Here is a 99,972-nt window from a genome sequence, read left to right as displayed (position 1 = left end):
TCAGATTTAGAATTAGTTTTATATACAAAAACTGCGATAGGAGACGGAACTCAAGCAAACAACCCTTGGTTGCAAGAGATGCCGGATCCAATTACCAGAATGACTTGGGATAATTATTTAACCATGTCACCAAAAGATGCAGCGAGATTAGGAATCGACAACGATCTTAATGGTAGAATGCAATTGGATGGTTCTATAGTAAATGTTACTGTAAACGGAGTTACTGTTAAAGATGTTCCAGTTTATATCCAACCGGGTCAAGCTGAAGGAGCAGTAGGATTAGCTTTAGGTTATGGTAAGAAGAATTCAGGTAAAGTGGCCGAAAGTGGTGTTAATGCTTATCCTTTATTTGATGGTTCTAACTTAACTCTTTCCAACGTAAAAATTGACAAAACCTCTGGTTCACACGAGTTTGCAGGAATGCAGCTTCAAAATACCTTAATGGGTCGTTATGAGATCGCAAGAGAAGTAACTTTGGATACTTTCTTAAATGTAAAATTCGACGATGAGAAATTAGGGTGGAACAAACCATTGGAATATCACACCATCGGAGGTGCTTTACCAGCTGGCAAAATTGACCTTTGGGATGCATTTGATGATGTTGATGGACCTCACTTTAATCTATCAGTTGACTTGAACTCTTGTACAGGATGTGGTGCTTGTATCATCGCTTGTCAAGCGGAAAACAACGTGCCGGTAGTTGGTAAAGATGAAGTTAGAATGTCAAGAGATATGTTCTGGTTAAGAATTGACCGCTACTACACAACAGACATTCCTGCTGATATTGATTTGAATAAAGATGGTATGCTTTCACAAGAAGAGGCCGTTACAGCAGATCTTAATGTACCTGGAATGTATGGTCATTTCTTAGACAAGGAAAGTGGAATACTCAATCACCCAGCGAAAAATCCAGATGTGATTTTCCAACCGGTAATGTGTCAGCACTGTAACCATGCACCATGTGAAACTGTTTGTCCTGTGGCAGCAACTTCTCACGGTAAGCAAGGTCAAAATCAAATGGCTTATAACAGATGTATTGGTACAAGATACTGTGCGAATAACTGTCCTTATAAAGTTCGTCGTTTCAACTGGTTCACTTACAACCTTAATGATAAATTCGACTTTAATCAAAATAATGATCTAGGAAGAATGGTTCTTAACCCAGATGTGGTGGTGAGGACTAGAGGGGTAATGGAAAAATGTTCAATGTGTATTCAAATGACACAGAATGTTATTTTGGAAGCCAAGAAAGAAGGTCGCGTAGTAAGAGACGGTGAGTTCTCTACAGCTTGTGTGGATGCTTGTGCAACCGGAGCGATGAAATTTGGTGATATGAACGATAAGAGTTCTGAAGTAAGAGCACTTTTCAGCTCCAACAGAAGATATACTTTGCTTGAAGAAATTGGTACTAAACCCAACGTATTCTATCATACCAAAGTGAGAAACAGAAAAAATAATTTTTAAATAATAAATAGGTAAAAAATGTCAGGACACTACGAAGCTCCGATAAGGGAACCTTTAATTATTGGTCATAAGACTTATCATGATATAACAGAAGATATCGCCAGACCTGTAGAAGAACGTGCAGGAAAACTATGGTGGGTTTCTTTCTGGATTGCATTGGCTTTATTCATTTATGGATTCGGCTGTATTGCTTACACCATTGGGACCGGAATCGGTGCGTGGGGACTTAACAGGACCAATAACTGGGGATGGGATATTACCAACTTCGTTTGGTGGGTAGGTATCGGTCACGCTGGTACGCTTATTTCCGCAGTATTATTATTATTTAGACAAAGATGGAGAATGTCTGTAAACCGTTCTGCCGAGGCGATGACCATTTTCGCGGTAGTTCAGGCAGCTATTTTCCCAGTAATTCACATGGGTAGAGTTTGGGTAGGATATTGGGTATTCCCTTTGCCTAACCAGTTCGGTTCTCTTTGGACCAACTTTAACTCACCTCTTCTTTGGGATGTATTTGCAATTTCTACATATTTCTCCGTATCCACAGTATTCTGGTTTATGGGATTAATTCCGGATTTTGCAATGATCAGAGACCGTGCAAAAACACCTTGGACCAAAAGGATCTATACCTTCCTTTCATTCGGTTGGGGTGGAAAAGCAAAACACTGGCAACGTTTCGAAGAATTATCTTTGGTGTTAGCAGGTTTGGCAACTCCATTAGTATTCTCGGTACACACCACGGTATCTTTTGACTTTGCTACGTCGGTAATTAAAGGATGGCACTCGACTATTTATCCACCATATTTCGTTGCAGGAGCAGTATTCTCTGGATTTGCAATGGTACAGACACTTTTGTTAGTAGCGAGAAAAGTGGCGCATTTAGAAGATTACATTACCATGTATCATATCGAAATTATGAACATCGTAATTATCGTAACTGGTGGTATGGTGACAGTGGCTTATGCAACTGAATACTTTATCGCTTGGTACTCTGGTTCAAGATATGAAGACTTTACATACTTATCTCCAGGTGCAGCAACCGGACCTTACTGGTGGGCATTTTGGGCCTTGATTATTTGTAACTTAGTAGTTCCAGCATTATTCTGGTTCAAGAAGGTGAGAACAAATATTATGGCAACCTTTATTATTGCTTTGATCATTAATATTGGAATGTGGTTCGAAAGGTTTGATATTATCGTTATTAATATCGCGAGAGATTACTTGCCAAGTTCTTGGACGATGTTTAAACCATCAATTATTGATGTAGGAGTATTTTTAGGAACGATTGGGTTCTTTGGAGTCCTGTTCTTATTATACGCAAGAACATTCCCTGTAATTGCACAAGCGGAATTAAAGACTATCTTGAAAATTTCAGGTGAAACTTATAAAGCAAAAGAAGAAGAAGATGAGCACCACTAAAATAATATACGGTATCTATGCCGACGACGATGAGTTGTTAGATGGCGTAAAAGCGTTCAATGATAAAGGAATTGCGATAAACGAAGTTTATACTCCATTTCCTGTTCATGGTCTTGACACTGCTTTAGGTTTAAGAAAAACAAGACTTTCCGACGCTGCTTTCCTTTATGCAGTCTATGGATTGACAGTTGGGATTTTGGTAACTTGGTATACAATGAATCATGACTGGCCAATGAATATTGGTGGGAAACCGGCATTTAGTTGGGGAACCAACATGCCAGCGTTTGTTGTTCCAATGTTTGAGTTAATGGTTTTTTGTGCGGCTCACTTGATGTCACTTACTTTCTTATTTAGAAATAAAATGTATCCTGGTTGTCCTCCTCAGAATCCTGACCCGAGAACAACTGATGATAAATTTATGATGGAATTTGTTACAGATAATGTAGATGCAGTAAAACAAATTCTGATTGATACCGGAGTTGAAGAAATAACTGTAAAAGATGCTTAAAATGACAAAGAATATATTTAAAATTACAGCGATTTTAGGTTGTGCAGTGATTACTTTAGGTTCTTGTAGCAAAGGAAATCCACCTTTGGTATATTTTCCAGATATGTATTTCCCTGTTGCTTATGACCCTTTGATGAAAGCGCAAGATGCTTATTCAAAACACGGTAATGAAATTCCTGCGTTTGTAAAAAACAATGGCGCGACTGGTTTAGGTCCAGTTGACGGTACGGTTGCACAAAATCCAGAAGGACTTGCAGATCCTGCAGCTAATAAAGCAATGGTTCCTTTAGAATATAATGCGGGTTATGATGAATCAAAGTTAATTACCGCTTCACCTTTAGACGCTGCAAATCAAGCTAAAGATCTTACAAGAGGTAAATTGTTATATGATCAAACGTGTGCGGCCTGTCACGGTACAGCTGGCGATGGTCAAGGACCAATTGTAGTAAGCGGTGCTTATGCAGGAGTTCCTAAATATACAGACCGTGAAATTACTATCGGTTCAGTGCACTATGTATTGACCCATGGTAGAAACTCAATGGGATCTTATGCCGGACAGTTAACACCGGGTGATCGATGGAGAGTTTCATTGTATATTATGAGTGAGTTTAAAGGAGGGCTTTCTGCTGCTCCAGCTGTGGTTGCAGCAAATGCAACACCTGTTGCAGGGATGGCAGAACCAGCAGCAACTAGTACGAGTCCTAAAAAATAAAAAAGAGTAAAAAAAATGTATAGTTTTTCACCTAAATTAAGATTATATTCAATCGTATTCGTCGTTCTGGGATTAGTTCTTTTTGGAGCTGGTTACTTTATGAATCTTGGAGTAGATGATACCCAGATTGAACATATGATGGAACAAGTTCATGCTGGCGGAAATACTGCTCCCTTAAATTCTAGCGAAATAGTAGGTCCACAAGATCATGCTGCGCATTTAGAGCATGCGAAAATGCAGTTTAAAAACCAGCCCTTAGCAGCAGTGCATACCGTTGCAGTGTGGCTTTTTGCTTTAAGTTGTTGTGCCTTGTTTTTCTACGCTATTCAAAATGCATCACACGCAGGATGGTCAATTATCATTCTGAGAGTGATAGAAGCGGTTGCGTCCTTTATCCCATTTGCTGGAGCAGTGGTTATCATTATTATGATAATGAATGTCACCCACATGGGTCATCTTTTCCACTGGATGGATGGAACTTTAACAGATCCGAAAAGTGAACACTTCGATCCCATTTTATTCGAAAAGAAAACATTCTTAAATATTCCTTTTTATGTATTTAGAACACTTTTCTATGTAGTTGGTGCTTCATTCTTCGTTTGGAAATTGAAGTCACTTTCTAAGAAAGTTGATGAAACTCGGAGCAGATCTGTGTATGCAAAATATTACACCTGGAATATTCTTTATATCGTATTCTTCGGTTTCTGTTCAGCAGCTTGGGCATGGGACTGGTTGATGTCTATTGATCCACACTGGTATTCTACCATGTATATCTGGTATGCTATGGTAAGTGCTTGGGCTAGTGCAGTAGCTGTTATTTTATTAGTAAGTGTTTATTTAAAGAAAAGAGGATTTCTTCCTCAATTCAATGATAATCACTTGCATGATTTAGGAGTTTACCTATTTGCATTAAGTATGCTTTGGACTTATACATGGTTTGCACAGTTCATGTTATACTGGTATGCGAACATCCCCGAAGAAGTAAATTATTTCTACGGAAGATTTGAATATTATTCTTGGGCATTCTGGTCAATATTATTATTGAATTTTGCAATTCCTTTATCAGTAATGGTAAGTTCAAGTATCAAGAGAAATTATACCGTAATGGCAACGATGGCAGTGATTGTTATCTGTGGTCAGTGGTTAGTGTACTACAACATGGTAATGCCAGGAACAGTTGGACCTTATTGGGAAAATATCACAGGATTATTAACCAATCTTGGAGCAGTATTGTTCGGAGTAGGTGCATTCATCTTTGTGGTCTTAACAACTTTGTCTAAACTGAAACTAATTCCAGAAGGAAATCCTTTTGTGAAAGAATCTAAAATTTATGAATATCCGTTCTAATCAATAGAATTTTATTCGAAAATATAATCCCGGCCTTTGTCGGGATTTTTTATTAAATTTGTTAGAAACCATAACTAAAGATGAATCATAATAGTACCAAGTTATTATTGCCAAAACCTGCTCTGTTTAAATTGAGCAGATTTTTTGTGTTTGCACTGTTGATGCTTTTTGTCAGCTGTAAGAAAGAAGCTGTAGATGCGACAAGTACCAGAACATTGCAATCGAGCATTAATGACATGACTTCAAGCTTAAATACCTTACAACAGGTTAAGTTTAATGAAGCGCTTTATATTTTAAAAACTTTTGGGGTCGAGGCCGAAGGTGCAACCAGTGAATTAAAAGCCCTAGGCGTCTTAATTAATGGGATGAAAGTTCCCCAAATTTTTTCTCTGGCAGATCAGGTAGCTCAGGAAAATGGAGTAGAATGGACAAGTACAGGACCACCATCTTTAGGTGAAATGAATATCTTTGGAAATGTTCAGGCAACCGAATTTGATGCTAATGATATACAGGCGAGTGCTCTGAATGTAAATGTGACCAATATTGGGAATAATGAAGTATTAGGAACCCAGGCTTTACAAGTTGTGCCACGGTTAGCAGATTCAAAGGGAGACCCAATTACTTTAGAAGGTGCTGCTTTAGAGACAGTCTTAGAAGTATTTAGTGGCGGTAACCGTATTTATACTTCTAAAAACTTAATGTTGGATAATAAATTCAAAGGATTTGTGGTGAGATTTGCTTCTCTTCCTGCACAAAAAATTATAGATCAGGCTATTGATATTACTGTTTCCGTTAAAACCTCCAAGAAGACTTTTAAAATGTCTAAAATTGGAGTTCCCGTTAATCCTAAAGCTTTATTAATGCCAGTCGGAGATCCTGCCGATAATCCCGCAAATATCGATACTGAATCGCCCGTAATTGCACCGGACGGTACGGTAGTAACTCCAGACGTAAAAGTGCCTACTTCGACCGCCGACCCAAAAACAAGTGTTACAAAATTTTTGAACAGTTTATCTACGCAAAACTTACGCGGCGCGTATGACGTTGCCGATAATCCTAATTGGGGCTCGTACGAAACATTCTCTAATCCAACTTCTGGTTTTGGTGGGGTTAAAAGTATTTCAGTAAAAAATATGACTACGAATAATACCACTGCTAATTCAGCAAGTGTAAATGCGACTTACGACATTACCGATAAAGAAGGAAGAATAACTGCCGTCCAGGTAACTTTTGGATTGAAAAATGTAAATGGCGACTGGAAAATTTCAAGTTATAAAATCAATTAAAAATGAATCAGCAACTTATTCAGGATTTAGAAAATACCATTCAGAATATTCCTGATTTTCCAAAACCAGGAATTCAGTTTAAAGATATTACACCCATATTTCTCAATCCAAAATTGTACGAAGAAGTGATTGCTGATTTAGCGAAGTTTAGTCGAGGGAAAATTGATGCGGTTTGTGGAATAGAAAGTCGGGGTTATCTTTTCGGTATTGCAATCGCCGTGGCTTTAGATGTCCCTTTTATATTAATTAGAAAGAAAGGGAAGCTGCCGCCGCCATTTGTGGGACAACAATATGACTTAGAATATGGCTCTGCTGAAATAGAAATGCGAACCGGGCAATTAAAACCTGGACAGCGAATTTTAATTCACGACGATTTGTTGGCAACCGGCGGAACGACAGAAGCTGCAGCACATCTCGTTCAGAAGCAGGGTGGAATTGTTTCACAGTTTAGTTTCTTGATTGGACTAAAAGATTTAGGTGGAAGAAAAAGGCTGGAAAAATTCGAGGCTGATGTTCATCAAATTCTTACCTATTAGATTAATTTAGAACTATTTAAGAAGATAAAATTTACCAAGAATGTTTTTTTGAGCATAATTTTGTATATCGCTTAAAAACAGTTAAATTTGCACTTCAATTTTTAATAAAATTATGGCAAAATTCAATTCTCGCACCAGTAAAAAGGAAATGGAAGGAAAGGAAACGGTAGAAGTTTTCAAAGACCTGGACAGAGGTGCACTCGATACTGAAAAATTTCTTGAAAAGAACGCTAAGATCTTACTGATTGTTTTCGGTGCTTTAGTAGTGGGTGTTTTGGGATATTTTGCTTTTCAGCAATTTTATGAAGCTCCAAGAAATGAAGAAGCAACTTTAAGTTATCTTGCTGCTCAGAAAAATTTAGCCGACGGAAAAGATGAATTGGCTTTAGGTGGAAAAAGTGCTGCAAATCCTGGATATTTAGGAACTTATAACGAGTATTCTGGAACTAAAGTTGGAAAGCTTTCTGCCTACAACGCCGGACTAATTAAATTTAAAGAAGGGAAATACCAAGAAGCTTATGATCTATTGGATAAATTTTCTTCGGATAATAAAATCCTAATGGCTTTAAAATATGGAGCGATGGCAGACTGTCACGCCAATCTTAATAAAAATGATGATGCCTTATCGCTTTTAGATAAAGCGATCTCAGCTTCAGATGACCCATATACTTCTTACTACTTTACAAGAAAAGCAGGAGTGGCCGCATTGGCTTTGAAGAAAAACGCAGAGGCAAAAAAATATTTCTCTTCAATCGAAGAAAAATATGAAGATTACGATAACGGGATGTCTGAATCGTATATCGAAATGGTGAAATATTACTAATAAAAAAATACTATAATGGCAACTGTAAATCTTTCAGATTATCAACCATTACAAATTGACGATGCCAGTTCTTTTAGAATTGGCATTGTCGTTTCAGAATGGAACGATTTTGTAACCTATAACCTTCGCGATGGTGCTTTAGAAGTGCTTACCAAAGAAGGCGTAAAAGAAGAAAACATTAAAATATTCAAAGTTCCTGGTGCATTTGAATTGAACTATGCTTCGATGCAATTGTGCAAAACAGATTACTTTGATGCTGTAATTGCGATTGGCTGCGTTATTCGTGGCGAAACTCCGCATTTTGATTATGTTTGTTCTGCTGTCGCGCAAGGAATTAAAGACTGTAATGTCTTAACAGATGTTCCTACAATTTTCTGTTTATTAACGGATGATACCAAAGAGCAGTCTATCGCCAGAAGCGGCGGAGTTTTAGGAAACAAAGGTGTTGAAGCAGCAGCCACGGCATTGGAGATGATTCTCTTCAAGCGAGCTTTGTAAAATGATCTGTTCTTATTATTCTTGAATTAAACGGAATCCAAAAGGTCCATAATAAATTGTCATGATGTACAAATCAAAACTAAAACCTTATCTGTATTTGGGGCTTTTTTATGGGTTGGTTTCCCTCATTGTAAGAATAGTTTTTATCTTCCATCCAATAACGACGGTGAAGTTCGGAGTTTTTGAAAGTATAAAAATTATTTTCATTGGTGGCTTGACTGATGTTTTCGTTTTTATTTTGGCGAGCAGCATTTTCATGCTCTATTCTTTATTTCTCTCTGATTCAAAATACAATAAACCTTACGGCTATATTATATTCGGTTTTTTCGTTTTAGCTTTTTTATACACTGCTTTTGTTCCTGGCAATATTTTTAAACAATACGGTGGCTCTTTCCCGGAAGTAGCGATGATCTTTGTTGGATTAAAGACTTTACTGTTCGGTTTGATGCTTTTTCTTCCAACTCAAAGGATCAAGATTCGAAATATTCTTTATTTCATCATACTTTTCCTGTACGTGTTACTGATCATTTTCAATGGAGTTAGCGAGTATTTCTTCTGGAATGAATTTGGAGTGCGCTACAATTTTATCGCCGTTGATTACCTGATTTATACCAATGAAGTCATCGGGAATATTATGGAAAGCTATCCTGTTGTTCCCTTATTCGTGGGTATTTTATCAGTTGCGTTGTTGGTGACCTGGTTTATTTATAAAAAAACGGAAGACGAATTGTTAACACTTCCAAACTTTGTTCAGAAACTGGTTTTGCTCGTTTCGTTTATTGTTTTGTTTGGAATTAGTTTAGTGGTCATTCCACAATTTGATAAAATTAAAACTGAGAATACTTTTGCCAGGGAAATTCAAGCCAATGGCTTTCCTAAATTCTATCATGCTTTTACGCAGAATGAACTCGATTATTTTCAGTTTTATCCAACCGTGAATCAAGAAGTTGCAGAAAGTAATTTTTTAAAACAATTTGATCCGCCCACTTTAAGTAGACCTGTCAATTCTGTTAATCCTGAAATGAAAAAGAATGTGGTATTGATTTCCATAGAAAGTATGTCTGCAGAATTCTTAGAGCATTACGGCAATGATCAAAAAATAACTCCATTTTTAGATAGTTTAGCGGACAAGTCATTAATGTTTACCAATCTTTATGCAACGGGTAACCGCACGGTCCGTGGTTTAGAAGCGCTCACATTGTGTATTCCACCAACCGCTGGAGAAAGTGTAGTTAAACGTGATAATAATAAAAACAAATTTAGTACGGGAAGCGTATTTAAATCTAAAGGATATGACGTGAAATTCCTTTACGGCGGTTACAGTTATTTCGATAACATGGAAGAATTTTATAAAAGCAACGGTTATGGAATTGTAGACAGGAATAATTTTACACCTGAGGAAATTTCCTTTGCTAATGTTTGGGGTGTTGCTGATGAAGATATGGCGAAAAAAGCCATCCAAGTCATGAATGCCGAAGCCAAATCAGGGAAGCGATTCTTCCATCAATGGATGACTGTTTCGAACCACAGACCATTCACCTATCCAGAAGGAAGAATTGATATTCTCGGAACAGCAAAATCCCGTGAAGGTGGCGTAAAATATACCGATTATTCTATCCGAAAGTTTTTTGAAATGGCAAAAAAACAAAGTTGGTATAAAAACACGGTCTTTGTAATTGTTGCTGATCACTGTGCTTCAAGCGCTGGAAAAACAGAACTTCCGATGGATAAGTACCGTATTCCCGGAATGATTTTCTCTGAAGGTTTTATTGAACCTCAAAAATTTAATCAAACCATGTCGCAGATTGACGTAATGCCTACTTTGTTCGGTTTGCTTAATTTTAAGTACCAGTCGAAGTTTTTAGGACAGGATATTTTCAGTCAAAATTTTCAACCTAAAGCTTATATCGCAACGTATCAGGATTTAGGTTTAATAAAGAATAATTATCTGACCATTATCTCACCGACTAAAAAAGTAAAACAATATTCTTTAAGCTTACAAAAATCAAAGAATCCAGAAGATTTTAAAATTTTCTATGATGAAAGACCGGTGAAGAATTTACAGCAAAATTTAGTTGATGACTGTATTTCAGCGTATCAAAGTGTTTCATTTTGGTTGAAAGAAAATAAACTGAATAAATAATTTTTTTTGTATTTTTAACAAAAGATTTAAATATGAAATGGACAAACGATAGAAGCGGAAATGTAGATGACAGACGAGGGTCTGGCGGCGGTGGCGGTGGAATGCTTGTAGGCGGAGGTTTAGGAACTTTAATTATTGCAGCCATCATATTCTTCTTAGGAGGCGATCCGTCAGCAATTCTTTCATCAGGAATGGGCAGTGCTCCTCAAACAGAACAACGTGATCTGAATGCAAACGAGTTGAAGGTTCGTGAATTTGTCGAAATGATTACCGCAGAAAATGAACAGACCTGGACGAAAGTGTTCCGTGAGAACGGAATGGATTATAGACCCGCAAAAGTAGTAATGTTTGAAGCGGTTACTCAATCTGGTTGTGGAACTGCGCAGGCAGCAATGGGACCTTTTTATTGTCCAGCTGATGAAACGATTTATATGGATATGAGTTTCTTCAAAGAATTAGAACAGCGTTTTGGAGCTCAGGTAACTGAGTTTTCTATAGCTTATGTAATGGCTCACGAAATGGGACATCACGTACAGACAATGCTAGGAACGACCCAAAAAGTAGATCAATTAAGAAGCAGTGGAAGATACTCAGAAGCAGATATGAATCGCGTTTCTGTTGCAACCGAACTGCAAGCCGACTTTTATGCCGGGCTTTGGGCGAAGCAAACCGATAATAGAGAGAAATTCTTGGAACCAGGCGATATTGAATCTGCTATTTCTGCAGCCGAAGCAGTGGGTGATGACAATATTCAGAAACGTTCACAAGGTTATGTGAACCAAGAGGGTTTTACACATGGTAGTTCTGCACAGAGAAAAGAATGGTTTATGAAAGGATATAACACTGGAGACATGAGACAGGGCGACACTTTTGATGCTTTGTTAAAGTAAGGTATAGACCTTTAGAATCTTTTATTTTCCAAAAGATATTTTAAAAAACGCAATCCCGAAATTTTCGGGATTTTTTTTACAATAAAAAACCGAAGCGTAATAAATATGCTTCGGTTTTCTTAAATATATGAATGTGATTGAATGTGTCTAATTAATTCTGATTTACAGAATCTTCAACAGAAGTTTTAGCTTGGTTTACTTTATCTTGAACTTGTGAAGATAGATCACTCGCTTTAGATTTTAAATCAGTTCCCCATTTGTTGAAATTATCTTTTGCGTTATTAACAGTGTCTTTTACTGCTTGTTTGTCTTCATCAGATGAATTTTTGTATTTCCACCAAGCGATTGCTCCAAGTCCTAATAGTGCTAATAAGCCATTTTTTTTAGTGCCCATAATAGTATGTTTTTAATTTTTATTAAATAATTTGATACGTACTACTATGTAAATTCTGTGCCAAAGATAATTTGTTGAAGTATAAAATTTTGTTAAATAAGTACGTCACCATAAAAAACAAATCCGTCCCGAAAAAGCTCGAGACGGATTGTAATTTCTTTATTTAAAAGAGAAATGTTTTTTATCCTAAGTAAGGATATTTATAATCTTTTGGAGATACAAAAGTTTCTTTGATACTTCGTACAGAAACCCATCTTAGGAGGTTCATTTTAGAACCAGCTTTATCATTGGTTCCCGAAGCTCTCGCTCCACCGAAAGGTTGTTGACCTACAACAGCACCAGTTGGTTTATCATTGATGTAGAAGTTTCCGGCTGCATTTTCTAAAGCTTTGTACGCTTCATCGATCGCATAACGGTCTTGAGAGAAAATCGCACCTGTTAAAGAATAAGGAGAAGTTTCATCAACTAATTTCAAAGTTTCAGTCCAGTCTTTATCTTCGTATACATATACAGAAAGAATTGGTCCGAAGATTTCCTCACACACTGATTCATATCTTGGATTAGAAGCTTCGATAACAGTTGGTTCAACAAACCAACCTTTTGAGTCATCACATTTTCCACCGATAATTACTTTTGCATCGCTTGATTTTTCAGCTCTCTCGATATAACCTTTACATTTTTCGAAAGAGTTTTTATCAATTACCGCATTTACGAAATTAGAAGGATCTTCTGGACTTCCCATTTTAATGGTTTTCATCTGAGCTTCCATCACTTTTTTCACGTCAGCCCAAAGAGATTGAGGAACATAAGCTCTTGAAGCGGCAGAACATTTCTGACCTTGGTATTCAAAAGCACCACGAACCATGGCAGTTGCTACAGCATCTACATTGGCAGAAGGATGAACCATGATGAAATCTTTTCCACCAGTTTCTCCTACAATTCTTGGGTACGTTTTATAGTTATGAATATTGTCTCCAATTGCTTTCCACATATTTTGGAAAACGGTGGTAGAACCTGTAAAGTGAAGTCCTGCAAAGTCTGGGTGAGCAAATACTTTGTCAGCAGTTTCTTTTCCGCCTGTGAAAATCATATTGATTACTCCGGCTGGTAAGCCAGCTTCGATAAGCGCGTCCATAATAACGGTTGCTGAATAAACCTGCTTGTCAGATGGTTTCCAAACAACCACATTTCCCATCATTGCCATACATGTTGGCAAGTTTCCGGCAATTGCGGTAAAGTTAAATGGAGTAACTGCGAAACAGAAACCTTCTAAAGGTCTGTATTCTGATCTGTTCCAAATTCCACTATCTGAAACTGGTTGCTCGCTGTACATTTCAGTCATGAATTCTACGTTGAAACGTAAGAAATCGATGAATTCACAAGCAGCATCTATTTCTGCCTGATGAACATTTTTACTTTGAGCAATCATGGTCGCTGCGTTCAAACGATTTCTATAAGGACCAGCAAGTAGATCAGCGGCTTTCAAGAAGATTGCTGCACGATGTTCCCAACCTAAATTATTCCATTTTTCTCTGGCTGCTAAAGCAGAATTAATCGCGTCGTCCACGTGACTCATGTCTCCTTTATAATAGAAACCTAAATCATGTTGGTGATCTTGCGGAGAGTTAATCACTACTTTTTCAGAAGTTTTGATTTCTTTTCCGTTAATAACCATTGGGATTTCAACTTTCTCTTTCCACATTTTTTTATACGTTGCGATCAGGGATTTTACCTCCTCTGAACCCGGCTCATAAGTTCTAACCGGCTCGTTTATTGCGAAAGGAACCTGTGAAATTGCTTTTGACATATTTTTAATTTTTATTGATTTTTAGATTGTTACAAAGTTAAGGGAATTCGTCTGATCTTCCAAAAATAGAGCGGGTAGAAATTTATTGCTTTACCAACATCTTGTCGCAAACCATCTTGCTTAGGGTAATCGTGTTTTTGTCGTCTTTTAGGATGATCATCGACTGGTCGTATTTCTCGATTTCTAAAATTTCTAATTTCTTACCTAATTCCAGCTTTTTACTGTTCAGATAACTTAAGAATTCATCATCAGATACGGTGACAGAACTGAAAATTACTTTGACGCCAACTTTACAGCTGCTCAATTTTTGTAAATCCTGAGCGTGAATATTTCCATCCTTATCTGGAATAGGCTCTCCGTGAGGATCAAATTTTGGATGTCTTAAAATTTCATCCATCTTATCAAAAAACATTTCAGAATGAACATGTTCTAATTGTTCCGCAATTTCATGAACGTTTTCCCAGCCGAAATTCATTTTCTCGACCAAAAACATTTCAGTCAGCCGGTGTTTGCGAACAATTAAGGCGGCTTCTTTGTTTCCTTCTTTGGTAACTATTAAAGGTTTATAGCTCTCATAGATCACCCAGTTTTTCTGTGCAAACTTTTTCATCATATTGTTTACACTCGGCATTTTGACATTCAAAAATTTACTTAGTTCGTTTACGGTTACCGTATTGTCTTCATTTCTTAGATGGAAGATCGCTTTTAAATAGTTTTCTTCAGTAAGTGAAATCATAAGTTAGATTGTTGATTTTACAAATCTAACAAAATAAAAGCGTGTAATAAATTACACGCTTACATTTAAATAAAAATACATGAAGAAAATTGACCTCTATTTTAAAATTCTGCTTAATGACAAGTACTTTAAAACAGTGATGCTAAAAATGGTTATTAGTTTTTGATTTGGTTAATTTGATGAAACAAAGATGTGTCAAAAAAAATGGAGTTCAAAGGTATTTTCACCCAAATCATGTGGTTATATTCACCCATTTTTTTAAATTTATACCATGAGATATTCCTTTAAGAATGATTACGCAGAAGGAGCGCATCCTCGAATTTTAGAAACGTTAATTCAATCCAACCTCATTCAGCAAAATGGGTACGGTTTGGATGACTATTCCGAAAGTGCAGCCGAAATTATCAAACAAAAAATAAATAATCCTAACGCGAAAGTTTTTTTTGTTTCAGGAGGAACGCAAGCTAATCTCATCGTTATTTCTGCTTTTCTACGACCACATGAAAGCGTCGTTTCTGCAGCAACTGGACATATTTTCACCAATGAAAGCGGCGCGATTGAAGCAACTGGTCATAAAGTTCATGCTATTGAAAGCTCCAATGGAAAAATCAATTCTGAGGATATTCAGAAAATTCTGGATGTTCACCAAAATAAACCACATCAGGTGAAACAAAAAATGGTTTATATTTCTAATTCTACAGAAGTTGGAACCATTTACTCTAAAAAAGAATTGACGGATTTATACCAATTCTGTCAGGAGAAAGATCTGTATTTATTCGTTGATGGAGCACGGTTAGGCCATGCCTTAACTGCCGAAACCAACGATCTGACTTTAGAAGATTTTGGGAAATATACCGACGCCTTTTATTTAGGAGGAACGAAAAACGGAGCCTTAATTGGAGAAGCAATTATCATTAATAATGAAAGTTTGCAGGAAGAATTCGGATTTCATCTAAAACAAAAAGGCGCTATGCTTGCCAAAGGACGTTTGCTAGGAATTCAGTTTCAAGAATTGATGAAAGACGATTTGTATTTTGATCTGGCGAGACATGCGAATCAGCAGGCAATGAAAATAAAAAAAGCCTTTCAGGAAATTGGGTGTGAATTTCTATGTGAAACTTTTACCAATCAGATATTTCCAATATTAAATCCAGACCAAATTGAAAGACTTTCTATTAACTTTGATTTTTACGTTTGGAAGAAATTAAGCGAAGAAAAGTCTGCCGTGCGTTTAATTACTTCCTGGGCAACTTCTAATGAAATGATAGAAAAATTCATCAACGAAATAAAAAATTTAAAATGAAAAAATCAGTTTTCTTCCTGAGCGTATTGCTCTCCGTCGTCGTGAATGCACAGAAGCAGGAAAAGGATCCTGAGATTTCGGATTATGTGAAATTAGTGAGTAAAGATTCTTTGAAAGCGAATGTCGAAAAACTAGTCAGTTTTGGAACCCGACATACCATGAGTTCCACCACCGATAAAGACAAAGGAATAGGAGCAGCAAGAAGTTGGGTGTTATCCAAATTCAGAAATTATGCGAAAAATACAGACGGACGAATGGAAGTCTTTTTACAAAATGAAGATTTACAACCTGATGGAAAACGGATTAACAAAGTAACCAATCTTGGGAATGCCATCGGTTTATTAAAGGGAACAGATCCTTTAGATAAACGAATCATTATTATTTCCGGGCATTTGGATTCCCGAGTTTCAGATGTATTGAATTCCACCGATTATGCGCCGGGAGCGAATGATGACGGAAGCGGAGTAGCAGCAGTAATTGAATCGGCAAGAGTTTTAAGCAAATCAAAATTCCCGATGACTATTTTATTCGTGGCTGTAAGTGGCGAAGAACAAGGTTTATTAGGAGCAAAAATGCTTTCAGATAAAGCAAAGGCAGAAAATTGGGAAATTGAAGCCGTCCTTAATAATGATATGATCGGCAACAACAGTTTAGATGCACCTAAAAATGATGGTACTCCAAAACTACGAGTTTTCAGCGAAGGATTGTCTGCCTTTGAAACCGATAAGTCTGCAGCTAAAATAAGAAGTCTTGGTTTAGAAAATGATGGTAACGCACGACAATTGGCTAGATATGTAAAAGAAATAGGCGAGATGTACGTGAAGAATATCGATATCAAACTGATTTATAGAAACGACCGTTTTCTACGTGGAGGCGATCACACCCCATTTGTGAATAGTGGATTCACTGCAGTTCGCTTAACGGATTATTACGAAAACTACGATCATCAACATCAAGATATTCGGACTGAAAATAATAAAGAATTTGGCGATCTAATTAAGTTCATGGATTTTGATTATTTGAAAACCAATACTGCCGTGAATGTTGCAGTTTTAGCAAGTATAGCCAAGTCAACTCCACAACCCATAAATGTTTTAATGGATGTGAAAGAACTTTCAAATTCTACCAAGCTTCATTGGGAAAATCCTAAGACAGGAAAAGTAAAAGGTTACAATGTTCTTTACCGGGAAACAGATCAATCGGCCTGGACGCATAAAATTTTCACTACTGAAACTTTGTACACCGTCCCGCTTTCTAAAGATAATTTTATTTTTGGAGTACAAAGTATTTCTGCAACTGGCAATGAAAGTTTACCCGTAATTCCGAAAGTATCCCGATAAAAAAATCCGTCTCGTTATGTTTACGAGACGGATTTTATATTTCAACTAAAAATTTAGTTATTCTAAATCTTCAAATTTATCTACAATCTTTTGCGAAACTCCAGTTTTACTGAAACCTCCATCGTGAAAAAGATTCTGCATGGTTACCTTTCTGGTTAAATCAGAGAACATGCTTACACAGTAGTTGGCACAATCCAAAGCATCAGCATTTCCAAGTGGCGACATGCTATCTGCGAAGTTGAAGAATCCGCTAATTCCTTTTACACCAGCCCCAGCTTTAGTCATTACCGGAGATTGAGAAATGGTATTGACACGTACTTTTCTGTCGCCCCAATAATATCCGAAACTTCTTGCGATACTTTCAAGATAAGATTTGTTGTCTGCCATATCACCGTAATTTGGGAATACACGTTGAGCAGCAATATAAGTTAAGGCCAAAATTGAACCCCATTCATTCATGATGTCTCTGTCCCAAGCTGCCTTCATTACTTTATGAAAAGAAACCGAAGAAACATCCCAGCCTTTTTCTAAGAAATCGTAATTAAGATCAGTATAAGACTTACCTTTTCTAATGTTCACAGACATTCCAATAGAATGAAGAATGAAATCGATCTTGCCATATTTTTCTTCAGCATGAGCAAAAAGTTTGTCCAAATCTTCAACAGAGGTTGCGTCTGCAGGAATAACATCTGAACCGGTCTTTTTTGCCAGTTCATCAATTTCGCCCATTCTCATTGCGATAGGAGCATTAGAAAGAATAAATTCTGCGCCTTCTTCATGACATCGTTCTGCAACTTTCCAAGCAATCGACTGATCATTCAGAGCGCCGAATATAATTCCTTTTTTACCTTTTAGTAATCCGTGTGACATAATCTTAATTTTAGACAAATTTAAAAAATTTTTATTGTTTATTGCATAAAAAAAGAGCCGTACAAAATACGACTCTCTTTCTTATATATAGGAGTGCTTAGTTAGTTGCTTTCCTAACTTCAGCTTTTGCATCTTCGGACCAGTCTTTGGTTTTTTCCCATGCGTCAGAGGCAGCATCTTTGGTGTCTTCCCAAGCATCAGATACATTATCTTTTGCTCTTTCCATCCAGCCGTCTGCTGTTGGTTCTGTGTTTTTGTCTCTTTGCTCGCGGATATAATCTTTCGCTCTATCAGCATAATCGTTCACAGTCCATTTAGTTTCATTAACTGCGTCTTCTGCTTTGTTATAATCTTGTCTGTCCATAATGATAATTTTTAATGTTAATATTTAGTGATTGAAAAAATTTAATTTGATATTATATGAGGTTGCAAGTTCCGTTCCTAAAATCCGTAACACTATGTTAAACATATTATAAAGTTTTCTTAAAATAAAAACGAATTCTTATGAATAAAGTAAGTTTTTGTAATGATTATTCTATTTTTGGGCTAAACTTTTACAAATGGAAATTATAAGGTGCGGCTGGAGCGAAAAAGATGATCTCTACAGAAAATATCATGATGAAGAATGGGGGAAGCCAGTTGATGATGATGAAACGATTTTTGAGTTTCTGGTTTTAGAAAGTTTTCAAGCTGGACTTTCCTGGTATACGATTTTAAAGAAGCGAGAAAATTTCGCCGAAGCTTTTGATCAATTTAATTATAAAAAAATCGCAAACTATTCTGAAGGTAAGGTTGAAGAGTTAATGAATAACGCTGGAATTATAAGAAACAGGTTAAAGATTTTAGCCACTATTAATAACGCCGAAAGATTTCAGGAAGTACAAAAAGAATTCGGTAGTTTTTCAAAATATATTTGGAATTTCGTTGATGGAAAGCCAATTGTCAATCACCCAAAAACTTTAAGCGACGTCCCTGCAACGACTGAAATTTCAGATTCTTTATCAAAAGATTTAAAGAAAAGAGGATTCAAATTTCTGGGATCAACCGTCATGTATGCGTACATGCAAGCGACTGGAATGGTTGATGATCACTTGGTGGATTGTCATTGTAAATAAAAAGTGCGGCTAAAATTTAGCCGCATTAATATAATTTTTTTCTGAATGAATTATTTGATAATCCGATCCAAAACCCACTCGATCATATTTCTTTCAGAAGCAGCGTGATCCGCAGAAAATTCGCCTCTTCTTCTGTTGGCAATCACTGAATTTACCGTAATCGCTTTATGTCCTAACAATTTAGAAAGACCATAAATCGCCGAAGTTTCCATCTCGAAATTTGTCACGCCTAAATCATTTAGTGTTTCCAAAAACTGGTCATCAAGCGCTTTCAAACGAAGCTGACGTCCTTGCGGCGCGTAAAAACCAGGGAATGTTGCCGTATTACCGTGGTATTTTGCATCCTTATAATATTCGCCCATTTCTTTAGACCAATCAGAAAAATACAACATCGGTTTAATTTTCTCGTACGGGAATTTCGCCATGAAGTTTCGGGAGAATTCATTTTCAAACTCATAATCCTGATAGAAATGCAGCAAACCATCCAAACCAACCACGTTTTCAGTCACCAACATATTGTCAACTTCTACATCCGGATTTACACTTCCGCAAGTTCCCATTCTGAATAATTCCAAAGCAGTATGGTCAGTTTTAAACTCCTTATTTTTCAAATCGATATTCACCAAAGCATCCAACTCGTTCATCACGATATCAATGTTTTCAGTTCCAATTCCAGTGGACATTACGGTGATTCTTTCGCCACGTAAAGTTCCGGTATGCGTGTAAAATTCTCTTTTGTTTTTTTTAACTTCAATTTTGTCAAAGTATTTAGAAACCTTTGGAACACGGTCAGGATCACCAACCAACATAATTTTTCCTGCAATATCTTCTGGCAATAAGTTCAGGTGATACACACTTCCGTCGTCATTAAGCACCAATTCTGATGCAGCTAATTTATTAAGCATAGTCTATTTTTTATTTTTTAAATTTTTATTTGGGCAGACATTTCCGCCTTCCACTCCCGCTTTTTTCACTCCACTTCGTTCCGTTAAAAAGAGCTCCGTTCAAGTCGGGCTGCAGATTCGGGTGTGCAAATTTTATCGTATTAACCAAGTCGATTATCTTTCAGCTTTCAGCGAAGCGGTTCATCATCTATTAGTCTAATTTTATCCTCCAACTCTCTTTGTCTTATAACCCATCTCTTTTAGGATCACCATGATCTTATCACGGTTATCACCTTGAATAATGATAATTCCATCTTTTTCTGATCCACCAATTCCTAAAGTTGTTTTAATCTTTTTGGAAATTTTTTTAAGCTCCTCATCGTTTCCTTCAAAACCTTCCACCAAAGTAACAGGTTTCCCGTGTCTGCCTTTTTTTTCAAATTTACAGACGAGCGGTTCTATCTGCACGAATTTTTCTACCGGCATTTCAAAATCCTGCTCTTCGTGCTCAGGGAACATATTTTTAAGTTGATCTCTTAAATCCATCTACCAAAATTAATGAATTTTAATTGTAATCCGATAACAGCTGCAACTTTTCGGCATAAAGCAATTTTTCACTATTCTCATAAACATTAAATAATATTATGAATATCATAAAAAAGTCTTAAAGTTTAGATTTGGTTCGTTTAGTTCAGAACTAAGATGTAGTTTTGCAAGTTAATTGTTAAGTCCACCAATGAAAATCGATAAAGAAATTTTTCGCGAAATGGTTAAATTTTATGGAGAAGCCTTCCATTTACCGCCCCTAGCTGCGAAAATTTATTCCTATTTAATATTTGATTTTGATCGGGAAGGGGTTTCCTTTGATGAGTTTGTAGAGATTTTCTGCGCAAGTAAAAGTTCAGTTTCTTCAAATCTCAACTTACTTTTAAATCTCAATATTATCAACGACTTTAATAAGATCGACGAAAGAAAACGGTTTTTTGTGATCAACGAAAAGCATATGAGAATACGATTCGAAGAAATTATTGAAAAAATGGAACGCGAATTATCTATTTTACATCAACTCAAGGACTTTCGACAAACAGATGATGAAGAGATATTGCGAAAGTTTGGTGTTTATACCAGTCTTTTTGATAAAAATATTTTACATATAAAAGAAACGCTCGATCAACTTTAAATAAAAATATTCCAACTTCATTCTAATCTTCTTTAATGAAGATCAACTATAAAATTAAATTCATGAAAAATAAAATTATCCTCCTTGCATTTTCTGCCTTGTCGGTTTTGTCCTGCAAAAAAGAAGACGGCAGACCACCTCAAGGTCCAAAAGTAGTTTCAACGGTTGCCATTGAAGCTAGAAACGTTATCGGCTACTCCACTTTTCCAGCGAGTATTGAAGGGCGTGTGAATAACGATGTTCGTGCTAAAATGCAAGGGTATATCACCCAGGTTTTGGTAGATGAAGGCCAGTATGTGAGCAAAGGTCAGCCGCTTTTCCGCTTAGAAACCAATTCTTTAAATCAGTCGGCCAATGCAGCAAAAGCTGGAGTTGGTGCAGCCCGTTCTAATGTTTCAGCCTCTGAAGCAAGTGTGAAAGCAGCACAAGCAGCTGTAAATGCTGCTCAGGTTGAAGTAAATAAACTTCGTCCTTTAGTAGAGAAAAATATTATCAGCAATGTTCAATTGCAAACGGCTCAGGCAAACCTTGCAAGAGCGCAGGCACAAGTTGCACAAGCGCAAGCAGGCAAACAACAAGCGAGCGCGGGCGTCGCACAGGCCCAAGCTAATTTTCAGGGAGTTCAGGCAAACATCGATTACTCTGTTATTCGTGCGCCAATTTCTGGTGTGATTGGAAAAATTAATTTCCGAACGGGTAGTTTAGTGGGTCCTGGAGATCCAATGCCAATCTCAACTGTTTCAGATACAAGTGAGTTGTACGCGTATTTTTCTATGAATGAAAAAGAATATCTAGATTTTCTAAAGAATTCAGCAGGAGCAACCGTTCCAGAAAAAATAAAAAATATGCCCGCTATTGAATTAGTATTGGCAAACGGCGATGTTTATGAAGAGAAAGGTTATGTGAAAGCAGTAACCGGCCAAATCGATGCAGCAACTGGCAGTATTCAGTTTAGAGTTTCTTTCCCCAATCCGAAAAAATTACTCAGTAACGGAAATAGTGGATCGGTTAGAATTCCTATTGCTTATGATAATGCCTTGGTAGTTCCAGAAAGCGCTACGATCGAACAGCAAGGTTTGGTATATGTCTATAAAGTAAAACAGGATACGGCGAAAAGTGCTGTAATTAAAGTAATTGATCGTGTGAACAATATGGTAATTATTAAAGAAGGTGCTGCTAAAGGAGAAGTCGTTGTCGTGGAGGGAGTTGGAACTTTGAAAACTGGAACACCAGTGAAGCCGCAACCGAAAAAGTTTGACGATATCATTAATGCCATAAAACCACTTTTCTAAAAGATGATTAAAAAGTTTATAAACAGACCGGTTCTGTCCACAGTAATTTCCATCATGATTGTGATATTGGGAATTTTGGGACTAATCTCTTTGCCGGTCACACAGTACCCAGATATTGCCCCGCCAACGGTGCGTATCTCTGCCAACTATACCGGAGCCAATGCGCAAACGGTCATGAACAGTGTAATTATTCCAATTGAAGAGCAAGTGAATGGAGTAGAAGGAATGGATTATATTTCCTCTTCCGCTGGAAACAATGGTTCTGCTTCAATTACAATTTTCTTCAAACAGGGAATTGATCCGGATATCGCTGCGGTGAACGTTCAGAATCAGGTTCAGCGTGCAATTCCACTTCTTCCTTCAGAGGTTACAAGATCTGGAGTTCAGGTTAACAAGCAGCAAACGAGTGCCTTGATGTTCCTTTCTTTCTATACTTCCAATCCCAATTTAGATGAGGTTTGGTTGCAGAATTACATGAACATTAATATCATCCCAGAATTAAAACGGGTAAATGGTGTGGGTGATGCTCAAGTATTTGGTGGGAAAAATTACTCGATGAGAATTTGGGTTGATCCTGCGAAAATGGCGGCTTACGGTTTAGAACCTTCCGAAGTTTCTGCCGCAATTAATGAACAGTCCAGAGAAGCAGCTGCGGGTGCTTTGGGTGAAAACAGTGGAAGTTCTTTTCAATACATTATTACCTACAAGGGAAAATACAATGAAGTTGATGAGTTTGAAAATATTATTTTGCGCGCGCTTGGTAATGGAGAATATCTCCGTTTAAAAGATGTTGCTGAAATTAAACTGGATTCTCAATCTTACGCGGGAATTGGTGAAAGTAATGGAAACCGCTCGATCTCGATGGGGATTTTCCAGACTCCTGGATCAAATGCGCAAGAGATTATTACCAATATTAAAACTTTATTGAAGGAAACCGAAAAAACCTTACCAGAAGGAATTGGGTATAATATTAACTTTGATACCAATGAGTTTTTAGATGCCTCCATTTCTAAAGTAGTGGTCACTTTATTAGAAGCTTTCGTTTTGGTATTCCTAGTAGTATTTATATTCCTTCAGGATTTTAGATCAACCTTGATTCCTGCGATTGCAGTTCCGGTTTCGATTATTGGAACCTTCTTCTTTCTGAATCTATTCGGGTATTCAATTAACTTGTTGACCCTCTTTGCTTTGGTTCTTGCCATTGGTATTGTGGTCGATGATGCAATTGTTGTGGTAGAAGCCGTTCACGCGAAAATGGAAGGTGGCATCAGCGATGCCAAGAAAGCGACCGTAGAAGCGATGGACGAAATTACAGGCGCAATTATCTCGATTACTTTGGTAATGGCGGCCGTATTTATTCCCGTGACGTTCTTAACCGGACCAACTGGAGTTTTCTATCAGCAGTTTGGAATTACCTTAATTATTGCGATTTTAATTTCGGCCGTAAATGCCTTGACTTTGAGTCCTGTTCTTTGTGCGATGTTTTTAAAACCGCCGGCGCATCATTCCAAGGAATATGCGAGTATGAATGTGCTGCAAAAATTCTTCTTTAAATTCAATACTGGATTTAATGCCGGAACTAAAAAATATGGTCAGTCATTTAATTTTATTTTAAGAAACAAATGGGTGAGCTTATTAGTGATTTTTGCCGCCGGAGCAGTTACTTTTTGGTGGGCAAGTTCTACCATGCCGACTGGATTTATCCCGAAAGAAGACCGTGGAATTTTGTTTACAGATATTCAACTTCCGCCCGGAGCGTCCTTAGAAAGAACCTACAATGTTCTGTCTGACCTTCAGAAAGAAGCGCGAAAGATTCCCGGCGTTCAAAACGTAACGTACACAGCGAGTCGTGGATTTATGTCAGGTTCTGGATCCAATGTTGGTCAAGCCTTTATCAAATTAAAGCCTTTTGATGAACGTGGAAAAGCAGATGGACAAAGCATCGATGAAATCACCGGACGATTATTCGGAATTACTGGTAAATATCCGGATGCCAAAATTATTTTCTTCTCGCCACCAAGTGTGCCTGGGTTTGGATCAAGTGATGGATTCTCCAGTGTCTTATTGGATAAATCAGGTGGTGATATTTCAGAACTCAATAAAGTGACCCAAAGTTTTGTGGGGGCTTTGATGCAGCGACCAGAAATTCAGTTTGCTTCAACTTCTTTCAATACCAATTATCCACAGTTTGAAATGGTAGTTGATGTACCTCGTGCGAAAGAAAGTGGCGTCTCATTAAATAATATTTTGAGCACCATGCAGGGGTATATTGGAGGGATTTATTCTTCCGACTTTACCAAATATGGAAAACAATTTCGGGTAATGATTCAGGCTTTACCATCGGATAGAACCTCTCCAGAAAGTTTAAATTCAATCTTTGTAAAAACAGCTTCAGGAGCCATGGCGCCGATCTCACAGTTCGTGAGCTTAGAAAAAAGTTTTGGGCCGCAATCCTTAGAACGATATAATTTATTTACCTCAGTGGGAATTAATGGATCCAGTAATCCAGGATATTCTACAGGTGATGCTATTAAGGCGATTCAGGAAGTTGCTGCCGAAAATTTACCAGCCAACTACGATGTTGAATTTACAGGTTTAACGAAGGAAGAAATGAAAGCAGGTTCCCAAACCTACGTGGTTTTCTTATTAAGTTTCCTTTTCATTTACTTCATTTTGGCCGCGCAATATGAAAGTTATTTGTTGCCATTCTCTGTAATCCTTTCTCTTCCTTTAGGAGTGATCGGAGCATTTTTTGGTCAAAGGATTTTCGGATTAGAAAACAATATTTATTTCCAGATTGCGATCATTATGTTGATTGGATTACTGGCCAAGAATGCAATTTTGATTGTGGAGTTTGCCGTACAAAGGCGACATCATGGTGAATCAATTGCGATGTCTGCGATCAACGCTGCGAAAGCAAGGCTGCGTCCGATTTTGATGACCTCTTTTGCTTTTATCTTCGGGATGATTCCATTGGTATTTGCAACTGGGATTGGTTCTGTCGGTAACCGTTCGATTGCGACTGGTGCAGCCTCTGGATTGTTAATTGGGACTTTCTTCGGATTGATAGCAATTCCAGTCTTGTTTGTAATTTTCCAATTTCTGCAGGAGAAAGTTGTTCCATTAAAAGAAAAAGATATTAATCTATCTGAATAATTGAAAGTCTAAAACTTTTAAGAAATAGTAAAAAAATGAATAAATACTTCAATATAAAAATACTTTCAGTTCTTTTTTCTGCTTTCGTTCTTACTTCATGTATGACGCGGGAAAAGTACGGAAGACCAAGTGAGGCCATTAATGAAAATCTTTTCCGCACCGACTTGTTACCGAAAGATTCCATGAGTATGGCAACCGTTTCATGGAGAGATATTTTCACCGATCCAGTTTTACAAAAACATATTGCGAAAGCGTTAGAAAATAATTTAGATGTAAGAGTGGCCTTGCAGAACATCAGTGCCGCTGATTCTTATTTAAAGCAAAGTAAAGCAGCTTATTTACCAACCCTTTCTGCGGGTCCGAATTATACCTTTCAAACACAGTCTTTGAATACCCAATCTGGACAGTTAGCAGGAGAAAGAAAATACGGAAATCAATTTGATGTTTCGGCAAATGTTGGCTGGGAAGTTGATATTTGGGGAAAATTGAAAGCACAACAAAAAGCAGAATTAGCCAATTATTTAGGAACTGTTTCCGCCCATCAAGCGGTGAAAAGCGATTTGGTTGCGGCAGTTGCTTCAGCTTATTATCAGCTTTTAACTTTTGATGATCAGAAAAAAATCATCAACGAAACTATCGCCTTAAGAAATAAAAATCTTGAAACGACTCAAGCTTTAAAAGATGCAGGAACGGTTACAGAAGTTGCAGTTCAACAAAGTCAGGCGCTCGTTTTTAATGCAGAATCAATGTTGATCAGTATTGATGTTCAGATCGCTCTGCTCGAAAACACCATCAGCCTTTTGATGGCAGAACCTTCACACGCCATAGAGCGTACAACGATTGATGCTCAGAAAATGCCGGTAAGTTTAGCGCTGGGTTATCCAGCGAATCTGTTGGAAAACCGACCTGATGTAAAAGCTGCAGAATATCGTTTGATGAATGCTTTCGAATTGACCAATGCCGCTAAAGCTAATTTTTATCCGACGTTGAGATTGACGGGAAGCACAGGAATATCTTCCGGAGATATTGATCAGTTATTTAGTGCAAGTTCACTTTTCGCGAACGTTGTAGGCGGTTTAACACAACCAATATTAAATAAAAGACAAATTAAAACTCAGTATGAAGTTAGTTTAGCCAACAAAGAAATTGCTTATCTCAATTTTAGAAGATCAGTTTTAACAGCAGGAAGAGAAGTTTCTGATGCTCTAAAAATTTATCAGTCACAAGATGGATTCATTAATCTGAAAAGGAAAGAAATGGATGCTTATAAAAACTCTGTAGAATACTCTCAGGAATTGGTGAACTACGGTTTGGCAAATTATCTGGAAGTGATCAACGCAAGTGTAAATCAACTGAATGCTGAACTGAATATTTCGAATGCTGAATATTCGAAGCTTGATGCAGGGATTGAACTGTACCGCGCACTTGGTGGTGGCTGGAGATAATAAGAAACCAGGTAAAAAGTAAAAAGAGCCAAGGGAAATCAACCAATTTTTCAATTATTATGATTGAGAAATTGGTTTCTTTTTTTTACATTTTTTGATTTTTGATGGAAAACTAGAGGCTACTATTTGTTTACAAAAAGCAATTTTTCTTTTAAATATAATTTAGTCACGTGATAATAACATTGCGTTCTTTGCTTAAAATCGTTGTCTCGTTCTGAAAACGAGTTGAAAAATTTACAATGATTTAAAGAATTCCCACATCACAATTCCACCACAAACAGAAACGTTTAAAGAATGTTTTGTTCCCAACTGCGGAATTTCCAGGAAAGTATCGTAATAAGAAAGCGCTTCATCGCTCAATCCATCCACTTCATTTCCTAAAACTAATGCGTATTTTTCTACTTTATTAATTTGGTAATCAGTGATCACTTTAGAATCGGTGGTTTGTTCGATTCCTACAATTTTAAAGTTTTCCTTTTTTAAATTCTGTAATGCTTCGGCGATATCTTTTTCATAAACCCATTCCACACTTTCTGTCGCGCCCAAAGCAGCTTTGTGAATTTCGCGATGTGGCGGTTGAGGAGTAATTCCACACAAGACTACTTTTTCAATCAAGAAGGCATCTGCGGTTCTGAAGATCGCACCCACATTGTGCATGCTTCGAACATTATCTAAAACCACGACGAGCGGCGTTTTTTGAGTCTCTTTAAACGTTTCGATATCTATTCTTCCTAATTCTTCGAGTTTCAGTTTCTTTGTGGATGACATTTTCGTATTTTTGGCAAAATTAAGGATTTTAGATCTTAATTTTTAAGTTCAATAATTTTTAAAATCAATTCCGTGGCGAAAGAAAAAAAAGAAACTCCTTTAATGACGCAATACAATACCATCAAGGCGAAATATCCTGATGCGCTTTTGCTGTTTCGAGTGGGAGATTTCTACGAAACTTTCGGAACGGACGCCATTAGAACGTCGCAGATTTTAGGAATCGTTCTAACCAAAAGAGCCAACGGTGAAGGTCATATCGAACTCGCAGGATTTCCACATCATTCGGTTGATACTTATTTGCCGAAACTCGTAAGAGCCGGACTGCGTGTTGCAATCTGTGACCAATTGGAAGATCCAAAAGGAGTTAAAGGAATTGTAAAACGCGGCGTGACCGAACTGGTAACTCCCGGCGTAACTTTCAATGAACAGGTTTTAAGCTCCAAGAAAAATAATTTTTTACTTTCGATTCATAAAGTAAAAGAGAAATACGGATTGGCTTTGGTTGATGTTTCCACAGGTGAATTTCTAACTTCAGAAGGAAATCTGGAACAACTACTTCATATCGTGGGAACTTTTGATCCGAGCGAAATTATTTATCAGCGAACGACCGAACTTCCGTTGCAACTGAAAAACCGCAATTCTTTTAAATTAGAAGATTGGGCGTTTCAATACAATTACGGTTACGAAAAATTAACCAATCATTTCAAAACAAATTCTTTAAAAGGTTTTGGGATTGAAGATTTAAAATTGGGAATTACCGCAGCCGGAGCAATTTTCGCTTATTTAGTTGAAGATACACATCACGCACTTTTACAACATATTACCAAAATAAAACTGATTCCGAAAGAGGACTATCTGATGATGGATCATTTTACGTTGCGGAACTTAGAGATCGTTTATTCAAGCAACCAACAGGGGAAATCTTTGCTCGATATTATCGACAAAACCTCTACTCCGATGGGAGGACGATTGTTGAGAAGAAGATTAATTCTTCCTTTAAAATCCGTGAATGAAATCAACAGAAGATTAGATCTCATTGAGTTTTTTAATAAACAGGAAAATCTGAAATATGAGATCTTACAATTATTAAAAACGATTTCTGATCTGGACCGTTTGATGGGGAAACTGGCTTCGGAGAAAATCTCACCGAAAGAACTCGGTTATCTTCGTCAGAGTTTGATTAACATTCGAAATATTAAAGAATTGCTTCATCCACACGATGAGGTTTTGACCTGGTTATCGCCACTGATTAATTTGGATGAACTCATTAAATATCTTACTGATTATTTGAACGAAGAACTTCCGGTCAATATTTCTAAAGGAAATGTGATCAAAACCGGGATTTCAGAAGAGCTCGATCATTTGCGTGGACTTCAAACTAAAGGAAAAGGATTTCTGGACGAAATGTGTGACCGCGAAGTTAAACGAACGGGAATTACCAGTTTGAAGATCAGTTTTAATAATGTTTTCGGTTATTTCATTGAGGTTAGAAATTCTCATAAAGATAAAGTTCCAGAAGACTGGATTCGCAAGCAAACTTTGGTGAACGCTGAAAGATACATCACCGAAGAACTGAAAGAATACGAAGAACAAATTCTGGGCGCCGAAGAAAAGATTTCAAAAATTGAACATTTGCTTTACCGAAAAGTTTGTGAAAATGTGATGATCTACATCGATCAGATTCAGGAGAATTCTAAGATCATTGCAGAATTGGATTGCGGAGTAGGATTGTCTGAACTTGCAGTTTCTGAGTCGTATACCAAACCGGTTTTAAATGCAGGTTTTGAAATTGATTTAAAAGAAGCACGCCATCCCATAATCGAAAATGCTCTGCCGTTAGGTGAAAAGTATATTCCAAATGATTTGTTTCTATCCAAAGATTCGCAGCAGATCATAATGGTTACAGGTCCGAACATGGCGGGTAAATCTGCGATATTAAGACAAACTGCAATTATTTGTTTATTGGCTCAGATAGGAAGTTTTGTGCCGGCGAAACACGCTGAAATCGGCGTTTTGGATAAGATTTTCACGAGAGTTGGAGCGACCGATAATATTTCTTCCGGCGAATCAACGTTTATGGTGGAGATGAATGAAGCCGCAAATATCCTCAATAATATTTCTGAAAGAAGTCTGATCCTTTTAGATGAGATCGGACGTGGAACGTCTACTTATGACGGTGTTTCCATAGCTTGGGCGATTGCAGAATATTTACATCAACATCCGACGCAGGCGAAAACATTATTTGCCACGCATTATCATGAGCTCAATGAAATGACAGTGAATTTTGAAAGAATTAAAAACTTCCACGTTTCTATTCAGGAGCATAAAGGAAGTATTATTTTCCTTCGAAAACTATTATCTGGAGGAAGTGAACACAGTTTCGGAATTCACGTCGCGAAGTTAGCAGGAATGCCTGCAAAAGTGGTAAATCGTGCGAATGAAGTTTTGAAAACTTTAGAAAAAAGCCGTTCACACAGTGGTTCCAAAGATTCAGCAAAAGCGATTACGGACGAAAGTCTGCAACTTTCATTCTTTCAATTGGATGATCCGGTCTTGGAAAATATTCGGGAAGAATTGTTGAAAATAGATATCAATACTTTAACGCCGATTGAAGCGTTGATGAAGTTGAACTCGATTAAGAAAATGATTGGACGATGAGATCTTTAAAATGGAAACAATTATCAACGATCTTCCTATTAAGTGTATTGATATTGGTTATTCATTTCTTCATAATATCTATTGGTAATTTTCCAGGAGGTGAATATGGAATGGCTCCAATTTTATTAATAATCGGTTTGCCTATTTTAGGTCTCGTATGGATAGGCGTGATATTTATTTTAAACTCTTTGAACATTAATTTATCATCTCTCCAAACAGCCCTATTTTATACTTTATCCTACCTGTTTATTGCTTTGTCAAAAACAGTATCTATGGCTAATAGTGGTGATTTTAAATTATTTATCCTACCTGCAATTATTTCCTTTTTGTTATTTTGGGCGAGTAGTTTTTTGATAAAAAGTAAGTAAATAAATAAAATTGAAGTTTATACGCTAACGCCGATTGAAGTTTTGATCAAGTTGAATTCAATAAAGAAAATGATTGAAAAATAGAAAGAACGTAAGAATGAAAGCATTATCCAATTTACCGATTTTTAGATTTAGCTTAAAATATTTCCTGATCAGTGTATTTATTTTCATCGTTGAGGTTTTGATCGCAACCGTTTTCAAAGACTTATTTTTCATTCGTGCCTATTTGGGCGATGTGATTGTAGTAGTATTAATGTACACTTTAATCCTAAGTTTTTTCAAAGTTGAAAGCCGAACAAAACTAATTATCGGACTATTTATTTTTTCTGTGATCGTGGAAGTTTTACAGTATTTTAAGATCGCAGATATCTTAGGTCTAAAACCTGGAAGCATGGCCGCAATAATCGTTGGAAGCAGTTTTAGTTGGATTGATATCCTGTGCTATGGAGTTGGCTGTGTACTGATTTATCTGATAGAAGTGAAAATGCCATTTAATTGCAGACCAGTGTAAGTGGCTGTCTAAATTTCATTCGCACATTTTTCCCTTTTACAATTCCCGGAGTCCACTTGTCTTTAATAGAGTTTACAATTCGAATACCTTCCCGATTTAAGGAGTTATTATTTCCAACAGCTTTCATATCGCTGAGTGTCCCATCTTTTTCCACAATGAATTCGATCACCGATCGCTGGTTGGTTTCTTTGTCGTCGCAGTCGATTATTCCATGATTAAACTTGGCGTAAACCATTTTGGTGAAAACGTCATTTCCGGCAGGAAAAGTTGCAGCGATGGCATCTTGCGGCAATTGGTGGATCTTCTTTTCTGAGGTGGAAGCGGTCTGGCCAAAAGTCACAGCTCCCGATAAAAAGAGGAATAAAAATACTATTTTGTTCATAACACTGGATTTGTAAAAATGATATATAAAGGCGAGTACGAATCTAATTTATTAAAAAACGGCTTTTCTATTCTTTGTTAATTAAGATCGAGATTTAAAGGAATTCTAAATCGATATCGAACGAGCTCGCCATTAATTTTCGCCGGAATCCATTTTGTTTTTATTTTAGAAATGGCGCGTATCGCTTCTTTGTTAAAACTATCATTGGTTCCATTTGCTTTTATATTACTTAGGGAACCATCAAGTTCAATCACGAATGCGAGTTCACAAAATTCTTTTCCTTGACCTTGCACCTTTTTCTCTCTAAAATTATCTGCAATTAATTGGCGGAACTTTGTAGCGCCACCATCGGGAAATTCTGCGATTTGTTCTGTAATAATGTCAGCCTCTTTTATGATTTCTTGTGAAAAAGCAAATCCAGACAGTAGAATCGCGCAAATAAAATATAGTTTTTTCATGGCTTAATATATTGCTTGACTTCATCTAAAATCTTCAAAATAAAATCTAAAGGCAAATCTGCATTTTCATCAATGAGAAGAATTTTGAATTTCTTTCTGCCTTCCGAGATAAGTTCTGGATGATCTAATCGATCGCCATGACAGAAGCTTAAATAATGTTTTTTGTGTTTTTTGCTGTAATAAAAATAACACAGCATTTTCTTTTTGTATTTGATAAAAGGCAACCCAAAACTCAAGGTTTCGGTAATGTGTTCCGGATCACTTTCCAGTATTTTTTTTCGCAGGAATAAAAGTGTACTTCGCTGAGGCTCTTCAATTCTAAAAAAATATTCCTGTATTGGATTCATTACCCGAAATTCTGCAGATCAACTAACCTTCGGTACATTCCTTTTTTCTCGAATAATTCCTGATGAGTTCCCTGTTCTACAATGATTCCACGTTCCATCACTACGATCCAGTCGGCTTTTTGAATGGTTGAAAGTCGGTGTGCAATAACAAGAGAAGTTCGGTTTTCCATCATCTTTTCTAAAGCATCCTGCACAAATCTTTCAGACTCTGTATCTAAAGCTGAGGTGGCCTCATCCAAAATCATGATCGGTGGATTTTTCAGAACGGCTCTTGCAATTGAAACCCTTTGTTTTTGTCCACCTGAAAGTTTATTACCATCGTCGCCGATATTCGTGTAATACTTTTCGGGAAGATGATCGATGAATTCGTGAGCATTGGCGATTTTCGCTGCCGCCATTACTTCTTCTTCGGTCGCTTCAGGTTTCCCCATCAATATATTATTGAAAATAGAATCGTTAAATAAAACAGACTCCTGAGTCACCATTCCTAACAGGTTTCGGTAATCGGTTACCTTTAAATTTTTAATGTTGGAACCGTCAACCAGGATTTCACCTTCTGAGACGTCATAAAAACGAGCCAGTAAATTGGCAATTGTTGTTTTTCCAGACCCAGATTGACCGACCAGCGCTATGGTTTTTCCTTTTGGAATAATGAGGTCAAAATTCTTTAAAATTACATTGTCTTTATCATAAAAGAAACCGATATTTTTAAATTGAATTTGATTTTTTAAGGTGGAAATAGGCGTTGGATTTGCAATTTCATCGATTTTTAAATCATAATCCAAAACTTCTGAGACCCGATCTAAACTCGCCATTCCACCTTGAATAGAGGAAAAAGCATTTGATAATTTTTTTGCTGGATCTAAAATTTGAAAGAACACGCCGATAAAAGCCAAAAACGTTACTGGATCTTTATTGGTTCCGTTGATGATTTCAGTTCCGGCAAACCAGGTGATCATTAGAAGCGTTACCGAACCTAAAAACTCACTCATCGGTGAAGCTAATTCCCGTCGCCGGCTCATGCCAATCGCATATTTTTGCCAGTTATTTGTGGTTTTATTAAATCTATTTGTTAGGATTTTATCCGCATTAAAAATTTTGATCACTTTAGAAGATTTCAATGTTTCATCAACCAGAGAAAATAAATTTCCTAATTCTTCCTGTGCTGCCGTTGCCTGTCTTTTCAAGCTTTTACCAACCCAGGCGATAATAAGTCCCATCACTGGAAAAACCAAAAGTGAAAATAAAGTTAGTTGTGGAGAAAGAATAAATAGCGTAATCAAAGAGGCAATGATCATAAACGGAGCGTTCAGCACATCAACCAAACTTCCCATAATTCCACCTTCTACGGCACCAATATCATTGGAGATTCGCGACATCATATCACCCTTTCGCTGTTCTGTAAAAAATGAAACGGGTAACTTTAAAAATTTGTCATACATCGCAGTTCGCAAATCTTTGGTAATTCCTACGCGGTAATTTACCAACAGATAAGCACCTAAATATCTAAACAGATTCCTTAATAAGAACGCAACTGCAGTAATGCTACAAAGAACTGCTAAAACCTGAATTGCGCCATATTCATTGATGTTAAGCTGTATTTTATAATAAGCCATGTCTTTCAAATATCCAAAATAATCACCGAATTTGCCGCTGTAGACCGGGATGATATTAGTATCGACTTCTTTGTCGAGCTTGAATAAAATCCGCAGAATAGGCAGCATTGTTACAATAGAGAAAATCTGTAATAGGGAATAAAGAAGGTTAAAAAAAATACTTCCTAAAAGATATTTTTGATGAGGTTTGGCGATGGAAAGGATGCGCTTTAATGGTTTCATTAAGTGAAATTAGATGGCGAATTTACGGAATTTTCAATTGTCAATCAGCGGTCATTTATTTTATCAGATGGTAATTGTGACAAGTTTATCAGCAAGCTGTATTTGAAATATTCCTGATCTTAATTTATTGGTCGTTTATTATCAAAACAGAGAGAATTTTGCGGCCAGGTAATTTTGTAGAGATTTAAAAAGTAGCACAGTCGACGGTGTAACTAATTGTTGTGGTCTCTGCGAAAGTTGTTTTATAGGGATAATCTAACTTATGTGATTTCGCATTTATAGTATTAGGATTTTCAACATAAATGAAATTTACTGACACGTCCGTATTAGGTCTCACTAAAAAGTCAAACGTTTTTTCTCCGTTTTGATCAATGAAGCTCCAATTGCTAAAGTTGCTATTGTCCTGTAAATTGGTGACTTCTGTGTATAAAGGAGGAATATTATTATTAGAAACTTTAACGTGAATATTTAACGTAATGGGTTTCCAAATACCATAGTTTTTCTCATTAATTTTACTAGCTTCAACCACATTGTCAAGGTCACCGTTATCAAATCTGTAATTATCATCCGTGGGCATTATTGTGTAGGTATAATACTCCCTACCATTTGCTGGTAGGTAACCAAATTCATAACGGTAATTGCCATTAGAATCTGTGGTGATTTCTGCAACATTCTCTTCTTTCCAACAAGTAGAAAAGCCGCCACAATTTTGCTTCCATTGTCGCTTCAAAATAAGCTTTAAGTTGGGAATTGCAAGGGCTGTTGTAGGGTTTGTTATTTTTCCCATCACCGTAGTTCTAACAGAATCTACTTCGTCATAGCGAGTCTCGCGACAGGACAATAGTGATAAAATTACGAGGAGAAAAAATATTTTTTTCATCCGTATGCATTTTATCAAATATAAAACAAATTTTAATATGCAAAATCATTAAAATCTAATCCAAAAAAAACAGTCCCATAAATGGAACTGTTTCACTCAAAAAAATCGTTGTAAGTCTAACGGAGTCTGTCCACAGATTTTACGAGCCTTTCGTCTTTCCGTATATAAACATTCGCAATCAGCAAACATATTATAGATAGTAACGGGAAAACAGGCTCAATACCCTTCTCAGGAAAATCAATTCCTCCGGATAAAGTGAGTAGCCAATACGCCAATAAACCGAGCAACAAAGCGTTTATCATAAAACTGATCTTGTTCAGTTGAATTTGTCTTTTGCGGTCTTTATAACTTAAGATACTAATAAAGCCAAACAGTACAAGAATCACACACGCCACTGAAATAAAAGGAACGGGTCCGAAAAGGGAAAAATCCTGTCCGGTAACGAACAAAAATACGGCGCCAATAATCGCCAAAAATATCCATACGGTCTGTATTCTCTGCAACATACTATTTGATTCTGCCTACAAAAATACCAATAATTTTTTGCATAATTAAAAAATAAACGTAGATTTGCAGTACAAACGTCCTAAAAGAGAAGAGTCACCTGACTTAACATTCTTACTTACAATTACTTATAAATTACTTTTTTGCGTAACATTTATGTTCAACATTGAAACATTAAGGTCAAAATCCGATTCAGATTTGACTAAAATCACAAGCGATCTTGGCGTTAAAATTGCTAAAAGCAGCAGTGACAACGATAAGATTTTTGCAATTTTGGATTTTCAAGCATCCAATACTAAAGTAGCGAAAGATTACTACAGCGCGACAGAAACTCCTATGAATACAGAAGAAGAAAAAGCTCCGGCACCCAAAAAACCAGCCGCTAAAAAACCAGCTCCCAGAAAGAAAGTAGAAAAACCTGCTGAGGATTCTACTGAAGTTTCAAAAGAGGCTCCTAAAGAGGTTGTTAAAAAAGTTGCTGAGGAAACAAAAGAAGTTCCTGCGAAGACAGAAGCTGAAACTGCACCAAAAAGTTCAGAGCCTGAACAGCCGAAAGCAGTCGCTCAAAATCAACAAAAGAAAAAAAGACAACGCGTTGGTCCGCCAAAATCGGAAGCAGAAAATACCGAAAAAGAAGTTGTTGCGGAAACTGAGATTCAAGCAGAAGCTAAACCTGAACAACCCAGAAATCCCAATCAAAATTCCAATCCTAACCAGTCAGGAAATGCCAAAGGAAATCCCAATCAAAACGGAAATCCAGAGCAAAATGGAAATGGTAACCCTAATCAAAACGGGAATCCAAACCAAAGCGGAAATGCACAGAGACAACCTCAGCACCAGCACAAGAATCAAAACCAGCATAAAAACCCCAATCAAAATAAAAATCAACAAAGCAATGATTCGCAAGATGAGCCTGCTAAAAAAGAATTTAATTTTGATGGATTAGTTACTATAGAAGGCGTTTTGGAAATCCTTCCAGATAATTACGGTTTCTTGCGTTCTTCAGATTTCTCCTATATTTCTTCTCCCGATGATGTTTATGTATCGACGAACCAGATTAGAAATTATGCCTTAAAAACTGGAGATACCGTCAGAGGAATTGTAAGGTTGCCGAAAGAAGGAGAGAAGTATTTCTCTTTAATGAAGCCAACAGAAGTAAACGGAAGAGATCTTGATTTTATTAAAGATAGAGTTGCTTTCGAATTTTTAACTCCACTTTTCCCAGAAGAGAAATTTAATTTAACCGGGAAAAACGCGACACCTTCGACCAGAATTGTAGATTTGTTTACACCTATTGGTAAAGGTCAGCGTGCAATGATTGTTGCGCAACCGAAAACTGGTAAAACGATGTTGTTGAAGGAAATTGCGAATTCAATTTCTGCCAATCATCCGGAAGCATATATGATGATTTTACTCATCGACGAAAGACCGGAAGAGGTAACCGACATGGAGCGAAGTGTAAATGCTGAAGTAATTGCTTCGACCTTTGATGAACCAGCTGAAAAGCATGTAAAAGTGGCTAACCTGGTTTTATCGAAAGCGCAGAGAATGGTAGAGTGTGGACATGATGTTGTCATCTTATTAGATTCAATTACCCGTTTGGCGAGAGCTTATAATACCGTTACTCCAGCTTCAGGTAAGATTTTATCTGGTGGAGTTGACGCCAACGCCTTACATAAACCGAAACGATTTTTTGGTGCTGCCAGAAATATTGAAGGCGGTGGATCACTAACAATTATTGCAACTGCCTTGATTGATACAGGTTCTAAAATGGATGAAGTTATTTTTGAAGAATTCAAAGGAACTGGAAATATGGAACTTCAGTTGGATCGAAAAATTGCCAACAAACGAATTTTCCCTGCTATCGACCTGACTTCATCGAGTACAAGAAGAGATGATCTATTGATGGAAGATACCGTTCAACAAAGAATGTGGATCTTAAGAAAGTATTTGGCAGATATGAATCCTGTAGAAGCCATGGAATTTGTGAACAGAAGCATTAAACAGACTTTAAATAACGAAGAGTTTTTAATGTCAATGAATAAATAATTAAGTATTATATTTCCTTACAGAAGGAATTTTAATTCAATATAAAACCGTTTTTCGAAGCGGTTTTTTTGTTTTCATCAATGTTAAAGATTTGCTAAAGTGAGCTTAGCTTTTTGGAATTGGTCTAAATAATGATTAAATTTGACTCATAACACTTAATAAAAATAAATATTATGTCATTCGAATTACCAAAATTAGGATATGCGTACGACGCACTGGAACCAACTATTGATGCAAAAACAATGGAGATCCATTACACAAAACACCATCAAGGTTACGTAGATAATTTAAATAAAGCAATCGCAGGAACTGATTTAGAAGGAAAATCTATTGAAGAAGTTTGCAAAACAGGAACTGATAAAGCAGCGGTTAGAAATAACGGAGGTGGACATTTTAACCACTCTCTTTTCTGGGAAATTTTAACTCCAGGTGGTAGTAAAGAACCAGTCGGAAATGTAAAAGCAGCGATTGAAACTTATGGTGGATTTGATAAATTCAAAACTGATTTTTCTGAAGCAGCTAAAACAAGATTCGGTTCAGGTTGGGCTTGGTTATGCAAAAAAGCTGATGGATCGGTAGCAGTTTGCTCAAGTCCAAATCAAGATAATCCATTGATGCCAGTTGCAGAATGTCAGGGAACGCCACTTTTAGGATTGGATGTTTGGGAACATGCTTATTACCTGAACTATCAAAACAGAAGACCTGATTACGTAACTGCATTTTTTGATGTAGTGAATTGGGATAAAGTAGAAGAGAAATTCAATAAATAATTGAAAATCTTATATCATAAAAAAAGTTCAGAGAAATCTGAACTTTTTTTTGTTTTAACTTTTATGCATTCTTGTTTTCGTTTATTGAGTTTTTTTGTGACTTCTTCTTAAATTATTCACTTCCGCTCAAGCCATTTAATTTCAAACCGTATTTCCATTTTACAAAGGCGAAAACCTGGTACAATTTATATTCGTATTTCAAACCATAATTAACGTTTGGGTCGTAATCGATAGAAGATTCAATTACGTTTCTGTATCGACCGGAGAAATAATAGGAATTCCATTCGCTCACCAAAAATTGATTTTTGGATTTCAGATAACCTTCAGAATACATACTCATCGGCCTCGCAATAGCATTGATAAAATAAGTGAACTGCGTATCCAGAACTTCTAAATCGTATTCGCCATCATCATTCTTTTGAGCTTGAAGTGGATGGTCTTCTTTTGGTTGATTGGCTATATTGTTTTGGCTGGAGCAGCTTAGAGTTATCAGCAGAATGCTGAAAGCAAAGATTAATTTTTTCATCGTGAACTTTTTAATAACGAATCAAATTTACAGCCAAAAAAACCGTTTCAAAAAACGGTTTTTATTTTATGATTCATTTATTGCACTTCTCGCTGTACCACTACAAAGGCTGGGAAGTGATCACTATAACCACCCGTAAACTGGTCGCCATTCCAGGAACGAAGTGGATAACCTTTCCAACTTCCTTCTCTATTAATCAGGTATGGTGGTGCAAATACTTCAGTTTTATAAACCGAATACTCTTTTCCGACTTTATCAGAAATTAAATTTCCTGATACGATGATTTGGTCAAATAAGTTGGGAGCATCCTGGTAAGCAAGAGAGGCAACCCCTTTTTTAAACAAAGGATACATTAAATTAAGATAAGGAGTTTCTGGGCTCAGATCTTTCGGACTTGCCACAGCTTGTAAAATGTTTTTCAAACTGGTGTTGACTGGATCATCATTAAAATCTCCCATCGCAAATAGTTTTGTAGTAGGATCTTGTAATCTCACACTATCCATTTGTTGTTTTAAGACTTTAGCTGCTGCATTTCTTCTTGGTAATGACCGTGCCTCACCACCGCTTCTCGCTGGCCAGTGATTCATGAAAAAGGCAACTTTTTCGTTATCCAAAAATCCAGTTGCTACAACAATATCACGAGTGTACGCTCTTTTACCGTCGTCATTAAAAATTTTTATTTCTTTCTTCAAAGAATTGCTGGGTGTAAATCTTCTTTTCTGATAAATCAGCGCTACATCGATTCCACGTGCGTCGTACGAGTTGTAATGAATAATTCCATAGTCATACTTCGCAAGAAGTGGATGTTTAATTAAATCCTCAATGACCTGTCTATTTTCAACTTCGATCAATCCAACAATTACCGGTGCTGTTTTGGTATATTGAGCGCCCATTTCTGAAATCACTTTCGCTTGATTGGCAATCTTAATATTGTAGTTTTTGGTGTTCCAGTTTTTAGCACTGTTATAAGTAAAATCATCTGCAAGGATTTGTTTACGAACAACTTTTTTACCTTTTAATAAATCGTCTCTCCATTCGCCACGGTATTCCTCTGTAGTTTCTAAATATTTAAGAGAGTCCAAAGGCACACTTCGGTGAAAAGCTGGATTGCTCACCTCTTTTGTTCCGTCAACATAGTCTGCAGACGCAATGGTGTCCCAAAGATTTTCTACGTTCATGAATCCAATGGTCGCCACTTTTCTAAGTTGACCTTTCTGTTGACCAAAAATAAAACAGAACGCCATTAAGAATACAAAACTTACAATTTTTCTCATTATAATATATAATTACGTTTATAAGGCAAAGTTAGTTTAAATATTATTTTGAAAATACTAAATTTTCTAATCTCCTAATATTTATCATGTATGACGTTGGTAATATGTTAAATTTATCTAAAGTAATATAAATTTGTCTAAATTTGTCCTAATTAAGTTACTGAATTGATTTTTAATTCAAACAGCGAAAAATAAATTATCAACATGATTAAAAAATTATCTTTAATCTCTTTGTTTACCCTGCTTCCAGCATCGTTTTATTTTGCACAAACTACAGTTTATGCTTATTTAAAAGATGCCAACGGAAATCCTGTGGAAAGTGCAGAGATTGATTTAAAAGGATCTGGTAATGAAGTAAAGGCAGACAAGATTGGATACTTCCAGTTTGTCGATCTTAAAACAGGCCATTACCAACTTGTCATTACCAAACCGAATTTCGAAACCAAGGTGATGGAGTTCGATGTGAATGATGAAAAGAGAAAGGATCTTGGCGTTGTTACGCTTTATTCTAGTGTAACAGGAGCAGATCAAGGTCTGGCCATTATCGAAAGTAATGGTGATGAAGAAAACTCGAGTCAGGGAACAACCATCGGTTTACTGCAATCGTCGCAAGATGTTTTCAGTAGAATTGCTGCCTACGATTTGGGTGCTTATTGGTTCCGACCAAGAGGTATTGATGGTAGATCCGGGGAAACCATGATGAATGGTGTTTCTATGGTGAAATCTGATAACGGTAACGTTGACTTTGGTAACTGGGGAGGTTTGAATGAAATCACTAGATATCCAGAAACGTCTGCGAATCATGCTCCATCTGAATATGCATTTGGTGGTGCAAGTTCTGTTATTTATAAAAACACCAATGCCAGCGAATATAGAAAAGGATTCCAGGGTACTTACTCATTAACGAACAGAAATTACAGAAACAGAGCCTCACTGCGTTATACTTCAGGTATGAACAAAAATGGTTGGGCGTTTACTGCAATGGGTGCGAGAAGATGGGCACAGGAAGGTATTCAGGAAGGAACTTTTTATGATGCTTGGGGTGGTTTCTTAGGAATTGAAAAGAAATTCAATGATGCTCACACCGTGACTTTAAATGCGTTCGCGGCACCTTACAGAAGATCTACTTCTAGCCCAAGCACACAAGAGGTTTATGATTACAGAGGAGTACATTATAACTCTTATTGGGGTTGGCAAGATGGTGAGAAAAGAAGTGAAAGAGTAAGATCAGGTTTCCAGCCGATTTTCCAAATTCAGGATTTCTGGAAAATTAATGAGAAATCAAGTCTTCGTACCGCGGTTTCTTACCAGTTTGGAAAAGATAAATCAGCGAGATTAGATTGGCAAAGTGTTCAAAACCCATCGCCTACTTATTACCGATATTTACCAAGTTATTATGATTCTTTAGATCCTAATGCTTCGGTTTCAGTACCAACTAGTGAAACAGCAACCACCGCTCAGCAAGCATATCAAGATGCTTTGGCCGGATGGCAAAATGGTGATCCAGCGTACACTCAAATAAATTGGGATGCGTTGTACAGAAGAAATATGAATCAGCCTGCAGGAACTTATTATGGAGAAACAGGTAAACGTGCTTTGTACTTCCAGGTTGCTGATGTAAGCGATGATAAAATATGGAATGTAGGAACTCATTATGTATATGACATTAATAATACTTCTAAGTTTTTATTAAATGTTTCTTATGAAAATTATAAGTCAGAATTATACCGGGAAGTAAAAGATCTTTTGGGTGCTGATTTTGCATTAAACAGAGATCCATTTGCTGCCACTAACCAACCAGGTAAAAGTGGTTTTTATAACGAAGGCGAAGAGAACGTTGCTAAAAGAGTAGGAGATAAAATTAATTACAACTACAGTTTCTCCAGACAAGAAGTGAAAGTGAACCCAGGTTTGAAATTTGAAACGGGTAAATTTGACGTATTTGTTTCTGGTTTAGCAGGTTATTCTACTTCATTTAGAGAAGGACATTATAATCATTACCTGTACAAAGATTCTTACGGAAAAGGTGGAGATCAAAACTTCTGGAACTTCGGTTTGAAAGGACAGGTGATCTATAAAATGAACGGTAGAAACTTCTTGGTTTACAACGGAGCCTACTTTTCACAAGCACCTTTCTTAGAAGATTTATTTATCAATCCAAGAGTCAACGGATCTACGGCGCCCAATATTGAGAACACTCTTATCAATGCTAATGATTTAAGTTATGTGATCAACAGCCCGTTCTTTAAAATGAGATTGACTGGTTATTTAATCGACACTCAAAATGACACCAATGTTCAGAGGTTCTTTGCAGATGGTATTCAGTTAAGTTCAGCAGGACAAGACGGAACGGTTACTAATGTACAAAGTGCTTTCGTAACGCAGATTATGTCGAACCTTGAGAAAAGAAACATGGGTGGTGAATTAGGGGTTGATGTTAAAATCTTACCAACTTTATCTGTTCAAGGTTTAGCAAGTTATGGTCAGTTTACGTACAGAAATGACCCGAATGTTTATTTCGCTTCTGACGCTGCCGGAACTTTCGGCGATGGTTTAGCTTACCAAGATTTAGGTAAAGCTTATTTGACCGATTCAAAACAAGGTGGAACACCACAACAAGGTTATTCATTAGGATTCAGATATAACTCTACGAAATACTGGTGGTTTGGTGCCAATTGGAATTATCTGGATGACAACTATCTAGATCCATCACCATTATTAAGAACGGAAAGATTTATACAAAATCCGGTAACAGGAACTCCGTATGCAGGTCTTGATGAAAATGAACTAAGAAGAGTATTAGCGCCAACTAAGCTTCCTTCTGCTTATTTCTTGAATGCCAACGTTGGTAAATCTTGGAGACTAGGAGCTTATTATGTATTGCTTACGGCATCAGTTAATAATATTTTAGACAACACTAAATATATTACCGGTGGTTTCGAGCAAACAAGAAGAGTAACATTCCCTGGATATGTGGAGGAAAATTCGAGAGAATTCCCATTATTCGGACCGAAATACTGGTACACTCAAGGAAGATCGTATTTCGTAAACCTTCAAGTTAGATTTTAATTAATAATCAGAATTTTAAAAAACAATAAAATGAATTTCAAACAATATTTTAAAACCGCTTTTGTACTTGCTATTTCAGCACTTACAGTAAGCTCTTGTGTGAATAAAGATGATTGGGATACGCCGCCAATTAATTGCAACAATAAATTTGATGCTCCTAACATTTCCATGGCTGATTTCAAAGCGTTAGCGCCAGCATCAGGTTTCGTTTTGATTACTGAAGATAAAATTTTTGATGGATACATCGTTTCTTCTGATGAGAACGGTAACTTCTACAAAACGATCTCTTTTCAGGATAAACCAGAAAATCCAACTGCAGGTTTGCAAATGGAGGTTGACAGAGCAAGTAACTACGCGGATTTTCCAGTAGGAACTCACATTAGAATTAATGCTAAAGGTTTGCGTTTAGGTTTAGATCGTGGGACGGTAAAAATCGGTTCTGTCGATCCTACTTTTGCGATCGGAAGAATTCCGGGAGTTTTATTCACCAGATATATTTCTGCAGTATGTAATGGAAACTTAATGGATATCGCAACAATGGTTCCGACACCAGTGTCAAGTTTAGCAGCAGCGAAACAAGAAAAGTATATCAACACTTTGGTAACCGTACCGAATGTTCAATTTGGAACTTCAGAAATTACGCCTGTTAACAAAACTTATGTTGATTATTTAGCAGGAGCAGGAGTTGATACAAGCAGAACAATCGAAGATATCTCTGGAAGTTCAGCAGCCTTAAGAAACTCAGGATTCTCAGCTTATGGTTCTACATTATTGCCAACCGGAAGTGGAGATATTACCTTTGTTGTAAGCAGATATAATTCAGATTATCAGATGTTGATCAGAGGATTAAATGACGTGCGCTTTAATAATCCTAGAATGACCATCGAGATCGAAACTTTCGAATCTTTTGCTCAAGGGACTGATAACTTCTTACCGAAATACTACAATACTTCATTGATTGGAAGCAGAAAATGGTTTGTTCAAACTTATAACAACAATAAGTATCTTCAAATTTCAGGTTTGAATATGGGTCTTGTAAAAACTCATTTTGCGATGCCTGTTGATTTCAGCAAAAAAACGAAACTTTCATTCAAAACAAATGCTGGTTATTACAATGGTGAGGTTTTAAAAGTATACTGGTCTTCTAACTATGATCCTGCAAATCCAACTGCAGCTACTTTAAACGATATCACTTCACAGTTTGATATCTCTAAAGGTAAAAGTGGCCCAGCTGGAGCATCTAATTATGAGAACGCTTTCCGCGCAAGTGGTATTGGTTCTTATGCAGGTACAGGAAATGGATTTATTATTTTCGAATATAATTCAAATTCTACTGGCGGTGTAGGTGTTTCTACCGTAATGCAATTAGATGAGGTTAATATCTTCTAAGATTTAATTTCTCATAAATATCAATCCGTCTCTGCAAAGAGGCGGATTTTTTTATTTTAAACTGATGACTTCTTGAATTTTAATGCTCATCTTTCTTGAACTAAAAGTCGCTGATACCATTGATTAATTATTCTGTAATTCCCCGTTTAAATTTTTATAAATTTAAATAAGACAAATTAGTCCGATATTAAAATATTTTATATCTTTGTCTTATCGAAATCAAATAATATGTTATCAAAAACCTGTGAATATGCCTTAAGAGCGATGATCTATATCGCACAGCAGTCTCGCGATGGAAGTATGATCAACATTAAAGAAATAGCCGGGAAAATTAACTCACCCGAAATCTTTATCGGAAAAATTCTGCAAGGACTAAGCAAACAGGGATTTCTACAATCCTCAAAAGGGCGATACGGTGGCTTTTATATTTCCGATGACGAAGCGAAACATTCGCTGGCTGATATCATTACCGCGATAGATGGTAATAAAATGTTTCAAGGTTGTGGACTTGGTTTGGCGTTCTGTTCTGAAACAAATCCTTGCCCGATTCATAACACTTATAAGGAAGCAAGAGATCAATTGCATGAGATTTATGGCAAAACTACTTTAAGCCAATTTAGAACAGAAAACTCGGTGGAGAAATTACAATTAAGAAGAGAATAATTTATTCTTTGAAAATAGATTCAATAAAACAGCACTACTTATTTAACTAAAAAACTTATTAAAAATGGCGACAATAGAAACTTTGGATGTGACCAAATTAGAACCTCGGATGAAACATCCTACTATTTTTAAATATTTTGACGCTTTGCAACCTGGCGAAGAATTCGTTATAGAAAACGACCACGATCCAAAACCATTGTATTATGAACTGATTGGTGAACGCGGAAATATTTTCACGTGGGAATATTTGGAAAAAGGTCCGGAATGGTTTATTGTGAAAATTTGTAAAAATCCTTTAGAAGCGCAAAAAGAGGTTGAAAGATTAAATGTAACAGCGATCGAACCGAAGTTTAAACATCCTACTATTTTTAAATATTTTGATGCTTTACAACCGGGAGAGAGTTTCATTATTGAGAATGACCACGATCCGAAACCATTGTACTACGAATTGATTGCAGAACGGGGCGATATTTTCACCTGGGAATATCTGTTAAAAGGTCCAGAGTTATTTGAAGTTCAAATTGCTAAAAATCCTGCCAATAAAACAGGTGGAGAACTTCCAGGTGCGATCTCTATCAAAGATATTAAGAAGGCTGAAATGTTGAAAGACAAAGGCGTTCAGTTTAATTGCAGTACTGAAAAATATAATTTGGCAGACGATCCAAATGCGGGGAAAGTAGCAAAAACGGCAACCTATGCTGCTGATAAATGGGACCTCGATTTCCTGATCGATTATATTGTGAATACGCATCACCAGTATATCAAAGATCAAGCAGAGAATCTGAATGATTTAGCCATAAAAGTTGCCGAACATCACGGTGACAGTCATGCCGAATTAAACAGACTTTCAACGTTAATGTATCATTTCCTACAGGATTTGCTGGATAATACCGTAAGAGAGGAAGAAGTTTTATTCCCAATAATTAAGCAGATCATAGCGAAGAAAAGAAATGCTGACACAGAGATCACTTATAAAATTGGCTCTCTCGAAGAACCGATTAATCTGCTCAGAAAAGATCACGAGATCGCAGCGGCAGATTTGTCATTCTTCAGAACACTAACCAATGATTATACGCTTCCCGCAGACGCTTGTAGCTCTTATCAATATCTTTTCCAAAAAATAAAAGAATTTGAAACTGATTTAGAAACGCACGTAAAGCTGGAAAATGATATTCTGTTTCCGAAAGCAATTTTTTTGGATGCAGAATTAGCAAAATTGAATTAAAAGAAATAACTGCAGACAATGTGTTTAAATTTGAAATTAGAGGAAAGTCTGCAGTTTTTCTCTTTAAAATATTGATGAAATAAGGACTATGGAAATGATAACGCCCAAAACGAAAATTTCAGAATTGATTAAATACAATTCGAAAAGCGTAGATGCAATTGCTTCTTTGGCAAAACCGCTAGAGAAACTGAAAAATCCGATCTTAAGAAAAATCATGGCTTCCCGGGTTACGATTGGCGAAGCTGCGAAAATGGGCGGAACAACCGTCGAAGAATTCAAACGTGTTCTCCTTCCACTTGGATTTACATTTGAAGAAGAAGTTTCAACTAAGGAAGAGAAGGTTTCAGAAGCGAAACCAACTTGGTTACAAAAAGCAAATAAAGCCGATATTGACTTTTATGATGTTCGACCAATTATTGATAATGGCGCAGATCCTTTGAAGGAAATTCTGGGACGATTCAAAACAACTGAACCGGGGAAAATTCTTTGTATCATTAATAATTTTGTACCGACGCCTTTAATTCATCTTTTGAAACAGGAGAAGGCTGAAGCAACTTTTGTTGAAACGATCAGCGATAAAGAATTCAATACTTATTTTTTGAAAAAAGAAAAAGAAGAGAAACATTCTACCGCAACTGCTGACGAAAAATTACAGATGGATGATGTCGAAAGTTTTACCGCAATTTGCAATCAATTTACGAAAGAACAAACCAAAGAAATAGATGTTCGCGAACTTGAAATGCCGGGACCAATGGAAATGATTCTTTCAGAATTACAGAATCTTCCAGCTGGAAATGCTTTGTACATCAATCACAAAAGAGTTCCGGTTTATTTACTGGAAGAACTGGCAGATAAAAATTACGAAATTCACATCAATAACAGGGAAGAAGGAAATGTAAAAATGCTCATCTTTAAAAAATAAATGGCACAGGTTAATATAGGAAAAGCCCCAGGAAACAGCGCTGTTCTTCCGTTTTATGCAACAGGAGCAGTTATGTTTTTTGTGCTGTGCGTGCTGATGGTTTTTAGCCCAGAATCTTTTACGCGTCATTATTTTACGCCGCATTTGTTGGCCATGGTTCACGTCGCAGCTTTAGGTTGGGGAACGATGATTATTTTCGGGGCGGCGCATCAGTTATTGCCGGTCATTTGCGAACAGGATCTGTACAGCGAAAAAATGGCGTCATTTGTTTGGTACACTTTGACCTTGGGAATGATTTTACTCACTACCAATTTCTGGAATTTAACAGTGGGTTGGTTGATGATTGCTGGCGGTTCATTAATTGTGATTTCAGCAAGTCTTTATTTGTTTAATGTTTTAAAAACGAGTAGGATATGTAAGAAATATTCTATTCAAAAACTCTTTTTAACGAGTTCTGCAGTTTGGCTTTTGTTTACCGTCATTGTTGGTTTATTACTGGCCATTAATTTAAAGTTTCCATTCTTCAAACAAAGTCATTTAGAAATATTAAAACTCCACGCTCACGCTGGCTTTGCAGGTTGGTTTCTACAACTCATTACAGGCGTAAGCACCAAATTAGTTCCCATGTTTTTATTGGGCAAATCGAGTAAAGATTATTTGTTGAAATGGGCTTTTATTTTTCAAAACGTTGGATTGGTTCTTTTCCTCGCAGATGGATATTTTATTGGAGTGAGTTCCAGAGTTTTAATTTACACCGCGATTGTTTTAATCGGGGTTGTATTTTGGTTGCTTTATTTATATGATACTTTCAAAAACCGTTTAAGAAAGAGAATAGAGTTGTTGATGAAGCATGCTTTCCTTTCATTTCTAGCGTTGGTGCTTTCTATCTTGCTTTTACCAGCGGTCTATTTTAGCAGTGGTTATCGCTGGACGATGCTTTACGGAACACTTCTGTTTATGGGTTGGATTACCAGTATTATTTTAGGAAAAACTTTTAAAACGCTTCCTTTCATTATTTGGAATGATCATTATAAAAATCTTTCCGGAAAAGTAAAAGTCCCGTTGCCAAAAGATTTATATAGCGAAAAACTCACGATCTGGCAATTCAGAATTTTCATCGCAGCCTTTTTGGTTTTTGCGCTGGGAATCATTCTTCAACAAGTTATTGTCATCAGAATTGGTGCAATGCTGTGGGTTGTTGTTGCAGTTTTATACAATATCAATGTCTTTAAATTAATGTTTCACAAAAGAAATAAAACATCATGATACTCGATTCTACTGATAAAAATTACGATAAAATAAGTCGTGCTGAAATGGCCCTTTACGAAGTTATAGATCCTGAGTTGATGGTGAACATCGTCGATCTGGGTTTGGTGTATGATGTTGAAATAAAAGAAAAAAACATCATTAAAGTAACAATGACTTTAACGACACCTCATTGTCCTATGGGTGAAGCCATTCAAACTGGAGTCAAAAATTCCTTAGAAAAAGCACTTCCCGGACATGAAGTTGAAATCGATCTGGTTTTTGAACCTGCCTGGAATTACGATATGGTTTCCTCAGAAGGAATGCAGCAGCTCAATAATAGATAATTCTTAGTTTTTATAATTGTTACCGAAATACTTGAGGGTATTTCAAATAAAAATCCGTCTCATCATATATGACGAGACGGATTTTGTTTTTTTTAACGTGTACCAATTAAAAACTGACTTCATTGACTTCTTTTCCTCTTTGAAAGTTCATGGTTTTTTGATTGCCTTTGTAAGCAATATTCACCAGGTTGAACTGTTTCGGAAAAGAACTTAATAAAATCGTATTTTTTATTCTGATCGTACTGATCGCGGAGATTCCATTCGCTTCATAATAAACCCAAACAGACTCACCATTAACCTGGCTGCCAGTAAAAGTTAGTGTTTTTGTGCTTCCATTCACGAATAAATCAAAATTGTTATTGACATATTTTTTAACTTCTGCTTCAAAACCTGCCGTATTAGGATTGATCTTTAAGGCGTCAGAAATATGAGAAGTATTAAGTTTGGTAGTGAATTTTAAGGTCTTACTTGCTTCCAGATAATCCACTTTTGTCATGGAGGAATAGAAATCTGCATTCATAAAACTCATCGAGAGTAATACGGCAAAGATCCAAGTAATATGTAAAAATTTTTTCATTAGAGTGATTTGTATATGGATAGGCTCAAATATGGTGCCAACTAGAAGTTCACGTTGACCTGATATTTATCGTAAAACGCCTTGATATGGGCAACTGCGTCTTCAGCGGTATCTACCACTCGATAAAGACTTAGGTCTTCTTCAGAAATCATTCCTGTTTCGAGAAGAGTGTTTTTAAACCAATCGAGTAGGCCTCCCCAGAATTTTGAACCTACTAACACAATTGGGAATCTTCCGATTTTATTGGTCTGTATTAAAGTAATGGCTTCCATCAACTCATCAAGAGTACCAAAACCTCCTGGCATGACAATAAATCCTTGAGAATATTTTACGAAAATTACTTTTCGAATAAAGAAATAATCAAAATCAATACTCAGACCTTTATCAATATACGGATTGAAATGCTGTTCAAAAGGAAGATCAATATTTAAACCGATTGATTTTCCACCGCCTTTTCGGGCGCCTTTATTTCCGGCTTCCATAATGCCGGGACCGCCCCCAGTGATGACGCCAAAACCAATTTCTGTAATTTTCTCGGCGATGTCTACCGCAAGTTCATATCGCGGGTCTTCAGGTTTCATTCTTGCAGATCCAAAAAGAGAAACGCAAGGACCAATTTTAGCCATTTTTTCGTATCCATCGACAAATTCCGCCATGATCTTAAAAACCATCCAACTGTCTTTGGTAATGGTTTCGTCCCATGTTTTTTCCTTGAAAGAATTCTGTACTCTTTGGTCGATTTCAAAAGGAGTGTCATTCTCCATTTTCGTTGTCCCTTTTCCTCTGTTTATTTTGCTCATTCTTTTATTTAAATATTTTTTCTGCTTCAGTGATTGATTCAGGTCTTCCCACATCAATAATCGTGGCAGAATGTTCGTATCCGCTGATATTTTCGTTACTCATCAAATCCAGATACTCTTCCATTATCGAGAACTTCCCGGTTCTTTTTATTTTGTTGAAAATCTCTGGGTTTACACAATGAATTCCGCTAAACGCCAACGGTTTGAATCCTTTGTTAAATTCGGCGAGTCTTTGTTCACCGGATTCTACATTGAGCCATCCTTTCAAAATCATTTCTGGATTGAAGAGCAGCTTTCTCGAACTCTTTCGGTCGGAGACTGCTAAAGTAGCGAAATCTTTTTTTTCCTGATGGTATTCTACGAAATAATTCAAATCTAAATCGGTTAAAATATCCGCATTCATAATGAGGAAATCTTCACCGTGGTCCAGGAACTTTCTTGCAAAAACCAATCCGCCACCTGTTTCTAAAAGCTCCTCTTTCTCATCTGAAAGTTCAATATTTGAATTAAAATTATTATTCTTTTTCAGAAATTCCGAAATCTGTTGACCAAAATGATGAATATTGATCACGAAATCATTGATCCCAAAACTTTGTAAATATTTGATATTTCTTTCTAACAAAGGAACATCGTTAACCAAAGCCAATGCTTTTGGATGATTATCGGTAAAGGGTTTTAAGCGCGTTCCTTTTCCCGCCGCGAAAATAAGTGCTTTCATAATTATATAAGTGATGGGTAATAAGCAATGAGTAATATTGCTTATTACCCATTATTCATTACTAATGATTAAGTTGAGGTTGCTCGTCGTGAGTTAACGTAACTGTTGTTTGTGGATACTTTTCGCGAATAAAGGTGGCCGTTTTTTCTGCCGCATAAACCGAGCGGTGTTGTCCGCCAGTACAACCAAAATTAATTTGAAGGTGATCGAAATCTCTACCAATATAATTATCGATATTAATAGATACGATATTTTTCACCAACTCCAAAAAATTAGGCATTTCGGTTTTCGTTTCTAAATAATCCTGAACACCGATATCGCAACCGGTTTGAACTTTATATTCTTCAACTCTACCTGGATTTAAAATTCCGCGGCAATCGAAAGCGAACCCGCCACCGTTGCCAGAATTATCATTTGGGATGCCCCCTTTTTTGTAGGAGAAACTGTGTATTTCTATTTTTAAACTCATTGATATATTTTTATTATTAACCATTAAGGTATTAAGAATTATTAAGATTAGTCTGGAAGGGAGGAAAAGTATTCGTTGACAAAAGGTTTCATTGACTTTATAATATTATCGGTGAAGAAATTAATTAATAGTCCTTGAGGTTTCTGTAGCAATTTCATGTATGTTAATAGTTGTGCTTGATGAACGGGTTTTAATTCCTCTACTGTTTTTAATTCTACAACAACTAAATCATTTACCAATAAGTCAAGTTTTAAAGTTGTTTCCATTAATAGACCGTCATAAACGACATTTGCAGTTACTTGTTGTTTTACACAATAGCCATTTCTCTCCAACTCAAATTTAAGGCAGGTTTCGTAGATGCTCTCCAATAAACCAGGGCCGAGATTCTTGTGAACTTTTATCGCAAAACCTGTAATGTCATATGACAATTGAGTTACTTGTTTTTTGGTTACTAACATACGTCCTTAATTTAATTAATTTCTTAATGGTTAAAGGTGATAGTATAAATTTATTTTTCTAATCCTTCGTAATTATCGTTTCAATTTTACTTCTAATCCCATCCGATTTCAATTGATATATTAAATTTTTCAACTCAGGATATTCTTCCATTTCTTTCCAGGAATTTGAAAATTGATAAAGATTTTCTATTCCTTTATCAAGGCTCGAAATGAAATGTTGTTTCCTTTGAATGAGTCCACGGAAACCATAAGCGCCCAAGACCTGCAGAAACCTAATCAGTTGAATTGGCTTTACCGATTTTTTTAGTTGAGTCGCTTTCTCCTCATTCCAAAAAGAGAAATAATAATCGAGCATTTCATTTTTGAAATCTGTCGGAAAATTGGCTTTTGCCTGATAGAGAAACGAAATAACATCATAAATTAATGAACCTTTCATCGCAGACTGGTAATCGATAAAGAAAACTTCATCCTGAGAATTAACCATAATATTTCGTGCCTGAAAATCACGCATCATAATTCCTTTTGGTTCTAAGTTTTCTATTTTAGAAACCAATTTTTTAAATTCTAACAGTAGCGAAGATTTATGATACGGGATCTCTAAAACATCAGCGATGAAACTTTTAAAATAGAATAAATCATTGGTAATCGGCAACTCATCGTAATTTTCATATTCGAATGTCTTTGAATAATCAATTTTATCTTCAGTTTTAATTTGTACTTCTGCGAGTTGTTGCAAGGTTTTTTTAACCAAAGTTGTAACCCGTTCAGTCAAACCTTCATCGGCAATGATTTCAGATAAAGTTTGCTCACCCAGAAATTCCTGAATGTACAATTTGCGGTCTTCGGATATTTGTAAAACTCTTGGCGAGTAAATATTTAAGCCGGAAAATACTTCAGAGAAATAATAGAAGCTCTCATTTTCCTGAATATTCTCGTTGAAGGTGATGATGTATTTTGTATCGGAACTTTTGCCTACAAAATTAATTCTTGCAGAACCACTCTGGGCCAAAGTAAAAAAGTCTTGAGCGGTTTCTCCGGTATAATTTTCGAAAAAATCTTTTGCGTTTTGATCAGTCATACTTTTACAAAGATAGCGAAAAACGTATTTTAGAAAAGAGTATATTTGTACTTATGTTCAATGATTTCAAGCCGGTTCTAAAAGTTCTTCTTCGTTTCATCATTTTATATGTGGTGCTTGTTTTGGGCTATCAATTTTATTTGAATGGCTTCAAAAATGCAGGACTCGATCCTTTTTCTACCTGGACAATGCAGCAGGTTGATTATTTGCAAAATCTTTTTGGATATCCATCGCAAATGGTCGCGGGAAAACCGCAGGATGAAACTACTTGGTTTTACGTGAGCGGACAATATGTTTCCCGTATGGTTGAAGGGTGTAATGCGATTTCGGTCATGATCTTATTTCTTGCTTTTATCTTCGCTTTCTACGAAGGATTAAAAACGTTTATTTTTTCCGCAGTTGGACTTGTAGTTTTACATATAATGAATGTTTTACGTATTGTAGGTTTAAATATTTTAATAATAGAAATGCCACAGTACAGTAAATTTGGTCATGATTATCTTTTCCCCGCAATTATCTATGGAAGTGTCGTTGTGCTTTGGCTGATCTGGATTAAGTTTTATGCTTTAAAGAATGTTAAAGATGAAAATTCTTAACTGGCTTTTTGCAGCGATCGCTATTTTCGGATTGATTGCAGTGCGCATGGTAGAAGACCAACTTTTCTATGATCCTTTTCAAGCTTTTTTTCATTTGGCTAATAAACATGCTGAGTTTCCGGATTTTAAATGGACGCCTTTAATAATGAATTATCTTTTCCGATTTGGACTTAATTTAGTTTTATCAGCTGCGGTAGTTTATTTCATCTTTAAAAATAAACAATGGACTTTACAAGCAATTGTCTTAATGCTGATTGTTTTCGCCATTACGTTCCCGCTGTATCTTTACTGCATTCACACCCAATTTGACATCGGTTATCTGTTCTCCTTTTATATGAGAAGGTTCGTGATTCAACCGTTGATATTACTCTTGATTATACCTCTGTTCTACTATCGAAAACACGTTCAGAAGGTTTAATCTTCCACAGAATGCTTCCCAACCTGGGCGATGGTTTTTGCATTCCATTCAATCTTTTTCACAAACGGCATTTGTCTCACCGGACACTCCCATAGCTCACAGATCTCACAAGACGTCGGTTTGCAATCATCTAAATGAAAATTAAATTCGATGGTACGATCGGTATTGGTACCGATGAGTTTATACAGATCTTCCATTTCATTGTGCGCTTTCCGAAGTTCGTAATACCAAGGTAGCGTTAAATGGGCATCGATGTGAAGTCCACTTCCATGCTGTTGAATCCGCATATTGTGAACATCGATCCAATCTCTCTCTCTATTTTCATTTAGGAATTTAGATAAGTTCTGCAGCATTCCTAAGTCGGCTTCATCCATAATTCCACTCAACGATTTTCTGATGATTTTGTAACCTACGAACATGATGTAACCACCAAAGAGTAGGGCGACCACAGCATCGATCCAATAGAGTTTGGTGAGTTGAACCAGTACCAAACTGATGACAACACCTAAAGTGGTGAAGGTGTCGCTTTTTAAATGTTTACCAGAGCTCTGTAAAACCAGGGAGTTTTCTTTTAGACCTTTTTCATAGGAAATATGTCCCATTAAATAATTGATAACCGCTGTGGCTGCGACAATCCAAATTCCCCAGTCCAACTGTTTTGGAATATTTCCCTGCAAAAGAGAACTTACGGATTGAACAATGATGATAACACCGGCAAAGATGATCAATGCGCCTTCAACGCCGGAAGTGACGAATTCCACTTTTCCATGACCGTATGGATGCTCTACATCTTTTGGTTTCGCAGCGAGATAGAGCGAATATAATCCCATAAATGCCGCAATAATATTCACGATGCTTTCCATGGCATCAGAGAAAACCGCATCGGAATTGGTGAAATGCCAGGCGAATAATTTTCCTAAGAAAAGAATGATCCCAACAATGGCGACATTTCTTTGAAAAGCGAAATTGGTTTTGGGACTATTTTGAGTTTCAGACATCTGAGTTTTATTAAACTTATTACGATTGTTCGATGAATCTAATACATAAAAAATGCTCACTTTTGGTGAGCATTAAATTTAGACTAATTTGTTTTGGTAGAGATATTCTGCAATTTGCACTGCATTGGTAGCAGCTCCTTTTCGGAGGTTATCTGCCACAATCCAAAGATTTAAGGTTTTGGGTTGTGAAATATCTCTTCTGATTCTTCCGACGAAAACCTCATCTTTTCCTTCTGAATACAAAGGCATTGGATAGATGTTATTTTTCACATCATCCAACACGACAACTCCTGGAGTTTGAGAAAGTAGATCTTTCAACTCATCCAGATCGAAATCATTTTCAAATTCGATGTTGACGCTTTCAGAATGTCCACCTTGAACGGGAACACGAACTGCAGTTGCCGTTATATTGAAACTGTCGTCGCCCATAATTTTCTTGGGTTCTGTCATCAATTTAATTTCCTCTTTGGTGTAATCATCCTCTGCGAAAACATCACATTGTGGTAAAGCGTTTTTAAAGATTTCATACGGATAAACTTTTTCCACCTCCTTATTGCCGATCACTTCAGCATTTAACTGATCCACGGCATTTTTACCCGTTCCTGTAACCGACTGATACGTGGAAACGATCACGCGTTTAACATCGTATTTTAGATTTAAAGGATGCAGAACCATGACCAACTGAATGGTAGAACAGTTTGGATTGGCAATGATCTTATCTTCTTTGGTCAAAACGTTTGCATTGATTTCCGGTACGATCAATTTATGATCTGGTTCCATTCTCCAGGCTGAAGAATTATCGATAACAGTGGTGCCAACGGCTGCAAATTTCGGAGCATATTCTAGAGAAGTAGTTCCGCCTGCAGAAAACATAGCGATTTCGGGTTTTCTGTCTAAAGCATCTTGCATCGAAACAATTTCGAATTCAGTTCCTTTAAATAAAATCTTTTTACCGATTGATTTTTCAGAGGCGACAGGAATAAGTTCTGTAATAGGGAAATTTCTTTCTTCCAGAACCTTTAACATAATTTGTCCCACCATTCCGGTAGCTCCTACTACTGCTATTTTCATTGAGAATATTTGTTGTTTAAATTTTGTTATGCAAACATTGAAGGAAATACGCGTGCCCAAGGGAATGCATAAGCAAATAATGCAAAAGCGATTACGCCCATAATTACAATTTTCATAGAAAGCTTGTCGTGAGATTTCATGTATTTGTTAATGATAGTCATTAAAACTACACCGATTAACATTGAAACTGGATGTTCTACATAAGAGAATCGTGCTGCTGCGTTGCTCATTAATGTTCCAGACTCCATAGCCGCTTTCAAACCTGGAGAAAATACCAGCATGAAAATACCAACGATTAACTGAACGTGGAAAAAAATCATGGTGAACAAAGTTGATTTCTTCAATAATTTAGAAATCTTACCTGAGTAACCAAACATTGCAGCCAGCAATGCAACGATGAAAATAATGCCCGCAAGCAAAATTAAATAAGCAAAACCTTTGTGTGCTTCCGTAATAATTTTAAAAGTATCCATAGTATTTTTTTGTTAAGGGCAAAGATAAAAAAAATCCCGACTTAATAGTCGGGATTCTGAGTGTATTGGCAAGTTCTATTTAGAATAAGAAACTTACTGATGCATTCCATGTTCTTCCAAATCCGAAAAACACTTCATTTGTTTTATTAATACCATTCCAGTTGTTAGCTTCATTAGGATCAGCTGCTTTGTTCGTTCTAGATTCTGCGATGTATGTTTTATCTAAAACATTGTTCACGTTTACTCTGAACTTGAATGATTGCGTCGCATTCAATTTAAATCTAGCACCTGCACCAAGGTCGAGTAGACCATAAGATGGCAATTCTACTGCTGGATCAGAAGGGACAGGTTTTGCTGCTGTAACTAAACGAGTGTCTGGTTCGAAAGCAGAATATAATTTGTCTGCATAACGATACTGAGCATTAAGGCTTAACCAGTCTGTAAGGTTAACATCAGCGCCTAAAGCTGCTGTAACTTGTGCTGCATCTCCAACTTTAAGTCCGTCAAGAGCTAAAGTTCCTTCTTGAACGATAGTATTGGTTTGATCTTCTACGAATGAAGCACTTGGGCTTCCTTCAAAATACCAGTCACCTACGGATACCATACCATTAATGGTAAGCATTTTCACTGGCTTGATGTTGAAATCTAATTCAAGACCTTTGTGAATTTCTTTAATTCCTAAGACATTTGCTACACCAGTAACGTCAACTCCGTTGATTTTTGTTCGTGAAGTAAGTCTTCTGTAAATATCATCCCATGAAGTATGGTAAGCATTTAAGTTTGCATTAAAGATTGCTGATCTAAAACCATAACCAACTTCAAAAGAAGTAATCTTCTCATTAGTTAATGATGGATTCACGTCATTTCTGTTATTTAAATAAACCGCTCCAAAGAAAGGCTGTCTTTCATAGTAACCACCATTAACAAAAACGTTATGATTTTCATTGATGTTATAGTTAGCTCCACCTTTTACGTTGTAACCTACTAAATCAACTTTTTCACTTTTTTGCTGATCTGGCGCATAAAGCATATAATCAACTCTTTGGAAATTTTGGTTTGAAACTGATCCTTGAACGAATGCAGAAAGCGCATCGTTGGTATATTCTAATTGTCCAAAACCTCCTAACCAGTTTACAAGTCCATCATTACTGTAGATGATTTGGTCACTGATATCATTTGTTTTTCCACCAAATGGATTCCAATCTGGATTCGCATTGAATGAATTGGTAACGATATTTGGTTTGTTATTGATGTTACTCAAATCTGTGTAAGAATTGTTCCCCAAGAAATCGCTGACGATTCTGTAGTGGATTCCTTTATAAGTTCTGCCATCAAAACCAACAGTCGCAGTGAAGTTTTCGTTGATTTTATGATTTAAACTTGTGATAATCCCCATCCAGTTGTGAGAGTTTACAGAAGCTCTTCTGATAATACCTCTACTGCTTGTCGCGGATCCTGGAGAAGCATTAACTGCCCCGAAATCTGCAACCACACCTCCTTGGTTCCATTTTACGATATCATCAAATCTTACTAATCCATCTGCAGTTCTAGGTAATCTTGTATAACCATTATTATTAATTCTACCTGCATCTCCAGTACCAGCACCTCTTCCGAAAGAAGCGTAAGCTACAGAGTTTAAGGTAGTAGCGTCAGAAATTTTCCAATCCCAGTTTAAGGACATTACTGGTTTGTGGTAGTAATTTGCGGTCATTGAATATTCTTCACCATTCAAGTAACCCCAGTTTTGATTGTATTTTCTGTTTGGGTTTTCTTCAGTTCCACCATATTTGATATGGTCGTTTATTGTTGATTGAAAACTTCTTGAATTATGAGTCTGCGGTGCACCAGTAATAGTGAATTGCAAATCATGCTTAGCACTTGGTTGGTATCCAACTGCTAAATAGTAATTGTACCCTTCAAATGCGGTTCCGTCTGCATACATAGAACCTTCAGTTCTACTCATTAAGAATGAGGTAGCCCAACCATTATCGCTTTTTCCAGTATTGTAAGAAAACAATGCTTTATTATAACCATCGTTACCCAATCCTAAAGTAATGTTACCTTGTCTTTTTTTATCAGCTGCTCTTGTTAAAATGTTAATCGTTCCACCTACAGAAGCGATTGCCAATTTAGAAGAACCTAAACCTCTCTGAACCTGCATTGCAGAAGTTACATCAGAAAGACCTGCCCAGTTAGACCAGTAAACTGCTCCACCTTCCATGTCGTTAACAGGCATACCGTTAATCATAACCGCAGTGTTTCTTTGGTCAAATCCTCTAACATTAATTCTAGAGTCACCGAATCCACCACCACTTTTAGTAGCGTAAACAGACGGAGTTGTGTTAAGGATCTCTGGAAATTCCTGATTTCCTAACTTGTCAATAATTTGTGCCTCCTTAATCGTTGATACCGCTACTGGAGTTTTTCTATCCTTCGCGATGTCAGCAACGCCGACTAAAACTACTTGTTCAATGTCTGCCTCGCGGCTTGTTGTGTCTTTTACAGTTTGCGCATAATAAACGCTCGCCGTAGAAAGGGTAATCACTACAGTCAACATCGACCTTTTTACTGAATTACTTTTCATAACTAAAATTTTGTTTGTATTTGCTTTTACAGAAAGTTTTTGCAAAAATATTATATTTAAACGGCACTTTCGTTAACAAATTGTTAAATTTTAAAACTTTGTTAATTTTATCCCTATCCATCAGTTAATCAAAGCTTTAAATTTTGTATTCATTGCCTATCATTCTCATTGGAATTGTCTATTTTTATTAAAGTAGGTTATAAAATTACAGTTTCGATAATTATTTTACAGCCTTCAAACTGAGATCAATGTTATCAGCTGAGTGAGTTAGAGCGCCGGCTGAAATAAAATCAACTCCAGTTTTCGCAATTTCTTTCAGCATATCGCGGGTAATGCCACCAGAAGCTTCTGTTTCACATTTTTTCCCAATTATCTTAACGGCTTCTGCCATCATTGAGACGTCCATGTTATCGAGCATAATTCGATCTGCTCCCGCTTTTAGAGCTTCCTCAACTTCCTCCAGATTTCTGGTTTCAACTTCTATTTTTAAAGGTTTTTTTATTTTTTCAGTATAAGCCTTTGCCATTTTTACAGCGTTGGTAATGCTTCCATTATAATCAATATGATTGTCTTTCAACATAATCATATCATATAAACCATATCGGTGATTGGTTCCGCCACCAATTGCCACCGCCCATTTTTCACATATTCTAAAATTGGGTGTTGTTTTACGGGTATCTAAAAGTTTGGTTTTTGTGCCTAATAATCTCGAATCCCAATCATGAGTCAGCGTTGCGATTCCACTCATTCTTTGCATGCAATTCAATACAAATCGTTCTGTAGAAAGGATCGATCTGGCGCTGCCGGAAACATAGAAAGCGATATCGCCCACTGTTGCCTTATCGCCATCTTTGAGTAAACGTTCTACTTTTAAATTTTTGTCGAACTGTTTAAAAATTATTTCTGCCAGTTCAACTCCAGCCAAAATGCAATCTTCTTTCACCAATAATTTGGCTTTCTGTTCCAGATCTTTCGGAATTGTCGCCAAGGTCGAATGATCACCATCTTGAATATCTTCTTCTAAGGCGTTCTTAATAAATGTTTTTAAAGCGTCTTTGGTAACGTATATCGGTTTTTTCATTTTTTTTTTTTTGAAGAAATCTTCAGTTTAAAATTACTGAAGGATTAAATTTACTTAATTATTTTTAGCCACAGGTTTCTCATTTCTGGACCATTCGCTCCAGGAACCAACGTACAGATTCGGAATATCAAATCCAGCGTACTCTAAGGCTAGCAAAGTATGACAGGCTGTAACGCCCGATCCACAATGAACTGCAATTTTATTGGATCCAATATTCTTTAAAATTTCTGCGTATTTTTCATGTAGAATTTCTGGACTTTTAAAAGTTCCGTCGTTATTTAAATTTTCTTTAAAAGGAATATTGATGGCTCCGGGAATATGTCCTGCAACCTCATCGATAGGCTCAGTCTTTCCATCGTAACGGTCTTTTTCTCGAACATCGATTACCATGTATTCAGGGTTTTCAGAAATATCTTCGATGAAATTGATATCGACCATCGGAAGTTTCCATTCTTTTAAAGAATTTTTTTCGACCGCTTTTGCGGTCACGGTATTTGAATTTATTGGCAATCCTTTCTCTTTTGCTTTCTGAATGCCGCCATTCAAAACCTGAACTTTTTCTACGCCCGCTGCTCTCAGCATCCACCAAAATCTAGCTCCGGCAATCGACGCATTTTTATCATCATAAACAATGACATGGGAATTCTGGTTAATTCCTAGCCTGTTTAAAGTTTCAGCAAACTTTTCCAATCTGGGCAAAGGATGTCTGCCGCCCTTTTTTGCATCTTTCGGAATTTCGGCTAAATCATTATTGATATCAACATATAAAGCACCGTCGAGATGTTCTAAAAGATATTTTTCATAAGCTGAGCCGCCACTTCCAGCGTCAATAATAACAAGATCATCTTGATTTAAATTCGCTAATTCTTCAGCGTTAATGATTGGAGATATTTTCATTGGTGCAAAAGTTATTTATTTTTAAATTCTTTAAAAAGGTTTGGACAAATTTTCTTCATGCTGGAAGGATTAGTTTCTTGCCACGTAAATTCAAATTGAGGATAATTCCCTTCTGAGGTATGAAAATTATCGTAGTCAATATGATCGTACAGATTTTCATTTGTTTTTTGCTTAAAAGCCTCGATCGCAACATACCAAAACGGTTCAAACTCATAAAATTCGTCTTCACCAAATTCTTTTTGTGAAAGCAAAGTGTCAGGATTCTCTTTTGCTTGGTAGTAAACTTCTTTCCCTCGCGAGATTACCCAATTTCTAAAATATTCAAATCCGTCATCGGAACTTCCACCGTTCATTAGATAGCTTGCACACCACATTTCAGAATTATAAGTGTCATAAAGTAGTTGATCAGTTCTTAACCGAAAGCCAATCATTTGTTTGGGGGTAAGTTTTGAAATTTCATTAATTAAAAATTTTTCCTGTCCGTTTTGGTTTTTTGAATTTTTCAAGGACTGCGCTACAATTTCCCAGTACAAATCTTCATTCAATATTTCTGAAGTTTTTTCTAGATCGCTATTGCTAACTGATGACTTTTGAATTCCTCCGAATAATTGATTAAAAAACCCCATAGATTGTGAATTGGTGTTATAATTAAAGAAAAAGAAAATGATTGTAAAGACAGAAATAATACTTTTCATCATATTTCTAAGCTAAATCTTTATTAAAAAAAGCACCTTTGTTTTCCGTCATGGTCAAAGAATGTTTGATAATTAAATAGGAAATATTCGTCAGGTTTCTCAGTTCAGAAAGTTTGGGCGATAAAATAGAGTAGTTGTACAACTCGTTGACGGCATCGAAAATTTCGTGTTGCTTTTTTTTGGCAAGAGCCAGTCGGTCATTGGTTCGAACGATGCTCACCAGATCGCTCATCATTTCTTGAAGCTGGCGTCGAAGATAGGAAACCATCACCATTTCGTCCATCATTTTCATTCCTTCTTCATTCCATTCAGGAATTGCTTTTAAGTCGTCGAAATTAAAATCATTGATCTCTAAAAGTTCCACCGTTTTCAAAGCTGCATTATGTCCAAAAACTAAACCTTCCAGAAGAGAATTTGAAGCCAAACGATTTGCGCCATGTAAACCAGAGTTGGTGCATTCGCCCACAGCAAATAGGTTTTTAATAGAGCTTTGTCCATCGCGGTCGATGTCGATTCCGCCCATTAAATAATGACAGGCCGGCACCACCGGAATTAATTGGGTAAAGGGATCAATACCTTCATCCAGACATTTCTGATAAATATTGGGAAAATGCTCAATGAATTTTTCATGATTCATTTTCCGACAATCGAGCCCTACATAATCATCGCCAGAAATTTTTAATTCACTGTCAATCGCTCTTGCTACAATATCACGTGAAGCTAATTCTTCGCGCTCATCATATTTATGCATAAATTTTTCACCGTCTTTGGTTCTTAATTTCGCTCCATCACCACGTACCGCTTCTGAAATCAAAAACAACATTCCATCTCTCTTCGAAAACAAAGCCGTCGGATGAAACTGATAGTATTGCATGTTTGAAATTTTCCCACGCGCTCTGTGCACGAAGGCAATTCCGTCACCCGTTGCAATAATGGGATTGGTCGTGTTTTTATAAACGTGACCTGCTCCGCCAGTTGCAACTAAAGTTATTTTAGCGGTAATTTTTTTAATCCTTTTATTTTTCTCATCCAAAATGTAAGCGCCATAGCAGTCGATTTTCTCCAGATCAAAAACTTTTTCGGGAACATGATGTTGGGTAATCAAATCGATGACGTAATGATGTGCCATGATTTCAATATTCGGTGATCTGTTCGCTGTTTCCAATAAGGCTCGTTCGATCTCTTTTCCCGTAATATCTTTGTGGTGAACGATTCGGTTCTCCGTATGGCCGCCTTCTCGACCGAGCATCAGATTTCCATCTTTCTTGTCGAAATTGGTTCCCCAATCTACCAGTTCTTTAAATCTTTCCGGACCTTCTTCGATGACCATTTTCACGACATCGAGATTGTTTTCTCCGTCGCCAGCACGCATCGTATCGTCGATGTGTTTTTGAAATCCATCATTGTCAAAGTCCGTAACTACCGCCAAACCACCTTGGGCATATTTGGTATTGCTTTCATCTTCATCTGCTTTGGTAACGATGATGATCTTCGCATCTGGCATTCTTTCGGAAATTTTGATCGCATAAGAAAGTCCGGAGATTCCTGATCCGATGACGAGTACGTCTGCTTTTATCATTGAGTTGGTTCGAGGTTTAAATTTTAGGGTAGTTTTCGGGGTTTTGTTTTGCAAACCGTACACCATGAACAATTACGATTTTATTTTCGGTGATGGTAAAATGCAGTAACAAAGGAAATTTGCTAATTTTCCGAACGCGCATTTCATCATAGCGTATTTGAAAAAATGGAATATTTTCTAATTCCAACGAGCTTTTATCAAAGTTTTCAATGAATCTTTTTCCTAATTGAGAAGAGATATTTGTATAATAATCGATTGCAATATGAAGATCGTCAATTGCTTCTTCGGTAAATATAACCGTAAACATCTACAGATATTTTTCTCTTATGTCACGCCAGTTTTTGAATTTCTCAGGATCTGTATTCTCTACTCTTTCGCGCATTATATTTCTCTCTTCTTCAGAAATATCATAATTTCCGTCTTCATCAGCAGGGAAAATAATAACTTCAACTTTTTCTGCGCTGAAATTTTCCGGTAATTCTATACTGATTTTTCGGTCTTTTACTTCCACAATTTGTCTTATTGCATTCATTATAATCAGTTTAACTTATCAAATTTAATTAAATAAATTTAAACAATTTTTCAGTTGGTTTCCGTACTTTTTTAAAATTCTGAAACTCATCTTCTTCGGAACGGTATCCAATTGCTAAAGTCACGGCAACTTTTTCTATTCCGACATCGAGTCCTAAAATTTCATCTATTTTTTCCTGTTTAAAACCTTCCATCGGACAAGTATCCACATTTTCTAAAGCCGCGGCAAACATCAGATTTCCTAAAACAATATAGCACTGTTTGTCTGCCCAGGTCATTACTTCTTCTTTTGATAATCTCTCAATATGATTGCTGATGCTTTGTTTAAATGGGTTTAAACTTTCCAACGGAACTTCTCTCGTTTGTGATATATTACTAAAGTAATCGCCAATATATTGAGACTCAATATCGTTTTTAGATACGATGGCTATTAAATGGGAACAGGTAGAAATCTGAGAAGGGTTGTAGAAAGCCGGAATGAGTTTTTCTTTCATTTCTGGACTTTCTACAATAAGGATTTTGTAGGGTTGTAATCCCAGAGAACTAGCCGATAGTCTGGCGGCCTCAAGTATATGAAAAAGTGCATCAGCCGATACTGTTTTTTCTGCATTAAATTTTTTGACCGAATATCTTTTGTTGAGGGCTTCGAGGTAATCCATAAAACAAATATAATTAAATGAGCCGGATTTTTTCAGATGAAAAAATAGATCGGGAATTTTATCCGAAATGAATAAGTGAATTGGGAATTTCTAAAGGTGAATTTTGAAGGCGGCTACCATTTTTGACCTGTCAAAAATAACTTAATGAATCTTAACTCCTTAACCCAAATCTTAATGGTTAAATTCTTCAGGTTAAAGAGTAATTGACGAATTTATTTGGGTGAATAGGTAAGCATTGAATAAGTCAATTTAAGAAAATTCACTATCCACAACAACGCTACTTGACTATTGTAAATTGACCATTCACTGCGAAGCAATTCACTCTTAAAAAAGTCCGCCGTTTTGCTGTTTCTCAAAAAACTCGTCTACGAGTAATGGTTCAGTCTGCGCTGCTTTCACGGCAAGTTGATCACATATTTCATTTTCAAGATGTCCGGCATGACCTTTAACCCAATGAAAAGTAGTTTGGTGTGTTTTAATTAAAGGAACCATTCTTTTCCACAGATCATTATTTTTAACATTCTTAAATCCTTTTTTGATCCACCCAAAGATCCATTTCTGATTAATAGCGTCAGAAACATATTTGCTGTCGGTGAAAATGTGGATATCGTTATCGGTGGATTTTAGTTTTTCCAACGCCGTGATGACCGCCAGTAATTCCATACGGTTATTGGTTGTCAGGCGAAAACCTTGAGCGTATCTTTTTTCGTAATTTTTTTCGGGAACCTTCATCACGATTCCGTAACCGCCTTTTCCAGGATTTCCACTACAAGCGCCGTCGGTATAAATTTCTATTCTAAGACTCATTCCTAAAATTGAAAATCGTCATCATCATCCAAATCATTCATCGAAGAGCCGGAAAGGTTTTGTTTGCTAGGCAAGTCAAACGCAGCACCTGGATCAATGGTGGTTTTAATTTTCTCAAAACCGCCTGGTGTATCTTGTTGTCCGAAGTTGGAGGACTGATAACCATAACCGCCGCTACCGCCAAATAGATCGAGGTCGCCAAATTTCGCTATATTTTTATGGAAAGACATTCTTACATCTGCAGTCGCACCGTTACGGTGTTTTGCGATGATTAACTCTGCCTGATTTTCAGTGGAAGATTCGCCGCCGTCTTCATCATTATCCCAAGTGGTTATTTTATAATATTCCGGACGGAAGATAAAGGATACGATGTCGGCATCCTGTTCAATTGCTCCGGATTCACGAAGGTCAGAAAGCATCGGTCTTTTTCCTGGTCTTGTTTCTACACTTCTCGAAAGCTGTGAAAGTGCAACTACAGGAACGTTCAGTTCTTTGGCGATCGCTTTTAGGGAACGGGAGATCATGGCGATTTCCTGCTCACGGTTTCCGGCACCACCTTTACCAGAGTTGGCGGTCATTAATTGAAGATAATCGACCATGATGATTTTCACACCATGCTGCATCACTAATCTTCTACATTTTGCACGGAAATCAAAGACGGAAAGTGAAGGTGTTTCATCAATATATAAAGGCGCATTTTCTAAGGCCGAAACATTGGAAAACAGTCGTTGCCATTCTTCATCAGACATTTGTCCTTTTCTTAATTTCTCAGAAGATATTCCCGTTTCTGAGGCGATCATTCTGGTAATCAATTGAACCGAGGCCATTTCAAGCGAGAATAAAGCCATTGGAATATTATGTTCTACCGCGATATTCCTGGCCATAGAAAGTAGAAAGGCAGTTTTCCCCATCGCTGGACGAGCTGCGATAATAATTAAATCTGAATTTTGCCAACCACCGGTTTCCTTGTCAATATCTTTAAATCCAGAGGGGATTCCAGAGATCCCTTCTTTGTCCTTTAAGGCTTTGATGGTTTCAATTGCCTGAGTTACCAAAGTATTGGCAGTATCGAAACCTTTCTTAATCGTGTCGTTGGTGATTTCGAAAAAGGATTGTTCTGCTTTGTCTAGTAGTTCGAAAACGTCTGTAGATTCTTTATACGCGCTGTCGATAACGTTGGCAGAAACATTAATTAAACTTCGTAAAATAAATTTCTCCAAGATCACCCGAACATGATATTCGATATGGGCACTGGACGAAACGCCCATTGTTAAATCGATGATATAATGGTCGCCACCAGCCAGGTTTAATTTCTCCGTTTTCTTTAATTCCTGAATCACCGTCATTAAATCGACGGGATGATTTCCTTCAAACAACTTAACAATAGCACGGAAAATCTCTTGATGTCGCGGATCGTAGAATACATCTGCCGTCAATAGATCGATGGAATAATCCAATCCTTTTTTATCAATTAAAAAAGTTCCGATAACGAGCTTCTCGAATTCTATTGCATTTGGAGGCATTTTGCCATCGGAAATCGAAAGTTCCTTAGCGAAATTTCCATGAATTAATGAAGATAAAGTTTCCTTTTGTGCCATGTGACAAAGATAGTTTTTTTAAGTTTTTGTTCTGAATATTTAATCAACAATATCTTCTATATCGTCGTCAATACGTTGTTTGTTAGTTTGTTGCGATGTTGATAAGTCAAAAGGCATCGGGTCGTTCTTTTAGCCCGGATCGCAATGAAAATCCTTTTTTTGCCTTGGCCAAAGGTAGGGCAAAAAAGATTGTAGTGAAGAGCCGGTCTTAACTGGTAAGAAGCGAAACTCTTGATGCTCCTAAATAGTTAATAGTTCATTTTGCGAAGTTTTGGAACGGTGGTTCCGACTAAAAGTGCAATCAAAACGGTCATGGTTCCACCAAAAACGACGGAACGCACCACTCCGAGAAGTTTGGCTGCGACGCCACTTTCGAACTGTCCCATTTCGTTGCTCGACATAATGAAGATTGAATTCACACTCAAAACTCGACCACGAATATGATCTGGCGTTTTCAGTTGAACAATCGTGCCGCGGATGACGACTGAACTTCCGTCGAGCATTCCGCTGGCAACCAATAGGAAAAAAGAGAGCCAATAGAGTTGTGAAAGTCCGAATCCAATGATGCATAAACCAAACCCTGCAACGGCGATAAGAAGAATTTTCCCTTGGTTTTTCTTTAAAGGAACAAAGGCTAGAAATAAAATAATGCACATTGAACCGATGTCGGAAGCGGCATTAAGTAAGCCAAAACCTTCGGCGCCGACCTTTAAAATATCAGTGGCGAAAACCGGAATCATAGCGACGGCACCGCCAAAAAGAACGGCGAACATGTCGAGACAAAGTGCACCCAGAATTTCTTTGGTTTTGTAAATGTAGGCGATTCCTTCGCGCATGCTTTGGACCACGCCCATTTTTCGGTCGCTGATTTCAGACGGATGCTTGTTGAGAAGCCAGAAAAAGAGAGATGAAAAAATCATTAAACCTACGATGACGAGAATGGTTTCGGGAATGTGAATCCAGCCAATTAGAAATCCACCTAAAGCATGGCCAGAAACTGAAGCCGTGAGAAAGGTCGCTTGGTTTAAAGTGATCGCATTCGGAAGTTGTTCTCGACTGACAATTTTTGGAATCATCGACGGAACAATGGGACCGATAAAAGCACGACAAAATCCTGTGCAAAAAATGATGGCGTAAATAAAATAAGAAATGTGGATATTACTTAAATGAAAATGACTGCTCCCAAAAAATGCCAATATCGCAAGTAAGCCGATGAGGAAAACGTAGGCGTAATTGAAAATTAATAAGAGTCTTTTCTTTTCAGAATTATCGATCACGTGACCTGCATAAAGTGCAGTAGAAACTGCGGGAATAACTTCTGATAAACCAATTAAGCCAATCGCAAAAGGGTCTTTGGTCAATTGATAAACCCACCAACCCATTAATGTTGCCAACATTCTGAAAGACAGAATTAGAAAAAATCGTCCCGTCATGAGATTTCGGAACTCGGGGATTTTTAAGGTTTGAATGGGTTTTAGTGAAAACATTTTGCAAAAGTAAATTTTAGAAATGAAAAATCATTGCAGATGAGCTGATAGATTTTCATTTTTTTGTCACAATTTCACTGATTTGTTATTTGCCCTTTTTCTAACGAATTATTCTTTTGTTGAAGTTTTTGAATTTCATATCCGTGCAGCCGCGACTTTGATAGAACACATTGATTTTAAATTAAAAATTTATCTTTGGAAAATGAATTGGATTTTACTCATTATCGGTGGCTTATTTGAAACCGGATTTGCCACGTGCCTTGGAAAAGCGCAGGAGACTACTGGAAAGGAAAGTTATTTCTGGTGGGCTGGTTTCGTGATTTCTCTTTTTCTGAGTATGTTTTTATTGTACAAAGCAATTTCTGTTGGCGCCAGTCCTATTCCGATTGGAACGGCGTACGCGGTTTGGACTGGAATCGGAGCTGTTGGTGCAGTTTTTATGGGAATGTTTATTTTCAATGAACCTGCGACTTTTTGGCGAATGTTTTTTGTGTTTACCTTGATTGCTTCCGTAGTTGGATTGAAAGTGGTTTCTAATTAGAATCTACTTCTTAAAACTTTCCAGAAAATCACCAATTTTTCGGTCGTTTGCTAAACGTGGAATTTTATTTTGTCCGCCTAATTTACCTTCCGATTTGGCATAATCCTGAAAAGCATTTTTCTTCAAGGAACTGATCATTAAAGGTTGCAAGATTTTACCAGAAATTAAATCATCGTAATACGCATTCCTTTTCCGCATTTCATCATCTAAGTTATTTCTAAAGGTTTCTAAATCTGCAGGTTCTTTTTCAAACTCGATAAACCATTCATGGTAAGGTAATCCCGATGTTGGATTGACCTGTGGAGCAAGATGAAATTCCGTGATCTGTGCCGGAAATTTTTCAACGGTGGCTTTCAATGCTTCTTCTACTTCAAAGGCAATAACGTGTTCACCAAAAGCCGAGGTAAAATGTTTGGTCCTTCCGGAAACTAATATCCGGTAAGGATCCTTAGAAATAAACCGAACCACATCGCCGATGGAATAAGCCCAAAGTCCAGAATTGGTGGTCAGGATTAAAGCGTAATCTTTATGAAGTTCAATATCTTTTAAAGTCAATCTCTTAGCCTCAGGTTTCCCATATTCTTCCAGTGAAATAAATTCGTAGAAAATTCCGTGATTCGTTAAAAGCAGCAAGCCTTCTTTTTGATAATCATCCTGGAACGCAAAAAACCCTTCACTCGCTGGGAATGTCTGCACGGTGTCTACCGGTTTTCCAAGCAGTTCATTCATCTTGTCGCGATACGGTTCGTAATTAACGCCACCGGTGATGATCAATTGAAGGTTCGGGAAAAGTTCTGTTATTTTCTTTCCGTTTCGTTCAATTAGCTTTTCAAAATACATAATCAACCACGGTGGAATTCCCGAAATCAAAGTCATGTTTTCTTTTTCGGTTTCCTTTACAATCGCATCAACTTTCTCTTCCCAGTCTTCGATGAGGTTGGTTTCTAAACTCGGCAAACGGTTTTTTTGTAAGTAAGAAGGAACGTGGTGAGCCACAATTCCAGACAATCGTCCGGTCTTAATTCCGTTTACTTCTTCCAATTCAGGACTTCCCTGGATAAAAATCATTTTACCACTCACGAAATCTGCGTTGTTCTTTTGAGCAATGTAATGAAAGATGGCACTTTGGGCTGCGGCAACCTGGTAAGGCATTCCTTCTTTAGAGATAGGAATATATTTGGACCCGGAAGTGGTGCCTGAAGTTTTCGCAAAATACTCGGGTGTTTCGGTCCAGAGAATTTGTCTTTGTCCTTTTTTTACTTTTTCAATATAAGGCTTTAGGTCTTCATAATCAGCAACATGAACTTGTGTTTGAAAGTCGTGAATGGTTTTTATGTTTTCAAATTGATGAGCTCGGCCAAACAAAGTTTTCTCTGCAGTTCTTACCAAAGAAAGTAAAAGTACCTCTTGATCTTTGATCGCATTTTGTTTAAAAGTCTGCGTTCCTTTAACGTGATTTTTTGCCCAGATTAAAGCGATATTTTTCTTAATGAAATTGATCATGACGCAAATTTAAGGCATTTTAGAAATAAAGTCTTAATCCTAAAGTAAAATTAAGCAACGTCGGTTTTGAATAGTATTTGTCGGCTTCAGGGTTATCGATTGTTGTACCAGTAGAGAGAAAATATAATCTCGGCGAACCCAAAACATAAAGAGAATTATTTTTGGTAATGCTGTAAAGTCCTTTTGCTCCAAGAACGAAAGCAGTTCCGCCTTCGCTAAATCCATCGGTCCTGTAATCTGATTTGCTCTTAATCTGCATGTTTGCGACACCGATATTCCCTTCGATTTGAAATTTTTCTGTGGCGTGATAGCGGTATAATGCTAAAATTTCAAAAGTTGTAAGTGCAGGATTTCTAAGATCTCCAAAAACTGAAACATCTTTTACCTCGGTAAACCCTTTATGAAATTCAAAACCTAAACCGAAATTTTTATAAATTATTCCGGTAATTCCCGCACCGAAACCCGTAAAGGTTCCAAGACCTTCAGAAATGAAATTGTTTCCTAAACCAGAGTAAGTGTTGCCCTGCAATTCAAAAGAGAAATTGTCTTTTTGAGCAAATATACTTCCTGAAACTAACAGGAAAAGAAATACATATTTTTTCATGGTTCGATGGTTATTTGGGTGAATTTAAAATAGGTTTTTTCAGGTAAAACGATATAGAGAGAATCATAAGATAATTTGCAGTCTGGTTGAATAGCGCTAAATGATTTTATCTTTTTGCCAAATGATAAATATTTATAGGCGGTTGTACCAGGACCACCCAGTTTGAAAGTTCCGTCGGCAAGTGGTTTTGTTTCTGAGATCAAAATATTATCTGAAATCAGTTTAATCTGAACTCCAGCTGCGTTGGCAGAAATGACTTTCCCTTCGACAAAAATTCGGGAGTCATTGCTGTACTCTGCTTGTTGACAACTGTTTGGAGACATCAGGAAAAAGGCGCTCAAAACATGACTTAAAAATAAAATAGTTTTCATTAGAATAAATTTTAGAAGTTATAGCGATATCCGAGATTCAAACTTAAGAAAGTTGATCGATTATAAAATTTCTGAATTTCTGAATTTTCATTATAAATATTCGTGAAATAAAAATTGACTTTTGCAGCAACAAAAACCTGCTGGTAACCTTCGCGATCCAAAGTGTACAAAGCTTTTCCACCGAGATTAAAACCCGTTGCGTTGTCTTTTAATTTTTCGTTTTTTCCATCTATTAATAAGTTGGTTTGTCGATAAAAACTGAACCCAGCCATTTCTTCAATGGAGAAATCTTCAGAAATAATTTCACGATGGGTAACATATAGATCAATGTTGGTAATGGTCGGCGAGCCAATGTTACCATAGAGGTTTTGCTCTCCATATTTTACATTAGAAAAAAGAACGTTGTAATCTAGTCCAACTCCAAAATTAACGGGCGTCATTAAGTTCCCACCAAAGCCAAAACCATAAAACGGCATAAGTAGTTTTGATAAATGATTATTGCCAATTGGTTTCATCACAATCATTTTCGCCTCAATATTAGAGACAACGTCCAATCCTTTTTTCTTATTCTGTCCAAAAAGAAAAGTAGAAACGCCGAAAATTATTAAAAATGTAATTCTCATGGTTCTACAATTATTTCGTTAAAAGTGATATAAGTTATTCCTGTCGGAACGAGAATTTCCAAACTATCTCCGGAAATCGTACAACCTGTTTTCGAAGCGGTGAAAGATTTAATTTTTTTGTTTAAGACCAAAGAAAATGAATCGTTTAACAAAGGACCTGACAAAACGAATTCTCCGGCATTCGTAGGAATTGTTTCTGCGATATTTTTATCATCACTTTTAAGCAGGATGGCTATTTTATTATAATCCAGTTGGGTGCCTGTAATCTTTCCCTCCACGTACGCACGGGCGTTATCGCGATTTTCTGACGCGCAACTACTAAAAGTAGTGACTAACACAACAATGGTCAAGGTGAATAAAAACCGCATAATTTTTTTTTAAAGATATAAAAAAAGCCCCGAAATAAATTGCGGGGCTTCTCCGGTATTAACTGGATTTATTTTGTTTTATATCTTCTGTCCGGTGTACCGTCTTTTTTAAGTCGTTGGTTCGCTTTAAACCTTTTGTCGGGCGTTCCGTTTTTTTTAAGTTTAACCGCTGAACTTGTCGGTGCTGGTTTGGCTGCTATTACTTTGGATTTTGCAACGTCCTGTTTTTTTACAGTGTTCATTTTTTCAACCTTAGTAGGAGCTAGGGTTGTCGATTTTACGGGCGTAGTCTGTTGTGCATTAGCCAAAGTAAGTCCTAGAACTAAGGACATGAAAGTGATTGTTTTTTTCATTGATAAGTATTTAAATATTTGCCATTTAACATTGTAAAAGTAAATAATTCAACCAAATGGGTTTGATTATAAGTTCATTTTAACCAAAATTTAACGTGGTGGTCAATATCGAATTAGTTGGATACATATTAAAAGCAAAAAACTGCTTCAAATAAATGAAACAGTTTTATATATAAAGTTGCTTAAGATTATCTTGAACCGTTTGCAGTCCAAATTTTCCCGTCTCTTGTGTAAGCTATTTTTAGGGTGTTATTGTCGATTCTGATATACGCACTTTCGGTAGAACCTACCATCACCAAGACATTATCACCTTCTTGCTTAAATTCAACTCCGTTTAGATCTGGAATTCCATCAGAAAATCGGAAGTTATATTTGGTTCCGCTTGCAATTTTAGTTACGAAAACGCTTCCGTTATCTTTTGTAATTGTTGAAGAACCATCAAAATAAGAGATGTTCCCTTTATACGTTCCTGCAAAAAAGTCGTTGTCTACAGGATCATCGTCGCTTCTGCAAGATGACATTGCAAAGATTGAAAATACCAAAAGAAATAATCCGAAAAATTTCATCACCTTCTTGACTGTTGATTTTCGGTTGTTTTCTAAAATTGTTGATTTCATAATATTTTTTTTTATTGGTAGCGATGTCTCAAACGTAATGCCATTGATCGATAAATTATAGAATGTTATATGCTATTAATACAAGTTCTAGAGCTACTGTATAATGACGGTATTAATCCTGTCAGCCAAATATGCTTTTAAAAAAGTGGTAAGAAATAATTCTTTAAATTTGCACGTTCAAACGATTTCGGAAAAGTCCCGAAATCGCTTTTCCGTTTTGTAATCAGTCCTTTTTCGATTTAATTTATGCAGTTAAAAAACATTACAGAAACATTTGTTCCCCAACTTCTACATTTAGGATTTGGTCAAGAATTGTTTACCCAACTCGATCATAATAAACACCTTGCTGTAAAGTCTTTTGCAGGATCTTCACCCGCCGTTTTCGCAGCAGAATTATTTCTGATTAAAAAGAAATCGCTTCTGTTTTTAACGGATGATAAAGAAGATGCGCTATATGTTACTGCAGAACTTGAAGATTTGTTGGGCAAAGAAAATGTTCTTTATTTTCCTCCGACTCATTTGGAACCTTATCAGATTGAGAAAACTCAAAACGCTAATTTGGTTTTAAGAACTGAAGTTTTGAATAGAATTCATAACGATAAAAAACCACGGGTCATGATTGCGCCTTTTGCTTCATTGGCAGAAAGGGTGATGAAGAAAGATGATTTCAAAGCGATTTCTCACACCATAAAAACGGGTGATCAACTGGACTTTAATTTTACGGAAGAATTGCTTCATCAGTTTAATTTCAATCATACCGATTTCGTTTCTGAACCAGGCGAATTTTCAGTGAGAGGTGGAATTGTAGATGTCTTTTCTTACTCTAATGAAGAACCGTATCGAATTACTTTTTTCGGTAATGAAGTGGATAGCATCAAGACTTTTGATATTGAAACGCAACTCTCAAAAGAGAAGATCAAAGAATTTCAGTTAGTTTCCAATATGAATTTTTCTGCACAGGGAACCAAAGTTTCTTTGTTTGATTTGGCACCGAAAGATTTAGTTGTCATTACGAAAAACGCTTTTGTCGGTTTTAATTTTATTAAAAACTTTTACGAAAAGGCAGAAACGAAGTTCGGAACATTGAATACGGAAATCCGACAATTACCTCCCACAGAGCTTTTCGTTTCCGAAGAAGACTTCATCAAAGACATCAACAAATTTGAGTGGATCGATTTTACTTTACAGGAAGTGAAAGGAAGTGATGGCGAAATTATTCAACTGAATCAAACACCACAGCCAAGTTTCCATAAAAAGTTTGAACTTCTACTCGAAGATCTAGAAGAAAAACAAAATGATGGTTTTCAAACCTGGATCTCATTTTCTACCGAAAAACAGAAAGAACGATTAGAATCGATTTTTGAAGAATTGATATCCCAACAAACTTCTTCAGATGATGAAAATGATTCAAAAGATCTTGCAGAGAAAAAAGCAAAATTTTTATTCAAGTCTTTTAAATCAGAACTGCACGAAGGTTTTGTTGATCTGGATCATAAAATTTCAGTGTACACCGATCATCAGATCTTTGATCGTTATCAAAGATATAAAGCCAAGAACTCGTTTGCCAAATCGGAACAGATCACGCTGAAAGATCTGATGCAGATGAAAGTCGGCGATTATATCACGCACATCGACCACGGCATCGGAAAATTCATGGGTTTGGTGAAGGTGAATAATAATGGTAAAATTCAGGAATGTTTTAAACTGACTTATAAAAATGGAGATTTGCTTTATGTAAGCATTCATTCTTTAAATAAAATTTCAAAATACAACGGCCCCGACGGACGTGAAATTGTTTTATCAAAATTGGGTTCTCCTGCCTGGAAAACTTTAAAGCAAAAAACAAAAGCGAAAGTAAAACAGATTGCTTTTGACTTGATCCGTTTATATGCAGAGCGAAAAACAGCCAGAGGTTTTGCGTTTACACCAGATACTTATTTACAAAATGAACTGGAAGCCAGCTTTATTTACGAAGACACGCCAGATCAGGAAAAGGCAACGATCGATGTAAAAACAGATATGGAAAATGATTCCGTTATGGATCGTCTAATTTGCGGCGATGTAGGTTTCGGAAAAACGGAGATTGCGATTAGAGCAGCTTTTAAAGCGGCAACCGATGGGAAGCAAACAGCAATTTTAGTTCCGACCACTATTCTGGCATTTCAACATTATCGAAGTTTTACAGAGCGATTGAAAGATTTTCCGGTTACGATTTCTTACATGAACCGATTCCGGTCGGCGAAGCAGAAAGCAGAAACTTTAGCTGGTTTAGCTGATGGTAAAATTGATATCGTAATTGGAACGCATCAATTGGTGGGAAGTTCAGTGAAATTTAAAGATCTCGGTCTTCTAATTATTGATGAAGAACATAAATTCGGGGTTTCAGTTAAAGATAAATTGAAAACGATGAAAAACAATGTTGATACTTTAACATTGACGGCGACCCCTATTCCTAGAACATTGCAATTTTCATTAATGGCGGCTCGGGATTTATCCGTTATTAAAACTCCACCGCCAAATCGTCAACCTGTGGAAACTCAGATTGTAGGTTGGGATGAAGAGATGATTCGTGATGCAATTTCGTATGAACTTCAAAGAGATGGTCAGGTTTATTTCATTAATAATAGAATTGAAAATTTAAAAGATATTGCAGGTTTAATTCAACGCTTAGTTCCTGATGCTAAAGTGATTACAGGTCACGGACAGATGGACGGTAAGCAATTGGAACGCAACGTTCTCGATTTTATGGAAGGAAAATATGACGTTTTGGTTTCGACGACGATTATCGAAAGTGGAGTGGATGTACCGAATGCGAATACGATCTTCATTAATGATGCTCAACGTTTCGGGATGGCAGATGTTCACCAGATGCGCGGTCGTGTCGGACGAAGCAATCGGAAAGCCTTTTGTTTTTTAATCACCCCGCCGTTTGATATGGTCACTCCAGATGCCCGAAAAAGATTAGAAGCGATTGAGCAGTTTTCAGATTTAGGAAGCGGTTTTCAGATTGCGATGAAGGATTTAGAAATTCGTGGCGCTGGAGATTTGTTGGGCGGTGAACAAAGTGGTTTCATTAATGAAATGGGCTTTGATACGTATCAGAAAATCATGCAGGAAGCTTTGGAAGAACTTCAGAATGATGAGGAGTTTGAAGATCTTTTTGATAATGAAGAAGACCGTAAGAAACTCTTTAAATCAACCAAAGAAGTTAATATTGATACTGATTTAGAGTTGATGTTACCCGATTCTTATGTTCAAAGTATTGAAGAGCGATTGTCATTATATCAAAAATTAGCAGAAATTGAGAACAAAGAAGATCTGCATAAATTGGAACTGGAACTCGTTGACCGTTTTGGCGCTTTGCCATCGGAAGCCATCAATCTTTTAAAATCGGTAGAACTAAAATGGATAGCTGCCGATATCGGTTTTGATAAGATCGTTGTGAAGAACGGAACTTTCCTCGGATATTTTCCGCCTAATCCACAAGACAAGTTTTATCAAAGTGAAAAATTCAGGAATATTATTTCTTACTTATCGAAGAATCCGAAGGAAGCTACTTTAAAAGAAAAAACCAGCAAAGAAGGAAATCAATTAATGATGCGCAAAGAAAATGTGCAAAATGTAGATGAGGTGAATGCTGTTTTGGAAAGGATTTTAGCGAATTAAAACGTTCAATATAATTTCTAAAAAAAGAGTACTTTTGCTCAAATGTTTTTTAATAATGAAAAAATTAATAGGTTTTCTAAGTTTTATTTTCAGCTTGGTCATTTTATTTTCGTGCGAACCAGGACGTGCTGAAAATGGCGATCTGCTGTTCGGAGTGAATGAGCCGGGTCAAAACGGTGGAGGTACAGGGCAAACCAAGCTATTGAAAAGGATGACTGCCACCAACAGCGATGGCGAAATCTCTACGATCAATTATAATTATAATTCTGGAATTCTCAGTAGCATCAATGTTGACGAAGATGGGGACCAGATCGATATTTTTTTGACCTATGATAAAGATAAACTATCTCAGATGGTACTGAACCAGATGGATGGTGCAACGATCGTTAACGCTACTACAAATCTTATTTATACCAACGGAAAATTAACTGGCAGCACCGGAAAGATGGAAGCTGGCGGAGAAGAACTATCTAGAAATGAAACTAACTTCACTTACGATACTGCAGGTAAACTGAAAATGATTACGACATCGATTCTGCAGGAAGACATAGACAATCCCGGCACCTACACCGAGTTTTCTAAGCTTGTGAGCGAGCTTCTTTTTGTGGGAAATAATATTTCTTCCTGGAAAATGACAACTTCTGTGAATGCTCCACCTCCATTTAATATTCCACCGATTGTATTTGAGGTAAAGTTGAGCAATTACGACACTTTCAAAAACCCTTTGGCAACATTGCCACTTGAATTTAATATTGCCGGAGCGCATTTTCTTGTAGGCACCAATTCAGTTCAGGGTTTATCTTCAAATAATTATAAAACTGCATCCGTTAAGACCGATGGTGTTGGAGATCCTGTAAATTACGTTTATAGCTACGATGGAGATGATTATCCAACTGTGGCTACAGCGAGTCAGGCAGTTTTAAAATATGAATATATTAAGCGATAATTTTTACTGAAATGAAATACCTGATTGTAGGTCTCGGAAATAAAGGCGAAGAATACGTAGAAACCCGGCATAACGTCGGGTTTAAAGTTGCTGAAAAAATTGCAGAAACCATTGAGGCACCATTTAAATCATCTAATTTTGGTTTGATGGCAGAAGGAAAATATAAAGGCAGAAAAGTCTTTATTCTGAAGCCAGATACCTATATGAATCTTTCTGGGAACGCCGTTCGTTTTTGGCTGCAGAAAGAAAATATACCTGTCGAGAATTTAATGATTGTGACCGATGATTTGTCTTTGCCTTTTGGAACATTAAGAATGAAAATGAAAGGTTCTGATGCGGGACACAACGGATTGAAAAGCATTCAGGAACAATTGCAAACTCAAAATTATCCACGCTTAAGATTTGGGATTTCTGCAGAATTTTCTGAGGGAAGACAGGTCGATTATGTTTTAGGAAAATGGGAAGGTGAAGAAAAAGAAAAACTTCCCGAACGAATCGAGAAGTCTGCCAAAGCTTGTTTATCTTTTGTATTTGCTGGGATTCAGAATGCCATGACTTCTTTTAACGGAAAATAATTTCTTTAAAAGCGAAAACGGCATGTGTCTATTTTTATTTTCGCAGAGAATCTTAAATTTCTTAATCTAAAAATCTATTGATTTTTCTTAACCGATTGAGTAACGTCTTTATCTACTTTGTCTCAAAGACATAAACCTTAATCCTCTTAATTCCTTAATGTTGAAAGAATCCAAAGCTTTTTTCATCTTTAATTGTTGATCTTTTTCTTATATAAAAATAAGAATTGTTACTGCATATTTTTATTATTCTTTTTACTCATCACCCAATTCGAGTTGGTTAAGTTGTAGATTTTTTGAATGTCTTTCAGGATTTTTTCAAAGTCAATTTCTAAATCGATGATTTTTCCTGTTTTCATATCGAAAACCCAACCATGCACAATCGGATATTCGTCTACCAAATATTCTTCCTGCACACAAGCCATTTTAATAACGTTAATGCACTGTTCCTGAACATTCAGTTCTACCAATCGGTCGTAGCGTTTTTGTTCATCTTCAATCGAGTCCAGTTCTGCCTGATGCAAACGATACACATCACGAATAGTTCGCAACCACGGATTCAAAAGACCTAAATCTTCCGGTGTCATCGCAGCTTTTATTCCACCACAACCGTAATGTCCGCAAACGATAATATGTTTCACCTGAAGATGTTCTACAGCGTACTGAATTACCGCAGTGGCACTCATATCCAAAGTGTTTACGACGTTCGCAATGTTCCGATGAACAAAGAGTTCCCCCGGTTTCATTCCCATCATTTCCTCTGCAGAAACGCGACTGTCGGAACACCCGATATAAAGAAATTCAGGAGTTTGAGTAAGTGACAGATTTTTAAAGAAATCTGAACTGTCTTTAATTTGAGATTCTACCCATTTTTTATTATTTTCAAATATACTATCGATAGGTTTTTTCATATAGAATTAAAATTTGGTGAGCATTAAAATTTAATAAAGGATCATTTAGAACTATAAATGATCTGACACAAAAATAAGTTTTTTGTACTAAATGTAAGCGACTTCATTGAAAGATTGATACTTTTGTACGTAAATACAATTGAATGAAAAGTATCGTCCAAAAACTTTTGCCTACGCTTACCGAAGAAAATTATGCTGATGAATTCCGGAACTTGAAAATCGACAGTATTGATTTGGTTTCTTTGCGTGTGGAGATCGAAAATAAGTTGGGCAAAATGATTCCTAATAAAGAATGGCTTTCGTTCCATAATCTTCAGGACATTTTAAATTATTGCGATGGCGAAGGCTTTGTGAAATCGAAAACTATGGTGGCCACAATTGCAGAACCGATTAATGTAAAACGCAATTTCATCAATATGCCTCAATTATGCTTGGAGGCGCTTTCTGAAAACTGGCTTTTTAAAGAAGCCGGAAGTTTGCATTGGGATTTACTTTGTGAAGGTTTAGGAACTTCTTCATCTGAATTAAAAGATGATGTTGGAAACCGACTTTACGCCACATTTGTAAGAATTAGAATTGATGGAAACGGAAATTTAAACGATTTTAAAGAAAATAATCCCTTTGAGTTTAAAGCAGAACTTTCCCGTTTTGGAATGGGAATGTTTTTTAGCAACACTAATTTTGAGTCGCTCGATAACACTATTAAAATCGATATGATGACCAGTTTTTCTATTCGGAAATCAACGGGCGATAATAAAAGTTTAGCGAAAAGTCAACCAACGGTCGAACATTGTGAAATCAAGCAATATTCAGAATTTCCTGTGTTTGGTAATGAATATCGATTGATTAAAAAAAATGAACTGAAAACTTTCTTCTACAAAGATTATATCTTCCATCTTTCAGATGAGCAATTATATAGGTTCGAGTATTCCTTAAATCCTTATTATGATTTGAACGGCGTTGGGCTTTTGTATTTCGCGTCGTATCCGATCATCAATGATTTCTGTGAATTACAGTTTTTTAATTCGCAAGGCCAATTGAAGTGGGAAGAAAATTATTTTACTCTTTTTAGAGATGTGATGTATTACGCGAATTGTGATTCCCGCGACAAAATAATTTATGTTTTAAATTCGGTAGAAAACCTGTCAGAAAGCAGAGTGAAATTATGCAGTACTTTGATCCGTAAATCTGATGGAATGATGATGGCCAGAATCTTTACCATCAAACAGAGAAGAAATTCTTAAACCTTATTATTAATGTAACCTTCTGTTGCGTTGTGAATATTGAAAATTCGGCAAGGATTTCCGATGACCAAAGAATTGTCGGGAACATCTTCTGCCAGATAAACGTTCGGTGCAATTAAGACATTGTTTCCGATCGTAATTCCGCCTACGATTACTGCGTTGGGTCCGATCCACACTTCATCACCGATAATTGGGGTCCCAATAAATTTGCCACGATTTGCTTGAGCAATACTTACGCCTTGAGCGATGTTGCAGTTTTTGCCGATAATTACCTTTGGATTAATGGCCAGTAAACCCCAATGTCCGAGATATAAACCTTCACCGATCTGTGTTTCAGGATAGATTTGAAAACCATATTTAATCTGATAACGTCTCAGTACCAATCTCCAAAACTTTCCTAAAAATGAGTTTTTAGGATATTTCTGAGTCGTTCTTAAAAGGTAAATGAAATGAAGATTCGGATTGAAACATTTTTTAAATATTTCAAACTTAGAAAGCATCACGCCACTTTCGCGATAAAAATCTTTTTGAATGATGGAGTTTTTCATGAGTTTACAAAAGTAACGTTTTTGTCATTCTGAACGAAACAAAGTGTAGTGAAGAATCTTTGCAATTTAGATTTCTAGTTACCTAAGAATGGCAACTGCTCAAATACTACAATTCGTCTAAAATTTTAACGATGGAATTTACAGAATTTTCAAGATCGAACGGCATTTTGTAATTTTTTAACTGCTGTTTGTACTGATCAAAACTTTCCGGATTTTGAAGTGCTTTTTTCATTCCTTCATAAATTCCGTCTTCGGAATTATCAACGATCAATCCCAGTTTTCCATCGTCCAACATTTCCCGAACTCCGGAAACATCGGTTGCGATAATTTTCTTTTTTAAAGTAATGGCTTCAAATAAAACTGTTGCGAATCCTTCGTATCGTGAACTTAGAATATAGAAATCTGCATTTTTGATAACCGGATAAGGATTGTCTGTGAAACCAAAAAGCGTTGATGTTTCTCCAACACCTAAATCTTGTTGCAGTTTTTTGATATTTTCAAAATCATAACCGTCGCCGAGAATTTGAATTTTATGATTGAAACCTTCATCCAGAAGTCTTCTATGAACTTTTAATAATCGGTCAAAACCTTTTTGAGGAAAAACTGTTCCAATAGAGATGAAAACGGGAATTTCATCTTCCGACTTCCAACTTCCAACTTCCGACTTTGCAATAATTTCTTCGGTATTCAAAGGATTATAAATTCGGACGATCTTATTTTTTTCCTGATCAGTCTTTGCTAAATTTTCAAAATCATGCAGGATCTTTTCTGAAATCACCATGATCTTATCAAAGCCAAAAAACTTCTGAAATTCTTCGTCAGTATAATTATACAATTCAGTTTTCTTTAAATCATTGTGAATCCATATCAGTTTTTTTGAAGACTTTAAAGGTGAATTTAAAATCTCGTCACGGAATCCATGAATTGCAGCAAACTCGATATCATACTTTTTACCTTTTAAAATAAATTGATAGAGAAGAGAGGGAAACGTTTTTAAAACCCTTTGATAAATTACCCGAAAGGCTTTCACAGGAATGTCTTGAAGACGATTGGAGGTGATCATTTCACCTTTATTCAGGTATAAAACGTTGATCCAACCCGGAACTTCGGGTAAATATTTCCCTGAATATAAATTCAATAAGAGATCAATTTCATATTTGTCTTTCGGTAAATTTTTTAGAAAAGTCACCAACACCTTTTCTGCGCCACCATGACGAAGAGAACCAATTCTGATCAGGATTTTCTTTTTCTTATCCACAGAATTATTTTACAGGTTTGTAAGTGTGAGCAAGATTCTCTTTGATGTAAGCATCTAAACTCCGACGATTTTGTTCGAGTTCGCGTGGATACATTACATTGTTTTTCAGGGCTTTATTTCCATATTCTTCAATGGTACAAATGAATTTCGCTGGAGTTCCGGCAAAAACAGAATTGGCTGGAGTGGAAGAGTTAAGGACAGAACCCGCTCCTAAAATACAATTATCACCCATTTCAACGCCAGGAAGAATCGTACAGTTATTTCCGATAAAGCAATTTTTCCCAATTTTTATTGGGCCGAAATTTCTGGCGTCCCGGTATTTTTCCATCGAGCGGATGACGTACATTGCACCGTCGTGATTAATGAAAGTGCAGTTTGCCGTGATCTTCGTGCGGTCACCGATTTCTATCAGATATGGTTCAGATCCAAACTTTGGCGCTTCGATAAAGACGACGTCTTTACCTACTTTTAAACCTCGGGATTTGCAGATTTCGATATAGGCTTTATCGCGCAGTTCCGTACAAATGGTATGGATTTTTAAAATGATTCGATAGGGTAAATTCATCTGTGGGTTTTTGCTGGCATAGCAAATATACTGCGTTTTTTGGGAGAAATGTAGTTTTCTAAAATAGAAGTTCTGATTTTGACAATGTCATTTTATAGGGAAAATAGGTAGCGATTATTGGATTTAAAATATTTTAGATGCATTTTTACAGAACTTAAAAAAAGTAATTCCCAGAACTACACTTTAGGACAATTATATTTTATTTTTAATATATTAATGAAGAGTATTTAATTTGAATAAAAGATACAATCGTAACTTCCAATAAATGGTAAAAAAAATAATTCTTAACGCTGATGATCTTGGTTTCTCGAAAGGGGTGAATGAAGCGATTTTAAAGGCAAATACCGAAGGATATCTAAGCCATGCAAGCTTAATGGCGAATACCGCTTATTTTGATCATGCGATTTCAGAAATAATTCCAAATTGTCCTCAACTGAAAGTTGGCGTTCATGTTAATCTCACCTGTGCTGCAGCACTTCTTTCTGGGAATATATTGTCGATCAACGGTGAACTTAAAAATACGTTCGTCACATTATTGTTTCGGAGAAAAACTAAAAAAGTTTTAGAGGATTTAGAAAAAGAAATTGAACTCCAGATTTTGAAAATCAAAAAGGCTGGTGTAAATATTTCTCATATTGACGGACATGAACATGTACATATTATTCCATCCATCAATAAGATTGTACGGAAATTAGCAAAGAAGTACAATATTCAACGGGTGCGTGAAATTAATGAGAACATCTTTGAAAGTTATCAGTTCAATGGCAGAACGGCCTCTTTCGCAAATGTTATAAAATTATTCCTGTTAAAATTTCTTTCTTTATTTAATGAAAATTCCGGGGAAGTAGGGTTTTATTCGATGTTAAATACCTGCGAAATCAATGGAAAGAATTTATTTTCTTTTTTACAAAACAATAAAACTTATGAGACGGTAGAAGTCATGGTTCATCCGTCAATTTTAGGTTTAGATTCAGCAGAATATTTTAAAAGTTTAGATGAACGTTTTGTAAAATTTTTAAAAGATGATCATCGAAAATCAGAATATGATCTGTGCTTTGATGAGAGATTTGAACACTTTGCTAATCGGGATGTTTAAGAAGTCTCCTCGATTCATGCAACTTAAGTTCAACTAAAGAGTTCGTGCAATTGATCGAGCGTGTGTTGATTTCTATTTATTATTTTTTGTTTGGCGTCGCTATTCTTTTGAAGAAAGCTTCTATCTGTTAACACTTTTTTCATCGCGCTGTAAACGTGTTCAGGTCCAGGTGGAAATAATATTCCCTCATCTTTTGATTCTATAAGTTCCGGTATTCCTCCGACACTAGTAGATAATACGTAAGTTTCGAGCAATAATGATTCTGCGATCACTAAAGGATAACCTTCACTATAAGAAGGTAAAATAAAACAGGCTGCCGTCTTTATATAAAAGTAGGGATTCTGTTGATAGCCACCTAAAATAAAGCTGTCTGACACGTTATTATCTTGAATTGTTTTTTCTAATTCCGCGCGTTGATTGCCTTCGCCAATCAACAGAGTTTTAATGGCATATCCTTCTTTAATTAAACGAATGTGTGCCGACAGCAAATCTTTAAAACCTTTTTGACGAAATAATCTGCCAACAGAAACGAAATCAATTGTAGCAAAATCCTGCTGGGTCTGCTTTGATTTTTCCAGAATTTCATTTATGGGCATCAGATTAAAAATGACCTTTGAATTATTTAAAACAACTCCCCAAGTCTTTTCAATAATGTTTTTAGAAAATTGAGAAACAAAAACACCGGTATCAAATTGCGCCATTTGATGCACAAATCGGTTATTTTCTTCAACGGTAAATCCAGAATTTCTTAAATCACCGTGAAACCAAAATAGTTTTTTACTTTTTAGATTCGGACTTTGTAAAATGTCTTCAAACATATAATGGCTGAAGGCTACCTCAAAATCCAAATCTAAAAGTTGATTTTTTCTATAAAAAGCTTTAGGGTTTTTTTGAAACCAGTGATAGTTTAATCTTCGCAAACTCTTTTGTATTAGGTAAGTAATCTTATTTTTAGAAAAAGTATGGGTGCCCTTTCCAATACTCAAAACCCTTATCCCTTCCGGAACTCTGCCTAGAAATTCACCCTGTTCATAGTTGAGCAGCAAAGTAATTTCAAACTTTGATTGATCCAGATGATTTAAAATAGTCAACAATACATTCTCGATTCCACCCATCTCCAAGGAGCGGTTTCGGAATAGAATTTTCTTTTTAGGTATATTTTTTTCCATTGGTTTAGTCTACGATCGCACCTAAGTTTCTGTATAGATCTTTAAATTGTGCAACCCACTTTTGAAATTCTTCTAAGTTAACTTTCTCATCTAAAAACTGCTCAAAGTAACTTAAACTGAAATCATTTGGGAAGTTTTGCATGACATCAAAGGATTCATTAAACCAAGCTTCATTGATTAAGTGATTAAAGTAATTGACATCAAAATCAAAATCTGATTGATGATAAGAGTTTGTTGCTGAAGACTGAAAAGTTGTTTTCATACATTCTTCCCGGCTCATCGCCACAATGTTGAGATTTTTTTTACGTTGATGAAACCAAACAGCTGCATTTCGCAATTGCGTTTTCTCGTCAACTCTACCGTCCATATCTTTCCAAATGTATAACCAATAGTCTTTTTGCCAAACACCCATCAAAATAGAATTGAGTTGCCAATATTTCTGTTGCGTACCATGATCAACTAAACCCAATCGATACAAAAGAGAGAAAAATTTGAATTTATTATGCATAAACAGATCCATCACCAAACGGTTGGAAGTAAATAATTTTTTTGGATAAGAACGGTTTAAATCACCGGAAATCATTGTGGTGTCCAATTCTGTAAAAGAGTCTGTATTTCCATGCCAACCTAATTTTACCAAATCGATGTCATGAGTTTTCATCTGCATTGTTATATCCTCCAACTCAACTGGTTTTGTAAACCAAACATCATCTTCAGTAACCAAAACGAAATCAGTGGATCTTTTTACGGCATCGATCCACATTTGAGTTGGGATCTGAAATCCATCTATTTCTTTTCCACCCTGTAATTTTTCCTGAATTTTTTTAACTTTTTGACCATATTTTGGGGATCGTTGAATGTCAACTTCCGGATATTTCGATTTAATTTTATTCAAATATTTTTCGGGCGTGCCGTCATCTAAAATCTTAATTGCATAATCCCCCTTTACAAATCGATAAATGCTGGCTAAACAACGGTCCAGATAAAATGGGCGATTAAAGGATTTGATGAGGATAGTTACCATTGGAGAGCACGAATATTTGTGCGAATATAATTAATAAAAGTAGATTTTTAAAAAGTAATCAGTCCGGAAATGATCACTGTAAAAATGTGGCTATCTTTCTTTTAACTTTGGCTACTAATGTATTTTCGTTTTCAAATATAATTTTTGATAAAGCACAATTTTCAGCTAAAGTAACTTTTCCGATTTTAGTAATGTTTCTACGTTTACAAGCCTCCATCAACATGGTGTCCCAGTTCCTGTGAACTATTTCCTTTTTTAACTGACCCTGAGAAATTCCTTGCTCGTGTAGTCGGTAGAAATAGAGCGGTTTTGGAATGTAAAATAAGTCACCAACTTCGTATATTTTTAAATACAGATCAAAATCTTCCGAAGCACTAAGATTCGGATTGATTCCTTCCGTTTTCACATAAGATTTTTTGCGGAACGTGAAGAAATGGGAGATCTCATTATTAATGTTGAAGAAAAGCGGTTTTCCGTTAGTTACTTTTCGGGTTCTGTTGTAAACCTTTTGTGGGTGAAGCAAGTTATCACATAACATGATCTGAGAATATGTTCCTACAATTTCAGGATTTTCCAGATAAGTTTGAATACTTAAATCCAGCGCGTTTTCTGTTACCGCATCGTCAGGGTCTATAAATCCACAAATTTCGCCACTGGCCATTTCTACGCATTTTCCTTTCGTAAAGCCAACACCTCTATTTGTTTCATTTTCGAAAATTTTCACTCTCGAATCCTCCGCCGTGTACTTTTTTATCTTTTCTAATGAATCATCGGTAGATCGATCATCAACAATGATGATTTCAAAATTTTGATAGGTTTGAGCAAGAACACTTTTATAAAAATCTTTGAAATATTCAAAATTATTATAATGTGCAACAAGGATAGAGAATAGCATTTGTAGTTTTTAAATAAAGACGATTAATCATTGTTTGAAAGATTGCCGCAAGATATTATTTGCATTAATTTTTTTCAACTTTTCAAATGTATGAATTTAAGAATTATTAAGTATTTTTGAACAAATGAAATTGATGAATCCTCTAGTCACGATATCCATTCCTATTTATAATTGCGCCGATTTTTTGGAAGCTTGTCTGGAATCCGTTCGGTTGCAGAGTTATGCTCATATCGAAGTGACGTTGATTAATGATCAGACTCCTGATAACAGTGTGCAAATTGCAGAGGAATTCATTCAAAAACATCAACTTGAAAATTGGAGAATTATACACTTAGCAAAAAATTCAGGACTTTCAGTGGTGAGAAATAAAGGAATTGATACCGCTAAGGGGAAATATATTTTCTTTTTAGACAGTGATGATCAACTTTTTCCAGAAACAATCGCAGTGATGGTTGGATGCGCAGAAGAAAGTCAGATGGATTTGGTTGTTGGGAATGTTGAGACTGTTAATGTCAATACAGGGGTAACGTCAGATATGTTTAAAATAGATGCAGAGGAGAAATCTTTGAAAGGTAATATAGTTATATTTGAAGCATTTGTGAAGGGAAAATACCCAACCACATCTTGGAATAAACTAATCAGTGTGAACTTTCTAAGAAATAATAAGCTGTACTTTACTCCAGGATTATATGCGCAAGATGCTTTACATAGCTTTCAGGTCGGTTTGAAATTAGAGTCGATTGGATTTGTGCAAGAAAAAACATATCAATATTTTCTTCATGAAAATTCTGTGATCCATAACAGAAATAAAAAACATTTTGATAACTGGATGACCATTGCGTCGGAGATAGACGCTTGCCTTAAATCAGAAAAAAGCTCGGAACGTAGGCATTTGATTCTATTACATTTGATAGAGTTCAAAAATATTACTTTGATAATGAATTGGAGAGCGCAGAAAAATGAGCAACTTTGGAAAGAAAGCTATTGTAATTACAAAACCCTCACTAAATTAAATTGTATGGATTATTTTTCTAACAGATTTTCGAAGTCTATTAAAAAAGCTGATTTGTTTAATCGACTGCCTACTTATTTAGGATTAAAGTTGTTTAAATGGCGATGGGGAAGGTAATTATGTTACGTCAATCAGTTCCCACATCGGGGTCGCCTGAATGGGCTTTCCTTTTTGTACATGATGAGCGTGAAAATTAGGCGCAATTATTTCAGTATTATCACTTGAGTTTTCATTGATATATGCTGCCCAGTATGAGAAGGTAGAATTAGCTAAAATTATTTTTTTGCCTCTTGCAAGTGTTAGAAAATTGATGATAGGTTCGTTTTTCTGAAAAGTAAATTCTTTAACATATTCCCTAATAAAGGATAGGTTGGTTTTGCACCAAGTAATATCATCGCTTACTACTACAACATTTTTTATCGATCTAAAGTCAACTTTTAATAGCGCGGTTTTTATATATTCCCTCTGATTAAAACCATACATTCCAACGTGTTCTGAAATGTAAAAGTCACCTCTTCTTACATTAATAACCAGATCAAAATCACAGTCTTGTATTTTATGTATTTCTAGACTCAAGTATTTGTCAATAAAGAGCTTCAGTTCAGTCGCGGTAAAGTCTATATTATAATTTTGATAGAAAGAAGAATTTTTAATTTTACGGTCTAGTTTTTTTATTTCATTTTTATGGATGACAAATTCTTTTAATTGCGGAAAAAATTGAAACCAATACTCCATATTTTCATTATGTGAAATATATGCATTTATACCACGGGATCTCTCTTTCCAAATATGTAAATAAAAATAAAGGTGATTTCCAAAGCGTGTACTTTCGGGAATAATTAGAATTAGTTTGGGTTGATAAAATGTAATGGCTGAGAGAAGATTCTTCACCAATCTATATGTTTTTTTTCTCCAAAGGTCAGAAGATTTTTTGTTTTCCATATTTTATAATTTGAAAAAAAAATTATAAGATTGCGATAGAGTAAGGTATTTCATGTTTTTTAAAACAAAAGTAAAACGTTCCTTATAGAGCTTTTTATTATAAAATAATAAGTTTTGATAAGCTTCTGAAATTATCACAGTTTTTTGTATTGGAATAAACTCATTAAAAAGATTATTGATTATATATTTTTTAGTCAAGTACATGGCATAAATCTTTTCATTAATATTTCTACTATTCCCTGATATGCTTAATTCAGATGTTCTTATGATGCACCATGCATGTGGTAGTGTATAAATATCTTTACCTTCACTGAACTCTAGCCAAGCTACATTATCGCTTCCAAATGCAAATGGGAAATGTTTAAAACCATATTTTTCATATGACTTTTTCCGGAAAATATATTCGGGAAGTGAAATGTGATAGTTTTGAGTAATCTTTTTTATGTAACTTTCTGCCGCTTTTTCTGTCCGTGGATATTTAAAAGATCTTAAAGTTTCCCCCACATCGTTAATTTCAGTAACGTTTGCTCGTAGCAGTTGGTAATTGTTTTCGTTTATTTCATTTAAATTTTCGTAAAAATCTTCTACCAAATTTTCAGAAATCATATCATCATCTCCTAAGAGCATAATCCACTCCTCATTTTCGGTCAAGTCAATACATCGATCCCATTGTTTAGTAAGAAATTGATGCCCCAAGTTGTTTGAGAATCTTGTATATTTTATACTTAAAGTGTTATTGTAAAGATTAATGATATCGCTTGGGTCTTTATCGCTAAAATCATCTCCAATATAAACGGTGAAATTTTTATTGCTTTGATTATTTAAAGACTTCAAGCATTGATTAAAAAACTCAATTTTATAGTAAGGAATAACGATCGCTAATTTGCTCATCAGATTTTATTTTTGTCCAGGAAGCCGAGGAGCTGGCTTGTTCCTCGTAAAATTTCTCTTCTTCTGTTAGTTGATTTGGGTTTTTATACCATCCCCCATGAAATGCAGTAAAATTTCCAGCAATACGTAACCCACTATAAAAATTTATACCACTAAATCTACGTGGGTAGTTTGGCTTATATAGTGCGAAAGTAGTGTCAATCTTAGTCTGATAGCATTCTTTCTCTATTTCATTTTCCCAATGTTTATTTTCCCAGGTTAACACCTCTTCTTTATAGGGGAAATAATTGGGGATATTGCTGATTTCCAGGGCGAAACCAACTTTATTTACTGTGTCAAAATATTGATGCAACTTTTGGATTAGAATATTCATGAAATTTGTAGGTAAATTTTTGTTCGGAACAATGTCTGCATCGGTGATCACAAAATATCCTTCACCATATTTTTTTTGGAGAATTTTATTTTTAAAAAAAACCAAATGACCAAAGTTTTTTTCCATATATTCTATTTTCACCAAATCACGGATTTCCTTATAATACTCCATCAGAGGCGGAAATGAAGAATTATTATCAATGATAACGATATTTTCAAAACCGCGACTCAAATAGAAGTCCACTTGTTTTTTCAAATAAAATACTTGATTAAAATTAATGATAATAATAGGAATGGAAAGGGGATTTTTTCGCTGAGCCCGGATTAAGGAACTCTGAAGAAGAAAAAACCGATATAGAATTTTCAGATACCTCATTTATTTCTATTTAATAAAAGTATTTTGTAAGGAATGGTTAAAATTTTTAACGGTTTACCGATGTGGAAGTATAAAGGTATTAAATTAATTATTTTGCTTTCTCGCAAATTCCAACATATGCTCAGGTAGAACTTTAACAGAGGTTCTATATCTTTTTTGGGCAACAGTTTAAATTTCTTTAAAATGTCCTCATAAAAATATAATCTCGCCCATTCTTTCTTTTTATTATAAACTTCGTCGTCGGTCATTCCTGAAATGCTTTTTTCAAATATTCGAACTTGTACTTGAGCAGTTTCTATAAAGAAAATATTTTTGAAATTAGATATTTCTAAAATTGCCATATCGTCAGAGTACCATGCCAATGGATACTTTTTAAATTTGTATTTTTTATATTCAGATGTTCGGAATATATTTTCAGATAGGCTGCTACGTTCTCGTTTACTAAAGATATCCGTCCAAATATCACGGTAATGGGTAATGGTTTTTAAATGTGTATATGAAGTTAAGATGATACTGTGCCCATCCATCAATGCCTGGGAGAATTTAATTACATTAATTTTGTTTTTTTCAATCTGATTCAAATGGGTGTAAAATTCTTCAACGAAATTAGCACTGATCACGTCATCATCTCCTAAGATCTGAAACCACTCCTCCGTTACATTTTCCAATATTCTTTCCCACTGTAAAGCGAGATTGGTGCCTCCCACATTTTTACTGTAATGGTAGTACTTAAATTCATTATCGGAGAAGTGTTTTTGGATTAAAGGAAGCGGGTCATCCGGGCTCGCATCATTACCAATATACAGCGTGAAGTTTCTATCAGTTTGCGCTGCCACCGATTTTAGCGTTTCTTCGAAGAAATCTAACTTGTAATAAGGGATAACAATAGCAAGCTTATTCATGTAGAATTGAATATATCAAATTAATTGAAGTTATATATTTTCGTTTTCCTATTTTTAAAAGGGGAAAAAAACCTAATGTTTTCAATAGATTTCGATAAGTTGTACTTCCGGGAAATGCGTTTTAATATAGGACGTACTATCATCATTAGAGTTGTTATCTACCGCTATAATAGTGATTGGAATACTAGAATTAAGAATACTGGAAAGGCATTTTTCAATCCAGTTGTTTTGTGTGCCATTATAAATTACGACAATACAGAAAATATTCATGTGCTTTTTAATAAAGATTTATCTATTAGAATTTATGTCAATCTACAATGGTGTAATTATATCTAATTTTGTAATATATCTTCTTTATTTTTTTTATTATTGGATGGAGATCAGAGTCTTTACTTTTATAATATTTTCCATATTTATTATAGTTTTCCTTGTGTCTGCGGTAATATAACAAGCCTTCTTTAATATACTCCACCGTAGCACCATCTGCCAACATGCCATTCCATAAATTGAGATCTTCAGATGTGTAGGCATGACCTTCTCTAAGTTTTTTATAGCCGATCTTCTTTGCCTTTGCTACATTATACATCATTGAGCCATGATGAAGTCCATTTCTTTTCCAATAATAATCGCCCTGATAATTGTACATATCTTCTGAAAAACCTTCGTAAATTTCATCCTTAATTTCTCCGGTGACAATAATATCATAGGTCACAATATCAGCGTCTGTTAAAAGTAGTTTTTCAATAGCATCTGAACGTAACCAGTTGTCTGCACCTACGAATAAACATAATTCAGTATCTACTCTGTCCAACATATCCTGGAAATTATGAACCGTGCCCAAGTTTTTTTTCCGTAAAACATACTCAACATTCTTATAAATTTTTGGCAAATGATTACAATCTCCAATACCATCATCAACGAATAAAATTCTGTCCGGAATCCTTGTTTGCGACAAAATACTCTCAATGCAATGTGCTGCTAAATGACCATATTTGTAGGACGCAATTACAACTGTGATTTTTTTGTTATTATTTCCATTCATGATCAATCAAGATTTTTGAGGGGATCTTTTCGGGAAGTTTGCCTTGCCCATAGAAATCTCCATTTAATACACTAAACATTAGACATTTGCTATAATGTTCTCTTTTTCTCTTATCTGTTAGCAGGAGATTAATATAATAATTTCCTTCCAGTAAAATATTTTTGAAGCGGCAAATTAACTTTTTTCTAGATGTATCCATTTCAAAATAAGAAGTGGACATGTTGAATAGTTTTTCCTCAAATGTATCATACAGTCCAATATCTATTAGCAAATCTGGAAATTTATCATTCAGTTCAATTTCAAAGGTAAGATCATCCCCACTTTCAAATATGTTTTTTATCGAAGATTTTATTTCAATTTTATTTAAAAAGTAGCTGTCTTTAGGAATGAAGAGGTGCTTGTTAAATGATCCTCCGGTATTATAGTCAAAGTATCTTTCGACGGTCTGATTTATGTCTCCCTCCATAGCAATAGAACCATTCTCTAATAAAATACCTTTTCTGCAAAGAGTTTTTACTGCCGCCATATTATGACTCACAAACAAAACCGTCCGCCCTTCTCCCTTACTCACATCGCCCATTTTTCCCAAACACTTTTTCTGAAACTCCGCGTCACCAACTGCTAAAACTTCGTCAACAATCAGAATCTCTGACTCCAAATGCGCAGCGACGGCAAATGCCAAACGCACATACATTCCAGACGAATATCTTTTTACAGGCGTGTCAATATATCTTTCTACACCGGAGAAATCGACTATTTCATCAAATTTGCGCTTGATTTCCTTTCGGGTCATTCCGAGAATGGCTCCGTTTAGATAGATGTTTTCCCGACCTGTCATCTCCGGGTGAAAACCCGTGCCTACTTCTAACAAAGAAGCGATTCTTCCATTGGTGTAAATTTTTCCGGTTGTGGGTTTGGTGACCTTACTTAATAATTTTAGCAAAGTCGATTTTCCCGCACCGTTTCTGCCAATAATTCCTACGGCATCGCCCTGTTCAATTTCGAAATTTATATCGCGTAAAGACCAAACATAGTCACTGTTTCCTTTAGAACTGCGGTCGTTTGTTTCCCCAATTTTCAAATAAGGATCCTCTTTTCCGCGCACCTGATGCCAAAAGCGGTTCAAGTCATGCGACAGCGTGCCTGTTCCAACCTGTCCGAGCCGGTATTGTTTTGATATGTTCTCTGCCTTTAATGCCAGCATTTTATTTTCTTTAATAAATTTTTAAAATTATTGAGACTGCTTTTAATCACAATTTTAATTGGTTCTTTTTACTTTTTACTTGGCTCTTCTAAACCGTATCCATAAAGCTTTTCTCAACTTTATTAAATACCACAGTTCCGATCGCTAATAAAATGAAGATAATGACACTGCTGGTTAATAACATAGCAGCGGAGAAATCTCCTACGCCAAGCCAGGCATATTTGAAACATTCAAAAATTCCGGAAAGGGGATTATAGTATGCAATTGCTTTAAACCGTTCGGGAAGTGCAGAAAGTGGATAAATAACTGGAGTTACATACATGAATAAACTCACACCAAATCCTAAAAGCATCTGGATGTCCCGGTATTTCGTCGTCAAAGAAGAAAATATCATTCCCATACCCAATGCGAAGGCTGCCATTAAAATAATTAAAAAAGGCGTGGCCAAAATCCAGATATTCGGTTGAACTTCTCCTTTAAAATAGTAGTAAAAGAAAGCGATGAGAAAAAGCCCCATCTGTACGCCAAAGCGCATGAGGTTTGAGATCACAACGGTTAGTGGCATCACCAATCGGGGGAAATACACTTTTCCAAAAATGGAGGCATTGCCTGTAAAAACATTTGAGGTTCCGGTTAAGCAGGAAGAAAAATAGTTCCACAATGTAACACCGGCAAGATAAAAGAGAACTTTCGGAGCGCCATCAGTAGATAAATTGGCGATGTTTCCAAAAACAATTAAATAAACCAGAGTCGTGAAAATAGGGTTAATGAAAAACCATATCGGACCCAAAATCGTTTGCTTAAATCCCGACACAAAATCCCGTTTCACAAACATATAAACCAAATCTTTGTACCGCCAGACTTCTTTTAATTTGAGGTCAAAAAGAGAGTGGCTGGATTCGATGGTTTCCGTCCATTGTTGTTGAGGTTCGGTCATTTGTGTAAATAAATTTTTCGCAAAATTAAGGTAAATTATTCAATTCTTGAAAGTTCCGTTCTGCTCAGCAAAAGAGAGGTGAGAAATAGTGGAATATATAGACGGACTTCATAAAGGATTCCCGTGTAAAAACATAAAATGATGTAGGGGAAAGAAAGAAAATGAAACAAACAAATCGCTCTGATTGCATTTTTGTCTTTTGCTAACATTAATGTGAAAATAAAGAACACCAGCCAAAACATAATCCCTAAGATGTTTTTAGGTTGTGTGAAATTCTGGAGTAAAAGATTTCCATCATTGGTGGAAAAATTTTCATTGATGAATCTCAATCCCAAATACACCCCGATAAAGATCAGGCCTAAAAATAAAATCGGTTTCAAAGTTTCTTTTTTTAAACCGAATTTCCCATATAACAATGTTGCAGCTAAGGACAATGAAAGTGCTGACGATTCGCGATTTAATGTTGAAATCAATATAATGACGCCTAACACCATTAAGATGGAAGAAGATTGATCCTTTAAATATTTTAAAAGGAAGAAAAAGAAAAGCGCCAGGAAAAAGTAGCTGGAAATATCATATGGAACGATCACGAATTGAGAAAGACCTATGGCGAAAATTGATAAAGCTGTTATTAATAATTTCTCCGAAGAAGTCGCAACGAAAGTTTTAGTTTCGGTTATTAAAACCATTAGTCCGGCGAAAAGTATCAGAAAAAATGTATTTAGAATATAGATTGATAAATACATTTGCGGTTCCGAATCGGGTTGTAGAAACTTTAATTTGAAAATTCCGTAATCGAAATTTAGAGTGGAAAGGAAATCATAAACTGCTATGAGCAAATATCCACTCAAAATACGGTACTGATAAATGCCTGACTGAAACTGCTCCTGAAAACTTTGAATATTTAAAATTTTGGACGAATAAATATTGGCAAATCCGAAATACACAAAACTGTTGACCGTAAAAGCCAATAGTATCGAAAAAATGAGTTTTGAAAATAAATTTAATTTCAAGTGTAAACGTTCTAATTACTGATTCCGAAATTTTATTTTAATGTTTTTCTTCCGATCGACTTGTAGAAAAATCCAGTATCTTCTAATTGTTCCAAAGCAAACATATTCCTTCCGTCAAAGATGACTTTGCTTTTCATTTTCTGCGCCATCAGTTCAAAGTTCGGATTTTTGAATTCACTCCACTCCGTTGCGATCAAAAGACAGTCTGCGTTTTCTAAAGTAGAATACATGTCCTGAGCATATGATATTTGATCACCAAGTACATTACGCACATTTTCTTCTGCAATTGAATCGTACGCCGTGATTTCTGCGCCTTTCTCTAAAAGCAGTTTAATATTATCCAAAGATGAGGCTTCTCTGATATCATCAGTATTCGCTTTAAAGGCCAAGCCCCACATTGCAATCTTTTTGCCTTTTAAATCACCCTCGAAATACTTTTCAATTTCAGAAACCAAAATAATTTTCTGCGCCTGATTGACTTCTTCGGTCGCTTCCAGAATTTGAAAATCAAAACCTTCCTGTTTGCCGGATTTTATTAAAGCTTTTACATCTTTCGGAAAACAGCTCCCGCCATATCCAATTCCGGGGAAGAGAAAGCGGTGTCCAATTCGGTCATCAGAACCCATTCCCAAACGCACTTTATCAACATCAGCTCCTACTTTTTCACAGTAATTCGCGATTTCATTCATAAAAGTAATCTTTACTGCTAAGAACGAATTTGCGGCATACTTTGTCAGTTCAGATGATTTCTCATCCATAAAAATAATAGGAATTCCTGTGTTGGTAAAAGGCTGATAAATTTTAGCCATGATTTCCTGTGCCTTTTCAGATTCGCTGCCGACAATCACCCGGGCCGGATTCATAGAATCTTCTACCGCAAAACCTTCTCTTAAAAATTCGGGATTAGAAACAACGTCAAATTCGACGGATGTTTTAGCTGCAATAGTTTCGCGAACTTTATCAGCCGTGCCCACAGGAACCGTTGATTTATTCACAATGACTTTGTATTCCGTCAGCAATTCTCCAATTTGGTTGGCCACGGAAAGTACGTAAGAAAGATCGGCAGAACCATCTTCTCCCGGTGGCGTTGGTAAAGCAAGATAAATCACTTCACTTTTGTCGAGTGCTTCTTTAATATCAGTTGTGAAAAATAATCGTTGTGCTTGAATATTTCTCAGAAACATTTCCTCCAAACCGGGTTCATAGATTGGCACGACTCCTTGCTTCATGCGTTCTACTTTTTTAGCATCAATGTCCACACAGTAAACCGTGTTTCCTAATTCTGCCAGAGTAGTTCCTGTAACCAAACCAACGTAGCCTGTTCCAACGATTGTAATATTCACAATTGAGTTTTTTTATTTCGGCAAATATAAGAATTAATCGTTTGTTGCCTGTTTATTGCACTTTCAATAATATGCAATTATTTTGTCATTTTATTAAAATTGTGTATATTTGCAACGGATTTACAAAAATTATAATGAAAAGGCCTTCGGAAGAATGCCTTTTTTCGTAAGAGTATTTTAGAAATTATGGAAATTAGAACGCAGGTAGAACAACTATTAAACGATTTTTTAGCAGAAAGGGAAGATCTATTTTTGATCGATATTAAATTTTCTGTGACTGATCATATAAGAGTAATTCTGGATGGTGATGATGGCGTTACCCTTCAGGACTGTTTAGATGCGAGTCGTGCGATCGAATTCAATATGGATCGTGACGAACATGATTTTTCTATGGAAGTGATGAGTGCAGGCTTAAGTGAGCCGCTATCTTCGCCAAGACAATATCGAAAAAATATTGGACGATCTCTCGAGTTATTGATGAATGATTCTTCAGAAATTGAAGGAGAATTGATTAAAGTTGAAGAAGAGAGCATTACTTTGGTTTTAAAATACCGAAAACCGAAAGACTTAGGGAAAGGAAAAATGGATGTAGTTGAAGAACGCGAAATTCCTTATTCCGATATTAAAAAAGCACTTGTTGCGATAAAGTTCTAAAACAAAAGAGTGATAATTTTTAATTAGGCACTCTTTTATGATAAATTGAATTAAATTTAAAGCGTAAAAACTTTATATTTCGAACCTAAAACAAAACATATATAAATGGACGGTTTAGCATTGATTGAAGCATTTGGCGATTTCAAAGAAGACAAAAACATCAGCAAAATTGACCTGATGGCGATTATCGAAGACTCATTGAAAACTCTTTTAAGAAAGAGATTTGATTCTGATGATCATTTTGATGTCATTGTAAATCCTGATAAAGGAGATTTTCAGATATTTTTAAATAAAGAAATTGTTGCAGACGAAATGTCTGAAGATGATGATTTAGAAATTGAGATCTCAGAAGCAAAAAAAATAGATCCAACTTTCGAAATTGGGGATGATTTTTCTGTGGAAATTCCGATTGAACAATTAGGAAGAAGAAGTATTTTAACGCTGAAACAAATTTTAGCAACGAAACTTCAGGAACATAATAATGCGGTTTTATACGATCAGTTTAGAGATAAGATCGGCGAGATCGTAATGGGTGAAGTTCACCATATTCGTCACAAACATGTTATTTTGTTAGATGATGATGATAATGAATTCATCTTGCCAAAAGAAAATCAAATTCCTTCTGACTTCTTTAAAAAAGGAGAAAGCATTCGTGCCATTGTAGAAAGTGTTGACTTTAAAGGTTCAAAACCACAAATTATTGTGTCGAGAACGGCACCTCGATTTTTGGAGAAATTATTGGAAATGGAAATTCCAGAAATCCAGGACGGTACCATTATTTTGAAAAAAGTAGTTCGTATTCCTGGGGAGAAAGCAAAAATCGCGGTTGATGCTTATGATGACAGAATTGATCCGGTTGGAGCTTGTGTTGGAGTGAAAGGTTCTAGAATCCACGGTGTGGTGAGAGAATTGAAAAACGAAAATATCGATGTGATTCAGTGGTCAAAAAACCCTGAGATCATGGTGAAAAGAGCTTTAGGAAACATTACCATTAATAAAATTGAAATCAACGAAGAGACCAACTACGCGTTAGTTTATACTCCAGTTGAAGAGATTTCAAGAGTGATTGGTAAGCAAGGACAAAACATCAGGTTGGCATCTTGGTTAAGCGGTTATGATATTGATGTTTATAGAGAGGCGAGTGAAGATGATGATGTCGAATTAAGAGAATTCGCAGGGACTGAAGAAGGCGATATCGAACAGTGGATTATCGATGAGTTCCGTAAAGTAGGATTGAATACTGCGAAAAGTATTTTAGATAAAGAAACAGAATCGCTTTTAAGCATTACTGACTTAGAAGAAGAAACCATTGAGGAGGTAAAACGAATCCTGAAAGAGGAGTTAGAAGACTAAGTTTTTCTAAAAACTCTATATAAAGTTAAAATAGGTTAACTTTGCAAAAATTAAAATAAAAGTATAAAGTATACATGCCAAAAATTAGATTAAACAAAGCGGTTAAGGAATTTAATATTTCGATGACAAGGCTCGTAGAATT

Annotated in this window: 100 protein-coding genes; 40 read left to right on the top strand and 60 right to left on the bottom strand. The window is 36.2% G+C overall.

Annotated elements, in window-relative coordinates:
- From ACEYOS_RS05455 to ACEYOS_RS05405, 11 genes are all read left to right on the top strand, one after another.
- Positions 1 to 1,464: 4Fe-4S dicluster domain-containing protein (locus tag ACEYOS_RS05455; RefSeq protein WP_373708398.1), on the top strand; the 1,464-nt coding region annotated here is incomplete at its 5' end.
- Positions 1,465 to 1,482: 18 nt separating this feature from the next.
- Entirely contained in the window at positions 1,483 to 2,883 is a 1,401-nt protein-coding gene (gene nrfD, locus ACEYOS_RS05450) for an NrfD/PsrC family molybdoenzyme membrane anchor subunit (RefSeq protein ID WP_373708397.1), read from the top strand.
- Positions 2,870 to 3,391 (top strand): DUF3341 domain-containing protein, encoded by a 522-nt coding sequence (locus ACEYOS_RS05445; RefSeq protein ID WP_373708396.1) that lies wholly within the window; start codon positions 2,870 to 2,872, stop codon positions 3,389 to 3,391. Before nrfD ends, ACEYOS_RS05445 begins: the two co-directional genes overlap by 14 nt.
- On the top strand, positions 3,384 to 4,103 hold the full coding sequence (locus ACEYOS_RS05440; RefSeq protein WP_373739188.1) for a cytochrome c: 720 nt from the start codon (positions 3,384 to 3,386) through the stop codon (positions 4,101 to 4,103). The genes ACEYOS_RS05445 and ACEYOS_RS05440 overlap by 8 nt, the downstream gene beginning before the upstream one ends.
- 15 nt (positions 4,104 to 4,118) lie before the next feature.
- On the top strand, positions 4,119 to 5,450 hold the full coding sequence (locus ACEYOS_RS05435; protein WP_373708394.1) for a quinol:cytochrome C oxidoreductase: 1,332 nt from the start codon (positions 4,119 to 4,121) through the stop codon (positions 5,448 to 5,450).
- Between the two features lie 80 nt (positions 5,451 to 5,530).
- Positions 5,531 to 6,736 (top strand): hypothetical protein, encoded by a 1,206-nt coding sequence (locus ACEYOS_RS05430; protein WP_373797532.1) that lies wholly within the window; start codon positions 5,531 to 5,533, stop codon positions 6,734 to 6,736.
- 2 nt (positions 6,737 to 6,738) lie between these two features.
- Positions 6,739 to 7,272, top strand: a complete 534-nt coding sequence (locus ACEYOS_RS05425; protein WP_373708393.1) for an adenine phosphoribosyltransferase — start codon at positions 6,739 to 6,741, stop codon at positions 7,270 to 7,272.
- 112 nt (positions 7,273 to 7,384) lie between these two features.
- The gene (locus ACEYOS_RS05420; RefSeq protein WP_373708392.1) at positions 7,385 to 8,095 is read left to right on the top strand and encodes a tetratricopeptide repeat protein; all 711 of its coding nucleotides are present in this window, start codon (positions 7,385 to 7,387) and stop codon (positions 8,093 to 8,095) included.
- Between the two features lie 15 nt (positions 8,096 to 8,110).
- Positions 8,111 to 8,593, top strand: a complete 483-nt coding sequence (gene ribH / locus ACEYOS_RS05415) for a 6,7-dimethyl-8-ribityllumazine synthase (protein WP_373708391.1) — start codon at positions 8,111 to 8,113, stop codon at positions 8,591 to 8,593.
- Between the two features lie 64 nt (positions 8,594 to 8,657).
- The gene (locus tag ACEYOS_RS05410) at positions 8,658 to 10,736 is read left to right on the top strand and encodes an LTA synthase family protein (RefSeq protein ID WP_373708390.1); all 2,079 of its coding nucleotides are present in this window, start codon (positions 8,658 to 8,660) and stop codon (positions 10,734 to 10,736) included.
- A gap of 32 nt (positions 10,737 to 10,768) precedes the next feature.
- A complete protein-coding gene (locus tag ACEYOS_RS05405; protein WP_373708389.1) occupies positions 10,769 to 11,626 on the top strand; it encodes a neutral zinc metallopeptidase in 858 nt (285 codons plus the stop codon).
- Positions 11,627 to 11,777: 151 nt separating this feature from the next.
- On the opposite strand, the gene ACEYOS_RS05400 is transcribed toward ACEYOS_RS05405, so the two are convergent.
- The 3 genes from ACEYOS_RS05400 to ACEYOS_RS05390 form a co-directional block, all read right to left on the bottom strand.
- Positions 11,778 to 12,020, bottom strand: a complete 243-nt coding sequence (locus tag ACEYOS_RS05400; protein ID WP_373708388.1) for a YtxH domain-containing protein — start codon at positions 12,018 to 12,020, stop codon at positions 11,778 to 11,780.
- Positions 12,021 to 12,201: 181 nt separating this feature from the next.
- A complete protein-coding gene (pruA, locus tag ACEYOS_RS05395) occupies positions 12,202 to 13,827 on the bottom strand; it encodes an L-glutamate gamma-semialdehyde dehydrogenase (RefSeq protein ID WP_373739186.1) in 1,626 nt (541 codons plus the stop codon).
- Between the two features lie 82 nt (positions 13,828 to 13,909).
- On the bottom strand, positions 13,910 to 14,563 hold the full coding sequence (locus tag ACEYOS_RS05390; protein ID WP_373710216.1) for an iron dependent repressor, metal binding and dimerization domain protein: 654 nt from the start codon (positions 14,561 to 14,563) through the stop codon (positions 13,910 to 13,912).
- 271 nt (positions 14,564 to 14,834) lie between these two features.
- On the opposite strand from ACEYOS_RS05390, the gene ACEYOS_RS05385 reads away from it, so the two are divergent.
- Together ACEYOS_RS05385 and ACEYOS_RS05380 are read left to right on the top strand one after the other, a co-directional pair.
- Positions 14,835 to 15,866, top strand: a complete 1,032-nt coding sequence (locus ACEYOS_RS05385) for a low specificity L-threonine aldolase (RefSeq protein WP_373710215.1) — start codon at positions 14,835 to 14,837, stop codon at positions 15,864 to 15,866.
- Positions 15,863 to 17,206 (top strand): M28 family metallopeptidase, encoded by a 1,344-nt coding sequence (locus ACEYOS_RS05380; RefSeq protein WP_373710214.1) that lies wholly within the window; start codon positions 15,863 to 15,865, stop codon positions 17,204 to 17,206. The genes ACEYOS_RS05385 and ACEYOS_RS05380 overlap by 4 nt, the downstream gene beginning before the upstream one ends.
- Before the next feature lie 57 nt (positions 17,207 to 17,263).
- Here ACEYOS_RS05380 and ACEYOS_RS05375 read toward each other — a convergent pair whose 3' ends face one another.
- Together ACEYOS_RS05375 and ACEYOS_RS05370 are read right to left on the bottom strand one after the other, a co-directional pair.
- Entirely contained in the window at positions 17,264 to 18,076 is an 813-nt protein-coding gene (locus ACEYOS_RS05375) for an enoyl-ACP reductase (protein WP_373710213.1), read from the bottom strand.
- 97 nt (positions 18,077 to 18,173) lie between these two features.
- Entirely contained in the window at positions 18,174 to 18,440 is a 267-nt protein-coding gene (locus tag ACEYOS_RS05370; protein ID WP_373710212.1) for a hypothetical protein, read from the bottom strand.
- Positions 18,441 to 18,636: 196 nt separating this feature from the next.
- Here ACEYOS_RS05370 and ACEYOS_RS05365 point away from each other — a divergent pair, with 196 nt between their 5' ends.
- On the top strand, positions 18,637 to 19,191 hold the full coding sequence (locus tag ACEYOS_RS05365) for a DNA-3-methyladenine glycosylase I (protein ID WP_373710211.1): 555 nt from the start codon (positions 18,637 to 18,639) through the stop codon (positions 19,189 to 19,191).
- 50 nt (positions 19,192 to 19,241) lie between these two features.
- Here ACEYOS_RS05365 and ACEYOS_RS05360 read toward each other — a convergent pair whose 3' ends face one another.
- Both ACEYOS_RS05360 and ACEYOS_RS05355 read right to left on the bottom strand, forming a co-directional pair.
- Entirely contained in the window at positions 19,242 to 20,096 is an 855-nt protein-coding gene (locus ACEYOS_RS05360) for a nucleoside phosphorylase (RefSeq protein ID WP_373710210.1), read from the bottom strand.
- 201 nt (positions 20,097 to 20,297) lie between these two features.
- Positions 20,298 to 20,621: a translation initiation factor gene (locus ACEYOS_RS05355; RefSeq protein ID WP_373710209.1), complete on the bottom strand. Its 324-nt coding sequence runs from the start codon at positions 20,619 to 20,621 to the stop codon at positions 20,298 to 20,300.
- A 190-nt stretch (positions 20,622 to 20,811) separates the two neighbouring features.
- On the opposite strand from ACEYOS_RS05355, the gene ACEYOS_RS05350 reads away from it, so the two are divergent.
- The 4 genes from ACEYOS_RS05350 to ACEYOS_RS05335 all read left to right on the top strand — a co-directional run bounded on the left by ACEYOS_RS05350 (position 20,812) and on the right by ACEYOS_RS05335 (position 27,148).
- A complete protein-coding gene (locus tag ACEYOS_RS05350; protein ID WP_373710208.1) occupies positions 20,812 to 21,255 on the top strand; it encodes a transcriptional regulator in 444 nt (147 codons plus the stop codon).
- A 62-nt stretch (positions 21,256 to 21,317) separates the two neighbouring features.
- On the top strand, positions 21,318 to 22,547 hold the full coding sequence (locus ACEYOS_RS05345) for an efflux RND transporter periplasmic adaptor subunit (protein WP_373710207.1): 1,230 nt from the start codon (positions 21,318 to 21,320) through the stop codon (positions 22,545 to 22,547).
- Between the two features lie 3 nt (positions 22,548 to 22,550).
- The gene (locus ACEYOS_RS05340; protein WP_373710206.1) at positions 22,551 to 25,703 is read left to right on the top strand and encodes an efflux RND transporter permease subunit; all 3,153 of its coding nucleotides are present in this window, start codon (positions 22,551 to 22,553) and stop codon (positions 25,701 to 25,703) included.
- Positions 25,704 to 25,738: 35 nt separating this feature from the next.
- Positions 25,739 to 27,148 carry an efflux transporter outer membrane subunit gene (locus tag ACEYOS_RS05335; RefSeq protein ID WP_373710205.1) on the top strand — a complete coding sequence of 470 codons (1,410 nt, stop codon included), beginning with the start codon at positions 25,739 to 25,741 and terminating at the stop codon, positions 27,146 to 27,148.
- A gap of 234 nt (positions 27,149 to 27,382) precedes the next feature.
- On the opposite strand, the gene ACEYOS_RS05330 is transcribed toward ACEYOS_RS05335, so the two are convergent.
- Positions 27,383 to 27,916, bottom strand: coding sequence for an RNA methyltransferase (locus ACEYOS_RS05330; RefSeq protein WP_373710204.1), 534 nt, complete (start codon positions 27,914 to 27,916; stop codon positions 27,383 to 27,385).
- Positions 27,917 to 27,988: 72 nt separating this feature from the next.
- Here ACEYOS_RS05330 and mutS point away from each other — a divergent pair, with 72 nt between their 5' ends.
- Both mutS and ACEYOS_RS05320 read left to right on the top strand, forming a co-directional pair.
- Complete coding sequence (gene mutS / locus ACEYOS_RS05325; protein ID WP_373710203.1) at positions 27,989 to 30,574, top strand: DNA mismatch repair protein MutS; 2,586 nt, start codon at positions 27,989 to 27,991, stop codon at positions 30,572 to 30,574.
- 465 nt (positions 30,575 to 31,039) lie between these two features.
- Entirely contained in the window at positions 31,040 to 31,453 is a 414-nt protein-coding gene (locus tag ACEYOS_RS05320) for a DUF2809 domain-containing protein (RefSeq protein WP_373710202.1), read from the top strand.
- Here the strand turns inward: ACEYOS_RS05320 and ACEYOS_RS05315 are convergent.
- The 6 genes from ACEYOS_RS05315 to ACEYOS_RS05290 form a co-directional block, all read right to left on the bottom strand.
- Complete coding sequence (locus ACEYOS_RS05315; protein WP_373710201.1) at positions 31,434 to 31,835, bottom strand: energy transducer TonB; 402 nt, start codon at positions 31,833 to 31,835, stop codon at positions 31,434 to 31,436. The genes ACEYOS_RS05320 and ACEYOS_RS05315 overlap by 20 nt on opposite strands.
- 77 nt (positions 31,836 to 31,912) lie before the next feature.
- Positions 31,913 to 32,293 (bottom strand): energy transducer TonB, encoded by a 381-nt coding sequence (locus ACEYOS_RS05310; protein WP_373710200.1) that lies wholly within the window; start codon positions 32,291 to 32,293, stop codon positions 31,913 to 31,915.
- Complete coding sequence (locus tag ACEYOS_RS05305) at positions 32,290 to 32,640, bottom strand: DUF1801 domain-containing protein (protein ID WP_373710199.1); 351 nt, start codon at positions 32,638 to 32,640, stop codon at positions 32,290 to 32,292. Before ACEYOS_RS05305 ends, ACEYOS_RS05310 begins: the two co-directional genes overlap by 4 nt.
- Positions 32,640 to 34,478: an ABC transporter ATP-binding protein gene (locus ACEYOS_RS05300; RefSeq protein WP_373710198.1), complete on the bottom strand. Its 1,839-nt coding sequence runs from the start codon at positions 34,476 to 34,478 to the stop codon at positions 32,640 to 32,642. The genes ACEYOS_RS05305 and ACEYOS_RS05300 overlap by 1 nt, the downstream gene beginning before the upstream one ends.
- 184 nt (positions 34,479 to 34,662) lie before the next feature.
- Positions 34,663 to 35,319 carry a hypothetical protein gene (locus ACEYOS_RS05295; RefSeq protein WP_373710197.1) on the bottom strand — a complete coding sequence of 219 codons (657 nt, stop codon included), beginning with the start codon at positions 35,317 to 35,319 and terminating at the stop codon, positions 34,663 to 34,665.
- A 155-nt stretch (positions 35,320 to 35,474) separates the two neighbouring features.
- Complete coding sequence (locus ACEYOS_RS05290; protein ID WP_373710196.1) at positions 35,475 to 35,864, bottom strand: DUF4293 family protein; 390 nt, start codon at positions 35,862 to 35,864, stop codon at positions 35,475 to 35,477.
- Between the two features lie 154 nt (positions 35,865 to 36,018).
- On the opposite strand from ACEYOS_RS05290, the gene rho reads away from it, so the two are divergent.
- Positions 36,019 to 37,911 carry a transcription termination factor Rho gene (gene rho, locus ACEYOS_RS05285; protein WP_373710195.1) on the top strand — a complete coding sequence of 631 codons (1,893 nt, stop codon included), beginning with the start codon at positions 36,019 to 36,021 and terminating at the stop codon, positions 37,909 to 37,911.
- Between the two features lie 173 nt (positions 37,912 to 38,084).
- A complete protein-coding gene (locus ACEYOS_RS05280) occupies positions 38,085 to 38,681 on the top strand; it encodes a superoxide dismutase (protein WP_373710194.1) in 597 nt (198 codons plus the stop codon).
- A gap of 112 nt (positions 38,682 to 38,793) precedes the next feature.
- Here ACEYOS_RS05280 and ACEYOS_RS05275 read toward each other — a convergent pair whose 3' ends face one another.
- Positions 38,794 to 39,207, bottom strand: a complete 414-nt coding sequence (locus tag ACEYOS_RS05275; RefSeq protein ID WP_373710193.1) for a DUF6146 family protein — start codon at positions 39,205 to 39,207, stop codon at positions 38,794 to 38,796.
- Positions 39,208 to 39,284: 77 nt separating this feature from the next.
- Complete coding sequence (locus ACEYOS_RS05270) at positions 39,285 to 40,481, bottom strand: endonuclease (protein WP_373710192.1); 1,197 nt, start codon at positions 40,479 to 40,481, stop codon at positions 39,285 to 39,287.
- Positions 40,482 to 40,685: 204 nt separating this feature from the next.
- Here ACEYOS_RS05270 and ACEYOS_RS05265 point away from each other — a divergent pair, with 204 nt between their 5' ends.
- The 7 genes from ACEYOS_RS05265 (at position 40,686) to ACEYOS_RS05235 (ending at position 49,341) form a co-directional block, all read left to right on the top strand.
- Positions 40,686 to 43,550 carry a carboxypeptidase regulatory-like domain-containing protein gene (locus ACEYOS_RS05265; RefSeq protein WP_373797531.1) on the top strand — a complete coding sequence of 955 codons (2,865 nt, stop codon included), beginning with the start codon at positions 40,686 to 40,688 and terminating at the stop codon, positions 43,548 to 43,550.
- Between the two features lie 30 nt (positions 43,551 to 43,580).
- Positions 43,581 to 44,939 (top strand): DUF5689 domain-containing protein, encoded by a 1,359-nt coding sequence (locus ACEYOS_RS05260; RefSeq protein ID WP_373739183.1) that lies wholly within the window; start codon positions 43,581 to 43,583, stop codon positions 44,937 to 44,939.
- A gap of 228 nt (positions 44,940 to 45,167) precedes the next feature.
- Positions 45,168 to 45,602 carry an Rrf2 family transcriptional regulator gene (locus tag ACEYOS_RS05255; protein ID WP_373709557.1) on the top strand — a complete coding sequence of 145 codons (435 nt, stop codon included), beginning with the start codon at positions 45,168 to 45,170 and terminating at the stop codon, positions 45,600 to 45,602.
- A 64-nt stretch (positions 45,603 to 45,666) separates the two neighbouring features.
- The gene (locus tag ACEYOS_RS05250) at positions 45,667 to 46,827 is read left to right on the top strand and encodes a DUF2249 domain-containing protein (RefSeq protein WP_373709558.1); all 1,161 of its coding nucleotides are present in this window, start codon (positions 45,667 to 45,669) and stop codon (positions 46,825 to 46,827) included.
- Between the two features lie 88 nt (positions 46,828 to 46,915).
- Entirely contained in the window at positions 46,916 to 47,749 is an 834-nt protein-coding gene (locus tag ACEYOS_RS05245) for a DUF2249 domain-containing protein (protein WP_373709559.1), read from the top strand.
- Positions 47,750 to 49,015 (top strand): hypothetical protein, encoded by a 1,266-nt coding sequence (locus ACEYOS_RS05240; RefSeq protein ID WP_373797530.1) that lies wholly within the window; start codon positions 47,750 to 47,752, stop codon positions 49,013 to 49,015.
- Entirely contained in the window at positions 49,012 to 49,341 is a 330-nt protein-coding gene (locus ACEYOS_RS05235; protein WP_373709561.1) for a metal-sulfur cluster assembly factor, read from the top strand. The genes ACEYOS_RS05240 and ACEYOS_RS05235 overlap by 4 nt, the downstream gene beginning before the upstream one ends.
- A 106-nt stretch (positions 49,342 to 49,447) precedes the next feature.
- On the opposite strand, the gene ACEYOS_RS05230 is transcribed toward ACEYOS_RS05235, so the two are convergent.
- From ACEYOS_RS05230 to ACEYOS_RS05205, 6 genes are all read right to left on the bottom strand, one after another.
- The gene (locus ACEYOS_RS05230) at positions 49,448 to 49,918 is read right to left on the bottom strand and encodes a DUF6702 family protein (RefSeq protein WP_373709562.1); all 471 of its coding nucleotides are present in this window, start codon (positions 49,916 to 49,918) and stop codon (positions 49,448 to 49,450) included.
- Positions 49,919 to 49,959: 41 nt separating this feature from the next.
- The gene (locus tag ACEYOS_RS05225; RefSeq protein ID WP_373709613.1) at positions 49,960 to 50,682 is read right to left on the bottom strand and encodes a TIGR00730 family Rossman fold protein; all 723 of its coding nucleotides are present in this window, start codon (positions 50,680 to 50,682) and stop codon (positions 49,960 to 49,962) included.
- A gap of 40 nt (positions 50,683 to 50,722) precedes the next feature.
- A complete protein-coding gene (locus ACEYOS_RS05220) occupies positions 50,723 to 51,436 on the bottom strand; it encodes an NDP-sugar synthase (RefSeq protein WP_373709563.1) in 714 nt (237 codons plus the stop codon).
- Between the two features lie 61 nt (positions 51,437 to 51,497).
- Entirely contained in the window at positions 51,498 to 51,905 is a 408-nt protein-coding gene (locus ACEYOS_RS05215; RefSeq protein WP_373709564.1) for an ATP-binding protein, read from the bottom strand.
- A 47-nt stretch (positions 51,906 to 51,952) separates the two neighbouring features.
- The gene (locus ACEYOS_RS05210; protein WP_373709565.1) at positions 51,953 to 52,363 is read right to left on the bottom strand and encodes a GxxExxY protein; all 411 of its coding nucleotides are present in this window, start codon (positions 52,361 to 52,363) and stop codon (positions 51,953 to 51,955) included.
- A gap of 58 nt (positions 52,364 to 52,421) precedes the next feature.
- Positions 52,422 to 53,441, bottom strand: a complete 1,020-nt coding sequence (locus tag ACEYOS_RS05205) for a phosphotransferase (RefSeq protein WP_373709566.1) — start codon at positions 53,439 to 53,441, stop codon at positions 52,422 to 52,424.
- Between the two features lie 53 nt (positions 53,442 to 53,494).
- Between ACEYOS_RS05205 and xrtF the strand changes: the two genes are divergently transcribed.
- On the top strand, positions 53,495 to 54,037 hold the full coding sequence (gene xrtF, locus ACEYOS_RS05200) for an exosortase family protein XrtF (protein ID WP_373709567.1): 543 nt from the start codon (positions 53,495 to 53,497) through the stop codon (positions 54,035 to 54,037).
- Positions 54,024 to 54,455, top strand: coding sequence for an exosortase F system-associated protein (locus ACEYOS_RS05195; protein WP_373709568.1), 432 nt, complete (start codon positions 54,024 to 54,026; stop codon positions 54,453 to 54,455). The genes xrtF and ACEYOS_RS05195 overlap by 14 nt, the downstream gene beginning before the upstream one ends.
- On the opposite strand, the gene ACEYOS_RS05190 is transcribed toward ACEYOS_RS05195, so the two are convergent.
- The 14 genes from ACEYOS_RS05190 to ACEYOS_RS05125 form a co-directional block, all read right to left on the bottom strand.
- Positions 54,452 to 55,453, bottom strand: coding sequence for a cation diffusion facilitator family transporter (locus ACEYOS_RS05190; protein WP_373709569.1), 1,002 nt, complete (start codon positions 55,451 to 55,453; stop codon positions 54,452 to 54,454). The genes ACEYOS_RS05195 and ACEYOS_RS05190 overlap by 4 nt on opposite strands.
- Positions 55,454 to 55,531: 78 nt before the next feature.
- A complete protein-coding gene (locus tag ACEYOS_RS05185) occupies positions 55,532 to 56,524 on the bottom strand; it encodes an aspartate-semialdehyde dehydrogenase (protein WP_373709570.1) in 993 nt (330 codons plus the stop codon).
- Between the two features lie 26 nt (positions 56,525 to 56,550).
- On the bottom strand, positions 56,551 to 56,997 hold the full coding sequence (locus ACEYOS_RS05180; protein ID WP_373709571.1) for a hypothetical protein: 447 nt from the start codon (positions 56,995 to 56,997) through the stop codon (positions 56,551 to 56,553).
- Positions 56,998 to 57,076: 79 nt separating this feature from the next.
- Positions 57,077 to 59,581, bottom strand: coding sequence for a TonB-dependent receptor (locus ACEYOS_RS05175; RefSeq protein ID WP_373709572.1), 2,505 nt, complete (start codon positions 59,579 to 59,581; stop codon positions 57,077 to 57,079).
- A 220-nt stretch (positions 59,582 to 59,801) separates the two neighbouring features.
- On the bottom strand, positions 59,802 to 60,662 hold the full coding sequence (gene nadC / locus ACEYOS_RS05170; protein ID WP_373709573.1) for a carboxylating nicotinate-nucleotide diphosphorylase: 861 nt from the start codon (positions 60,660 to 60,662) through the stop codon (positions 59,802 to 59,804).
- Positions 60,663 to 60,716: 54 nt separating this feature from the next.
- Positions 60,717 to 61,559 (bottom strand): sulfurtransferase, encoded by an 843-nt coding sequence (locus ACEYOS_RS05165; protein ID WP_373709574.1) that lies wholly within the window; start codon positions 61,557 to 61,559, stop codon positions 60,717 to 60,719.
- Between the two features lie 11 nt (positions 61,560 to 61,570).
- Entirely contained in the window at positions 61,571 to 62,257 is a 687-nt protein-coding gene (locus tag ACEYOS_RS05160; RefSeq protein ID WP_373709575.1) for a DUF4240 domain-containing protein, read from the bottom strand.
- Between the two features lie 4 nt (positions 62,258 to 62,261).
- Entirely contained in the window at positions 62,262 to 63,833 is a 1,572-nt protein-coding gene (gene nadB, locus ACEYOS_RS05155; protein WP_373709576.1) for an L-aspartate oxidase, read from the bottom strand.
- Between the two features lie 16 nt (positions 63,834 to 63,849).
- Positions 63,850 to 64,140 (bottom strand): hypothetical protein, encoded by a 291-nt coding sequence (locus ACEYOS_RS05150; protein ID WP_373709577.1) that lies wholly within the window; start codon positions 64,138 to 64,140, stop codon positions 63,850 to 63,852.
- The gene (locus ACEYOS_RS05145) at positions 64,141 to 64,365 is read right to left on the bottom strand and encodes a hypothetical protein (RefSeq protein ID WP_373709578.1); all 225 of its coding nucleotides are present in this window, start codon (positions 64,363 to 64,365) and stop codon (positions 64,141 to 64,143) included.
- A gap of 28 nt (positions 64,366 to 64,393) precedes the next feature.
- A complete protein-coding gene (locus tag ACEYOS_RS05140) occupies positions 64,394 to 65,023 on the bottom strand; it encodes an NAD(P)H-dependent oxidoreductase (RefSeq protein ID WP_373709579.1) in 630 nt (209 codons plus the stop codon).
- A 324-nt stretch (positions 65,024 to 65,347) separates the two neighbouring features.
- Positions 65,348 to 65,830: a ribonuclease HI gene (gene rnhA / locus ACEYOS_RS05135; RefSeq protein ID WP_373709580.1), complete on the bottom strand. Its 483-nt coding sequence runs from the start codon at positions 65,828 to 65,830 to the stop codon at positions 65,348 to 65,350.
- 2 nt (positions 65,831 to 65,832) lie between these two features.
- Positions 65,833 to 67,428 (bottom strand): replicative DNA helicase, encoded by a 1,596-nt coding sequence (gene dnaB / locus ACEYOS_RS05130; RefSeq protein ID WP_373709581.1) that lies wholly within the window; start codon positions 67,426 to 67,428, stop codon positions 65,833 to 65,835.
- A 248-nt stretch (positions 67,429 to 67,676) separates the two neighbouring features.
- Positions 67,677 to 68,915, bottom strand: a complete 1,239-nt coding sequence (locus ACEYOS_RS05125; protein WP_373709582.1) for an MFS transporter — start codon at positions 68,913 to 68,915, stop codon at positions 67,677 to 67,679.
- 202 nt (positions 68,916 to 69,117) lie between these two features.
- Here ACEYOS_RS05125 and ACEYOS_RS05120 point away from each other — a divergent pair, with 202 nt between their 5' ends.
- Positions 69,118 to 69,456: a multidrug efflux SMR transporter gene (locus ACEYOS_RS05120; RefSeq protein ID WP_373709583.1), complete on the top strand. Its 339-nt coding sequence runs from the start codon at positions 69,118 to 69,120 to the stop codon at positions 69,454 to 69,456.
- A 3-nt stretch (positions 69,457 to 69,459) separates the two neighbouring features.
- Here the strand turns inward: ACEYOS_RS05120 and ACEYOS_RS05115 are convergent, their stop codons facing one another.
- From ACEYOS_RS05115 to ACEYOS_RS05085, 7 genes are all read right to left on the bottom strand, one after another.
- Positions 69,460 to 70,959 (bottom strand): GH3 auxin-responsive promoter family protein, encoded by a 1,500-nt coding sequence (locus tag ACEYOS_RS05115; RefSeq protein WP_373709584.1) that lies wholly within the window; start codon positions 70,957 to 70,959, stop codon positions 69,460 to 69,462.
- Positions 70,960 to 70,978: 19 nt separating this feature from the next.
- Positions 70,979 to 71,563 carry a hypothetical protein gene (locus tag ACEYOS_RS05110; protein ID WP_373709585.1) on the bottom strand — a complete coding sequence of 195 codons (585 nt, stop codon included), beginning with the start codon at positions 71,561 to 71,563 and terminating at the stop codon, positions 70,979 to 70,981.
- On the bottom strand, positions 71,560 to 71,934 hold the full coding sequence (locus ACEYOS_RS05105; RefSeq protein WP_373709586.1) for a hypothetical protein: 375 nt from the start codon (positions 71,932 to 71,934) through the stop codon (positions 71,560 to 71,562). The genes ACEYOS_RS05110 and ACEYOS_RS05105 overlap by 4 nt, the downstream gene beginning before the upstream one ends.
- A gap of 11 nt (positions 71,935 to 71,945) precedes the next feature.
- Positions 71,946 to 72,557 carry a hypothetical protein gene (locus tag ACEYOS_RS05100; RefSeq protein WP_373709587.1) on the bottom strand — a complete coding sequence of 204 codons (612 nt, stop codon included), beginning with the start codon at positions 72,555 to 72,557 and terminating at the stop codon, positions 71,946 to 71,948.
- On the bottom strand, positions 72,554 to 72,925 hold the full coding sequence (locus ACEYOS_RS05095; RefSeq protein WP_373709588.1) for a hypothetical protein: 372 nt from the start codon (positions 72,923 to 72,925) through the stop codon (positions 72,554 to 72,556). The genes ACEYOS_RS05100 and ACEYOS_RS05095 overlap by 4 nt, the downstream gene beginning before the upstream one ends.
- Positions 72,926 to 72,993: 68 nt before the next feature.
- On the bottom strand, positions 72,994 to 73,278 hold the full coding sequence (locus tag ACEYOS_RS05090; RefSeq protein ID WP_373709589.1) for a hypothetical protein: 285 nt from the start codon (positions 73,276 to 73,278) through the stop codon (positions 72,994 to 72,996).
- Positions 73,279 to 73,466: 188 nt separating this feature from the next.
- Positions 73,467 to 73,895 (bottom strand): hypothetical protein, encoded by a 429-nt coding sequence (locus ACEYOS_RS05085; protein WP_373709590.1) that lies wholly within the window; start codon positions 73,893 to 73,895, stop codon positions 73,467 to 73,469.
- 246 nt (positions 73,896 to 74,141) lie between these two features.
- Here ACEYOS_RS05085 and mfd point away from each other — a divergent pair, with 246 nt between their 5' ends.
- Genes mfd through pth form a run of 3 tightly spaced genes read left to right on the top strand, consistent with a single transcriptional unit; the run spans position 74,142 to position 79,082 of the window.
- Positions 74,142 to 77,561, top strand: coding sequence for a transcription-repair coupling factor (gene mfd / locus ACEYOS_RS05080; RefSeq protein ID WP_373709591.1), 3,420 nt, complete (start codon positions 74,142 to 74,144; stop codon positions 77,559 to 77,561).
- A gap of 55 nt (positions 77,562 to 77,616) precedes the next feature.
- A complete protein-coding gene (locus tag ACEYOS_RS05075) occupies positions 77,617 to 78,507 on the top strand; it encodes a hypothetical protein (RefSeq protein WP_373709592.1) in 891 nt (296 codons plus the stop codon).
- A gap of 11 nt (positions 78,508 to 78,518) precedes the next feature.
- Positions 78,519 to 79,082, top strand: a complete 564-nt coding sequence (gene pth, locus ACEYOS_RS05070; protein WP_373739182.1) for an aminoacyl-tRNA hydrolase — start codon at positions 78,519 to 78,521, stop codon at positions 79,080 to 79,082.
- Between the two features lie 227 nt (positions 79,083 to 79,309).
- On the opposite strand, the gene ACEYOS_RS05065 is transcribed toward pth, so the two are convergent.
- Positions 79,310 to 79,990, bottom strand: coding sequence for a carbonic anhydrase (locus ACEYOS_RS05065; protein WP_373709594.1), 681 nt, complete (start codon positions 79,988 to 79,990; stop codon positions 79,310 to 79,312).
- Between the two features lie 143 nt (positions 79,991 to 80,133).
- Between ACEYOS_RS05065 and ACEYOS_RS05060 the strand changes: the two genes are divergently transcribed.
- Positions 80,134 to 81,234, top strand: coding sequence for a Pnap_2097 family protein (locus tag ACEYOS_RS05060; RefSeq protein WP_373709595.1), 1,101 nt, complete (start codon positions 80,134 to 80,136; stop codon positions 81,232 to 81,234).
- On the opposite strand, the gene ACEYOS_RS05055 is transcribed toward ACEYOS_RS05060, so the two are convergent.
- From ACEYOS_RS05055 to ACEYOS_RS05045, 3 genes are all read right to left on the bottom strand, one after another.
- Positions 81,231 to 81,782, bottom strand: coding sequence for a serine acetyltransferase (locus tag ACEYOS_RS05055; protein ID WP_373709596.1), 552 nt, complete (start codon positions 81,780 to 81,782; stop codon positions 81,231 to 81,233). The genes ACEYOS_RS05060 and ACEYOS_RS05055 overlap by 4 nt on opposite strands.
- Positions 81,783 to 81,888: 106 nt before the next feature.
- Positions 81,889 to 83,040, bottom strand: a complete 1,152-nt coding sequence (locus tag ACEYOS_RS05050) for a glycosyltransferase (RefSeq protein WP_373709597.1) — start codon at positions 83,038 to 83,040, stop codon at positions 81,889 to 81,891.
- A gap of 4 nt (positions 83,041 to 83,044) precedes the next feature.
- Positions 83,045 to 83,605: an acyltransferase gene (locus tag ACEYOS_RS05045; RefSeq protein WP_373709598.1), complete on the bottom strand. Its 561-nt coding sequence runs from the start codon at positions 83,603 to 83,605 to the stop codon at positions 83,045 to 83,047.
- Between the two features lie 265 nt (positions 83,606 to 83,870).
- On the opposite strand from ACEYOS_RS05045, the gene ACEYOS_RS05040 reads away from it, so the two are divergent.
- Positions 83,871 to 84,701 carry a carbohydrate deacetylase gene (locus ACEYOS_RS05040; protein WP_373709599.1) on the top strand — a complete coding sequence of 277 codons (831 nt, stop codon included), beginning with the start codon at positions 83,871 to 83,873 and terminating at the stop codon, positions 84,699 to 84,701.
- A 29-nt stretch (positions 84,702 to 84,730) separates the two neighbouring features.
- Here the strand turns inward: ACEYOS_RS05040 and ACEYOS_RS05035 are convergent, their stop codons facing one another.
- The 3 genes from ACEYOS_RS05035 to ACEYOS_RS05025 form a co-directional block, all read right to left on the bottom strand.
- Positions 84,731 to 85,870, bottom strand: a complete 1,140-nt coding sequence (locus tag ACEYOS_RS05035) for a glycosyltransferase (RefSeq protein WP_373709600.1) — start codon at positions 85,868 to 85,870, stop codon at positions 84,731 to 84,733.
- 4 nt (positions 85,871 to 85,874) lie between these two features.
- The gene (locus ACEYOS_RS05030) at positions 85,875 to 86,894 is read right to left on the bottom strand and encodes a glycosyltransferase family 2 protein (RefSeq protein WP_373709601.1); all 1,020 of its coding nucleotides are present in this window, start codon (positions 86,892 to 86,894) and stop codon (positions 85,875 to 85,877) included.
- A gap of 73 nt (positions 86,895 to 86,967) precedes the next feature.
- Positions 86,968 to 87,789 (bottom strand): glycosyltransferase family 2 protein, encoded by an 822-nt coding sequence (locus ACEYOS_RS05025; RefSeq protein ID WP_373709602.1) that lies wholly within the window; start codon positions 87,787 to 87,789, stop codon positions 86,968 to 86,970.
- Positions 87,790 to 87,922: 133 nt separating this feature from the next.
- On the opposite strand from ACEYOS_RS05025, the gene ACEYOS_RS05020 reads away from it, so the two are divergent.
- Positions 87,923 to 88,918, top strand: a complete 996-nt coding sequence (locus ACEYOS_RS05020) for a glycosyltransferase (RefSeq protein ID WP_373709603.1) — start codon at positions 87,923 to 87,925, stop codon at positions 88,916 to 88,918.
- On the opposite strand, the gene ACEYOS_RS05015 is transcribed toward ACEYOS_RS05020, so the two are convergent.
- The 10 genes from ACEYOS_RS05015 to ACEYOS_RS04970 all read right to left on the bottom strand — a co-directional run bounded on the left by ACEYOS_RS05015 (position 88,919) and on the right by ACEYOS_RS04970 (position 97,823).
- Entirely contained in the window at positions 88,919 to 89,743 is an 825-nt protein-coding gene (locus tag ACEYOS_RS05015) for an alpha-1,2-fucosyltransferase (protein ID WP_373709604.1), read from the bottom strand.
- A 3-nt stretch (positions 89,744 to 89,746) separates the two neighbouring features.
- Positions 89,747 to 90,634 carry a glycosyltransferase gene (locus ACEYOS_RS05010; protein WP_373709605.1) on the bottom strand — a complete coding sequence of 296 codons (888 nt, stop codon included), beginning with the start codon at positions 90,632 to 90,634 and terminating at the stop codon, positions 89,747 to 89,749.
- Complete coding sequence (locus ACEYOS_RS05005; protein ID WP_373709606.1) at positions 90,600 to 91,262, bottom strand: hypothetical protein; 663 nt, start codon at positions 91,260 to 91,262, stop codon at positions 90,600 to 90,602. The genes ACEYOS_RS05010 and ACEYOS_RS05005 overlap by 35 nt, the downstream gene beginning before the upstream one ends.
- A 116-nt stretch (positions 91,263 to 91,378) precedes the next feature.
- Positions 91,379 to 92,284, bottom strand: a complete 906-nt coding sequence (locus ACEYOS_RS05000) for a glycosyltransferase family 2 protein (RefSeq protein ID WP_373709607.1) — start codon at positions 92,282 to 92,284, stop codon at positions 91,379 to 91,381.
- An 81-nt stretch (positions 92,285 to 92,365) separates the two neighbouring features.
- Entirely contained in the window at positions 92,366 to 92,554 is a 189-nt protein-coding gene (locus tag ACEYOS_RS04995; RefSeq protein ID WP_373709608.1) for a glycosyltransferase, read from the bottom strand.
- 37 nt (positions 92,555 to 92,591) lie between these two features.
- Positions 92,592 to 93,326, bottom strand: coding sequence for a glycosyltransferase (locus tag ACEYOS_RS04990; RefSeq protein WP_123249262.1), 735 nt, complete (start codon positions 93,324 to 93,326; stop codon positions 92,592 to 92,594).
- Entirely contained in the window at positions 93,313 to 94,530 is a 1,218-nt protein-coding gene (locus ACEYOS_RS04985) for an ABC transporter ATP-binding protein (protein WP_123249263.1), read from the bottom strand. Before ACEYOS_RS04985 ends, ACEYOS_RS04990 begins: the two co-directional genes overlap by 14 nt.
- Before the next feature lie 88 nt (positions 94,531 to 94,618).
- On the bottom strand, positions 94,619 to 95,467 hold the full coding sequence (locus ACEYOS_RS04980) for an ABC transporter permease (protein WP_123249264.1): 849 nt from the start codon (positions 95,465 to 95,467) through the stop codon (positions 94,619 to 94,621).
- 35 nt (positions 95,468 to 95,502) lie between these two features.
- Entirely contained in the window at positions 95,503 to 96,480 is a 978-nt protein-coding gene (locus tag ACEYOS_RS04975; protein WP_373709609.1) for a hypothetical protein, read from the bottom strand.
- A 32-nt stretch (positions 96,481 to 96,512) separates the two neighbouring features.
- Entirely contained in the window at positions 96,513 to 97,823 is a 1,311-nt protein-coding gene (locus ACEYOS_RS04970; protein ID WP_373709610.1) for a UDP-glucose/GDP-mannose dehydrogenase family protein, read from the bottom strand.
- A 186-nt stretch (positions 97,824 to 98,009) separates the two neighbouring features.
- Here ACEYOS_RS04970 and rimP point away from each other — a divergent pair, with 186 nt between their 5' ends.
- Positions 98,010 to 98,477: a ribosome assembly cofactor RimP gene (gene rimP, locus ACEYOS_RS04965; RefSeq protein WP_373709611.1), complete on the top strand. Its 468-nt coding sequence runs from the start codon at positions 98,010 to 98,012 to the stop codon at positions 98,475 to 98,477.
- 105 nt (positions 98,478 to 98,582) lie between these two features.
- Complete coding sequence (nusA, locus tag ACEYOS_RS04960; RefSeq protein WP_373709612.1) at positions 98,583 to 99,830, top strand: transcription termination factor NusA; 1,248 nt, start codon at positions 98,583 to 98,585, stop codon at positions 99,828 to 99,830.
- The last annotated feature ends 142 nt before the right edge of the window (positions 99,831 to 99,972 follow it).

This window comes from Kaistella sp. (assembly GCF_041824135.1).
Lineage (GTDB): Bacteria > Bacteroidota > Bacteroidia > Flavobacteriales > Weeksellaceae > Kaistella.
The sequence above is the reverse complement of the archived record's forward strand: the minus strand, read 5'-3'. Positions and strand labels throughout refer to the sequence as shown.

Excerpts from the sequence above, each read along its gene's own strand:
- nrfD (WP_373708397.1), top strand. The coding sequence starts at position 1,483 with ATGTCAGGACACTACGAAGCTCCGATAAGGGAACCTTTAATTATTGGT.
- ACEYOS_RS05445 (WP_373708396.1), top strand. The coding sequence starts at position 2,870 with ATGAGCACCACTAAAATAATATACGGTATCTATGCCGACGACGATGAG.
- ACEYOS_RS05440 (WP_373739188.1), top strand. The coding sequence starts at position 3,384 with ATGCTTAAAATGACAAAGAATATATTTAAAATTACAGCGATTTTAGGT.
- ACEYOS_RS05435 (WP_373708394.1), top strand. The coding sequence starts at position 4,119 with ATGTATAGTTTTTCACCTAAATTAAGATTATATTCAATCGTATTCGTC.
- ACEYOS_RS05430 (WP_373797532.1), top strand. The coding sequence starts at position 5,531 with ATGAATCATAATAGTACCAAGTTATTATTGCCAAAACCTGCTCTGTTT.
- ACEYOS_RS05425 (WP_373708393.1), top strand. The coding sequence starts at position 6,739 with ATGAATCAGCAACTTATTCAGGATTTAGAAAATACCATTCAGAATATT.
- ACEYOS_RS05420 (WP_373708392.1), top strand. The coding sequence starts at position 7,385 with ATGGCAAAATTCAATTCTCGCACCAGTAAAAAGGAAATGGAAGGAAAG.
- ribH (WP_373708391.1), top strand. The coding sequence starts at position 8,111 with ATGGCAACTGTAAATCTTTCAGATTATCAACCATTACAAATTGACGAT.
- ACEYOS_RS05410 (WP_373708390.1), top strand. The coding sequence starts at position 8,658 with ATGTACAAATCAAAACTAAAACCTTATCTGTATTTGGGGCTTTTTTAT.
- ACEYOS_RS05405 (WP_373708389.1), top strand. The coding sequence starts at position 10,769 with ATGAAATGGACAAACGATAGAAGCGGAAATGTAGATGACAGACGAGGG.
- ACEYOS_RS05400 (WP_373708388.1), bottom strand. The coding sequence starts at position 12,020 with ATGGGCACTAAAAAAAATGGCTTATTAGCACTATTAGGACTTGGAGCA.
- pruA (WP_373739186.1), bottom strand. The coding sequence starts at position 13,827 with ATGTCAAAAGCAATTTCACAGGTTCCTTTCGCAATAAACGAGCCGGTT.
- ACEYOS_RS05390 (WP_373710216.1), bottom strand. The coding sequence starts at position 14,563 with ATGATTTCACTTACTGAAGAAAACTATTTAAAAGCGATCTTCCATCTA.
- ACEYOS_RS05385 (WP_373710215.1), top strand. The coding sequence starts at position 14,835 with ATGAGATATTCCTTTAAGAATGATTACGCAGAAGGAGCGCATCCTCGA.
- ACEYOS_RS05380 (WP_373710214.1), top strand. The coding sequence starts at position 15,863 with ATGAAAAAATCAGTTTTCTTCCTGAGCGTATTGCTCTCCGTCGTCGTG.
- ACEYOS_RS05375 (WP_373710213.1), bottom strand. The coding sequence starts at position 18,076 with ATGTCACACGGATTACTAAAAGGTAAAAAAGGAATTATATTCGGCGCT.
- ACEYOS_RS05370 (WP_373710212.1), bottom strand. The coding sequence starts at position 18,440 with ATGGACAGACAAGATTATAACAAAGCAGAAGACGCAGTTAATGAAACT.
- ACEYOS_RS05365 (WP_373710211.1), top strand. The coding sequence starts at position 18,637 with ATGGAAATTATAAGGTGCGGCTGGAGCGAAAAAGATGATCTCTACAGA.
- ACEYOS_RS05360 (WP_373710210.1), bottom strand. The coding sequence starts at position 20,096 with ATGCTTAATAAATTAGCTGCATCAGAATTGGTGCTTAATGACGACGGA.
- ACEYOS_RS05355 (WP_373710209.1), bottom strand. The coding sequence starts at position 20,621 with ATGGATTTAAGAGATCAACTTAAAAATATGTTCCCTGAGCACGAAGAG.
- ACEYOS_RS05350 (WP_373710208.1), top strand. The coding sequence starts at position 20,812 with ATGAAAATCGATAAAGAAATTTTTCGCGAAATGGTTAAATTTTATGGA.
- ACEYOS_RS05345 (WP_373710207.1), top strand. The coding sequence starts at position 21,318 with ATGAAAAATAAAATTATCCTCCTTGCATTTTCTGCCTTGTCGGTTTTG.
- ACEYOS_RS05340 (WP_373710206.1), top strand. The coding sequence starts at position 22,551 with ATGATTAAAAAGTTTATAAACAGACCGGTTCTGTCCACAGTAATTTCC.
- ACEYOS_RS05335 (WP_373710205.1), top strand. The coding sequence starts at position 25,739 with ATGAATAAATACTTCAATATAAAAATACTTTCAGTTCTTTTTTCTGCT.
- ACEYOS_RS05330 (WP_373710204.1), bottom strand. The coding sequence starts at position 27,916 with ATGTCATCCACAAAGAAACTGAAACTCGAAGAATTAGGAAGAATAGAT.
- ACEYOS_RS05320 (WP_373710202.1), top strand. The coding sequence starts at position 31,040 with ATGAAAGCATTATCCAATTTACCGATTTTTAGATTTAGCTTAAAATAT.
- ACEYOS_RS05315 (WP_373710201.1), bottom strand. The coding sequence starts at position 31,835 with ATGAACAAAATAGTATTTTTATTCCTCTTTTTATCGGGAGCTGTGACT.
- ACEYOS_RS05310 (WP_373710200.1), bottom strand. The coding sequence starts at position 32,293 with ATGAAAAAACTATATTTTATTTGCGCGATTCTACTGTCTGGATTTGCT.
- ACEYOS_RS05305 (WP_373710199.1), bottom strand. The coding sequence starts at position 32,640 with ATGAATCCAATACAGGAATATTTTTTTAGAATTGAAGAGCCTCAGCGA.
- ACEYOS_RS05300 (WP_373710198.1), bottom strand. The coding sequence starts at position 34,478 with ATGAAACCATTAAAGCGCATCCTTTCCATCGCCAAACCTCATCAAAAA.
- ACEYOS_RS05290 (WP_373710196.1), bottom strand. The coding sequence starts at position 35,864 with ATGTTGCAGAGAATACAGACCGTATGGATATTTTTGGCGATTATTGGC.
- rho (WP_373710195.1), top strand. The coding sequence starts at position 36,019 with ATGTTCAACATTGAAACATTAAGGTCAAAATCCGATTCAGATTTGACT.
- ACEYOS_RS05280 (WP_373710194.1), top strand. The coding sequence starts at position 38,085 with ATGTCATTCGAATTACCAAAATTAGGATATGCGTACGACGCACTGGAA.
- ACEYOS_RS05275 (WP_373710193.1), bottom strand. The coding sequence starts at position 39,207 with ATGAAAAAATTAATCTTTGCTTTCAGCATTCTGCTGATAACTCTAAGC.
- ACEYOS_RS05270 (WP_373710192.1), bottom strand. The coding sequence starts at position 40,481 with ATGAGAAAAATTGTAAGTTTTGTATTCTTAATGGCGTTCTGTTTTATT.
- ACEYOS_RS05265 (WP_373797531.1), top strand. The coding sequence starts at position 40,686 with ATGATTAAAAAATTATCTTTAATCTCTTTGTTTACCCTGCTTCCAGCA.
- ACEYOS_RS05260 (WP_373739183.1), top strand. The coding sequence starts at position 43,581 with ATGAATTTCAAACAATATTTTAAAACCGCTTTTGTACTTGCTATTTCA.
- ACEYOS_RS05255 (WP_373709557.1), top strand. The coding sequence starts at position 45,168 with ATGTTATCAAAAACCTGTGAATATGCCTTAAGAGCGATGATCTATATC.
- ACEYOS_RS05250 (WP_373709558.1), top strand. The coding sequence starts at position 45,667 with ATGGCGACAATAGAAACTTTGGATGTGACCAAATTAGAACCTCGGATG.
- ACEYOS_RS05245 (WP_373709559.1), top strand. The coding sequence starts at position 46,916 with ATGGAAATGATAACGCCCAAAACGAAAATTTCAGAATTGATTAAATAC.
- ACEYOS_RS05240 (WP_373797530.1), top strand. The coding sequence starts at position 47,750 with ATGGCACAGGTTAATATAGGAAAAGCCCCAGGAAACAGCGCTGTTCTT.
- ACEYOS_RS05235 (WP_373709561.1), top strand. The coding sequence starts at position 49,012 with ATGATACTCGATTCTACTGATAAAAATTACGATAAAATAAGTCGTGCT.
- ACEYOS_RS05230 (WP_373709562.1), bottom strand. The coding sequence starts at position 49,918 with ATGAAAAAATTTTTACATATTACTTGGATCTTTGCCGTATTACTCTCG.
- ACEYOS_RS05225 (WP_373709613.1), bottom strand. The coding sequence starts at position 50,682 with ATGGAGAATGACACTCCTTTTGAAATCGACCAAAGAGTACAGAATTCT.
- ACEYOS_RS05220 (WP_373709563.1), bottom strand. The coding sequence starts at position 51,436 with ATGAAAGCACTTATTTTCGCGGCGGGAAAAGGAACGCGCTTAAAACCC.
- ACEYOS_RS05215 (WP_373709564.1), bottom strand. The coding sequence starts at position 51,905 with ATGAGTTTAAAAATAGAAATACACAGTTTCTCCTACAAAAAAGGGGGC.
- ACEYOS_RS05210 (WP_373709565.1), bottom strand. The coding sequence starts at position 52,363 with ATGTTAGTAACCAAAAAACAAGTAACTCAATTGTCATATGACATTACA.
- ACEYOS_RS05205 (WP_373709566.1), bottom strand. The coding sequence starts at position 53,441 with ATGACTGATCAAAACGCAAAAGATTTTTTCGAAAATTATACCGGAGAA.
- xrtF (WP_373709567.1), top strand. The coding sequence starts at position 53,495 with ATGTTCAATGATTTCAAGCCGGTTCTAAAAGTTCTTCTTCGTTTCATC.
- ACEYOS_RS05195 (WP_373709568.1), top strand. The coding sequence starts at position 54,024 with ATGAAAATTCTTAACTGGCTTTTTGCAGCGATCGCTATTTTCGGATTG.
- ACEYOS_RS05190 (WP_373709569.1), bottom strand. The coding sequence starts at position 55,453 with ATGTCTGAAACTCAAAATAGTCCCAAAACCAATTTCGCTTTTCAAAGA.
- ACEYOS_RS05185 (WP_373709570.1), bottom strand. The coding sequence starts at position 56,524 with ATGAAAATAGCAGTAGTAGGAGCTACCGGAATGGTGGGACAAATTATG.
- ACEYOS_RS05180 (WP_373709571.1), bottom strand. The coding sequence starts at position 56,997 with ATGGATACTTTTAAAATTATTACGGAAGCACACAAAGGTTTTGCTTAT.
- ACEYOS_RS05175 (WP_373709572.1), bottom strand. The coding sequence starts at position 59,581 with ATGAAAAGTAATTCAGTAAAAAGGTCGATGTTGACTGTAGTGATTACC.
- nadC (WP_373709573.1), bottom strand. The coding sequence starts at position 60,662 with ATGAAAAAACCGATATACGTTACCAAAGACGCTTTAAAAACATTTATT.
- ACEYOS_RS05165 (WP_373709574.1), bottom strand. The coding sequence starts at position 61,559 with ATGAAAATATCTCCAATCATTAACGCTGAAGAATTAGCGAATTTAAAT.
- ACEYOS_RS05160 (WP_373709575.1), bottom strand. The coding sequence starts at position 62,257 with ATGATGAAAAGTATTATTTCTGTCTTTACAATCATTTTCTTTTTCTTT.
- nadB (WP_373709576.1), bottom strand. The coding sequence starts at position 63,833 with ATGATAAAAGCAGACGTACTCGTCATCGGATCAGGAATCTCCGGACTT.
- ACEYOS_RS05150 (WP_373709577.1), bottom strand. The coding sequence starts at position 64,140 with ATGTTTACGGTTATATTTACCGAAGAAGCAATTGACGATCTTCATATT.
- ACEYOS_RS05145 (WP_373709578.1), bottom strand. The coding sequence starts at position 64,365 with ATGAATGCAATAAGACAAATTGTGGAAGTAAAAGACCGAAAAATCAGT.
- ACEYOS_RS05140 (WP_373709579.1), bottom strand. The coding sequence starts at position 65,023 with ATGGATTACCTCGAAGCCCTCAACAAAAGATATTCGGTCAAAAAATTT.
- rnhA (WP_373709580.1), bottom strand. The coding sequence starts at position 65,830 with ATGAGTCTTAGAATAGAAATTTATACCGACGGCGCTTGTAGTGGAAAT.
- dnaB (WP_373709581.1), bottom strand. The coding sequence starts at position 67,428 with ATGGCACAAAAGGAAACTTTATCTTCATTAATTCATGGAAATTTCGCT.
- ACEYOS_RS05125 (WP_373709582.1), bottom strand. The coding sequence starts at position 68,915 with ATGTTTTCACTAAAACCCATTCAAACCTTAAAAATCCCCGAGTTCCGA.
- ACEYOS_RS05120 (WP_373709583.1), top strand. The coding sequence starts at position 69,118 with ATGAATTGGATTTTACTCATTATCGGTGGCTTATTTGAAACCGGATTT.
- ACEYOS_RS05115 (WP_373709584.1), bottom strand. The coding sequence starts at position 70,959 with ATGATCAATTTCATTAAGAAAAATATCGCTTTAATCTGGGCAAAAAAT.
- ACEYOS_RS05110 (WP_373709585.1), bottom strand. The coding sequence starts at position 71,563 with ATGAAAAAATATGTATTTCTTTTCCTGTTAGTTTCAGGAAGTATATTT.
- ACEYOS_RS05105 (WP_373709586.1), bottom strand. The coding sequence starts at position 71,934 with ATGAAAACTATTTTATTTTTAAGTCATGTTTTGAGCGCCTTTTTCCTG.
- ACEYOS_RS05100 (WP_373709587.1), bottom strand. The coding sequence starts at position 72,557 with ATGAGAATTACATTTTTAATAATTTTCGGCGTTTCTACTTTTCTTTTT.
- ACEYOS_RS05095 (WP_373709588.1), bottom strand. The coding sequence starts at position 72,925 with ATGCGGTTTTTATTCACCTTGACCATTGTTGTGTTAGTCACTACTTTT.
- ACEYOS_RS05090 (WP_373709589.1), bottom strand. The coding sequence starts at position 73,278 with ATGAAAAAAACAATCACTTTCATGTCCTTAGTTCTAGGACTTACTTTG.
- ACEYOS_RS05085 (WP_373709590.1), bottom strand. The coding sequence starts at position 73,895 with ATGAAATCAACAATTTTAGAAAACAACCGAAAATCAACAGTCAAGAAG.
- mfd (WP_373709591.1), top strand. The coding sequence starts at position 74,142 with ATGCAGTTAAAAAACATTACAGAAACATTTGTTCCCCAACTTCTACAT.
- ACEYOS_RS05075 (WP_373709592.1), top strand. The coding sequence starts at position 77,617 with ATGAAAAAATTAATAGGTTTTCTAAGTTTTATTTTCAGCTTGGTCATT.
- pth (WP_373739182.1), top strand. The coding sequence starts at position 78,519 with ATGAAATACCTGATTGTAGGTCTCGGAAATAAAGGCGAAGAATACGTA.
- ACEYOS_RS05065 (WP_373709594.1), bottom strand. The coding sequence starts at position 79,990 with ATGAAAAAACCTATCGATAGTATATTTGAAAATAATAAAAAATGGGTA.
- ACEYOS_RS05060 (WP_373709595.1), top strand. The coding sequence starts at position 80,134 with ATGAAAAGTATCGTCCAAAAACTTTTGCCTACGCTTACCGAAGAAAAT.
- ACEYOS_RS05055 (WP_373709596.1), bottom strand. The coding sequence starts at position 81,782 with ATGAAAAACTCCATCATTCAAAAAGATTTTTATCGCGAAAGTGGCGTG.
- ACEYOS_RS05045 (WP_373709598.1), bottom strand. The coding sequence starts at position 83,605 with ATGAATTTACCCTATCGAATCATTTTAAAAATCCATACCATTTGTACG.
- ACEYOS_RS05040 (WP_373709599.1), top strand. The coding sequence starts at position 83,871 with ATGGTAAAAAAAATAATTCTTAACGCTGATGATCTTGGTTTCTCGAAA.
- ACEYOS_RS05035 (WP_373709600.1), bottom strand. The coding sequence starts at position 85,870 with ATGGAAAAAAATATACCTAAAAAGAAAATTCTATTCCGAAACCGCTCC.
- ACEYOS_RS05030 (WP_373709601.1), bottom strand. The coding sequence starts at position 86,894 with ATGGTAACTATCCTCATCAAATCCTTTAATCGCCCATTTTATCTGGAC.
- ACEYOS_RS05025 (WP_373709602.1), bottom strand. The coding sequence starts at position 87,789 with ATGCTATTCTCTATCCTTGTTGCACATTATAATAATTTTGAATATTTC.
- ACEYOS_RS05020 (WP_373709603.1), top strand. The coding sequence starts at position 87,923 with ATGAATCCTCTAGTCACGATATCCATTCCTATTTATAATTGCGCCGAT.
- ACEYOS_RS05015 (WP_373709604.1), bottom strand. The coding sequence starts at position 89,743 with ATGGAAAACAAAAAATCTTCTGACCTTTGGAGAAAAAAAACATATAGA.
- ACEYOS_RS05010 (WP_373709605.1), bottom strand. The coding sequence starts at position 90,634 with ATGAGCAAATTAGCGATCGTTATTCCTTACTATAAAATTGAGTTTTTT.
- ACEYOS_RS05000 (WP_373709607.1), bottom strand. The coding sequence starts at position 92,284 with ATGAATAAGCTTGCTATTGTTATCCCTTATTACAAGTTAGATTTCTTC.
- ACEYOS_RS04995 (WP_373709608.1), bottom strand. The coding sequence starts at position 92,554 with ATGAATATTTTCTGTATTGTCGTAATTTATAATGGCACACAAAACAAC.
- ACEYOS_RS04990 (WP_123249262.1), bottom strand. The coding sequence starts at position 93,326 with ATGAATGGAAATAATAACAAAAAAATCACAGTTGTAATTGCGTCCTAC.
- ACEYOS_RS04985 (WP_123249263.1), bottom strand. The coding sequence starts at position 94,530 with ATGCTGGCATTAAAGGCAGAGAACATATCAAAACAATACCGGCTCGGA.
- ACEYOS_RS04980 (WP_123249264.1), bottom strand. The coding sequence starts at position 95,467 with ATGACCGAACCTCAACAACAATGGACGGAAACCATCGAATCCAGCCAC.
- rimP (WP_373709611.1), top strand. The coding sequence starts at position 98,010 with ATGGAAATTAGAACGCAGGTAGAACAACTATTAAACGATTTTTTAGCA.
- nusA (WP_373709612.1), top strand. The coding sequence starts at position 98,583 with ATGGACGGTTTAGCATTGATTGAAGCATTTGGCGATTTCAAAGAAGAC.